This window comes from Streptococcus sp. 2018162, assembly GCF_019754175.1.
Taxonomy (GTDB): domain Bacteria; phylum Bacillota; class Bacilli; order Lactobacillales; family Streptococcaceae; genus Streptococcus; species Streptococcus hashimotonensis.
Genome location: NZ_JAIJZP010000003.1, coordinates 115,343 through 198,499 on the forward strand (window position 1 = coordinate 115,343; position 83,157 = coordinate 198,499).

85 protein-coding genes, 1 tRNA gene, 1 other RNA gene and 2 pseudogenes (1 of these 89 running past the window's edge) are annotated in these 83,157 nt (G+C 40.1%); 66 read left to right on the top strand and 23 right to left on the bottom strand.

The window, feature by feature from the left end:
• The 3 genes from nspC to aguB form a co-directional block, all read left to right on the top strand.
• Positions 1–480, top strand: the 3' portion of a protein-coding gene (nspC, locus tag K5Q22_RS04495; protein ID WP_205013659.1) for a carboxynorspermidine decarboxylase. It extends 648 nt beyond the left edge of the window; only the last 480 of its 1,128 coding nucleotides appear in the window; its start codon lies off the left edge, out of view; the stop codon is at positions 478–480.
• The gene (gene aguA, locus K5Q22_RS04500) at positions 477–1,580 is read left to right on the top strand and encodes an agmatine deiminase (protein WP_205013658.1); all 1,104 of its coding nucleotides are present in this window, start codon (positions 477–479) and stop codon (positions 1,578–1,580) included. Before nspC ends, aguA begins: the two co-directional genes overlap by 4 nt.
• Positions 1,581–1,686: 106 nt before the next feature.
• Positions 1,687–2,562: an N-carbamoylputrescine amidase gene (aguB, locus tag K5Q22_RS04505; RefSeq protein WP_205013657.1), complete on the top strand. Its 876-nt coding sequence runs from the start codon at positions 1,687–1,689 to the stop codon at positions 2,560–2,562.
• 37 nt (positions 2,563–2,599) lie between these two features.
• Here the strand turns inward: aguB and K5Q22_RS04510 are convergent, their stop codons facing one another.
• Positions 2,600–3,193 (bottom strand): TVP38/TMEM64 family protein, encoded by a 594-nt coding sequence (locus tag K5Q22_RS04510; protein WP_024385388.1) that lies wholly within the window; start codon positions 3,191–3,193, stop codon positions 2,600–2,602.
• 109 nt (positions 3,194–3,302) lie between these two features.
• On the opposite strand from K5Q22_RS04510, the gene ssrA reads away from it, so the two are divergent.
• The 3 genes from ssrA (at position 3,303) to add (ending at position 4,899) form a co-directional block, all read left to right on the top strand.
• Positions 3,303–3,650, top strand: a transfer-messenger RNA (tmRNA) gene (ssrA, locus tag K5Q22_RS04515).
• Between the two features lie 2 nt (positions 3,651–3,652).
• Positions 3,653–3,740, top strand: a tRNA-Ser gene (locus K5Q22_RS04520).
• 157 nt (positions 3,741–3,897) lie between these two features.
• Positions 3,898–4,899, top strand: coding sequence for an adenosine deaminase (add, locus tag K5Q22_RS04525; protein WP_205013721.1), 1,002 nt, complete (start codon positions 3,898–3,900; stop codon positions 4,897–4,899).
• Between the two features lie 44 nt (positions 4,900–4,943).
• Here add and K5Q22_RS04530 read toward each other — a convergent pair whose 3' ends face one another.
• From K5Q22_RS04530 to K5Q22_RS04540, 3 genes are read right to left on the bottom strand one after another with little or no spacing between them, the layout of a single operon-like run.
• Positions 4,944–5,726, bottom strand: a complete 783-nt coding sequence (locus tag K5Q22_RS04530; RefSeq protein WP_205013656.1) for an ABC transporter permease — start codon at positions 5,724–5,726, stop codon at positions 4,944–4,946.
• A 16-nt stretch (positions 5,727–5,742) separates the two neighbouring features.
• Positions 5,743–6,450 carry an ABC transporter ATP-binding protein gene (locus K5Q22_RS04535; protein ID WP_014638281.1) on the bottom strand — a complete coding sequence of 236 codons (708 nt, stop codon included), beginning with the start codon at positions 6,448–6,450 and terminating at the stop codon, positions 5,743–5,745.
• Complete coding sequence (locus K5Q22_RS04540; protein WP_014638280.1) at positions 6,443–6,817, bottom strand: GntR family transcriptional regulator; 375 nt, start codon at positions 6,815–6,817, stop codon at positions 6,443–6,445. Before K5Q22_RS04540 ends, K5Q22_RS04535 begins: the two co-directional genes overlap by 8 nt.
• 153 nt (positions 6,818–6,970) lie before the next feature.
• Here K5Q22_RS04540 and K5Q22_RS04545 point away from each other — a divergent pair, with 153 nt between their 5' ends.
• From K5Q22_RS04545 to K5Q22_RS04580, 8 genes and pseudogenes are all read left to right on the top strand, one after another.
• Positions 6,971–10,081, top strand: a complete 3,111-nt coding sequence (locus K5Q22_RS04545; RefSeq protein WP_205013655.1) for a DNA polymerase III subunit alpha — start codon at positions 6,971–6,973, stop codon at positions 10,079–10,081.
• An 84-nt stretch (positions 10,082–10,165) separates the two neighbouring features.
• The gene (gene pfkA, locus K5Q22_RS04550) at positions 10,166–11,176 is read left to right on the top strand and encodes a 6-phosphofructokinase (protein ID WP_105116314.1); all 1,011 of its coding nucleotides are present in this window, start codon (positions 10,166–10,168) and stop codon (positions 11,174–11,176) included.
• 65 nt (positions 11,177–11,241) lie between these two features.
• Positions 11,242–12,747: a pyruvate kinase gene (pyk, locus tag K5Q22_RS04555; protein WP_205013654.1), complete on the top strand. Its 1,506-nt coding sequence runs from the start codon at positions 11,242–11,244 to the stop codon at positions 12,745–12,747.
• 160 nt (positions 12,748–12,907) lie between these two features.
• Positions 12,908–14,906 (top strand): annotated as a pseudogene (locus K5Q22_RS09905) (IdeS/Mac family cysteine endopeptidase); the annotation flags it as partial.
• Between the two features lie 2,143 nt (positions 14,907–17,049).
• On the top strand, positions 17,050–17,502 hold the full coding sequence (locus K5Q22_RS04565; RefSeq protein ID WP_024406927.1) for a hypothetical protein: 453 nt from the start codon (positions 17,050–17,052) through the stop codon (positions 17,500–17,502).
• Positions 17,503–18,146: 644 nt separating this feature from the next.
• Positions 18,147–18,599 carry a hypothetical protein gene (locus K5Q22_RS04570; protein ID WP_024385326.1) on the top strand — a complete coding sequence of 151 codons (453 nt, stop codon included), beginning with the start codon at positions 18,147–18,149 and terminating at the stop codon, positions 18,597–18,599.
• A gap of 85 nt (positions 18,600–18,684) precedes the next feature.
• Positions 18,685–18,948, top strand: coding sequence for a hypothetical protein (locus tag K5Q22_RS04575; RefSeq protein WP_044683460.1), 264 nt, complete (start codon positions 18,685–18,687; stop codon positions 18,946–18,948).
• 4 nt (positions 18,949–18,952) lie between these two features.
• Positions 18,953–19,276, top strand: a complete 324-nt coding sequence (locus K5Q22_RS04580; protein ID WP_044683461.1) for a hypothetical protein — start codon at positions 18,953–18,955, stop codon at positions 19,274–19,276.
• Between the two features lie 195 nt (positions 19,277–19,471).
• On the opposite strand, the gene K5Q22_RS04585 is transcribed toward K5Q22_RS04580, so the two are convergent.
• Positions 19,472–20,581 (bottom strand): FAD-binding oxidoreductase, encoded by a 1,110-nt coding sequence (locus tag K5Q22_RS04585; RefSeq protein ID WP_029172156.1) that lies wholly within the window; start codon positions 20,579–20,581, stop codon positions 19,472–19,474.
• An 84-nt stretch (positions 20,582–20,665) separates the two neighbouring features.
• On the opposite strand from K5Q22_RS04585, the gene K5Q22_RS04590 reads away from it, so the two are divergent.
• The 6 genes from K5Q22_RS04590 (at position 20,666) to K5Q22_RS04615 (ending at position 26,320) form a co-directional block, all read left to right on the top strand.
• Positions 20,666–21,283, top strand: coding sequence for a GDSL-type esterase/lipase family protein (locus K5Q22_RS04590; RefSeq protein WP_205013652.1), 618 nt, complete (start codon positions 20,666–20,668; stop codon positions 21,281–21,283).
• 42 nt (positions 21,284–21,325) lie between these two features.
• Complete coding sequence (lepB, locus tag K5Q22_RS04595; protein WP_205013651.1) at positions 21,326–21,868, top strand: signal peptidase I; 543 nt, start codon at positions 21,326–21,328, stop codon at positions 21,866–21,868.
• 346 nt (positions 21,869–22,214) lie between these two features.
• Entirely contained in the window at positions 22,215–24,026 is a 1,812-nt protein-coding gene (gene glmS / locus K5Q22_RS04600; RefSeq protein WP_105105926.1) for a glutamine--fructose-6-phosphate transaminase (isomerizing), read from the top strand.
• A 153-nt stretch (positions 24,027–24,179) separates the two neighbouring features.
• Positions 24,180–24,821 carry an amino acid ABC transporter permease gene (locus K5Q22_RS04605; protein ID WP_002940990.1) on the top strand — a complete coding sequence of 214 codons (642 nt, stop codon included), beginning with the start codon at positions 24,180–24,182 and terminating at the stop codon, positions 24,819–24,821.
• Between the two features lie 9 nt (positions 24,822–24,830).
• Positions 24,831–25,463 (top strand): amino acid ABC transporter ATP-binding protein, encoded by a 633-nt coding sequence (locus K5Q22_RS04610; RefSeq protein WP_009909533.1) that lies wholly within the window; start codon positions 24,831–24,833, stop codon positions 25,461–25,463.
• A 26-nt stretch (positions 25,464–25,489) separates the two neighbouring features.
• Positions 25,490–26,320 (top strand): amino acid ABC transporter substrate-binding protein, encoded by an 831-nt coding sequence (locus K5Q22_RS04615; RefSeq protein WP_205013720.1) that lies wholly within the window; start codon positions 25,490–25,492, stop codon positions 26,318–26,320.
• A 180-nt stretch (positions 26,321–26,500) separates the two neighbouring features.
• On the opposite strand, the gene K5Q22_RS04620 is transcribed toward K5Q22_RS04615, so the two are convergent.
• The 3 genes from K5Q22_RS04620 to K5Q22_RS04630 are packed head-to-tail and all read right to left on the bottom strand — an operon-like array spanning position 26,501 to position 28,965.
• A complete protein-coding gene (locus tag K5Q22_RS04620; RefSeq protein ID WP_024406935.1) occupies positions 26,501–27,694 on the bottom strand; it encodes a cation diffusion facilitator family transporter in 1,194 nt (397 codons plus the stop codon).
• Positions 27,695–27,750: 56 nt separating this feature from the next.
• A complete protein-coding gene (locus tag K5Q22_RS04625) occupies positions 27,751–28,203 on the bottom strand; it encodes a threonine/serine exporter family protein (RefSeq protein ID WP_024400719.1) in 453 nt (150 codons plus the stop codon).
• 3 nt (positions 28,204–28,206) lie between these two features.
• Positions 28,207–28,965, bottom strand: a complete 759-nt coding sequence (locus tag K5Q22_RS04630; RefSeq protein WP_105179505.1) for a threonine/serine exporter family protein — start codon at positions 28,963–28,965, stop codon at positions 28,207–28,209.
• Positions 28,966–29,126: 161 nt separating this feature from the next.
• Here K5Q22_RS04630 and K5Q22_RS04635 point away from each other — a divergent pair, with 161 nt between their 5' ends.
• Complete coding sequence (locus tag K5Q22_RS04635) at positions 29,127–29,552, top strand: MarR family winged helix-turn-helix transcriptional regulator (protein WP_024406937.1); 426 nt, start codon at positions 29,127–29,129, stop codon at positions 29,550–29,552.
• A 19-nt stretch (positions 29,553–29,571) separates the two neighbouring features.
• Positions 29,572–29,931, top strand: coding sequence for a DUF1304 domain-containing protein (locus tag K5Q22_RS04640; RefSeq protein WP_044680741.1), 360 nt, complete (start codon positions 29,572–29,574; stop codon positions 29,929–29,931).
• Between the two features lie 72 nt (positions 29,932–30,003).
• Here the strand turns inward: K5Q22_RS04640 and K5Q22_RS04645 are convergent, their stop codons facing one another.
• From K5Q22_RS04645 to K5Q22_RS04665, 5 genes are all read right to left on the bottom strand, one after another.
• Positions 30,004–31,116 (bottom strand): DUF4097 family beta strand repeat-containing protein, encoded by a 1,113-nt coding sequence (locus K5Q22_RS04645; protein WP_205013650.1) that lies wholly within the window; start codon positions 31,114–31,116, stop codon positions 30,004–30,006.
• Positions 31,113–31,430 (bottom strand): PadR family transcriptional regulator, encoded by a 318-nt coding sequence (locus K5Q22_RS04650; protein WP_002940906.1) that lies wholly within the window; start codon positions 31,428–31,430, stop codon positions 31,113–31,115. The genes K5Q22_RS04645 and K5Q22_RS04650 overlap by 4 nt, the downstream gene beginning before the upstream one ends.
• 308 nt (positions 31,431–31,738) lie before the next feature.
• Complete coding sequence (locus tag K5Q22_RS04655) at positions 31,739–32,137, bottom strand: DUF5684 domain-containing protein (protein WP_012028234.1); 399 nt, start codon at positions 32,135–32,137, stop codon at positions 31,739–31,741.
• Between the two features lie 125 nt (positions 32,138–32,262).
• On the bottom strand, positions 32,263–33,483 hold the full coding sequence (pepT, locus tag K5Q22_RS04660; protein ID WP_105134505.1) for a peptidase T: 1,221 nt from the start codon (positions 33,481–33,483) through the stop codon (positions 32,263–32,265).
• Positions 33,484–33,492: 9 nt separating this feature from the next.
• Positions 33,493–34,308, bottom strand: a complete 816-nt coding sequence (locus K5Q22_RS04665; protein WP_205013649.1) for a Cof-type HAD-IIB family hydrolase — start codon at positions 34,306–34,308, stop codon at positions 33,493–33,495.
• Between the two features lie 404 nt (positions 34,309–34,712).
• Between K5Q22_RS04665 and K5Q22_RS04670 the strand changes: the two genes are divergently transcribed.
• The 24 genes and pseudogenes from K5Q22_RS04670 (at position 34,713) to K5Q22_RS04780 (ending at position 55,231) form a co-directional block, all read left to right on the top strand.
• Positions 34,713–35,183 (top strand): ATPase, encoded by a 471-nt coding sequence (locus tag K5Q22_RS04670; RefSeq protein ID WP_205013648.1) that lies wholly within the window; start codon positions 34,713–34,715, stop codon positions 35,181–35,183.
• 17 nt (positions 35,184–35,200) lie between these two features.
• Positions 35,201–35,458: a hypothetical protein gene (locus tag K5Q22_RS04675; protein ID WP_002940881.1), complete on the top strand. Its 258-nt coding sequence runs from the start codon at positions 35,201–35,203 to the stop codon at positions 35,456–35,458.
• Positions 35,459–35,464: 6 nt separating this feature from the next.
• Positions 35,465–36,724: a DUF2130 domain-containing protein gene (locus K5Q22_RS04680; RefSeq protein WP_205013647.1), complete on the top strand. Its 1,260-nt coding sequence runs from the start codon at positions 35,465–35,467 to the stop codon at positions 36,722–36,724.
• Positions 36,725–36,746: 22 nt separating this feature from the next.
• Positions 36,747–39,482: an AAA domain-containing protein gene (locus tag K5Q22_RS04685; RefSeq protein WP_239514845.1), complete on the top strand. Its 2,736-nt coding sequence runs from the start codon at positions 36,747–36,749 to the stop codon at positions 39,480–39,482.
• Positions 39,483–39,492: 10 nt separating this feature from the next.
• Positions 39,493–39,816, top strand: a pseudogene (locus K5Q22_RS04690) (PAS domain-containing protein); the annotation flags it as partial.
• A gap of 124 nt (positions 39,817–39,940) precedes the next feature.
• Positions 39,941–40,336 carry a hypothetical protein gene (locus K5Q22_RS04695; protein ID WP_205013645.1) on the top strand — a complete coding sequence of 132 codons (396 nt, stop codon included), beginning with the start codon at positions 39,941–39,943 and terminating at the stop codon, positions 40,334–40,336.
• Positions 40,337–40,565: 229 nt separating this feature from the next.
• On the top strand, positions 40,566–41,444 hold the full coding sequence (gene truB / locus K5Q22_RS04700; protein WP_205013644.1) for a tRNA pseudouridine(55) synthase TruB: 879 nt from the start codon (positions 40,566–40,568) through the stop codon (positions 41,442–41,444).
• A 34-nt stretch (positions 41,445–41,478) separates the two neighbouring features.
• Complete coding sequence (locus K5Q22_RS04705; protein WP_205013643.1) at positions 41,479–42,402, top strand: bifunctional riboflavin kinase/FAD synthetase; 924 nt, start codon at positions 41,479–41,481, stop codon at positions 42,400–42,402.
• Complete coding sequence (locus K5Q22_RS04710) at positions 42,395–43,132, top strand: potassium channel family protein (protein WP_105211956.1); 738 nt, start codon at positions 42,395–42,397, stop codon at positions 43,130–43,132. The genes K5Q22_RS04705 and K5Q22_RS04710 overlap by 8 nt, the downstream gene beginning before the upstream one ends.
• 73 nt (positions 43,133–43,205) lie before the next feature.
• Entirely contained in the window at positions 43,206–43,607 is a 402-nt protein-coding gene (locus tag K5Q22_RS04715; protein ID WP_024381367.1) for a Spx/MgsR family RNA polymerase-binding regulatory protein, read from the top strand.
• Positions 43,608–43,612: 5 nt separating this feature from the next.
• Positions 43,613–43,891: a UPF0223 family protein gene (locus K5Q22_RS04720; RefSeq protein WP_024379624.1), complete on the top strand. Its 279-nt coding sequence runs from the start codon at positions 43,613–43,615 to the stop codon at positions 43,889–43,891.
• The gene (locus K5Q22_RS04725) at positions 43,881–44,639 is read left to right on the top strand and encodes an inositol monophosphatase family protein (protein ID WP_205013642.1); all 759 of its coding nucleotides are present in this window, start codon (positions 43,881–43,883) and stop codon (positions 44,637–44,639) included. The genes K5Q22_RS04720 and K5Q22_RS04725 overlap by 11 nt, the downstream gene beginning before the upstream one ends.
• Complete coding sequence (locus K5Q22_RS04730; protein WP_205013641.1) at positions 44,639–45,940, top strand: RsmF rRNA methyltransferase first C-terminal domain-containing protein; 1,302 nt, start codon at positions 44,639–44,641, stop codon at positions 45,938–45,940. Before K5Q22_RS04725 ends, K5Q22_RS04730 begins: the two co-directional genes overlap by 1 nt.
• A 137-nt stretch (positions 45,941–46,077) precedes the next feature.
• On the top strand, positions 46,078–46,947 hold the full coding sequence (locus tag K5Q22_RS04735; protein ID WP_024406953.1) for a phosphate ABC transporter substrate-binding protein PstS family protein: 870 nt from the start codon (positions 46,078–46,080) through the stop codon (positions 46,945–46,947).
• Between the two features lie 2 nt (positions 46,948–46,949).
• On the top strand, positions 46,950–47,867 hold the full coding sequence (gene pstC / locus K5Q22_RS04740) for a phosphate ABC transporter permease subunit PstC (RefSeq protein WP_002937619.1): 918 nt from the start codon (positions 46,950–46,952) through the stop codon (positions 47,865–47,867).
• Positions 47,857–48,744 carry a phosphate ABC transporter permease PstA gene (pstA, locus tag K5Q22_RS04745; protein WP_014635996.1) on the top strand — a complete coding sequence of 296 codons (888 nt, stop codon included), beginning with the start codon at positions 47,857–47,859 and terminating at the stop codon, positions 48,742–48,744. The genes pstC and pstA overlap by 11 nt, the downstream gene beginning before the upstream one ends.
• A 24-nt stretch (positions 48,745–48,768) precedes the next feature.
• On the top strand, positions 48,769–49,572 hold the full coding sequence (gene pstB / locus K5Q22_RS04750) for a phosphate ABC transporter ATP-binding protein PstB (RefSeq protein WP_002940866.1): 804 nt from the start codon (positions 48,769–48,771) through the stop codon (positions 49,570–49,572).
• An 11-nt stretch (positions 49,573–49,583) separates the two neighbouring features.
• Entirely contained in the window at positions 49,584–50,342 is a 759-nt protein-coding gene (gene pstB, locus K5Q22_RS04755) for a phosphate ABC transporter ATP-binding protein PstB (protein ID WP_205013640.1), read from the top strand.
• Positions 50,343–50,368: 26 nt separating this feature from the next.
• Positions 50,369–51,025: a phosphate signaling complex protein PhoU gene (gene phoU, locus K5Q22_RS04760; RefSeq protein ID WP_024413748.1), complete on the top strand. Its 657-nt coding sequence runs from the start codon at positions 50,369–50,371 to the stop codon at positions 51,023–51,025.
• Between the two features lie 165 nt (positions 51,026–51,190).
• Positions 51,191–51,442 carry a hypothetical protein gene (locus K5Q22_RS09745; RefSeq protein ID WP_239514844.1) on the top strand — a complete coding sequence of 84 codons (252 nt, stop codon included), beginning with the start codon at positions 51,191–51,193 and terminating at the stop codon, positions 51,440–51,442.
• 18 nt (positions 51,443–51,460) lie between these two features.
• Complete coding sequence (locus K5Q22_RS09750; protein WP_239514843.1) at positions 51,461–51,664, top strand: hypothetical protein; 204 nt, start codon at positions 51,461–51,463, stop codon at positions 51,662–51,664.
• A gap of 193 nt (positions 51,665–51,857) precedes the next feature.
• Entirely contained in the window at positions 51,858–52,529 is a 672-nt protein-coding gene (locus tag K5Q22_RS04770; RefSeq protein ID WP_009909965.1) for a response regulator transcription factor, read from the top strand.
• Positions 52,522–53,901: a cell wall metabolism sensor histidine kinase WalK gene (locus tag K5Q22_RS04775; protein WP_044762919.1), complete on the top strand. Its 1,380-nt coding sequence runs from the start codon at positions 52,522–52,524 to the stop codon at positions 53,899–53,901. The genes K5Q22_RS04770 and K5Q22_RS04775 overlap by 8 nt, the downstream gene beginning before the upstream one ends.
• A gap of 100 nt (positions 53,902–54,001) precedes the next feature.
• Positions 54,002–55,231 carry a transglutaminase domain-containing protein gene (locus K5Q22_RS04780; RefSeq protein ID WP_205013639.1) on the top strand — a complete coding sequence of 410 codons (1,230 nt, stop codon included), beginning with the start codon at positions 54,002–54,004 and terminating at the stop codon, positions 55,229–55,231.
• Positions 55,232–55,494: 263 nt separating this feature from the next.
• Here the strand turns inward: K5Q22_RS04780 and rpsT are convergent, their stop codons facing one another.
• Entirely contained in the window at positions 55,495–55,743 is a 249-nt protein-coding gene (rpsT, locus tag K5Q22_RS04785; protein WP_012027069.1) for a 30S ribosomal protein S20, read from the bottom strand.
• A gap of 58 nt (positions 55,744–55,801) precedes the next feature.
• On the bottom strand, positions 55,802–56,722 hold the full coding sequence (gene coaA, locus K5Q22_RS04790; RefSeq protein WP_002935283.1) for a type I pantothenate kinase: 921 nt from the start codon (positions 56,720–56,722) through the stop codon (positions 55,802–55,804).
• A 108-nt stretch (positions 56,723–56,830) separates the two neighbouring features.
• Here coaA and K5Q22_RS04795 point away from each other — a divergent pair, with 108 nt between their 5' ends.
• The 9 genes from K5Q22_RS04795 (at position 56,831) to K5Q22_RS04835 (ending at position 65,423) form a co-directional block, all read left to right on the top strand.
• A complete protein-coding gene (locus tag K5Q22_RS04795; RefSeq protein ID WP_024418107.1) occupies positions 56,831–57,421 on the top strand; it encodes a class I SAM-dependent methyltransferase in 591 nt (196 codons plus the stop codon).
• The gene (locus K5Q22_RS04800) at positions 57,418–58,695 is read left to right on the top strand and encodes a pyrimidine-nucleoside phosphorylase (protein ID WP_024418108.1); all 1,278 of its coding nucleotides are present in this window, start codon (positions 57,418–57,420) and stop codon (positions 58,693–58,695) included. The genes K5Q22_RS04795 and K5Q22_RS04800 overlap by 4 nt, the downstream gene beginning before the upstream one ends.
• 15 nt (positions 58,696–58,710) lie before the next feature.
• Positions 58,711–59,373, top strand: coding sequence for a deoxyribose-phosphate aldolase (gene deoC, locus K5Q22_RS04805; protein ID WP_024418109.1), 663 nt, complete (start codon positions 58,711–58,713; stop codon positions 59,371–59,373).
• The gene (locus K5Q22_RS04810) at positions 59,360–59,749 is read left to right on the top strand and encodes a cytidine deaminase (protein ID WP_024418110.1); all 390 of its coding nucleotides are present in this window, start codon (positions 59,360–59,362) and stop codon (positions 59,747–59,749) included. Before deoC ends, K5Q22_RS04810 begins: the two co-directional genes overlap by 14 nt.
• 80 nt (positions 59,750–59,829) lie before the next feature.
• Positions 59,830–60,897, top strand: a complete 1,068-nt coding sequence (locus K5Q22_RS04815) for a BMP family protein (RefSeq protein ID WP_002940836.1) — start codon at positions 59,830–59,832, stop codon at positions 60,895–60,897.
• A gap of 193 nt (positions 60,898–61,090) precedes the next feature.
• Positions 61,091–62,626, top strand: a complete 1,536-nt coding sequence (locus K5Q22_RS04820; protein WP_024406963.1) for an ABC transporter ATP-binding protein — start codon at positions 61,091–61,093, stop codon at positions 62,624–62,626.
• Positions 62,619–63,680, top strand: coding sequence for an ABC transporter permease (locus K5Q22_RS04825; protein ID WP_205013638.1), 1,062 nt, complete (start codon positions 62,619–62,621; stop codon positions 63,678–63,680). Before K5Q22_RS04820 ends, K5Q22_RS04825 begins: the two co-directional genes overlap by 8 nt.
• 1 nt (position 63,681) lies before the next feature.
• The gene (locus tag K5Q22_RS04830) at positions 63,682–64,635 is read left to right on the top strand and encodes an ABC transporter permease (protein WP_002940834.1); all 954 of its coding nucleotides are present in this window, start codon (positions 63,682–63,684) and stop codon (positions 64,633–64,635) included.
• A 257-nt stretch (positions 64,636–64,892) separates the two neighbouring features.
• Entirely contained in the window at positions 64,893–65,423 is a 531-nt protein-coding gene (locus K5Q22_RS04835) for a dihydrofolate reductase family protein (RefSeq protein ID WP_105119042.1), read from the top strand.
• A 42-nt stretch (positions 65,424–65,465) separates the two neighbouring features.
• Here K5Q22_RS04835 and K5Q22_RS04840 read toward each other — a convergent pair whose 3' ends face one another.
• A complete protein-coding gene (locus K5Q22_RS04840; protein ID WP_002940816.1) occupies positions 65,466–66,449 on the bottom strand; it encodes an L-lactate dehydrogenase in 984 nt (327 codons plus the stop codon).
• 188 nt (positions 66,450–66,637) lie between these two features.
• Here K5Q22_RS04840 and gyrA point away from each other — a divergent pair, with 188 nt between their 5' ends.
• From gyrA to radC, 3 genes are all read left to right on the top strand, one after another.
• Entirely contained in the window at positions 66,638–69,082 is a 2,445-nt protein-coding gene (gene gyrA, locus K5Q22_RS04845; protein ID WP_024402193.1) for a DNA gyrase subunit A, read from the top strand.
• Positions 69,083–69,088: 6 nt separating this feature from the next.
• Positions 69,089–69,838 (top strand): class A sortase, encoded by a 750-nt coding sequence (locus K5Q22_RS04850; protein ID WP_024385286.1) that lies wholly within the window; start codon positions 69,089–69,091, stop codon positions 69,836–69,838.
• A gap of 114 nt (positions 69,839–69,952) precedes the next feature.
• On the top strand, positions 69,953–70,633 hold the full coding sequence (gene radC / locus K5Q22_RS04855; RefSeq protein WP_024385285.1) for a DNA repair protein RadC: 681 nt from the start codon (positions 69,953–69,955) through the stop codon (positions 70,631–70,633).
• On the opposite strand, the gene K5Q22_RS04860 is transcribed toward radC, so the two are convergent.
• The 7 genes from K5Q22_RS04860 to K5Q22_RS04890 form a co-directional block, all read right to left on the bottom strand.
• Entirely contained in the window at positions 70,630–71,322 is a 693-nt protein-coding gene (locus K5Q22_RS04860; protein ID WP_044762790.1) for a gamma-glutamyl-gamma-aminobutyrate hydrolase family protein, read from the bottom strand. The two genes, radC and K5Q22_RS04860, sit on opposite strands and share 4 nt — an antisense overlap.
• Before the next feature lie 3 nt (positions 71,323–71,325).
• A complete protein-coding gene (locus tag K5Q22_RS04865; RefSeq protein ID WP_024385283.1) occupies positions 71,326–71,964 on the bottom strand; it encodes a redox-sensing transcriptional repressor Rex in 639 nt (212 codons plus the stop codon).
• A gap of 134 nt (positions 71,965–72,098) precedes the next feature.
• The gene (locus tag K5Q22_RS04870; protein ID WP_024378702.1) at positions 72,099–72,302 is read right to left on the bottom strand and encodes a DUF4649 family protein; all 204 of its coding nucleotides are present in this window, start codon (positions 72,300–72,302) and stop codon (positions 72,099–72,101) included.
• A gap of 1 nt (position 72,303) precedes the next feature.
• Positions 72,304–72,648, bottom strand: a complete 345-nt coding sequence (locus tag K5Q22_RS04875) for a DUF1831 domain-containing protein (protein WP_024385282.1) — start codon at positions 72,646–72,648, stop codon at positions 72,304–72,306.
• 1 nt (position 72,649) lies between these two features.
• The gene (locus K5Q22_RS04880) at positions 72,650–73,765 is read right to left on the bottom strand and encodes a cysteine desulfurase family protein (protein ID WP_136628198.1); all 1,116 of its coding nucleotides are present in this window, start codon (positions 73,763–73,765) and stop codon (positions 72,650–72,652) included.
• 11 nt (positions 73,766–73,776) lie between these two features.
• Positions 73,777–74,754 (bottom strand): ribose-phosphate diphosphokinase, encoded by a 978-nt coding sequence (locus K5Q22_RS04885; protein WP_205013637.1) that lies wholly within the window; start codon positions 74,752–74,754, stop codon positions 73,777–73,779.
• Between the two features lie 123 nt (positions 74,755–74,877).
• The gene (locus K5Q22_RS04890; RefSeq protein ID WP_205013636.1) at positions 74,878–75,453 is read right to left on the bottom strand and encodes a CYTH domain-containing protein; all 576 of its coding nucleotides are present in this window, start codon (positions 75,451–75,453) and stop codon (positions 74,878–74,880) included.
• 86 nt (positions 75,454–75,539) lie between these two features.
• Between K5Q22_RS04890 and K5Q22_RS04895 the strand changes: the two genes are divergently transcribed.
• From K5Q22_RS04895 to K5Q22_RS04930, 8 genes are all read left to right on the top strand, one after another.
• Positions 75,540–76,211 carry a GTP pyrophosphokinase family protein gene (locus K5Q22_RS04895; protein WP_172098817.1) on the top strand — a complete coding sequence of 224 codons (672 nt, stop codon included), beginning with the start codon at positions 75,540–75,542 and terminating at the stop codon, positions 76,209–76,211.
• Positions 76,195–77,013 (top strand): NAD kinase, encoded by an 819-nt coding sequence (locus K5Q22_RS04900; protein WP_105107052.1) that lies wholly within the window; start codon positions 76,195–76,197, stop codon positions 77,011–77,013. The genes K5Q22_RS04895 and K5Q22_RS04900 overlap by 17 nt, the downstream gene beginning before the upstream one ends.
• A complete protein-coding gene (locus tag K5Q22_RS04905; RefSeq protein WP_205013634.1) occupies positions 77,013–77,906 on the top strand; it encodes an RluA family pseudouridine synthase in 894 nt (297 codons plus the stop codon). Before K5Q22_RS04900 ends, K5Q22_RS04905 begins: the two co-directional genes overlap by 1 nt.
• A 17-nt stretch (positions 77,907–77,923) precedes the next feature.
• Positions 77,924–78,898, top strand: coding sequence for a phosphate acetyltransferase (gene pta, locus K5Q22_RS04910; protein ID WP_012775151.1), 975 nt, complete (start codon positions 77,924–77,926; stop codon positions 78,896–78,898).
• A gap of 1 nt (position 78,899) precedes the next feature.
• The gene (locus tag K5Q22_RS04915) at positions 78,900–80,639 is read left to right on the top strand and encodes an ABC transporter ATP-binding protein (RefSeq protein WP_205013633.1); all 1,740 of its coding nucleotides are present in this window, start codon (positions 78,900–78,902) and stop codon (positions 80,637–80,639) included.
• Positions 80,626–82,368, top strand: coding sequence for an ABC transporter ATP-binding protein (locus tag K5Q22_RS04920; RefSeq protein ID WP_205013632.1), 1,743 nt, complete (start codon positions 80,626–80,628; stop codon positions 82,366–82,368). The genes K5Q22_RS04915 and K5Q22_RS04920 overlap by 14 nt, the downstream gene beginning before the upstream one ends.
• Positions 82,352–82,744: a PaaI family thioesterase gene (locus tag K5Q22_RS04925; RefSeq protein ID WP_205013631.1), complete on the top strand. Its 393-nt coding sequence runs from the start codon at positions 82,352–82,354 to the stop codon at positions 82,742–82,744. Before K5Q22_RS04920 ends, K5Q22_RS04925 begins: the two co-directional genes overlap by 17 nt.
• 259 nt (positions 82,745–83,003) lie before the next feature.
• The coding region (locus K5Q22_RS04930; protein WP_221868585.1) for a transposase at positions 83,004–83,157 on the top strand (154 nt) is incomplete at its 3' end.

An 83,157-nucleotide genomic window follows, 5' to 3' on the forward strand; every position in this document is an offset into this window, starting at 1 on the left:
TTGCTGATTTCCTCAATCCAGCACATGCAGGAAACCTATGGATTAGAAGTCTACATTGAGCCTGGTGAAGCCATTGCCCTCAATGCAGGCTATTTGGTGACAGAAGTTTTAGACATTGTCGAAAATGGTATTGAAACGCTAGTATTAGACGCATCAGCTACCTGTCACATGCCAGATGTTTTGGAAATGCCCTATCGCCCACCGCTTCGTCATGGCTTTGAGGCTGGTGAAAAGTCCCATACTTATAGACTGTCTTCCAATACCTGTCTGACGGGCGACATCATCGGCGATTATTCCTTTGAAAAACCTGTGCAGATTGGTGACAAACTTTACTTTGAAGACATGGCCATCTATTCCTTTGTCAAAAACAATACCTTCAATGGCATCGGTCTACCAAGTCTGGTCTTGATGGATCAGACAGGCGACTGCCGTATTATCAAGGAATTTGGCTATGAAGATTTTAAGGGGAGGTTGTCATGATAGAAAGTCCCAAAGCAGCGGGTTATCGCATGCCTGCTGAGTATGAGCCTCATCATGGAACCCTAATGGTGTGGCCGACTCGCCCAGGATCCTGGCCCTTTGATGGTCAGGGGGCAAAAAAAGCCTTTAGCCAGGTCATAAAAACTATTGCTGAAAGCGAGCAGGTCTATCTCTTGGTGGATGAGGCTCACCGTGAGGAGGCACAATCCATGCTGGGGGCTGGCATTGCCTACCTGGACATCCCCACAAACGACGCTTGGGCTCGTGACACAGGTCCGACGGTCTTGGTTCATGAAAATGGCAGCGCTTTGTCTGTCGATTGGGCCTTTAATGCTTGGGGCGGAAGTTATGACGGTCTCTATCAGGACTATGAGGCAGATGACCAGGTGGCTAGTCGATTTAGTCAGGCCATCGGTCTGCCAGTCCATGATTCCCATCCCTTTGTTCTAGAAGGAGGAGCCATCCATAGCGACGGTGAAGGAACCATCATGGTGACCGAATCCTGTTTGCTCAGCCCAGGCCGCAATCCTCATCTGACCAAGGTCCAGATTGAGCAAGTGCTTCTAGATACTCTCGGAGCTGAAAAGGTCCTCTGGCTGCCTTATGGTATCTTCAATGATGAAACCAATGAGCACGTGGACAATGTTGCAGCCTTTGTTGGTCCAGCCGAGATAGTTTTAGCCTGGACGGATGATGAGGCAAACCCCCAACATACCATGTCCAAGGCTGATTTGGACTACTTGGAAAAGCAAGTGGATGCCAAGGGTAGAAAGTTGACCGTTCATAAACTGCCTATTCCAAAACATCCAATTCTAATAACGGAAGAGGATTTGCCAGGCTATGTCTATGAAGTGGGGGAAGAAGAACGGACTGCTGGCGAACGCTTGGCAGCTTCCTATGTGAATTTTTACGTCAGCAACGGTGCGGTTCTGGTGCCCCAGTTTGATGATGAGCATGATGCGCAGGCATTGCATCTCCTAGCGCAGCTTTTTCCAACCAGAAAAGTTGTCGGCATACCAGCCCGCGACATCCTACTTGGAGGTGGGAATATTCACTGTATTACCCAGCAAATCCCTCTTTATGGGGCTAAATGTCCCTGATATAGCGTCAAGTCGGTTTGGCATACTCTAGTATAGCCTGTACCGCCTTTCCTTATCACAGGTACATTCTATCTTCCATAAAGAATTTATGAAAAGGATAAATAATATGAGAAATGTTACTGTAGCAGCTGTCCAGATGCAGTGTAGTCAGAATCTTTGGGAAAATCTGGCAACTGCAGAGCGTTTGGTCAGACAGGCTGCTGGTCAGGGAGCGCAGATTATTCTCCTGCCTGAACTCTTTGAGCGTCCTTATTTTTGTCAAGAACGCCAGTATGATTATTATAACTATGCCAAGTCTGTAGAGGAAAATGATGCTGTTCAGCACTTTATTCCTATCGCCAAAGAATTACAGGTGGTATTTCCTATTTCTTTCTATGAAAAAGATGGAAACAGCCTCTACAATTCCATTGCGGTCATTGATGCGGATGGTAGTGTTTTGGGAGTTTACCGCAAGACCCATATCCCTGACGATCATTACTATCAGGAGAAGTTTTACTTCACACCGGGAAATACTGGATTCAAGGTCTGGGAAACACGTTACGCTAAGATTGGCATCGGCATCTGCTGGGACCAATGGTTTCCAGAAACAGCTCGCTGTTTGGCACTGAATGGAGCAGAATTACTCTTTTATCCAACAGCTATCGGCTCAGAGCCGATTTTGGATACAGACAGTCAAGGCCATTGGCAGCGGACTATGCAGGGCCATGCAGCGGCCAACATCACGCCGGTCATTGCAGCCAACCGTATTGGCTTGGAAGAAGTGCAGCCTTCTGAAGAAAATGGTGGTCAATCGTCTAGCTTGCGTTTCTATGGCTCCTCTTTCTTGACAGATGAAACAGGAGACATTTTGACCAAGGCTGGACGTGAGGAAGAGACAATCTTACTTGCTACTTATGATTTGGACAAGGGAGCGCGTGAGCGTTTGGATTGGGGACTCTTTAGAGACCGTCGACCGTATATGTATCAGCAGATTGTAGAATAAACAAAACACCCTTGTCCGAAGATAAGGGTGTTCATCTTTATCCTAATAATTGCTGCAACCATTGGCTTCCATAGATCCAAAAGAAGCTATAGGCCACAACTGAGAAAGGGCGACAAAGTAAAGTGATAATAATAAATTTCCGATAACTCATGCTTGTTAATCCAGTAATCATCACCACTATGTCAGCTGGAGAAATGGGAGAAAGCATGCAGAGAATAAAGAAAATTTCATAACTACGTTTATTATCAATTTTGCTTTCATATTTGTAAAACGTATCTTCAGACATGAAGAGGAGACAAAATTTCTTTCCATAGCGACGAGCCAACCAGAAAAGGATGATACTACCGATTGAAATTCCAAGATAATTGAGAAAGAATCCCCACCAAAAATGAAATACGAGGAAACCCACAACAGTCGTAACACCGCCTGGAATAATCGGAAATACAACTTGAATAATCTGAATAGCTAAAAAGGAGAGGCTACCTAAAGCACCTTGGCTTTTGATTAAATCGCTTAAGACATTTTGGTCGTTCAAAATGCCAATCTTATAGAGCCAAAACAGAAAAATAGCAGTCCCGATAAGGGTCAAAATACTTAATACTTGAATGGTTTTTTGCCAAAATTTATACATACTTTCATTTTACCATATTTCAAAATTTTTTTAAATTGTAAGGAAAATGTAAAATAATTTTGCTATTTATAAAAAATTCTGCTATAATAATTCCTGTATCAAATCCTACGGGGTTGTTACGGATTCGACAGGCATTATGAGGCTTGTTCTGCAACTCATCGGCAGATGTAAAAATGCCAGTTAAATATAACTGCAAAAAATACAAACACTTACGCATTAGCAGCTTAATAACCTGCCTGCGTGACCAGTCGCGAATTGCTTGTGTTTGCTGATTGGTCTTAAAATAGCAAGCTACGTTGGGATTGAGTCAGGCAGTTCCAAAAGAGATTTACTGACTCGCTTGGTCTAGGTTTGAGTTATGTATCGAGTTCAAGTTAAAGCAAGACATAACCTATGGTTGTAGACGAATAAGTTAGCAGGTGTTTGGACGTGGGTTCGACTCCCACCAGCTCCATATATGGAAGATTACTCAAGAGGCTCAAGAGGCCGTGTTGGAAACGCGGTAGGCGTGTAACAGCGTGCGTGGGTTCGAATCCCATGTCTTCCGTATGTTATTGAAGAACGACTGATAGTCGTTCTTTTTTTGTCTGTGAATGATACAACTGAAAACAAGTGAAAGTTCAGGTTTTATGGTAAAATTCTTGTTTTTCTTCAAAAATATGATATGATAGTTAACAATATACCAGACGGAGGTTGTGTTAACAGTGTTGAATGTAAATGAATTGGTCAAAACAGAGTTGCATTGTCATTTGGATGGCTCATTGTCCCTCGGAGTCATTCGACAATTGGCACAGATGGCTAAAATCACTATTCCTGCAGAAGATGAAGCATTAAGAAAATTAGTTAGTGTTCATGGAAAAGTTGATAGTTTAATGGCTTATTTAAAGTTATTTGATTTTGTTCGCCCACTCTTACAAACTGCATCAGCTTTAGAATTGGCAGCCTATGATCTTGTACGACAAGCTGCAAGAGATAAGATCATTTACATTGAGGTTCGTTTTGCACCAGAACTGTCGACGGATCAAGATTTGACTATTTTAGAAGCGGTCTCAGCAGTTTTAGTTGGACTAAATAGGGGGCAGGAAGATTTTGGAGTGGTTGCTAAACTTTTGGTTTGTGGTTTAAAGCAAACGAATCCGAATCAAACGAAGGAACTCTTTTCGGCTATTGCTGATTTGGCACCAAAAGGACTTGTGGGATTTGATTTCGCAGGAAATGAAGCAGACTATCCTACGGAAGAACTTCGGGATATTATTCAATTTACTCAGTCACTAGGTTATCCCATGACTTTCCATGCCGGAGAATGTGGATGTGTGACCAATGTGATTCAAGCTCTTGAACTTGGGATTAGAAGGATTGGTCATGGCACAGCACTTACTCGCAATCCTGAAGCTATCCAAGCTTTTGTCAATAGCGGAGCAACACTTGAAATGTGCCTAACATCGAATCTTCAAACTGGTGCAGCTGATTCGATTGAGTATTTTCCATATCGTGAGCTAGTTGAGGCAGGAGCAACCATCACAATCAACACAGATAATCGTACCGTTTCTAATACTACACTTAATAGAGAATATCAGTTATTTGTAGAATATTTTGGGACTAGCAAGGCTGATTTTTATCGCTTCAATCAAAACGCTATTCAGGCAAGTTTTGCCAGCGAAGAAGAAAAGAAAGTTTTGTTGGAACTCCTAGACCAACAGTATTAAGAAAAAAAGCTCTATACCGGTCGATTAGACCAGTAAAGAGCTTTTTATTGTAGATTTAATTTCTTTGTCATAATGAAGTGGGTTCCAAAGTAGTAAGCAAAAGCTAGGATAATATTGACTAATGCTAAGACTGGACTTGGATAGAGAGAAAATGGTGTAGAATAAGTTGTTTCTAAGTTACTTAGGACAAAGAAAGTGCTAAATACTCCAGTAACGATGAGAATGCCGATATACGTCAAGATTGCAAAGAGGAAGCGATGATCCTTGAATAATTGACCGACAGATATAGAGAAGTAGATCAAAAGGATACCAGTAGTAATTTCAATTAAATAATAGACAATCTGACTGAATAGAACTGTCCAGTCGATATCTTGAACAAAAGTTTGTATTTCTGGCATAATAGCCTCTTCGCTTGCTACTAGAATGACTGCAAGGATGATTCCGATTGAAAGTAAACAAGTAATCCCTGCCAAGATATACCAAACAATAGATGCAAGCAGTTTGCTTAAGATGATTTGATGGCTAGATACGGGCAAGGTCATAGTGAGATAACCTTGTCGGCCATAAACATTTTTTCTAAAACGATTGATGACTAGGACAAATGTTGATAGGAAGAGTGCCGCAATCAAAACTCCGAAAGTCATAAAGGAGGTTCCCAATAAGACCATCTCTCCACCACCAGGTTCAGTATTACCAGCCTGTGCACGGAGGGTCAATGCTTGTAGCCAAAAACCAAGTACTGCTGATAGGGCTAGAGCTGCAATATAAATTCCCAAATACCATTTACCTACGGATTGAAATTCGTATTTCAATAATTTTTTAAACATAGCAATCTCCTTCTAACTAAGCCTTAAAATCTTGGCGGAAGAGTTCATCAATAGATTCTCCACTTTCAATTCGCAAGTCATCTACATTTCCATGGCGAATAACACTTCCGTAGTGTAGGAAAATAACCTCGTCCAAAATTTGCTCGACATCTGAAATTAAGTGAGTAGAGATAATAACAGAGGCAGTCGGAGAGTAGTTGTTGACGATGGTTTTTAAAATGTAGTCTCGAGCGGCAGGGTCAACACCACCAATTGGCTCATCTAAAACATACAGCTGTGCTTGACGGCTCATCACCAGAATGAGTTGGACTTTTTCCTTATTCCCCTTAGAGAGATGTTTCATACGACTGTTTAAATCAATGCCCAAATCTTGTAAAAGATGGAGAGCACGCTCCTTATCAAAATCAGCGTAAAAATCTTCAAAAAATGTAATTGCTTCGAGCACTTTCATATGCTCATCGAGATAAGTCGTATCTGGGAGATAAGACACAATTGCCTTGGTTTCTGGCGATGGGGTGCGACCATTGATCAATACTTGACCATATTCTGGTTGCAACAGACCGTTGATCAATTTAATCATGGTCGTTTTACCCGAACCATTTGGTCCCAAAAGTCCTATGATTTTTCCAGCAGTCAACTTCAAATTGACATTATTTAGGGCGACAGCTCCACCATAAGATTTTGAAACTTGTTGTAGCTCAACCAAAGTATATGCGTTATTCATAAGTGACTCCTTTCAAATAATCATCTAACTGGCCAGTGAGGTCGTCGTGTTTGAACCCCAAATCTAACATATTGTTCACAAAATTCTCGAGTTCCTTTTGTGCTAAATGTAGGCGAGTTTGTGTAATCAATTCTTGATTATCTGTTACAAAGCGACCTGTTGTACGAACCGAGTAAACAAAGCCTTCCGTTTCTAAATCAGACAAAGCGCGCTGAACGGTATTTGGATTGACGCCAGCAATTTCGGCTAAGTCACGAACAGTGGGAAGTTTATCTCCAGATTTTAATTGATTAGTCACAATCTGCAATTTAATAGTATTGCTGATTTGAATATAGATGGGGATGTTATTATCAAATTTCCAAGCCATAATCATTTCCTTTCTAGGATGACACCGTGTTTATGTCTTATCTTAATAATACAATAAACTATATAAATTAGCAAGAAAAATGTTTTGAATTTTTAAAAAATATTTTTGGATAAATATTTGATATAATAGAAGAAACATGAAAAGGAGAATACCATGCTGGCACAATTAGATACAAAGACAGTTTATACATTTATGGATAGCATGGTGACGATAGAAAATTATGTAGGCAGGGCTAAAGAGCTTGGTTATCACGCATTGGGGATAATGGATAAAAACAGTCTTTATGCAGCCTATAGTTTTATGGAATCCTGTAACAAAATGGGGCTTCAACCAATTATTGGTTGTGAACTGGACTGGAAATTACAGGGAGAGGAGCAGGACGTCACTACTCAATTGATTGCTCTGACAACCAGAGGTTATCGCAATCTATTGAAAATTTCGACTGCTAAGATGACAGGGCAAGATGATTTTGAAACCCTTCGTCAATATTTAGTCGACATAGCAGTGGTTGTTCCTTATTTTTCTGGCATTGAGCACCTTGAGTTAGGTACTAACTATTATATCGGAGTGACGGTTGACACACCAGTTCAAGACTTTAAGCAAGCAATACTCCCAATTCATACGGTTCGTTTTTTTGAAGAGGAACAATTGGAAAGTCTACAGGTTCTCCATGCTATTCGAGATAATATTCCACTTAATCAAGTTGCAGATATAGATAATCGACAAAAGCTTTTATCGGCTGATAGCTTAACCAATCTATTTTCGAATCGGTTTCCGCAAGCAGTTGATAATTTACGTGACTTGGTTGCAGGGATTTCTTATCAATTAAATACAGATTTAAAATTGCCGCGTTTTAATCGTGACAGACCTGCAGTGGAAGAATTATACGAGCGCTCCTATCAAGGATTAGAAGAGAAGGGCTTGACTAATTCACTGTATAAGGAACGCTTGGAAAAGGAATTATCCATTATTCATCAAATGGGATTTGATGATTATTTCTTGATTGTATGGGACCTACTTCGTTTTGGACGTAGCCAAGGGTACTACATGGGAATGGGGCGCGGTTCAGCTGTTGGAAGCCTAGTTGCCTACGCCTTAAATATCACAGGTATCGACCCAGTTAAGCATAATCTTCTCTTTGAACGCTTTCTCAATGCTGAACGTTATTCAATGCCCGATATTGATATTGATATTCCAGATATTCATCGAGCAGATTTTATTCGTTATGTACGAGATCGTTATGGTTCAACCCATGCTGCTCAAATTGTAACCTACTCGACATTTGGAGCTAAGCAGGCCATTCGTGATGTATTTAAGCGTTTCGGAACACCTGAATATGAGTTAAGTAATATAACCAAGAAAATTTCATTTAGAGATAGTCTTACTTCTGCCTATCAGCGAAATGCCGCTTTTCGTCAGATTATCAATAGTAAGATAGAGTACCAAAAAGCTTTTGCGATTGCTCAACAAATTGAAGGGCAACCCCGACAGACTTCTATCCATGCGGCAGGGATAGTGATGAGTGATGAGGATTTGACAGATACCATCCCTCTTAAAATAGGGGATGACATGCTGGTAACCCAATATGATGCACATGCTGTTGAGGCGAATGGTCTGTTGAAGATGGATTTCCTTGGCTTACGAAATCTGACCTTTGTGCAAAAAATGGCAGAAGGAGTACGTGAACGTTATCAGCAGGAAATTGATATTGCCAAGATAGATTTAGAAGACAAGAAAACATTGGAACTTTTTGCTGCTGGTCGGACTAAGGGAATTTTTCAATTTGAACAGCCTGGTGCGATTAGCCTGCTTCGAAGGGTCAAACCTGGTCGATTTGAAGATATAGTTGCAACAACGAGTTTGAATAGACCGGGGGCTAGTGATTATTCGGATAACTTTGTAAAACGCAAGCATGGACAAGAGACAGTTGATTTGTTGGACCCAACCATTGCACCTATTTTACAACCGACTTATGGTATCATGCTTTATCAGGAACAGGTCATGCAGATTGCACAGGTCTATGCAGGCTTTACGCTTGGAAAGGCTGATTTACTCCGCAGGGCTATGTCTAAAAAGAATGCCCAGGAAATGCAGGCAATGGAAGCGGAATTTTTACAGGGAGCACTGAAAAACGGACATGCTGAAGAGAATGCAAGGGAAATATTTGGTATGATGGCTAAGTTCGCTGGATATGGTTTTAACCGTAGCCACGCCTATGCTTATTCAGCCTTAGCCTTTCAAATGGCTTATTTCAAGAGTCACTATACGGATGTCTTTTTTGATGTCATGCTCAATCATTCTAGCAGTGCTTATATTGAAGATGCGATGCAGTTTGACTTTGAGGTGGCTCGACTCACGATTAACAATATTCCTTATCACGATAAGTTTGATAAAAGTAAGGTTTACCTAGGATTAAAAACACTAAAAGGTTTGCCTAAAGATTTAGCTTTGTGGATATTGGATCATCGTCCCTATAAGTCTGTAGAAGATTTTATTTTGCGCTTGCCAGATAATTTCAAGAAAAAAGATTTACTAATCCCTCTTATTCAGATTGGTTTATTTGATGATTTTGACGCCAATCGTAAAAAGATTATTGAAAATCTAGACAATCTCTTTGTCTTTGCAGAGGCGATTGGTACATTTTTTGCAGAGGAGAGTTATAGTTGGACAGATGTAGAAGATTACAGTGACAGCGAAAAATTTATGCTAGAGCAGGAATTGCTAGGTGTTGGTATTAGTCCCCATCCTTTAGTCACTATTTGTCGAGAGTCTAAGCGTAGTTTTACAGATTTGGCTGATTTAGCGGTTGGCAATCGAGCGACCGTTCTTGTGCAGATTCAAGCTATTCGATTGATTCGTACCAAAAAGACTGGGGAGCAGATGGCATTTCTTCGAGTGACAGATACCAAGAGGACGCTTGACGTAACTCTTTTCCCAGAATCTTATCGCCAATACGCTTCTATTTTGGAAGAAGGGGGAATGGGCTACATCACAGGTAGAGTGCAAGAGCGCGATGGACAGTTGCAATTAGTTCTAGAAAAATTAGAGCCTGTCAGTTTGGAGAAATTTTGGATTCTTTTGGAAAATCGAGAACACGATTATGCCGTTGCTCGTATTTTGGATAAATATAGAGGAAGCATTCCAGTAGTACTTCATTATCAAGATAGTAATCAGACAATTCAAGCTGAGCATCACATGGTTATGAAAACGCCTCAATTAGAAGAAGAGTTAAGTGAATTTGTTATGAAAACGATTTTTCGATAAAAAAATAGCAAAAAGTCAAGCAAGTTTAGGTTAAGTATGTTATAATAGGGCAGTTAAAATGAAAAGTTAAAGGAGCATTAACGAATGAAACGTATTGCTGTTTTGACCAGTGGTGGTGATGCCCCTGGTATGAACGCTGCTATTCGTGCAGTTGTTCGCCAAGCAATTTCAGAAGGAATGGAAGTTTATGGAATCAACGAAGGTTACGCAGGTATGGTTGCGGGTGATATCCATGAATTGTCTGCACGTTCTGTAGGTGATGTTATTTCACGTGGAGGAACATTCCTTGGTTCAGCTCGTTATCCAGAATTTGCCAAATTAGAAGGGCAACTTAAAGGGATTGAGCAATTGAAAAAACATGGTATCGAAGGTGTAGTTGTTATCGGTGGTGATGGTTCTTACCACGGAGCAATGCGCTTGACGGAGCATGGTTTCCCAGCTATTGGTGTACCTGGTACAATTGATAACGACATCGTGGGTACAGATTTTACAATCGGTTTTGATACAGCTGTAACAACTGCTATGGATGCGATTGATAAAATCCGCGACACTTCATCAAGTCACCGTCGTACTTTCGTTGTTGAAGTAATGGGACGTCATGCGGGAGACATCGCTCTTTGGGCTGGTATTGCTTCTGGTGCAGATGTTATCGTTGTTCCAGAAGAAGACTTCGATATCAAGGATGTTGTTGACCGTATTAAAGCGGGCTACGACAATGGTAAGAAACATAGCATCATTGTTTTGGCTGAAGGTGTTATGCCAGCTGCACAGTTTGCTGAAGAATTGAAAGCAGCAGGCGATACAAGTGATCTTCGTGTGACAGAACTTGGTCATATCCAACGTGGTGGTTCTCCAACAGCGCGTGATCGTGTACTCGCTTCTCGTATGGGTGCTCATGCCGTTAAATTGCTTAAAGAAGGCCGTGGAGGTCTTGCAGTAGGTATCCGTAACGAGCAAATGGTTGAAAATCCAATTCTTGGAACTGCAGAAGAAGGTGCATTGTTCAGCTTGACTGCTGACGGTAAGATTGTGGTTAATAATCCGCATAAAGCAGATTTGGAATTGGCTGATTTGAACCGTAATTTGTCAATCTAGGCATCGTTGTTTTAAAGTGTTAATTAGGGTCATAAGACCATTGAAATAAAAGGAGTTTTGTTAAGATGAACAAACGTGTTAAAATTGTTGCAACCCTTGGTCCAGCGGTAGAAATCCGCGGTGGTAAAAAATTCGGTGACGATGGTTACTGGGGTGAAAAATTGGATGTTGAGGCATCAGCACAGAAAATCGCTGCTTTGATTACAGAAGGCGCTAATGTTTTCCGTTTCAACTTCTCACACGGTGACCACCAAGAGCAAGGTGACCGTATGGCAACAGTTCGTCGTGCAGAAGAAATCGCTGGTAAAAAAGTAGGTTTCTTGTTGGATACAAAAGGTCCAGAAATCCGTACAGAATTGTTTGAAGATGATGCAAAAGAATATGCATATTCAACTGGTGACAAATTGCGTGTTGCTACAAAACAAGGTATCAAATCTACCAAAGAAGTGATTGCTTTGAACGTTGCAGGTGGTTTGGATGTCTTTGACGATGTTGAAGTTGGTAAACAAATCCTTGTTGACGACGGTAAACTTGGCTTGACTGTTGTTGAAAAAGATGCTGTAAACCGTGAATTTGTTGTTTTGGTTGAAAACGATGGCGTTATCGCAAAACAAAAAGGTGTTAACATTCCTTACACTAAAATTCCTTTCCCAGCACTTGCAGACCGTGACAACGCAGATATCCGCTTCGGTCTTGAGCAAGGTTTGAACTTCATTGCCATCTCATTTGTACGTACTGCAAAAGACGTAGAAGTTGTTCGTAACATCTGTAAAGAAACTGGTAACGATCACGTTCAATTGTTTGCGAAAATCGAAAACCAACAAGGTATCGATAACATCGATGAAATCATCGAAGCAGCAGATGGTATCATGATTGCTCGTGGTGACATGGGTATCGAAGTACCATTTGAAATGGTTCCAGTTTACCAAAAAATGATTATCACTAAAGTGAATGCAGCTGGTAAAGCAGTTATCACAGCAACAAACATGTTGGAAACAATGACTGAAAAACCACGTGCAACTCGTTCAGAAGTATCAGACGTATTCAACGCAGTTATCGACGGTACTGACGCAACAATGCTTTCAGGTGAGTCTGCAAACGGTAAATATCCAGTTGAATCAGTTCGTACAATGGCAACTATTGCTAAAAACGCACAAACTCTTCTTAACGAATACGGTCGTTTGAACTCTGATCACTTTAACCGTGCATCTAAAACAGAAGTTATTGCATCTGCAGTAAAAGACGCTTGTCACTCAATGAACATCAAGTTGGTTGTAACAGTTACTGAAACTGGTTACTCAGCTCGTTCAATCTCTAAATACCGTCCAGATGCTGATATCTTGGCAGTAACATTTACTGAGAAAGTACAAAAATCATTGATGCTTAACTGGGGTGTTATCCCAGTTGTAACAAACCGTCCAGATTCAACTGACGATATGTTTGATTTGGCTGAACGTATTGCCAAAGAGCAAGGTCTTGTTGAAGCAGGAGATGATATTGTTATCGTTGCTGGTGTGCCTGTAGGTGTTGCAGGTTCAACAAACACTATGCGTGTTCGTACAGTAAAATAATCAAAAAGGTCCTCTTGGACCTTTTTGTCGTGATTATGGAAATAGACTATGAATTTCTTTCAAACGCTTGTTTATAAATATTTTCTTGGGGGATGTGGAAATAAAAATAAGTCGTAAATAGAATAGTTTATTCAAATTTTTGATGATAAACGGAGGAAAGATGAACATTCAAGAACGATTTTCTTTGAGAAAATCAGCGGTTGGCTTGGTCTCAGTCTCTTTGCTATGTACTATTCATACATCCACTGTTGCTGCAGATACAGTTGTTACAGGAGTGAATGAAATAATTGAAGAATCACAAGTCAAGGATGAGGCATCTATTGAATCAGAAAAAAATGAATCCCTAGATGGTTCTAATCTTGAAATTGTAGAGGAAATAGCAGACAACATCCCATCACCTGTTATCGCTGAAGGAGAAATAGCGGTAGAGATGAAAGTTGACGGAGGGACCGAGAATGTAGTTTCTAGAAATGATACAGAAGTTACGACGAGTGAGCAAAATCAGATAGAGGTTGCTGAGACAAAAGAAATTTTGAATCAGACCAGTTATCAAACGGAGAGTGGCGAGCAACGACAAATTATATGGGCTCATGGAATTACCCCTCCTGCAATGGAACAAAGCGGTGGTTTTGTAAAGGAAAAGTATGGAGACTATTTAAACTATACAGCACCATTTGAGGCAGGAAAAGGCTATTATGATACCAATAAAAGTCTCAATGCTTCATTTATTGACCTTAACCTATGTTTTGCGGCCGTGTCTTCCAACATGGTACATTGGTGGTTGGAACAGAATAGTTCCTATGTTGAGCGATATCTCAAGGAAAAAAATAGTACAGTAAATGTTGGGGAAAACTATGCAATAACGGACCTACGTCGCTATATTGATTCGTTCCAGGATCAGCAAAATAGTCGAGTCTTTGATATGTTCAAAACTTACTACGGTTATCGTACAAATGGTTTTGTGTCAGATGCCTTAGTTGACTTGTTTATTAATGGATATAAACCTAAGGTACAGGGTGGTGTCAATCTGGAAGATAGCCAGTTAGTACCAGATAATAGGGGTGGCTTTTTCTACGACGTTTTCAAAGAGAAAAAACTGACAAATCGTATTTTCAGTGGTAGCTATGAGCGTTTTGGTGAGGACGTTCGAACTGTTTTGGAGAGCAAAGGATTACTCGGTCTAACTTATAGAACATTAGGCTATGCAACGCATATTGTGACGGTATGGGGTGCTGAGTACGATAATCAAGGTAAGATTAGGGCTGTCTATATCACTGATTCTGATGATCAACAAGAACAAATTGGTTTGAAGCGTATGGGAATCACTCGTGACGCTTCTGGAAATCCACGTTTGAATAATCATGTGAAAAACAATTCAGCTGGGGCGCTTTTGGATTATGTCCATACGATTCGTCTTGGTCAAGACTTATGGGAAGAATATTTCAATCCGCTTGCAAAAGCCAAAGAAATAGCTAGTCAGATACTAGCTGATACAAAGAAGGCGTTGGTTCTGTCTATTCAAGGACAATCTGAATTATCAGAATCGGCACGTGTAACATATCTTGAAAAGTTAGATAGGCTATATGATCAAGGTGTGTTAGCTATTCAAAAAGCAGAAAGCTCCGAGCTACTTAATGTTGCGTTAGAGGATAGTATAAAAAGTTTAGACTTCCCTATGTCAGCAGTTGGAGAAGCTCTGACAGCGGAGTTGCCAGCAGGCGAGCTTCCGCCCAATGCAGATGAAAATTCTCAGCTATCTCCAGAAATCTGCTCTGCAGATGGGAAAGAAGAAAAAGGGGATGTTGCCCTTGTTGTAGATAGTATCAATCAACCCGTCTTACCAGTAGACGACCAGGCGATATCGCCTGTAGCAGTCATTGGTGAACCAGTAAATGATGAACAGTTAGTTGCTAATGAAAACCAGAGCCAGTCAACTATAGATTTAGAGGAGGAAACTCAAGTAGAGGGGAGCGATCTACCAGTAGTAGTTGATCAAGATGCTGTGAAAAATGATGAGGTAGTCCCTGTGGAAGAACTTCTTGAATCAGAAACAGTTGAGAATCAGAGGTCAGAACTTCTATCAGGTCCCATAGGCATGGAGGGGGTAAATGTAAAAGAAGAAGATCAAGTTGCGACGACTGTTACTGAACAACCCGCCACCACAAAAGACACAACAGTCGAAGCATTTCTCGACGACCCAGCTAGTGCAGAAAGCGAAACCGTCTCCCAACCAGCCCCAATTTCGTCTCCAGACAGGTCAGATATTCCTGTTCAACCAGAAGTCACAGAAGTCTCTGTGGAGGTAGGAGAAACAGCTATTCCTCCTGTTGCGTTGCCAGAAACCATCTCTGCTCCAGTAGTTGAAGCCTCTCTCGACGAACCGGCTAGTTCAGAAAGCGAACCAGTCTCCCAACCAGCCCCGATTTCGTCTCCAGACAGGTCAGATATTCCTGTTCAACCAGAAGTCACAGAAGTCTCTGTGGAGGTAGGAGAAACAGCTATTCCTCCTGTTGCATTGCCCGAAACGGTCTCTGCCCCAGTAGTTGAAGCCTCTCTCGACGAATCAGCTAGTTCAGAAAGCGAACCAGTCTCCCAACCAGCTCCAATTTCGTCTCCAGACAGGTCAGCTATTTCCGTTCAACCAGAAGTCACAGAAGTCGCTGTGGAGGTAGGAGAAACTGATATTTCTCCTGTTGCATTGCCCGAAACGGTCTCTGCCCCAGTAGTCGAAGCCTCTCTCGACGAACCAGCTGGTTCAGAAAGCGAACCAGTCTCCCAACCAGTCCCAATTTCGTCTCCAGACAGGTCAGATGTTCCCGTTCAACCAGAAGTCCCAGAAGTCTCTGTGGAGGTAGGAGAACCAGCTATTCCTCCTGTTGCATTGCCCGACACGGTCTCTGCCCCAGTAGTCGAAGCCTCTCTCGACGAACCAGCTAGTGCAGAAAGTGAAACCGTCTCCCAACCAGCCCCGATTTCGTCTCAAGACAGGTCAGATGTTCCCGTTCAACCAGAAGTCCCAGAAGTCTCTGTGGAGGTAGGAGAACCAGCTTTTCCTCCTGTTGCATTGCCCGACACGGTCTCTGCCCCAGTAGTCGAAGCCTCTCTCGACGAACCAGCTAGTGCAGAAAGTGAAACCGTCTTCCAACCAGCCCCGATTTCGTCTCAAGACAGGTCAGATGTTCCCGTTCAACCAGAAGTCCCAGAAGTCTCTGTGGAGGTAGGAGAACCAGCTATTCCTCCTGTTGCATTGCCAGAAACCATCTCTGCCCCAGTAGTCGAAGCCTCTCTCGACGAATCAGCTAGTACAGAAAGTGAAACGGTCATCCAAACTGAAACAACTTTAGTTCCTGTTGCTGAGGATATTCCAGCTTTACCTGGGCATTCAGCAATTCGTGTGGTCGAATCAGTAGCTACATCATCTACTATTTCTGAAAAACACAGGTTTGTAGATGGCGGAGTTTCTTCCGCATTAAAAGTGGATTCTGAGGGGGGGACTAATGAGTCGAATGCTCCTCGAGTTGAATTTCTGACAGAAGGAACGACAGAAAGCGTCTTGGCTGAAGCAGATAGGTCTTCAATCTTAACAGAAACAAAGGTGATTCAACCGAATACATTGATGAATGATTTGGAGAGTAAAGAAAAAATCTTGGTCCCTAAATCCAAATCATTGGACAGTGTTAAAATGGATATGAGTTCTCAGGAGATTGTATTGCCAGAAGTTCCAGAGAAAGAGCCTCAGATGTTCAGAAGAGAAATGGATGAAGAACGCAAAGAAACCGAGCTATTTGAGCTGGTTGGATCTGTGGCAATTGTAGGAAGTACCTCTCAATCCTCAAATAATATGAGGGAATATGGTCAGAATCCGGCTCTTCACTCCAAAACGGATACAAAGCAAGTTTTAAGTGTGGAACAATCTTCAAAACCAGGTACAAATGCTTCTGGGCAGATTATTGGAGTTAGCCTATTAACTCTCTTACTTGGTAGTGTTTGGGGACTATTAAAAAAAGCAAGTAGGAAGCAATAATCAAGGGTTAGAGAGTGAATAATTAGCGATTATCTATTGTAAAATTTACTTCGGAAGTATATTAAGACTCATGAAAAATAGATAAAAAGCTGGGAAAATCCATTGCTATAAGTGGGAAGTTCAATTACAATTATCTTGTAACAATCAATCGAATGCATTCAAAAAAATTGTTACGGATGAAAGAAACTATTCCAGTTGGATTAGTTCATCATATTGCTAGTTTATAGTTTGAGTTTAAGTGATATGAATACAAGATAATAGAAATTGGAGACAACGTTATGAACTTTTCAAAAAAAGTAAAGAATTTCGCCATGCTTTCAGTAGCCTGCATGAGTACAGGTCTTACAGCGCTTGCCCCTGTTGTTAGCGCCAATACATCTGAATCAAATACTTACGTAAAATATAATACAAAAGAGACGGTTACTTACCGTCGCAGCTCAGCTGTGGATGTGACATTATCACAAAAAACAGGTATTCCAGGTGCACGAGTAGAGGTAAAACTAAAACAGAAATATGCAGAAGCACCAGATGTTTACTTCATTTTGGGTGAAAACTATGTTATCCCACTCGATCAAACACCATCTGGCGACTATGCAGCTAATTTGACAGATGCAGATTTGAAAGGTGCAAAAAGATTCCGCTTAGAAATTATTAGTAAAATTCCACACGGTTCAGCAAAGAACATTGTAGAGAATAAATCATTCAAATTAGAGCCAAGTTTCCGTCGCTAGGATAAGGTTTAAAATTTGTTAAAAATTAGCTCATTTTAATATGATTGTTAATGGAAACGAGGCTGGGCATAAAGTCCAGCCTCGTTTCTTAGAGTTTGCGTCAACATCTCAGCGCATTGGTTGATTGTCAGATTTGTTCGTGTTTTACACTTCAAATCTGATCTCTACGACTGATGCGAACTTTGTTCGCTATATCTCCAACCTCCAAAGGTTCCCCGAACCTTTTGAAGTAGGAGATATAGGCTGACGGTAGTCAGCTCACATCATTCACAGTCTGGGAATAGACCGTTTCAGCTCAACAACTAGAAATAAAGACTTGTTGACGAACTCTTTTGTCAAGTCAACTTCTTTCCCACTCCTGTTTCTCATAGTCTCAGAGCTGTGGATATGAAGAAATCTGATATAGTAAATTATCTAAGGACAGTCATAAAAACTCATGAAAAATAGATAAAAAGCTGGGAAAATCTGTTGCTATAAACAGAAATTTCAATTAGGATTATCTTGTAACAATCAACAGAATGCATTCAAAAAATTTGTTACGGACGAAAGAAACTATTCCAGTCGGATTAGTTCATCATATTACCATTTTATAGTTTGAGTTTGGGTAATATGGACATAAGATAATAGAAATTGGAGAAAATGTTATGAACTTTTCAAAGAAAATGAAAAATTTTGCCATGCTTTCAGTAGCCTGCATGAGTACAGGTCTTACAGCGCTTGCCCCTGTTGTTAGCGCCAATACAGCTGAATCAAATACTTACGTAAAATATAACACAAGAGAAACAGCTAATTACACTCGTAATTCATATGTGGATGTGAAATTGACACAACAAACTGGTGTTCCTGGTGCGCAAGTAGAAGTATTCTTGAAACAATACTATGACGAAGCGCCAGATGTTTACTTCGTTTTTGGGGAACATAACTGTATTCCACTTGAACGCACAGCGTCAGGATCCTATATTGCTAACTTGACAGATGAGGATTTGAAGGGCTCAAAAGATTTCCATGTTGAAATTATTAGCAAAATCCCTTACGGAACACATAAGCATATTGTAGAAAGTAAATCATTCAAACTAGAATCAAGTTTCCGTCGCTAGGATAAGATTTAAAATTTGTCGAAAATCCCCCCTTTTTAATTGATGCTTTCAGCAACTATTGTAGAAAGCAACGACGTCAGAAATAGTGGAAGACTGGACTCAGGTTCAGTCTTTTCATATTCAACCAATCTCGAGGATAGGAGAATTTGTAGTTTATAATGCTAAATCATATAATAGATTAAAATCAGAAAAAGTTGACGGTGAGTTTAGGGGTGTTGTTTATAATAATAGTGTAGTGGCTGGTATACTAGATAGAAGTATTCTGGTTATTACAAAAGAAAAAAATTGTGATGCGCACCACAAAGGTAATAATTCTATCAAATCTTATGTTATATTTGAAGAGAGGTAATAATATGAATAAACTCGGTAAAGCAGTTTTGGGTCTAGCCCTTGCTGGAGGCTTAGCTTTTCCTATGGCTTCTGCTTCGGCGCAAGCAATCTGTTCGTATGATGATGTTTTACTTCATCAGAATCTGACTGAAGTTCAGCGGAAAGTACTATTAGATGAAAAAGACGTCTGTCTTGCTTCGCAAAAAGCGGAGGCTGCAAGTCTCATCAATAAGAGTGATTTGTCTCCACGTCAGAAAGCCAAGTACTTATCACTGGTCGAATTTGGCAGTAGCACAGAAGTTTTAGCTCTCATAAATCACTTTTCTGAGCTCCCTAGTCAGTTCTGATATGATGTATCTAATATAGAGATAGTATTTGAATTGATATAGTCGCATGTTAAATTGTTTGAAACTAGGACAGTAGCGTTCTAGATAGAAATAAGCAACGAGGTTCCCCCGTTGCTTATTGTATTTATTGATTGGATAACAACTAGTCTTAGTATCTACATTTAAAGGGTTAGTAGAATCTAAACTTATTGTATCTTATTTTTTGAGAATATATCTATTTGGAGAATATGGTGTACGGTCAAAGTTTGTTTCTTGATTGAGAATTTCTTTAGCAATTTGCCAACCGATAATTGGGCCATTTGTCAGGCCGGTAGAGCCTAGACCACTAGCTACCCAGACATTAGGCATATCCTCAATATTTCCGTAGAATGGTGAATAAGTTGAAGTATAGGCGCGCGTTCCAATGCGAGTTCTGGCTACAGGATAGTTTGCCAAATCAGGCATGAATTCAGCTATTTTATCATGCATGGCTTGGATTTTTTCAGGGTCTAGTTCTAAATCGTACCCCATATCATCTTCATGAGTTGCACCAATAATGATTTTTCCATTTTCAAATGGTAGGATGTCAATCTCTCCGTAAGGCATACAAACTGGCCAATTATCAGTATCGAATTCTGTATCTAATTCTAACAATTGTCCTTTTTGTGGTCGAACATCCACTTGATAACCAAGAGGTTCAAGAATATGTGGCAACCAGGCCCCTGTGGCTAAGATAATATGGTCAGCAGTAAGCACTTGATTATCTACTTCGACAGTATGGTTGTCGAGCAGTTTTGCTTGTCCGTAGATACGTGTACCACCATTTTTCAAAAATTGTTCCTGAAGAATATCAATCAAACGCCCACCATCAATACGACCGCCACCTTCTAAATGGATACCAAAATAGTCTGGTTTAAGTAGTGGCAGGTACTGGTTAATTTCCGAGCCTACAAGCGGAGTAATTTCGCCAATAGTCGGAGTATCTACGCGACGTTCCTCGGCAATTTTTTGGATTTTATCAAGTAGTTCAGGCTTACTTTTTAGGCCGATGGTTCCAGTCTGTTTGAATGGAATTTCAGTAGCACCCGATTTTTCCAAATCGGCTACCAATTGACGGTAGAAAACAGCACCATCGGAAGTCAGCTTGTACCAGTCTTTATTTTTTTTCTGAGCCATCCATGGGCAGATGATACCTGCGGCAGCTCGTGTGGCTGTTCCAATACCTGAATCAATGAGAGTAAGATTGACTTGTTCTTCTTGGGAGAGATAAAAGGCTGCAGTAGAGCCAACAATTCCTCCGCCTATAATAATAACTTGTTTTTTCATAAGTTAATTATATCACAAATTCAGAAGTTTATTTATTTTTTTCAACATGATACAATAGAAAATAAGAAAAATTGAGGAGTTCGTGTGTCAGATATAATGTATCCTGAGGTCCTAACCGCTGGAAGTGGGGCCGTAAAAGTTGCAACAGTCGGAGATAGTTTGACTTATGGATATGGCTTGGAGAATCGTGAAAAAGATGCCTATCCTTGTATTCTAGCTGAGAAACTTGGGCATCACTATCAAGTTTCAAATTACGGATTGAGTGGGCGTTCACTTCAGTCAACTGCAGATTTTCCTTACTTTAAAGAGAAGAATGCCAAACTTTCACTTGAGAGTGAAGCAGATATTGTCATTATCATGATTGGTAGTAACGATAGCCGAGGACCATATTGGAATAGGGAGAGATTTATTCGAGAGTATAGGGAAATGGCAGAGCAGTATATGGTTTTAGCAAGCCAGCCGGATGTTTATTTAGTCATCCCGCCTTACGTACCAACCAGTCGTTTTGGATTGAATAATCAAATTATTGAAGATGAATTACAAAAGATTATCCCAGCTATCGGAAATGAACTTGGTTTACCAGTTATTAACCTTTACACTGTGACGGAGGGACATCTTGAATACTATAGCGACGGTCTTCATTTGACACCGCTAGGAAATCAAGTTATTGCTGAAGAGATTTACCAGCATCTCAGACACTAATAGCTCTAAATTGTGGTATAATACTAGTGAAATGGAGAGATTATGGTAAAAAGAGATTTAATAAAACAAATCAGTTTATTGGTCTTATTGATTTTTGGAATCATTGGCCTACGATTTTGGTTACTTGAGCCAGTCACGATTACCCCTGAGATGGCAAATAGTTATTTGAAGGAAAACGACTTTATCATGGCGGTGCGAAATGTCCGCCCGATTCATGGAGATTTTATTTTGTATAACCATGAGGGAAAAGAGTATGTGAGTCGTGTGATTGCATTGGAAAACGAGACGGTTACCTATATGGACGATGTTCTCTATCGTAATGATATTATTGTTACAGAGAACTATTTAAAAACGCCTCATTCACAAGAAAGTTATACAGATGACTTTACATTGGAAACCTTGACAAATGGAAAGTACAATGTCATTCCAGAGGGGCACTATTTGGTGTTGAATGATGTACGAACGAATCAACAGGATAGTCGTAGTTTTGGTTTGATTTCTAGTGAGGATATTGTTGGTAGACTGACTTTTCGGATTAGTCCACTTTCAGAATTTGGTTTTATTAAGACAGGGCTGGTTCAGTAGAATCAGCTTTTTTTTATTGTGTTGATACTCTTCGAAAATCAAAATTATCCGTTGTCAACTTGCCTTGATGAGTAAAAAGCTCCTGTGGAGCTTTTTAGCCTGTTGCCTTGAAATTAGAAAGCAACAGAGTTCTATCTTCGGCTTCGTTTCCTAGCCTACTTTTGATTTTCATTGAGTATGAGATGACTGGATCTGTATTTTGAAATTAGACTAGACCAATTAAAATGTTGACAAGGATGAAATCTTGTTATATACTGATTTCACTGGTCTTTTTAGATATAAATTAGACTAGACCAATTTTTAAAGAAATGAAAGCCGATGTTAACAAACATCGTAGGTGATATGTATGTGTGGAATCGTTGGTGTTGTAGGAAATACAAACGCAACTGATATTTTGATTCAAGGACTTGAAAAATTAGAATACCGTGGTTATGATTCAGCAGGTATTTTTGTGACGGGTGGTGAGCAAGCTCATCTTGTGAAAGCTGTTGGTCGCATTGCAGAATTGTCTGCAAAAGTTGGCGATAAGACCGAAGGGACAACAGGGATCGGTCATACTCGTTGGGCGACTCATGGTAAGCCAACTGAGAACAACGCTCACCCTCACACTTCTCAAACTGCTGGACATATCCTTGTTCACAACGGTGTGATTGAAAACTATGCAGAAATCAAGGAAGAGTATCTTGCAGGTCATGACTTGAAAGGTCAGACAGATACAGAAATTGCTGTGCATTTGATTGGTCAATTTGCAGAAGAAGGTTTGTCAACTCTAGAAGCCTTCAAAAAAGCATTGAAGATTATTCAAGGTTCATATGCCTTTGCCTTGATTGATGCTAGGGATGCAGATACTATCTACGTTGCCAAAAATAAATCTCCACTTTTGATTGGTTTGGGCGATGGCTATAACATGGTCTGCTCAGATGCCATGGCTATGATTCGTGAGACAAGTGAATACATGGAAATTCACGATAAGGAATTGGTTATCGTGAAAAAAGATAGTGTTGAAGTCATGGACTATGATGGCAATGCGATTGAACGTGGTAGCTATACAGCTGAGCTTGATCTATCAGATATTGGTAAGGGAACTTATCCATACTACATGCTCAAGGAAATTGATGAGCAACCAACTGTTATGCGTAAATTGATTAGCGCCTATACAAATGAAGCTGGTCAGGTAACAGTTGATGCGGATATTATTAAGGCAGTACAAGAAGCTGACCGTATCTATATCTTGGCTGCTGGAACTTCCTATCACGCAGGATTTGCCGCAAAAGACTTCTTGGAAAAATTGACAGATACACCAGTGGAGTTGGGAATTTCATCTGAGTGGGGCTACAATATGCCGCTTTTGAGCAAAAAGCCACTCTTTGTCATGATTAGCCAGTCAGGTGAAACTGCTGATAGCCGTCAGGTATTGGTTAAAGCTAATGAAATGGGCATTCCAAGTTTGACAGTAACCAACGTTCCAGGTTCTACCCTATCACGTGAGGCAACTTACACCATGTTGCTCCATGCAGGACCAGAAATTGCGGTAGCTTCTACAAAAGCCTACACTGCACAGATTGCGACTTTGGCAATCTTGGCTAAGGCTGTCGGTGATGCAAATGGCAATGCCTACGCGAAAGAATTTGACTTGGTGCATGAATTGTCCATCGTAGCTCAATCTATCGAGGCCAGCTTGTCAGAAAAAGATGTGATTGCTGAAAAAGTTGAAAAACTCTTATCAACCACTCGCAACGCATTCTATATCGGTCGTGGTAGTGACTACTACGTTTCGATGGAAGCCAGCTTGAAATTGAAAGAAATTTCATACATCCAATGTGAAGGCTTTGCGGCAGGTGAATTGAAACACGGTACCATTTCATTGATTGAAGACGGTGTTCCTGTCTTGGCTTTGATTTCAAATCATCCACACCTTGCAAGCCATACTCGAGGCAATATTCAGGAAGTAGTGGCGCGTGGTGCCAATGTCTTGACAATTGTAGATGAAGCAGTAGCTAAGGAAGAAGATGACATTACTGTTACAACAGTTCATCCATTCTTGTCAGCGATTGCTATGGTCGTTCCGACACAGTTGATTGCTTACTATGCGACGTTGCAACGCGGTTTGGATGTTGATAAACCACGTAACTTGGCTAAGTCTGTTACTGTTGAATAAGAAGAAGGAAGGCATGGATTTCCAGCCTTCTTTTTGCACTGTTGAAAAAATATACAAAATTTTGTTAAATTTATTAAAAATTCTGAAAAATTCTTTGAAATTAAGGATATTTTTTGATATACTAGAACCTAATAATTCTTTTAGGAGAGCTCTATGGATTATGTTTTGGAAGTTCTGCCCAGTCTACTAAATGGTGCAGCAGTCTCCTTGCAAGTATTTTTTCTAGTATTGATATTATCCTTGCCATTAGGAGCTGTTTTCGCTTTTTTAATGCAGATTAAATTTAAACCCTTACAATGGTTATTGCATTTCTATGTATTAATTATGCGAGGAACCCCCTTGCTTTTACAATTAATTTTTGTTTATTACGTTTTACCAAGTGTGGGTATTACATTTGACCGAATGCCTGCAGTGATTCTGGCCTTTACGCTCAACTATGCGGCCTATTTCTCTGAAATTTTCCGTGGTGGTATTGAAGCTATTCCAAAAGGTCAGTATGAAGCGGCTAAGGTATTGAAATTTACCCCTGTTCAGACCATTCGCTACATTGTCTTACCACAGGTCGTGAAAATTGTCCTGCCAAGTGTTTTCAATGAAGTCATGACTTTGGTAAAGGATACTTCTTTGGTCTATGCACTTGGGGTTAGCGATTTGTTGTTGGCTAGTCGTACTGCTGCCAATCGTGATGCCAGCTTGGCGCCTATGTTTATCGCAGGTGCAATCTACCTATTGATGATCGGTGCGGTAACACTGATTTCGAAACAAGTAGAAAAGAAATTTGATTATTATAGATAGGAGGAAGTCATGTTAGAGTTACGCAATTTGTCAAAACGCTTTGAAGATAAACAGATTTTCTCCAACTATGATTTGGTCATTCCAGAAGGGAAAATTGTTGCCATCGTTGGTCAATCTGGCGGTGGTAAGACAACTCTTTTACGGATGTTGGCTGGTTTAGAGACTATTGATTCAGGAACTTTGATGTATAATGGTCAAGAACTGCCATTAGAGGAGTTGGGAAAACGACATTTGCTGGGCTTTGTCTTCCAGGACTTCCAGCTTTTCCCGCACCTATCCGTATTGGAAAACTTGGTTCTCTCTCCTATGAAAACGCAAAATATGTCGCGTTCAGAGGCGGAAGACAAGGCCCTTAAACTCTTGGATACTCTTGGACTTGCTAACCACGCAACTGCCTACCCATTTTCATTATCGGGCGGACAGAAACAACGTGTGGCTTTGGCGCGTGCGATGATGATTGATCCTGAGATTATCGGCTATGATGAACCAACTTCGGCCCTAGACCCTGAATTAAGAAAAGAAGTTGAGAAACTGATTCTTGAAAATAGGGCTACTGGAATCACGCAAATTGTGGTCACCCATGATATGCAGTTTGCTGAGAATATCGCAGATGAAATCATCAAAATTGAACCGAAACACTAAGAAAAGGAACAAATATGATGATGAATATTAAAAAAATGATGCTTGGAGCTCTTGCTATTGTAACTTCTTTAACTCTTGCTGCTTGTGGCTCCAATGATTCGGCTACTAAGTCTGATAATTGGACAGCCTACGAGTCTGAAAAATCCGTTACGATTGGCTTTGATAAGACCTTTGTTCCAATGGGATTTGAACAGACAGATGGTTCTTACACAGGTTTCGATATTGACTTGGCTAATGCAGTCTTTGAAAAATATGGAATTACTGTAAAATGGCAACCAATTGACTGGGACTTGAAAGAAACCGAATTGAATAACGGGAATATTGATTTAATTTGGAATGGTTATTCTATTACAGATGAGCGTAAGGAAAAAGTTCTCTTCACAAATCCCTACATGGATAACCAACAAGTTCTTGTAACCCAAAAATCTTCCAATATTAGCCAAGTATCTGATATGAAGTATAAGATTTTGGGTGCGCAAGCAGGTTCATCTGGTTACTCAGTATTTGAATCACAACCAGCTATTTTGAAAGATATTGTTCAAAATAACGATGCAAGTCAGTATGCGACCTTCAATGAAGCCTTGATTGACTTGAAAAACGATCGCATTGATGGCCTCTTGATTGACCGTGTGTATGCAAATTATTACTTGCAACAAGAGGGAATTATTGCAGATTACAACATCATTGATGCAGGTTTTGAAAATGAAGCCTTCGCAGTCGGTGCTCGTAAATCAGATACTACACTCGTAGAAAACATTAATAAGGCATTTGCTGAATTATATAAAGAAGGTAAATTTCAAGAAATCTCCCAAAAATGGTTTGGTGAGGATGTTGCAACCGATGTAGTAAAAAACTAATAATATAAAGAAAAAGAGCCATGCGCTCTTTTTTTAATACTCTTCGAAAATCAAAATTATCCGTTGTCACCTTGCCTTGATGAACTCCAGTTCTATCTTCGGCTTCGTTTCCTAGGCTACTTTTGATTTTCATTGAGTATAAAACCAAAATTTAAGGTAAAGGAAAAGCCAGTCATTCGACTAGGCTTGTTTTTTTGAAATCTGGTGGAAAATAACAGTCCAATTTTCATGACGGCGCCAAAGTGACGTATGAACATAATCACCAATTTCAAACGTAACTAATTTTGATTTTTGGCTTATGGAGGTCATTTGGTAATTGGATAAATACGTCGTTTGGATGGGGTGGCCGGCAAGCATCTGAGTTTTATTTCGATAGCGGCCTTTGGCATCAATTAAGAGATACTGGTCGTCAATCAATTCTTCATACCCATTCGCATGAGCTTGTATCTCTGTTTCAAAACGGAAGAGTTTATCGTACACATGCTCATACATCTCATCGTGTGGAATTTCAGATGGTTCTACGTGAATATCCACATCAAAAACTCCATGTTTGAGTGTTAGGAGTTGCTCAACCTGCTCAGTCACTTCATGGCTTTCATAAACGGATAAGTCTGGGTTCATTTCTAAAACAACATCAAGATAGATATTGGCTCCATAAGTCCGACCACGTTGTGATTTGACAGAAACGATTTTTGGGAGTTTGAGAATATCTTCCTCGTACTTTTTCAATAAGTTTTCATCAAATCCATCAGATAGGGTAAAGAAGCTTTCCATAAAAATATCGTAGGCTGTTTTTAGGATAAAGAAGGTAATGATGATGGCTGCAATTTTATCGACAATAGGGAAGTTGAAAGCCGCAGCAAAGATTGCGATAGAAGTTCCTATGGAAGTGACTGCATCGGATAGATTGTCCTTGGCAGCTGCTTCTAAGGCCTTGGAACGTACTTTTTTTGCCAAGCGGTTATTATATAAATAAACAGCTAACATAACTAGTGCAGAAAAGATTCCGACAATGGCCCCCATAATGTCTACTTCGATAGAAGAATTGCTGATTAGTTTTTGGAGGGTATCATAGAGTACTTGGAAACCAACGACAAACATGATGAAGGATGTAATCAAGCTTGCTAAATCTTCCATTTTCCAGTGTCCAAATTTATGATCGGTATCAGCTGGTTTCTGTGCCATTTTTAGTCCAATAAGTACAGCGATATTACCGATAATATCAGAAATATTATTGAAGGCATCTGCTCGTAAGGCATCTGAATGAAAGAGCTGTCCTGCAACGAGTTTGATACCTGATAAGATAATATAGGCACCGATAGATAGCAAGGCACCACGTTCAGCAAGTTTTAAATTGGTTACGTTTTGGTTCATAGCATCTCCTTTGATAAGTTTTCATTTTAACAAAAAGGCCCCTTATTTTCAAGGGGTTAGGCTGTTTTTTTGCCTGTTCGAAGAACCTTATAAAGGCGTAATAATATTGTTCCGCTGGCCATACCGATGGGAATGACTAAGGCTAAAGTTAAGACGGTAGTGATATTGGTTAGGGCTTGAGCGTGGTCACCAGAAACGAAATAAGTCGTGGTCATGTAGGCTCGATAGCCTGGAACAAGCGGTGCTAGGATAGCAAGTGAGAAAATAACAGATGGTGTTTTAAGCAAAATACTCATGATTTGACTAATGCAAGATCCGATAATTGCTGCTAGGAAGGTTGCAATCAGTACATTAGTTGGTCCTAATAATGAAAGATAGATGAGCCAGACTAGCATGCCTAGGAGTCCACCAGGGACCAGCATTTTTCTTTGAACATTGAGAACAATTAAGAAGGCTGCGATAGCGATATAAGAGGCGAGTGCCTGTAATAAGAAGTTAACTGGTGTCATAGATTACCTCACAAGCATAAAGGCCACAGTTGTACCTGCACCGAGCGATAAGATAATAAGCGCTGTTTGGAAAAATTTAGTCATCCCTGTATTGATATGATTGGTCATAAGGTCTCTTACAGCATTTGTAAAAGCAATCCCTGGTACAAAAGGCATGACTGCCCCTGCGTTAATTAAGTTGGGATTAATAGGGAGAGTAGTGGTTGCGCTTAATAAGTAAGAGGTAAGTGAGAAGATAAAGGCGCCAACGAAGGTGGTAACAAAATCAATTCCAACGTAGCGTTCGACAATCAGTGAGATAGGGAAAGCCAAAGCCGTTGCGAGGACAGCACCTGCTGCATCTAAAAGAGAACCTCCGAACATAATGGTAAAAAATGGTGCGGCTACTACGGCAGCTAAGGTTATTTGGATATTGTTATAAGGTGGCTTTTGTTGTTTGATTGCATTTAATTGGCTCCAAGCGTCTTCTAGGCTGATTTCTTCATTGGCTAGGGAACGGGAGATTTGGTTGACGTCACAAACTTTCTGCATGTCGTAATTTGAATTTACGATGCGTTTCATACGCGAAATATTCGTATGGTCGATGGAGAAAAAGATAGCAGCAGGGATGGCAAGGACATTGGCCCGTTCAATTCCTTGTGAATGTGCAATCCGAATCATGGTATCTTCAACTCGGTGAATTTCTGCACCGCTTTGTGCCAAAATGGCACCAGCGAGCATGAGCACATCTATGACCAAGTTTAGTCTAGGAGTGTTTTCCATAAGTAAGTCCCATCCCTCTGCTAGTTATTTTCTTAATTATAACAAAATATAGGTGTAGGCAACATATTTTTTTAATAGATAGGCAAAATAGTTGAAAATTGTTCGGATTGTAGTATAATTGACTTATCAATGATTGATTAATCAATCAAAAGAGGTAGATAATGCAAGAAATGGAAGATTTGTTATACAGACTGAAAGTGGCAGATGAGACGATTTCCAATCTTTTTGAAAAGCAGTTGGGAATCAGTTTGACACGCTATTCAATATTGCAAGCATTATTAAAAGATGCACCCCTGCATCAGTTGGCTTTGCAGGAGAGGCTTCAGATAGACCGCGCAGCGGTTACACGTCATCTCAAATTGTTGGAAGAGAGCGGCTATATCATTCGCAAGCGAAATCCTGACAATCAGAGAGAAGTACTTGTCTGGCCAACTGAGCAGGCTAGGGAAGCGCTAGTCACGAGTCCTTCTGCTCACCACCTAGCTATTAAAGCTTCGATGAATCAGATTCTAACTGTTGAGGAGAGCGAGCAATTCCTAGCCACTCTTGATAAACTGTTGATTGGCTTGCAAAATCTACCTATATAATATTTTGAGAGGAGACATTATGTCTATTTTTACCACTATTCTAGCTAGTATCGTAGCTATTGAGCACCTATATATCATGTACTTGGAAACCTTTGCGACCCACTCAGACTCTACTAGTCGTGTCTTTAATATGACAAAGGATGAATTGCAACGGAAGTCTGTGACGACACTTTTCAAAAACCAAGGTATTTACAATGGTTTGTTGGCTGTCTTTCTCTTGTATGGAATTTTCACAGGAAACCTTGAAGTGACAACTATTTTTGTCTTGTTCGTTATTGGAGCAGCAGGTTATGGAGCTGTGACTTCAAGTCCAAAAATCATCTTGACCCAAGGTGGACCAGCCATCTTGGCACTGATTTCCATTTTGTTGTTTAAATAAGTTAAAAAGCCTTCCGTCAGGAGGGCTTTTTAGGTTTGTATTTATGTTTAAAATATCTGAGTTTCTTTTATTTTATCCCACATTTAGTTGGCAGTCTTGACAATGAATAACTAGCTGAGCAGGGCTAATTTCTTGCTTGTAGCTGAGATGAGTGATGTCACCCTCTTTCATCATTGTAAACGCCTTATCCTTTGGAAGTTTAAGGCTAGAATCTTCCTCCCAGATGTCCAAACTGATGTCTGTACTTGGTTGATAGGTTAGGACAGAATCTTCAGCCTGGCAGTTAAGGCTCTTTTCAAGGACAAAATCCTTCAACTTCCAGACACATTCTTCTAATGTTATCCTTGCATGTGAAAGGCTCATGCTTGAGAGAGTGATAACAGCATCGCTGGCTTCCAATTTTAACTCGCTCAGCTGTCCATCTGAGATAGTTAGTGTAGAGTCTTCTAACCGTAGAGCAGAGCTTGGACAGTTCGGTTTCGTCATGCTGATGCTGCTATCTTCAGCATTGATGACTAGCTGTTCGCTCGCATGCACAGCCGCCATCGTCAGACTGCTATCTGTCGTTCTCAGATTGAGACTAGTAAGGGGCAGGAGTCTTTTAGGGATTTTGAGAATAGCAGAGCTGGTTTGATTGTTTGAGAAGTAGAGGTGGTCTGGGAGTGGCTTGCTAGATAGGTACAAACTATCTTGGACTAGTTGATAGTCAAAAGCCTGGTAGCTGCCATCTTCTGAAACAGGATTGTGCAATAAGACAACTTCTCCGTCGTAACTTTGAACACTAAGAGCCTGGTCTTCGAGAATAATCTGTAGATTTGAAAAATCAGGTAATTCTTCAATCTTCGCCGTCAATTCAATTCTTTCCCTAGCTTGATAGGCTGAATGTTTGAAATTGTTGAAAAAATTCTCCCAGTCAAATTGAAAATCAAAATCAAAGTTGAAATCAAATGGTTTAGATGAATGTGGACTTGCTTGGTCTTTCTCGGTGATTAGGGCATCTTCAGGTAGATTGGCAATAATTTCTTTTGCTGCTTCATCAGGTGTTCCTAGCTCTATAATAGCTTCCTCGTCGTTATCCTTTTCGTCAAAATATTCATTGAAGTAGTCTAAAGCCTCCTGTCTGGCACTTGGATGAAGTTGAAATAATGCTTGTTCCAGTTGGTTCAAATAATCTGCGCGTGTCATTTTCGTAAGCTCCCTTCTATAATTCCGTCAATATGGTCTTTGTAGCTATTCCATTCACCCTGCAGGAAGGGGATGTGCTCACGTCCAGCAGGAGTGATGGTATAGTATTTCCGCTTTCTCCCTTGAAATTCTTGGGTATAGGTGGTGACATAGCCAGCCTTCTCCAATTTTTTCAAAATAGGGTAGAGTGTGGATTCCTTTATATCAGCAACTATCTTGATGGTCTGACTGATTTCATAGCCATAGGAATCTTGCTTTTCTACAATGGCTAAGACCAGAAATTCAATCAAGATAGAGGATACGGGGTAGTACATAAACTCACCTCTTTATCTTTATAGCCATCCAGTTTATCTTTTACTACTTTGTTAACTTGCTTTGCCGTACGCTAGTACAGCCTACAGAAATTGAAACGAACTTTGTTCGCTTTATTTCCAGCCTCCAACTATCTCCCAGATAGTTGGAGCGAGTATTAAAAGTAAACTGAAAGGCTATATATAATTATTTTATATATAAATTATATACCTATGTTTTGCTAAAATCAAGTGATTATATAAATTTTTTATATATTTTTTAAAAAAGTAAAAAGCCCCTTTTCTGAGCTGAATAGAGGCTTTGTTTTACATTAGTCAATAAAGAATTCTTGTGGACCTTGGTAACGACTTCCGTCATTAAAGGCGATGTAGAGGTTAAAGATAGGTGTAAGAAGAACATAGAAGATAGCTTGTACAGCTGATAAACCGAAGCTACGACCAAAATTGTAAACGAGATAGATGCCATATAATGGCCCTGCTAGTGGAATCAGTAAGAATAGAATGAACCATCTTTTTTCATAGCCAAAGGTGATGCATTGTTGGATATAGAGATTGTAGATTGGAATCAATGATTTCCAACCAGCGTAGCCTGCTTTTTTGAAGAGGATGTAGTTGGAAATAGCAACAAGAATATACCAAATAAATGAAAATAGTAGTGTTGTACCCCAAATGCCAATGAGAATTCCCTGTGCTAATGTTTCTTCTGTCATAATAAAACTCCATTTCTTTTTTATAGTTCTATTATATCAGTATTAGTTCAATAATACAAGATAAATGTGCATTTTTTTGAAAAATAATCTTTCAGTCGATTTTCCAAAGAAAACCGACTGAAAGATTATTTATAAGAGACGATTCCGAGAATGACATCGACAGCTTTTTCCATGGTTTCGAGACTGACGAACTCGAAGCGACCGTGCATGTTTTCACCACCTGCGAAGATATTTGGCGTTGGAATGCCCATGAAGGAAATCTTAGAGCCGTCTGTTCCGCCGCGAACAGGCTCAATCAGTGGCTTGATGCCTAGATTTTCCATGACATCTTTAGCGATATTGATTGGGGTCATGTCTTTTTCGATGATTTTCTTCATGTTGTAGTACTGATCATGTAGGTTGACAATGACACGTGGAGTGTCAAAATTGGCATTCATCTTTTCAGCGATGTCCAGCATGAGCTGTTTACGGGCAAGGAAATCCTCTTCCTCGAAGTCACGGATGATGTAGGTGGTAGAAGCAGTATCGACACTACCTTCCATGTTCATCAAGTGGAAGAAACCTTCATACCCTTCAGTTTTTTCTGGGCGGTCTGCTTCAGGAAGGGCATTGTGGAAGTCAATAGCCAACTGGAAGGCATTAATCATCTGGTCTTTTGCTGAACCTGGGTGGACATTGCGTCCAAGGAAATCAATCTTGGCACCTGCTGCTGAGAAGGTCTCGTACTGGAGTTCGCCCAGCGGTCCACCGTCCATAGTGTAGGCAAAGTCCACATCGAAGTCTTCTACATCAAACTTGTCTGCACCAACACCGATTTCTTCGTCAGGACCAAAGCCCACACGGATTTCGCAGTGCTTGATGTCAGGGTTTTGAACAAGGAATTCAATGGCAGTCATGATTTCTGCAATGCCTGACTTGTCATCAGAACCTAGCAAGGTGGTACCGTCTGTGGTAATCAGGGTTTGACCCTGGTAGTTGGCAAGTTGTGGGAAGTCTTTTGGATGCAATTCGTAGCCAGAAGTTCCCAAGGCAATTGGGTTGCCGTCGTAGTTTTCGATGATCTGAGGATTCACACCTTCTGCGTTGAAATCCGCCGTATCCATGTGGGCGATGAAGCCAATCTTACGCGTCAAACTTGGGTCGTTGGCAGGCAGTGTTCCCACAGCAAAACCATTTGGCAGGTAGTGGACATTCTGTAAGCCGATGCGTTTCATTTCAGGCAGAAGGATATTCTGTGCAAACTCGACTTGGTTTTGGGTAGAAGGAGTGGTTGTCGAATTTTCATCTGAGCGAGTATTTTCTTTGACATAGACCAAGAAACGGTCTAAGAGTGTTGGGTATTTCATATTGTCTCCTTATTTTTTCAAAATATGTTTTTCAATAGCCTTGGCAACGCCGTTGTTTTCATTGGTGTCTGTGATGTCCTGGGCAATCGCCTTGACCTGCTCGTTAGCGTTGCCCATGGCAATACCAAGTCCAGCAAATTCAATCATTTCCAGGTCGTTGTTGGCATCTCCCATAGCCATGATTTCTTCAGGAAGGATACCGAGGCGGTCTGCCAGTTTTTTCAAACCAGTTGCCTTGCTTGCACCGTTTGGTAAAATTTCCAAGAGATAGTCCTGTGAACGAACGGTGGAATAGCCTTGGCTGAGTACAGGATTGTGTTGATTTTCAAAGGCATCAATATGCTCTTTTTCACCGACGAACATGGCTTCAAAGAAGCGATGCTGACCTGACTTGGCTTCTTTTAAATCAATTGGTTGAGGAGTCATTCCTACCAAACCTGCGTCTAAATTAACGCGTGCATTGGCTTTTTCTGCAAGAACGAAGTAGTCTTCCTCGTCAAAGAGAGAAATTTGCACATCATCATTTTCAATAAAAGTGGAAAGATAATCAATATCAGAGATAGATAGTTCTTCCCAGTCAATCAGGCTCCAATCCTTTGTCGAATGGGTTGAACAGCCGTTATTGACAATGATAAATTCTTCCTCGGTGTCAAAGCCGAGCTGCTCTACGAATGGCTTAACACCAGCCAAGGGCCGACCAGTACAGAGAACAATCTTGACGCCTGCTTCAACAGCCTGATGGATGGCATCAATCTGTGGCTGCATCAGTTCCTTTTTCTCATTTAAGAGGGTTCCGTCCATATCAAGAGCGATTAGTTTAACCATATAAACCTCCTTGTTTTCAATACATCTAGTATAGCATAAAATGAGAAAGGAATGATTGAAATACTAAACTCTATTCTATATGATAAAATAAATTAGGTAGCGGATAGTTGAAATGAAAGTATAAAAAATAGAAGTGTTGCAAAAATGACAATGTTCATTATGTGGCAGGAAAGTCTAACATTGCTAGGGGATACAAAACATGGAGTATGAGCCAGATAAACAAAGGTAAGTACTGTCTATGAAAGATGTTATAAAAAATAATTCAGATTTCAAGATACCGTTTTTCGATCCTCTGGAATGAATAGCACTCATGCTTGATTATGATTAAAGAATAGAGACAATGGAAATATCGGTTATGGACCAGTATTTTTTGGTATAATAGGGGAATAGAAGAGGAGTTATGTATGAAGATTAGTGTTCAGAAAGAGTCCGAGATGTATCTGTTAACTATTTCCTACCCTGTTCCAGCTAGTTTGGCAGAAGCTTGGGACTTGTTGGCGACAGATAGTGGTTTTGCCCGCTGGTTTCCACAGTTAAACATTGTAGGAAATACGCTGGTTTTTGAAATGGAAGGATTCCGTGAAGTTATGGATTTACTGGAATACCGAAAAAATGAGAAAATTGCCTACAGGTGGGATTCAGCAATAGTTTCATTTACACTGTCTCAGCTAGAAAATCAGACCTTGATTACTTTTGAAGAACGAATTCCAGAAGATTTTGGTAATGAATTTGCCAATGCTCAAAAAGACATGACAGGCTGGTTGGTGCAAAATGAATGTATCAAAAAAGTCTTAGAAGGTCAGGAGCCGCCTGTACGTCAACCCTTGCAGGAAAAGTGGAGGACTTTTCTGGAGCTTGAATTAGAAGGTCTGTGATTTGAAAGGAGGCTACTATGAAAAAGTGGTGGGAACAACTGAAAGAAGAATATTATGAAACACGGTTTGATTCTAATGAAGATTGGATGGAATGGTTTATCAAACGGAAGATGACCTGGGGATGGAGATGGCCGACTGCCATAACGATTTTTGTCCTTTGGGCTCTATCGCTTCCAGATGCTAGAAATGCGGTTCGTTTCTTTTATTTTTTATTGGCGCTGGGAGTAGCTACGGTTTTACATAAATTAATATCTTATTTGAAAAGAAGAAAGTGAGAGCATATGCATCAAATTACTTGCCCCCATTGTGGGACGGCCTTTCAGGTCAATGAAACAGAATATAGTCAGCTTTTAGCCCAGGTGCGTGGTGCGGAGTTTGACAAGGAAATCCATGAACGATTGGAGCGGGAACGAGAATTATTAAGCCAGAAGGCTGAAAATGATTTGCAGGCTAGATTGAGTGATAAGGATAAGGAGATTCTGGAACTGACCGCAAAACTTGATAAATTTGCTAGTCAGACGGAACTGGAAATCAGCTCTGCTATTTCCCAAAAAGACCAAGAAATCCAAGAGCTTAAGGCTCAGTTGGGGCAAATCGGTCTTGCCAAGGACTTGGAGTTGCAGCAGGCGGTAGCTCAGGTGGAAAAAGAGCGGGATGCGGCACAAAATGCTTTGGTTTTGCAGGAACAAAAGCAAGAGTTAGCCCTGGCGACCACTCGTCAGGAGTACGAGGTGCGGCTCAAGGCGGCGGATGAGCAGGTGGAATTTTACAAAAATTTCAAGGCCCAGCAGTCTACTAAGGCGATCGGTGAGAGCTTGGAGCAGTTTGCTGAGGCGGAGTTTAACAAGGTTCGTTCCTATGCTTTTCCACGTGCCAAATTTGCGAAGGACAACGAAGTATCAGCGTCCGGTTCAAAAGGAGATTTCATCTTCCGTGATTTTGACGAGTCGGGCTTGGAATTTATTTCCATCATGTTCGAAATGAAAAACGAGGCAGATACGACCAAGACCAAGCATAAAAACGCTGATTTCTTTAAGGAGTTGGATAAGGACCGTCGGGAGAAAAAATGCGAATATGCTGTATTAGTCAGCATGCTAGAGGCGGACAATGACTATTACAATACAGGGATTGTGGATGTTAGTCATGAATATGAGAAGATGTATGTTATTCGACCACAGTTCTTTATCCAATTAATTGGAATTTTACGAAATGCTGCGCTTAATAGTCTGCAATACCAGCAGGAGTTAGCCTTGGTTAAGGAGCAGAATATCGATATTACTCATTTTGAAGAAGATTTGGAAATTTTCAAGAATGCTTTTGCAAAAAACTATCAATCGGCCAGCAACAATTTCCAAAAGGCTATTGATGAAATCGACAAGGCAATCAAGCGAATGGAAGCTGTCAAGGCAGCCCTGACCACTAGCGAAAACCAGCTTCGCCTAGCCAATAATAAACTAGACGATGTCTCCGTCAAAAAACTAACCCGCAATAATCCAACTATGAAAGCCAAGTTTGAGGCGTTGAGGGGGGAGGAAGATTAAGATTGAAAGTGAGAGTGGAGATATGGTGAAAGATAGAAAAATAATTTTGATTGATGGAGAGGACAAGTCAGAAAATATCGAATCGCTTCAATCGATTCGTTACAAAGGGAGGCTCTACTTTGAAATTTATTTTAAAAATAATGTCCAACCTTATCGCTACAATATGCAGAGAGTTGAGGTGCTGAAGTTTTCCAAACAGTTGAATCCTTCAGAGATAGGAGTTTATAGAAGGCAAGATGGGGTTTTATTAAATAATATTGAGTCAATTGTTGAATTCAATGGAACGCACTCACGAGCTTATATCATCCGCTACAAAAATGGCACTGGAAAATTATATATGGGGAGAGACCTAGAAATACGGCAAAATGAATTGACACATTCAAATAATCGTCATGTTTTTAGTTATTTGACAGAACTATCTAAGCTGAATCCTCTGAGAAACTCTGGGACTGATCAATTGCTCTTGTTAAAAAGGTATGAGGAATTGGATTACGTAGACAAAACAGTTGCTTTAGCGAGCTATCTAAGTCCCAGTAAGAAGAATAACTTGCCGCTTCATGGGGAACTGATTTTCCCTTTTGGTTGCAATAATAGTCAATATAAAGCAACAAAAAATGCCCTAATAAATCAATTTAGTGTCATTCAAGGACCTCCTGGAACTGGTAAGACACAAACGATTCTGAATATTATAGCTAATATAGTGATACGGAATAAGACGGTTCTAATTGTTTCTAATAATAATGCAGCCATTGATAATATTTACGAAAAACTGAAGAACTATGGTCTTGACTTTCCCGTGGCTTACCTTGGAAGTGAAAAAAATAAAAATAATTTTATTCTCAATCAGTATAGTATGTACCCTGATTTTTCTTCTTGGAGATTAAAAGATAATGGTATGGAAAGTCTTGATAAGGAATTAAATGAAAAGATTCGTAGGCTTCCTCGTATTTTTGAAATTCAGGAAGAAGTGGCTAATCTGAGACAAGAACTCTCAGAACTAGAAACGGAATATCATCATTTCAAGGATTTTTTTGAGCACATAGATATATCGCCTATAGAATTAAACCTATATTCTGCTAAGAAGTTATTTAAGCTTTGGAATGAATTTGAGGAATTCTATAAAAAGAATAAAAGGTTAGGTTTAATTTTTAAGATAAAAAACTTTTTATTATATGGTGTTAAAAACTGGGAACTTTATAAACAAGAATTATCTGATTTGACAATACAATTTCAGAACCTATTTTACCAGCATAAACAAACAGAAATAAGGAATAAATTAGAAACTCTTCAAGAAGAATTGGTTCACTTAAATGGTACGGAAGTTTTAAACAATTTGACCAGTGATTCATTAAAGATTTTCAAAAATTTTCTAGTTAGTAAGTATGGGAATGGAAGAAATAGAGTACAGTTTACAAAGGAAGATTTAAGGGAACAATCGAAACGAGTTCTTCTAGAATATCCTATTGTTCTTAGTACAACATTTTCATCAACAACAAGTTTAGGAAAGAATATTACCTATGATTATTTAATCATAGATGAAGCCTCACAAGTGGATATTACAACTGGGGCACTAGCATTATCCTGTGCTAAAAATGTTGTAGTTGTTGGAGATAGTAAACAGCTACCGCATATTGTCACAAAAGATGTCAAAGAAAGTAGTGCTCAGCTTTTCCATAAATACGGTGTTCATAGTGGTTATGAATACACAAACAGTTTTCTTCAATCGGTACTAAAAGTGATTCCGAATATTCCAGAAACGCTATTACGAGAGCATTATAGATGTCATCCCAAAATTATCAATTTCTGCAATCAAAAGTTTTATAATGGTGACTTAGTGATTATGACAGGTGATAAAGGGGAAAAAGATGTTCTTCAGGCTATTAGAACACCTAAGGGAAATCACGCTCGTGATCACTATAGTCAGAGAGAGATTGATATAATTCTGAAAGATGTTATTCCAAATTATGAAATCTATCGGGAGCGGACAGGAGTTGTCACGCCTTATCGAAAGCAGAAAGAGAAGTTGCAAGAGCAAATTGATGATTTGGAAAGCGATACAGTCCATAAGTTTCAGGGAAAAGAAAAAGATACGATAATCATCTCCACGGTTGATAACAGCATAACACGTTTTACGGATGATCCGTACTTACTAAATGTGGCGATATCAAGAGCTAAAAATAAATTATTTCTTGTCATGACTGGGAATGAGCAATCATTAGATAAAAATATTAGTGATTTATTGGGATATATACAATATAATAATTTTGAAGTAAGAGAGAGCCCTGTATATTCCATCTTCGATTACTTATACAAACAGTATGAGCAAGAAAAGGAGGAATATTTTAGAAAACGAAAACGGATATCGCGATATGATTCTGAGAATTTAATGTATCATCGGATTAAGGAAGTATTTATGAGCGATGAAAAATATAATAGTCTAGATGTTATACATGACTATAAACTGCATAATCTTGTGAAGGATTTTACTCGACTAACAGAAGTGGAAGCGAAGTATGCAAGGCATGGAAATACGCACCTTGATTTTTTGATAATCAATAGACTTACCAAAGCACCTGTACTAGCTGTAGAAGTAGATGGATATGCATTCCACAAAGGTAATTCTAAGCAGTTTGAACGTGATATTATGAAGGATAACATTTTGAAAAAATGCAACATCCCCCTAATCAGGTTTAAAACAAATGAGAGTCAGGAAAAAGAAAAATTGATTGAAATATTGGATGGATTACTAGGAAGATAGCAATGAACATGATGGCATTTTCCAATATTATAATGACAGCCACCCTGTTGAAGACATGATTTTCAAACGTACTCCGAGCCAGATTGGACGTCATGTGGAGCTCTGCCATCCACCCAAAATCTTAGACAAGGTCAAGAAGATTTTTGAATTGCTCTGCACAGGGCGAAAAGACCAGGTGACCATGTGGTTCAAGTCTGAGAGTATGGGCAAGTTTGTCTATGTGGTCTATAAGGCCGTGCGTGATGACCAGGGAGAGTTTCAGGGCGTCTTGGAATACGTCCAAAATATCCAACCATTTTTTGAAATTGACAGCGATTTTCATCGGGAAATTTAATCCAACCAGACCGCCCACAAGTGCGGTCCTTTGTGTTATAATGAAAACATGATTTCAGGAATTATTAACGTCAAAAAAGAAGCGGGCATGACATCGCACGATTGAGTACATGTTGGAGGGAATGATGCTCAAAACCAAAACAATGATTGTCTTTGGTAGATTAGGAAAGCAAAGCCTATTTTATGATTCTGAAACCCAAAAAGTATATTTAAGTCAGCAAGAATACGCTCCGAGGAGAATATCAATATGGTTGGGAATCACTTTGGCTATGTTACTTTGTATTTTACTGAACAATATCGAAAAAATAAGATTTTTCGAAACCAACAATCAGAATATCTTGCTGTATAGTGTCTTAGTATTTGTTCTTCATTTTGTGATTGCTTTGTGGATAAAGGATGAGTACCTAGGTATCCCACTGGAAGAGTTTCAAGATTGGGAAAATGAGGAGTGGAAAAAGGCACTACAGAGAGAAACTAAGGCCGTCGTCAGTATTCCATTGGTCATAATTGTATCCGTTTGACTAGGGGGGGGCATATTCAATCCGTTTTCTACTGGATTTTTCAGCCGAAAATCTTCTGTTTTCCCTATTCTTCATTGGTATTGCGGATATTACCGTCTTTCACTCGAATTTTTTGCGACGTTTCCGTGCAAATCGTTTGTTAAGAGTGAGGCAGATGTAATTTGCTATACTTCATCAAGTTTCCAACCGGACCGCCCACAAGAGCGGTCCTTTGTGTTATAATGAAAACATGATTTCAGGAATTATTAATTTAAAAAAAGAGGCGGGGATGACCTCGCATGATGCAGTTTTTAAACTCCGAAAGATTCTGCAGGAGAAGAAGATTGGACACGGTGGGACGCTAGATCCAGATGTGACAGGGGTTCTGCCAATTGCAGTCGGCAAGGCTACTCGTATGATTGAGTATATGCAGGACGAGGGGAAAATCTACGAGGGGGAGATTACCATTGGCTACTCGACCACGACAGAAGATGCATCTGGCGACCTTGTTGAGCGGACACCGGTTTTGGACATAGCAGAGCAGGTAGTTGATGAGGCTATGGCTAGTTTTGTCGGTACTATTACCCAGATTCCGCCTATGTATTCCGCCGTTAAAGTAAATGGCCGCAAGCTATACGAATACGCACGGGCGGGTGAAGAAGTCGAACGTCCCCAACGCCAAATTGACATATATAGTTTTGAACGTACCAGCCCTATTGAATTGGCAGATGACTGTGCTCGGTTTACCTTCCGAGTTCGTTGTGGAAAGGGCACCTATGTCCGTACTCTTTCTGTTGACTTAGGGGCTAAGTTAGGCTACGCCAGTCACATGTCTAAGTTGGAACGAACTGGGTCAGCAGGAATGGACCTAGCGGACGCCTTGACTTTGGAAGAAATTTCTTCGCTGGTAGCTGAAAATGATTTTTCATTTCTCCAACCTATTGAACGTGGTATCGGGGATTTACCTGTTGTAGAATTGAAAGAAGAGCAGGTGCAAGATGCTACATTTGGTCGATTTGTAGAATTGGATGCAGAAGCAGAGCGCTTAGCAGGCTTTCATGATGGTCAGTTGATTGCTATTTTTGAAAAACGCGACCAGCTGTATAAACCGAGCAAGGTTTTGGTCTAAGAAATTTCTCAATAACTGTGATAAAATAGAAAACATGAACATTAGAACAATTAAAGATTATAGTGAATTGAATCAAGAGGAGCCGACGGTTTTAGTACTAGGCTACTTTGATGGGATTCATCTTGGGCACAAGGCTTTACTTGATCGAGCAAGAAAAGTAGCAGATGAGCGAGGTTTGACAGTAACTGTATTGACCTTTCCAGAGTCACCTCGGTTGGCTTTTTCTCGCTTTAGCCCAGAACTTTTACTGCATTTGACTAGTCAAGAGCAACGCTACCTCTTATTGAAAAAATATGGTGTTGATAATCTTATTTTGACTGATTTTACTAGTGAATTTGCTAATAATACTCCTCAGCAGTTTTTGGATCGCTATATCAAAGGTCTCAATGCCCAGATTTTGGTCGCAGGTTTCGACTATCATTTTGGAAATTGCAGAGCAGATGTCAAAGATTTGACAGAGCTATTTGATGGTCAGGTAGAAATTGTAAGTGAAGTGAGCCTGGACGGAGAAAAAGTTTCTTCAACTCGCATTCGTCAGGCTATCCAGTCAGGGGATGTCTCTCTAGCAAATCAACTTTTAGGTTATCCATTTATGACGGAGGGAATTGTTGTTCATGGAGATGCCAGAGGGCGCACTATTGGTTATCCGACTGCAAATCTGGCTCCTTTTGACCGAGTCCATTTACCATCTGAGGGAGTCTACGTCGCTGATGTTGAAGTAGATGGAAAACGCTATCGAGCTATGACAAGCGTTGGAAAAAATGTGACCTTTGATGGAACTGAGATGCGGATAGAAGCTCATATTTTTGGGTTTGACCGCTTTATCTACGGAGAAAAAATAACTATTTTTTGGCTTGAAAAAATTCGAGATATGGTCAAATTTGATGGGATTGAAGGTTTGATGGAGCAGATGAAATCTGATGAGGAATTTGCCTTGCAATGGGGGAAATATGCTTAAACGATTGATTCGTCATCCTTTTTACGAGAAGGCTATGACCTACATAGCTGTAGTCTATGTATTTCTTATCGTACTTGAATTAATGGATGCTAGTATTGCCAATTCTAGTGGTTATCGGGTACTGGATTGGCTCCTGTGGTTTATTTTTGTCTGCGATTATTTTGCTCAGCTTTATTATGCGGATAACATACTTGAATATGTACAGGGGCATATCTTGGAATTAATTGCCATTATTCCATTTGATTCATTCTTCAGTTTTCTTCGCTTGGGAAGACTTGCACGACTCTTCAGATTGGTCAAAGTAACGAGAATATTTGCCCTGTCTAATCGATTCTGGGATACAATCAACAAGCTTTTGCATACCAACAGTTTATCCAAAGTGTTGATGTTAAATATCTCAGCGGTGCTAGTTGCAAGTGTCTTATTATCAGTGATTGAAGGGAAATCATTCTTCGATGCACTTTGGTGGTCCATTGTAACGATGACAACTGTAGGGTATGGAGATATTGTCCCCCAAGATACGATTTCTAAAATTATAGCTATCCTCCTGATGTTGGTTGGTATTTGTACTTTTGGTATGGTTACCTCCACGATAACTCGTTTTTTCTCTGAAACAGAGCGTGAAACGAAGTTGGATACCTTGATGGCGAAAATTGATGAACAAAACGAAATATTGCTACGCTTAGAGAAAAAAATAGAATCTTTGGAAAAATTACAGGGAAGAGATTAGATTTACTATTGAAAACTCTTTTAAGTTAGAGTATAATATAAGAAGAAAAATGTTTTTAGAGGGGATGGAAGACATGATTACTTTATTTTTGTCACCGAGTTGTACCAGTTGTCGTAAAGCTCGTGCTTGGCTGACAAGTCACGAAGTCCCTTTTATTGAGCACAATATTATGACTAGCCCTCTAACTGCTGAGGAATTGAAGAACATTTTAGCATTGACAGAAAATGGGACAGATGATTTGATTTCTACCCGTTCAAAAGTTTTTCAGAAGCTAGATATTGATGTTGATGAGCTTTCTGTGAAGCAACTTATTGGGTTAATTGAAACCTATCCAAGTCTCTTACGACGTCCGATTATTTTGGACGAGAAGCGGATGCAGATTGGTTTTAACGAAGATGAAATTCGTGCATTTCTTCCGCGCAAGTACCGCAAACAAGAATTGAGAAATGCCACATTACGAGCAGAAATAGGATAAAAGATATGAACAAAAATTATTCATATCCACTTGATTTTTCGTGGAGCACAGAGGAGATTTCCTCCGTGCTTTCTTTTTTGAATCAGGTGGAGGCAGCTTATGAAAAAGGAGCAGATGCGGTAGCTATATTAGCTAGTTATAAAAGCTTCAAAGATGTTGTTAAAAGTAAGGGACAGGAACGTCAAATTGATCGTGACTTTGAAGCAGTTTCTGGATATTCAACCTATCGAGTTGTTAAGGCTGCTCGAGATAAGGGGAAAGGAGTTATTCGTTTTGGAAACTAAGTATCACTTTGCCCAAACGATTGTCCTGGAGGCTGGAAATTTTCTCCGACAGCATCTACATGATGATCTTCAGATTGAAGAAAAGGGTGACTTTACAGACTTGGTAACGCACCTTGATAAACAAGTGCAAGAAATGCTGACTCAACAGATTCAATCTCGCTATCAAGGTGATGGGATTTTAGGTGAGGAAGGTGGAGATGTTTCTTCTATTCATGAGGGAAATGTTTGGGTTATTGATCCAATTGATGGCACCACAAATTTTATTGCTCAGAAAACTGATTTTGCCATTATGATTGCCTATTTTGAAAATGGAGTAGGAAAGTTCGGTATCATTTATGATGTCATGCGAGACAAACTTTTCCATGGAGGAGATTCATTCCCTGTTTATTGCAATCAAGAGCGCTTAAAGAAACCAGAGCTGCACCCTCTTCGCCAGAGTTTGATAGGAATCAATGCACAGTTGTATGCAGCCAATGCACATGGAGTGGCAGAATTAGCAAATCAAAGTTTAGGTACAAGATCTGTAGGAAGTGCTGGAATTGGTTTTGCCCACGTTCTGGAAGGAAGATTATTTGCCTATGCTTCTTATCTGTGCCCATGGGACTACGCAGCAGCCAGTATTATTGGTTCTTCTTTAGGTTTAGTCATGTTAAGTTTTGATGGTCCGAGTCTGGCCTATGATAAGCGAGAGTTTGTCATGCTAGTATCAGAATCCCATCTTGAGGAAGTGAAGGGGTATATATTCTAATGCAATTACCACAGGATTTTATAGATAAATATAATCATTTGCTTGGTAGTGAAGCCCAAGCATTTTTTGAGAGTTTCGAACAAGACCCAATCTCAGGCTTTCGCACAAATCCTCTCAAAGAAAGCCAATTGGACTTTGAGCAACCAATCCCTAATATGACTTGGTCATACTATGGTAAGGTCTCAGGAAAGTCTCCAGAACATGTAACTGGCTTAGTCTACTCACAAGAGCCAGCTGCACAGGTTGTCGGTCAGATTGCAGCTCCGGAAAAAGGGATGAAAGTATTGGACTTGGCAGCAGCGCCGGGAGGAAAGTCTACTCACTTGCTTTCATACTTAGAAAATACAGGGCTCTTGGTTAGTAATGAAATTTCCAACAAACGAGCAAAAATCTTGGCTGAAAATATTGAGCGTTTCGGAGCGAGGAATGTTGTTGTAACAAATGAATCAGCAGACTGCTTGGAAAAGGTCTTTCCAGGATATTTCGATATGATTGTCCTAGATGCTCCCTGTTCAGGTGAAGGGATGTTTCGAAAAGACCCCGATGCGATTCAATATTGGTCCAAACATTATCCAGCACAATGTGCAAGCTTGCAAAGAGAGATTTTAGAATCGGCCTTGAACATGTTGGCTCCAGGTGGTCAATTGATTTATTCTACTTGCACTTGGGCACCAGAGGAAAATGAAGAAGTAGTGACTTGGCTCTTAGAACAATATGATTTGGAACTGATAGACATTCCTAAAATCAATGGAATGGTAGAAGGAATCGGCTATACAGAAGTTGCTCGTATGTATCCCCACCATTTTGCAGGAGAAGGTCAGTTCGTTGCCAAATTTAGATTTCTAGGGGAAGCCAGTCAGAAAAAATTAAAACCAGGAAAATCCAATTTGAATAGAGAACAGCAAGCTCTCTGGAAAGAATTTGAACAGAAGCATTTAAAGGTTCAATTGGATGGTTTACTGCAGGTTTTTGGCGACAATCTCTATCTACTGCCACATGGCCTTCCTGATTTATCAAAAGTAAAGATTGCTCGAAATGGCCTTCACTTGGGGACGTTTAAGAAAAAAAGATTTGAACCAAGTTTTGCTTTAGGTCTAGCACTCCATAGTTCGGAGGTTAAAAATCGAGTGGAAATCAGCTTAGAAGAATTCTCGTCCTACACTGCTGGACAAACAATAGCTGTGTCCAAGGATTTAGCTAATGGCTGGTATCAGGTAGCAGTTCAGGGGAACGGTCTTGGTTTCGCAAAAATTGTATCTGGAACGCTTAAAAATGGCTTTCCAAAAGGGCTGAGATTTTAAAATAAATCAGCAGATTTTTTTTGCAACTTGTCTTTTTATATGATATAGTGGATGAGTGGAAATATCTTGTAAATTCTATGTAAAATACAGAGTTAATTTTAGGAGATTCCACTGAAAAATGTAAAGGAAAAAACGAAATGAAAAAAAAGCAGAAGCTTGGAATTGCAGCTTTGTTTCTTTTGAGTAGTATGGCTCTTTCTGGTTGTTCTTCTTGGATCGATCGAGGAGAGTCTATTACAGCCGTAGGTTCGACAGCGCTTCAACCACTTGTTGAGGCAGCAGCAGATGAATTTGGTAGTGTCAATATCGGTAAATCCATCAATGTTCAGGGTGGAGGATCAGGTACTGGCTTGTCACAAGTTCAGTCTGGAGCTGTTCAGATTGGTAACTCTGACGTATTTGCTGAGGAAAAAGATGGTATTGATGCAAGTAAACTTGTTGACCATCAAGTAGCAGTAGCTGGTTTGGCCGTTATTGTAAATGAGCAAGTATCGGTTAGAGATATTACTACAGAAGATCTGCGTAAAATTTTTACTGGTGAGATTACCAACTGGAAAGAACTGGGTGGTAAGGATTTGGAAATTTCAATCATTAACCGTGCAGCTAGTTCAGGTTCACGTGCGACCTTTGATAGTGTTATCATGGATGGACAAACCGCAGCTCAGAGTCAAGAACAAGATTCTAACGGTATGGTAAAATCTATTGTTGCTCAGACACCAGGTGCAATTTCCTACCTATCATTTGCTTATATAGATGATTCCGTTAAAACAATTAAGCTAAACGGTTTTGAACCAACTGCTGAAAATGTAGCAACAAATGATTGGCCAATTTGGTCCTATGAGCATATGTATACGATGGGAAAAGCGACTGATTTGACAGAAGAATTTTTAGATTACATGATGTCAGATGAAGTTCAAAATGGTATCGTTGAAAGTATGGGATACATTTCTATCAACGATATGAAAGTTGTGAAAAGTGCTGATGGCACGGTGACTGAGAAGGAGTAAGCATGAAAAACGAACAACTAGCAAAAGAGTTATCGTCTCCATCTAAAAATTCTCGATTAGAGAAGTTTGGTAAGGTAATTACATTCCTTTGTCTATCATTGATTGTCTTTATTGTTGCAATGATTTTGATTTTCGTTGCGCAGCGTGGATTATCGACTTTCTTTGTTGACGGTGTGAGCATCACTGATTTCTTATTTGGAAGCAAGTGGGAACCAAGCTCGAAAATATTTGGTGCCCTGCCAATGATTTCAGGTTCTTTCATTGTTACGATTCTGTCAGCTGTTGTTGCGACACCTATCGCAATCGGTGCAGCGGTCTTCATGACAGAAATATCACCAAAACGTGGTGCAAAAATCTTACAACCTGTTATCGAACTTTTGGTTGGTATTCCATCGGTTGTATATGGTTTCATTGGTTTGCAAGTAGTTGTACCATTTGTACGTTCAATCTTCGGTGGAACAGGTTTCGGTATCTTGTCGGGTGTATTTGTACTTTTCGTTATGATTTTGCCAACAGTAACCTTTATGACGGTTGACAGTTTGCGTGCAGTACCTCGTCACTATCGCGAAGCAAGTTTGGCTATGGGAGCCACTCGCTGGCAGACGATTTGGCGTGTTATTTTGAACGCAGCTAAGCCAGGTATTTTTACGGCCGTTATCTTTGGTATGGCGCGTGCCTTTGGTGAAGCCTTGGCGATTCAGATGGTTGTGGGGAACTCTGCGGTTATCCCGACTTCCTTGACAACGCCAGCAGCGACTTTGACTTCTGTTTTGACAATGGGTATCGGTAATACGGTTATGGGAACTGTTCAGAACAACGTCCTATGGTCCTTGGCCCTAGTCTTGCTCTTGATGAGCCTTATCTTTAACATGATTATGAAATTTATTACGAGAGAGGGTAAGAAAAACTATGCACGCTAAAAAATTTGATAAATTGGCGACTGGTATTCTTTACTCAATCGCTGGTGTGATTGTCGTTATCTTGACGTCACTGATTCTTTACATCTTGCTACGTGGTCTGCCACATGTAAGCTGGGATTTTTTGACAAGTAAATCTTCATCTTACAAAGCTGGTGGTGGTATTGGAATTCAGCTCTACAACTCATTCTTCCTATTGGTTGTAACGCTCTTAATTTCTGTTCCCTTGTCAACCGGGGCAGGTATTTATTTGGCTGAATATGCTAAAAAAGGTCCATTGACTAACTTTATCCGTACCTGTATTGAGATTTTGTCATCCCTGCCGTCCGTTGTCGTTGGTTTGTTTGGTTACTTGATTTTCGTTGTTCAGTTTGAGTACGGTTTTTCTATTTTATCAGGTGCCTTGGCTCTTACAGTCTTCAACTTACCACAGATGACGCGTAACGTAGAGGACAGCCTTCGTCACGTTCACCATACGCAACGTGAAGCAGGATTGGCTCTTGGTCTATCACGTTGGGAAACTGTTCTCCATGTTGTTATTCCAGAAGCACTTCCAGGGATTGTAACAGGTATCGTCTTGGCATCTGGTCGTATCTTCGGTGAGGCAGCAGCTCTTATCTACACGGCTGGTCAGTCAGCTCCAGCTCTTGACTGGTCAAACTGGAATCCATTGAGTGTTACTAGTCCGATTTCTATCTTCCGTCAATCAGAAACCCTTGCGGTTCATATCTGGAAGGTAAACAGCGAAGGTACAATCCCAGATGCAACCCAAGTTTCTGCTGGTTCAGCAGCAATCCTCTTGGTTTTCATCTTGATTTTCAACCTTTCTGCACGATATATCGGTAAGAAACTTCATGCGAAAATGACTTCAGCAGCCTAGAAGTCTGACTTATAAGGAGAAAAAATGGCAGATTACAACTGGAATGAACGCCATATCATTACTTTTCCAGAGGAGAATATCGCCCTTTCGACAAAAGATGTTCATGTTTACTATGGTAAAAATGAAGCGATCAAGGGCATTGATATGCAGTTCGAAAAAAATAAAATTACAGCCTTGATTGGACCATCAGGGTGTGGGAAATCAACCTATCTTCGCAGTCTTAATCGTATGAATGATACTATTGATATTGCTAAGGTAACCGGTCAAATTCTTTATGAAGGAATCGACATCAATAGACCAGATATGAACGTTTACGAAATTCGTAAGCATATCGGAATGGTATTCCAACGTCCCAACCCATTTGCAAAATCTATTTATCGTAACATCACATTTGCACATGAACGTGCAGGCGTGAAAGATAAGCAGGTTTTGGATGAGATTGTTGAAACTTCTCTGAAACAAGCAGCCCTTTGGGATCAGGTAAAAGATGACTTGCACAAGTCAGCCTTTACCTTATCAGGTGGACAGCAACAGCGTTTGTGTATTGCACGAGCTATCTCTGTAAAACCACAAATCTTGCTTATGGATGAGCCTGCATCAGCCTTGGACCCGATTGCGACTATGCAGTTAGAAGAAACTATGTTTGAATTGAAGAAGGACTACACCATTATCATTGTTACGCACAATATGCAACAAGCAGCTCGTGCAAGTGATTACACAGCTTTCTTCTATCTGGGTGACTTGATTGAATATGATAAGACAGCAAACGTCTTCCAGAATGCAAAACTCAAGTCAACTAGTGACTACGTTTCAGGACATTTTGGATAGAAAGGGAACAAATGACATCACCTATTTTACAAGTAAAAGATTTGTCTGTTTACTATAACAAGAAAAAAGCCTTGAATAATGTGTCAATCGATTTCTATCCAAATGAAATTACTGCTTTGATTGGACCATCTGGTTCTGGTAAGTCAACCCTCTTGCGTTCTATTAACCGTATGGGAGATTTAAATCCAGAGGTAACATTGACAGGTGCGATTGATTACAACGGAAAAAACATATACAGTCCTCGTACGGATACTGTTGATCTTCGTAAGGAAATCGGGATGGTCTTCCAACAACCAAACCCTTTCCCTATGTCTATCTATGAAAATGTTGTCTACGGTCTTCGTATTAATGGTATTAAGGACAAGCAACTTCTTGATGAGACTGTAGAGCGTGCCTTGATTGGTGCATCTATTTGGAACGAGGTTAAGGATCGTTTACACGATTCAGCAGTTGGTTTGTCAGGTGGTCAGCAGCAACGTGTCTGTGTAGCGCGTGTCTTGGCTACTAGTCCTAAAATTATCTTGTTGGATGAGCCAACATCAGCACTTGACCCTATCTCAGCTGGTAAGATTGAAGATACCTTGTATGGTTTGAAGGATAAGTACACCATGGTATTGGTAACACGTTCAATGCAGCAAGCGTCTCGTATTTCAGATAGAACTGGTTTCTTCTTAGATGGAGATTTAATCGAATACAATTCTACAAAAGAAATGTTCATGAACCCTGCAAACAAAGAGACAGAAGATTATATTACAGGTAAGTTTGGTTAATCCTGTTAAAAAGAAAAGAGGTTTATATGTTAAGAGCGCAGTTTGAAGAAGAATTAGGAAAACTCCACAACCAATTTTACGCGATGGGAAATGAAGTTTTGGCTCAAATTAATAATGCTGTTCGTGCCTTTACAACTCATGATCGTGAATTGGCTAAAGAAGTGATCGAAGCCGATAAAAAAATCAATGATTTTGAAATTAAACTCGAAAAGAAATCTTTAGAGATTATTGCTTTGCAACAACCAGTTTCTACAGATTTACGTCGAGTAATCACTGTCTTGAAAGCAACAAGTGACTTAGAACGTATGGGAGACCACGCAGTTTCGATCGCAAAAGCTGCTATTCGTATGAAAGGCGAAGTCCGTATTCCAGTAGTTGAAGATGAAGTGAAGAAGATGGGCCGCGAAGTTCGAAAACTTGTTGAAGAAACTTTGGAGCTTTATCTTGGTGATGCGGATATGGAAGTCGCATATGAAGTAGCTGCTCGTGACGAGGTTGTTAATGAGTTTTATTCAAGTATCCAAGAATTGACAACGGAAGAAATCAAGAAGAATCCAGAATCCTTGGTTGCTGGTCGCGACTATTACCAAGTTTTAACCTACTTGGAACGTGTCGGTGATTATGCTAAAAATATTTGTGAGTGGGTTGTTTATCTACGCACAGGTGATATTACAGAGTTGTAATTCAGAAGTCCGAGAGGGCTTCTTTTTTATGTAATAAACTTTTATAAAAATGCTGGATTTCTTTAGCTTGGTTTAAGTTTTTAGTACTATACTATTATCATCAGGTAAAGAGGAGTTATTTAGCGGGCCTCATTCTGATAATATTCTATTGAAAAGAGGAATTTCATGTCATTTATTAATCAATTTAAGTCACAGTCAAAAACAGTACTAGCTGCTGTTGCTATTTCAGCTGCTACCTTGGGCTTTGCAGGGGGAATGAGTATTTCGAAAAGCTCAACAGGAGTTTCAACACAAAGTCAGGCAAGTTTGGCGCAAAATAATTCTGCAGCAACGAATGGACAGGTAGCCGCATCTGCGAATACCCAAGGTATGCCACCAGGTCAAGGTGGAGCTCCCCAAGACATGCCACCAGGATAGGGTGGAGTACCCCAAGGCATGCCACCAGGTCAGGGTGGAGCTAGCCAAGGCATGCCACCAGGTCAAGGAGGTCCTAGCCAAGGTACAACCCCTCCTGATGCAACAAGTGGAGCAACTCAGTCAAACTCGAGTACTTCTTCTGATGAAGTGAATGCTTTAAAAGAGAAGAATCAAGAAATTAAAGCTCACATTTCAGGGGATAGTAGTTCTTCTAATCAATAAACATTGAGATTTTGGTTTCTACTTGTTCCATGATATAATGAACACGTATCAATAAATAGTTAGTTAAAGCCTACCCGATCATTCATTTTTAAGATGGTCACAGCGGGACTTTATCTAACCATTTCTATTAAAGACCATGCCCTGTGCCCAGGTCTTTGGTTTGTTTATTAAACCGAAACGTAAGGAGTATATGATGATTAAAATATTGTTAGTGGAAGATGATTTAAGCCTATCAAATTCTGTTTTCGATTTCTTAGATGATTTTGCGGATGTTATGCAGGTTTTTGATGGCGAAGAGGGCGTTTATGAGGCGGAAACAGGCGTTTATGATTTGATTCTTTTGGATTTGATGTTGCCTGAAAAAGATGGCTTCCAAGTTTTGAAAGAGTTACGTGAAAAAGGTGTTACGACCCCTGTTCTGATTACAACAGCCAAGGAAAGTCTAGAGGATAAAGGCCATGGTTTTGAATTGGGAGCTGATGACTACTTGACAAAACCGTTTTATTTAGAAGAATTGAAGATGCGAATTCAAGCTCTATTAAAACGAGCGGGTAAGTTTAATGAAAACACACTAACCTTTGGAGATGTGACAGTTGACCTATCTACAAATATGACGATGGTAAATGGCGAAGAAGTTGAACTGCTAGGAAAAGAATTTGACCTACTAGTTTATTTCTTGCAAAACCAAAATGTTATCTTACCAAAAACTCAAATTTTTGACCGTATTTGGGGATTTGACAGTGACACTACTATTTCAGTAGTAGAAGTATATGTTTCTAAAATTAGGAAAAAGTTGAAAGGAACGACCTTCGGGGAAAATCTTCAAACCCTGCGTAGTGTCGGGTACATTCTAAAAAATGCCTAAGCGAATCAGAAAATTAGTGTATACGGATAAATTTTCCTTCTTTATCCGTTATTTTGCAGTATTTACCCTGATTTTTGGCTTGATGACAGCTATTATTTTTCAATTAATGCGTTCAACTATGTATCAAAATTCCGATAATACCTTGAAACGGATTAAGGAAGAACCAGCGATGGCTGTTGGTTTTGCAATCGCAAGAACCTATGAGCCCAACTCTGTCTTTATACTTCAAGATAGCCCAACTAGTGAAGAAACGACGAGCTCTAGCTCAGATAGCATGCCTGTTCCTAAAGATCAAAAAAATACTAGAGATGGAGATCAGCTGAGATTAGGTGTCAATACTCATGTTTTACTCTATAGTAAAAGTGGAGAAATGGTTAATCCAGATACTTTTACTGGTTTGGCCGACCTACCGTTAGATAAGGAAAAATTGGGCGAAATTAAGGAAGCAACAGTTGAATCAAGCTTCGGTATGTCTGAAGATTATCGCTATGTGACGATTGAGCTGGCTACAGATGAACTAGGTTATTATTCGTCCTATGATATAAAATATGCGACAATTTTAGTGAATGTCAGCCAGATAAAATCCTCCATTGAGACCTATGAATCGACAGTTGCTATTGTTATGGTATCAGCTTGGCTCATTTCTATCTTGGCCAGTATTTACCTATCAAATCTTAGCATGCGTCCAATTCTAATCAGCTATCAAAAACAAAAGGACTTTGTCGAAAATGCTAGTCATGAGTTGCGTACGCCGCTGGCTGTTCTCCAAAATCGTTTGGAGAGCCTGTTTCGCCATCCCGAAGCGACGATTTTAGAGAGTAGTGAAAGCATCGGATCTAGTTTGGAAGAAGTTCGAAATATGCGATTATTGACAACAAACCTGCTCAATTTGGCTCGTCGTGATGATGGCTTAAAAGTCGATATGATCGATGTCCAACCGAATTATTTTGATGAAATCTTTGCTAATTACCTTATGATTGCCGAAGAAAATGGAAAAACACTAACAGTTAATAATTTGATTCATCAGCCGATTCGAACAGACAAGGTCCTGATTAAACAGTTGCTCACCATTTTATTTGACAATGCCATGAAGTATACCGACGATGATGGCAGAATTCAAATTACAGCTAATATCAAGGATAAATCTGTCTACTTCACAGTTGCCGACAATGGTTTGGGAATCAGCGATGCCGATAAGAAGAAAATCTTTGATCGCTTTTATCGAGTTGATAAGGCCAGAACACGTCAAAAAGGTGGTTTCGGTCTAGGATTATCGTTGGCTCAGCAAATTATTAAGACACTAGGTGGGAAAATCTCTGTTAGAGATAACCAACCGAAAGGAACTATTTTTGAGGTAGGATTACCTAAATAAAACAATATTATTAGGCTAGGAAAATTCTAGTCTAATTTTTTTGTGTAGTTCGTCAGAAGCCTCCTAATTATGTTATACTTAAACAAGAATGGAGGTAAATATGAGGAAAGTTTCTCGTGGCGTTTTAACCATATTATTGTCGGCGACAGTCCTTTCTGCTTGTTCAGGAGGAGGACAAGAGCTGAGTGAACGTTTGGAAGCAGCTAAAATTGAATTTTCTAAAGAAAAAAAGCAACTAGAAGCAGAATTAACAGCATTAAAAGAAGAGGTTCAAGGAAATTTCTACTACCAACAATTGGATACTGATAAGGAACGTCGTGTCTATCTCCAATTTGTTAATGGACTCAGCAAGCGGATGCAAGTGATCGATATTGATTCTGTTAACGATGAAATATATTCGCGCGTCTATTTTTCTGTCGCTCATGATTATCCAGAATTTTACTGGTTAACAGATGAAGCGGCAATGACTGGCGGAGTTGATATATTGGATTTAGAAGAGCCAGCGTATCCGACTGATTTATCTCCGACACGAAATAAAATAGAAGAGGAAGTGAATAAGATACTTGCTCAGGCACCAACAGGGTCGGACTATGAGAAGGTTAAATATTTTTACGAGGTGATTATAAAGCAAACGGATTACGACCTTGAAGCCCTACAGACCAACTCTGTCACGTGGAGAAGCCAAGGAATTACCAGTGTACTATTAGATAAGAAATCCGTTTGTGCTGGCTATAGTCGCACCTTCCAATATTTATGTAAAAAAGCAGGCATTGATTGTATCTATGTCACAGGGATTGCAAAAAATGGGCAAAACGGTGAGTTTGGGCATGCTTGGAATCTAGTCAAGATAAATGGACAATATTATGGTGTTGATACGACTTGGGGAGACCCAGTTTTTGATCAAGCTATAAGTGGAGAAGCGCATACAGATATTTCATACGATTATCTATGTGTGCCTGATGAAATCTTAGAGAGAAGTAGAATTGCTGATACCGACCTCCTCGACTACTGGGGAGAAGAACAATATTACGAACCTAGAGTATTGACCTATCCGAAGTGCACAGATAATTCATTGAATTACTATGTTCAAAAGGGAGTCTATTTCACAAACTTTGATGAAGCTGCAGTTTTACAGTCCATCACTGATCAGCGACTACAAGGTACGGATAAAGTAGTCTTGCAATTCGGAACAGCAGAAGCAATGCAACAAATGATTACATTGGCCTCTACTGAAAATAATGCTATTTTTCAGGCTTTGGGCGATGTAGGAGAGTATCAGTACTATTATAATGATCAAACCTATACATTTGAACTGGTAGATTGGTTCTAACGAATTAGTTTGAATCTCAAGGAGCGTATTCTTCCCTAATAATAAAAAAATAGGGAGTGGGAAAGACATCCATGATGGCTCCGCCTCACCCACAGAATAATGAAAACGAACATAAAGCCCTCACTAGGTGTAGAATCTTAGTGAGGGCTTTGTGGTTGACGAGTTAATGATGTTATTCATCGAGGGAAAAATTGATCCACTTTGTCCCGCATCCTTATGATGGAAAAAATAAAAAAAAGGAAACCCAAAGGTTTCTTTTTTAATTAAGCAAGTTTTGATGCAAGACGTGCTTTATCGCGGCTTGCTTTGTTTTTGTGAATCAAACCTTTAGTTTCTGCTTTATCGATTGCTGAACTAGCAGCACGGAAAAGCTCTTCAGATGGGTTAGCTTCAAATGCTTTGATTGCAGTACGCATAGCTGATTTTTGTGCTGAGTTTTTCTCGTTTTGTTTAACGTTCAATTCAGCGCGTTTGATAGCTGACTTAATGTTTGCCAATGGTTTCACCTCCACCCTTTCTTGTACTAACTATACCATTATATCTGAAAAGAGTATTTTTGACAAGTGAAATTTATTTTTTTAGATAAATTTTATCAATCTCATGGTTTTCGGCCTTATGAAGAATAATATCAGCACGGTTTCTGGTTGGTTCAATGAATTTTTCTAAGTTAGCTAGATTAATGTTTTTCCAAGTATTCTGGGCAATAGATAGAATCTCAGGGTACGTCATCTGGGTAAAACGATGGTAATAGTTGTTAGGGTCATTTTTTGCCAATGTCAATAATTTTTGGAATCGCTCCAAGTACCAGGTTTCAATATGCTCCACATCAGCGTCAACGTAAATAGACAGGTCAAAATAGTCACTGACATAGAGGCGCTGGTTTTGTGGATTTTGAAATACATTGATTCCTTCAACAATCAAGAAATCTGGAGACTTAATCTCCTGAGTTTTGTTGGGGACAATATCATAGATTTCATGTGAATAGACAGGAATTTGGCAGTCGTAGCCGTTTTTTATCTTATCAAGGAAATCAATCAATTTCTCCATGTCATAGGACTCAGGAAACCCCTTTTTATTTAACAGTTGCCGTTCTTCTAAAACCGCATTTGGATGGAGAAATCCATCCGTTGTCACTAATTCAACCTTGGCGTGTTTAAATGTCCGAGCGATAAGAATTTGCAGCAATCTACTAGTTGTTGATTTGCCGACAGCAACACTTCCAGAAACGCCAATGATAAACGGTTGAGGCTTGATAGTTTTCTGTAGAAATAAACTCTTCGTAAAATTTAGGTCTTTGCGTGCTTTCCGATAGATATGGATAAGATTAACCAAAGGAAGATAGATGTCAGAAACCTCATGTAATTGGATGCGGTCGTTAAAACTTTTAATAGAATTTAGTTCGCTTTGACTAAGTGGAATGGTAGTTTTACGATGTAGTTGTTGCCAAGTGGCTCGGTCAATTTGTTCAAAATTTAAAAATTCATTTTTCATACATAATTCTTCCTATAGGTAAGCGTTTCAATATCGATTTCATTTTATCATATTTTTCATGTAAGAAAAACTCTTGAAAACGTTTTTAGGAAATGTTATAATAAGTACATGTCCAATATGTATTACGAAAAAAATCCTACAGTAGCACATGATATTCATGAAATCCACGTAAACTTACTAGACACCCCAATGTCTTTCATGACAGATGCAGGTGTTTTTAGCAAGAAGATGGTTGATTATGGTAGTCAAGTGCTTTTAAAAACCCTTCATTTTGAAAAAGGGGCGTCGGTGTTGGATGTTGGTTGTGGTTATGGCCCAATTGGTTTGACACTTGCTAAGGTGTTCAGCACCAACACAACACTGATTGATATTAATAGCAGAGCTTTGGATTTAGCTACAAAAAATGCTGAGAGGAATGGTGTTACCGCTAAAATTTATCAATCCAATATCTACGAAAACGTGGACGAAACATTCAATCATATTGTTTCAAATCCACCTATTCGGGCCGGAAAATCGGTTGTACATGAAGTAATTGCTGGAGCCTTTCAACGCTTAGAGGCAAACGGAACCTTGACCATTGTCATTCAAAAGAAACAAGGTGCACCGAGTGCCAAGGCTAAGATGGAAGAGGTGTTCGGCAACTGCCAGATTATAAAGAAAGACAAGGGTTACTACATCCTTGAAAGTGTGAGAGAATGAGAGCAGTTGATTTAATTCAAAAAAAGCGTGATGGCTTAGAACTATCGTCTGAAGAAATCAAATGGTTGATTGATGGATATGTAGCCGGGACAGTACCGGATTATCAAATGTCAGCCTTGGCGATGGCGATTTATTTCAAAGGGATGTCAACACGTGAGATTTCTGATTTGACAATGTCCATGGTTGCAACGGGTGAACAGATTGATTTGTCTGCAATTCCAGGCATCAAGGTAGATAAGCATTCTACAGGTGGTGTCGGAGATAAGGTCACACTCATCTTAGCGCCATTGGTAGCAAGTTTTGATATTCCAGTTGCAAAGATGAGCGGTCGTGGACTTGGTCATACTGGCGGAACCTTGGATAAGTTAGAGTCAATCAAAGGATACCAGATTGAAGTTAGTCAAGAAGATTTCATCAAGCAAGTTCAAGATACTGGTGTTGCAGTTATTGGACAGTCAGACAATCTTGTCAAAGCTGATAAATTGCTCTATGCCCTTCGAGATGTGACAGCAACCGTTGACATTATTCCACTGATTGCCAGCTCGGTAATGTCTAAGAAAATTGCCGCAGGTGCGGATGCGATTCTTCTAGATGTAACAGTGGGAGAAGGCGCCTTCATGAAGACCGTTGAAGAAGCACGGGTTCTAGCTAAAACCATGGTGGATCTTGGGAAGGCGGTTGGGCGTAAGACAGTTGCAGTTTTGACTGACATGTCTCAACCAGTTGGCACTTCGATTGGAAATCGTTTGGAAATTTTAGAGGCTATTGAAATTTTACAGGGTAAAGGTCGAGAAGATGTTACCGAATTTATCTGTGAACTAGCTCAAATTATGTTGGAGCTTGCAAATGTTGAGAAAAGCATTGAAGAAGTACGCCAACATATTGACAATGGTGCAGCTTTGAAGAAATTTGAAGAGATGGTCCTTGCCCAAGGTGGTGACTTAGAAGATTTATATCGTCCAGTTCAGGTTACACAGCAAGTTCCAGTTCTTGCGGAGGAGGATGGATACCTTGTGGGGCTTCCTGCGTTGGAATTCGGTCTCTTTGCAATGAAACTTGGTGCAGGTCGCGCAGTCAAGACAGACGATTTAGATTATGAAACAGGTATTGTCTTCCATAAGAAAGTAGGGGAAGCTGTTTCTAAGGGTGAACAAATCGCAACGATTTATGCCAATGAAAATATTTCGGAAAACATGCTTACAAATTTCCGAAAAAATGTTAAAATAGATAAAGAAAGTGTAAAAACGAAAGAAATCATAGAGATTATTTCTTAATGTACGGAGAAAACCATGAAATTGAATAAATATATTGACCATACAATCTTGAAACCTGAGACAACACAAGAGCAGGTTGAAAAGATTTTGGCAGAAGCAAAAGAATACGATTTTGCAAGTGTCTGTGTTAACCCAACTTGGGTCGCTTTAGCAGCTGAAAGCTTGAAAGATAGTGATGTAAAAGTTTGTACGGTTATTGGTTTCCCTCTCGGAGCAAACACACCTGCTGTAAAAGCATTCGAAACAAAAGATGCAATTTCAAATGGAGCAGATGAGATTGACATGGTTATCAATATCGGTGCTCTGAAAACTGGAAATTACGATTTGGTTTTGGAGGATATTAAAGCTGTTGTAGAAGCAAGTGGTGATAAACTAGTCAAAGTTATCATCGAAGCATGTCTCCTTACTGACGATGAGAAAGTGAAGGCTTGTCAATTATCTCAAGAAGCTGGTGCGGACTATGTTAAAACATCTACAGGATTTTCTACAGGTGGTGCTACAGTAGCGGATGTTGCTTTGATGAGAAAAACAGTAGGTCCTGACATGGGAGTGAAGGCTTCTGGTGGTGCACGTTCGTATGAAGATGCTATTGCCTTTATCGAAGCAGGAGCGTCTCGTATTGGTGCGTCATCAGGCGTGGCAATCATGAATGGAGCACAGGCGGATGGAGACTATTAATTTAATTGAATTAGCTGTAAAAAACAGTCAAAAAGCATACGTACCGTACTCAAAGTTTCCAGTTAGTGCAGTTCTTGTAGCTAAGACAGGGGAAATATTTACGGGTGTAAACATTGAAAATGCGAGCTTTGGTTTGACCAATTGCGCTGAAAGGACAGCTATTTTCAAGGCCATTTCTGAAGGAGTGAAAGATTTTTCTGAAATCATTATTTATGGTGAAACAGAAAAGCCAATATCTCCTTGTGGAGCTTGTCGCCAAGTTATGGCAGAATTTTTTGATAAGGATTTAAAAGTGACCTTGGTCGCTAAAGATAAATCGACAGTCGAGATGACAGTCGGGGAATTACTTCCATATTCCTTTACAGACTTAACCTAGTCTGTATGACAGTCATTTGACTGTAGCAATATTACTCTGCAACAATGTAGTTGCAAAAAGATTTTTAGGAGGGTTCAGAAATGAACAAGAAACTTGTTGGACTTGGTCTAGCAGCTGTTGCGGCTGTATCTTTGGCTGCATGTGGTAACCGTGCTTCAAAAAGCAGTAGCTCAGAAGCATCTTCATCAGCGGACACATCTGTGAAAGCTGCTATCGTTACTGACATTGGTGGTGTTGATGACCGTTCATTTAACCAATCTGCATGGGAAGGTCTTCAAGAATGGGGTAATGCAGCTGGTCTTTCTAAAGGTAATGGCTACGATTACTTCCAATCAGCTAATGAATCAGAATACATCACAAACCTTGATTCAGCTGTTGCTGGTGGTTACAACCTTGTGTTCGGTATTGGTTTTGCCTTGGAGAGTGCGATTGCTGAGGTTGCACCAAATAATCCTGACACACACTATGTAATCGTGGATAGTGTTGTTCCAGATCAAGACAACGTAGTTAGCGTAGGTTTCGCAGACCATGAAGCATCATATCTTGCTGGTGTTGCTGCAGCTAAGTCAACTAAAACAAACCACGTAGGTTTCATCGGTGGTATGGAAGGTGTTATCATCGATCGCTTTGAAGCTGGTTTCGTTGCGGGTGCTAAGTCTGTAAACAAAGACATCAAGATTACAGTTGACTATGCAGGTTCATTTGGTGATGCTGCTAAAGGTCAAACTCTTGCAGCTGCTCAATATGCTGCAGGTGCAGATGTTATCTTCCACGCTTCTGGTGGTACTGGTAACGGTGTATTTGCTGCTGCTAAAGCAGAAAATGAAACTCGTAATGAAGCAGATAAAGTTTGGGTAATCGGTGTTGACCGTGACCAATCAGCAGAAGGTGAATACACTTCTAAAGATGGTAAGTCTTCTAACTTTGTATTGGCTTCAACATTGAAACAAGTTGGTACTTCAGTTAAAGATATTGCAACTAAAGCTGTCGCAGGTGAATTCCCTGGTGGTCAAGTACTTCAATTCTCATTGAAAGATAAAGGTGTTGAATTGGCAGAAACTAACCTTTCAGAAGATGCTTCTAAAGCAGTTGCAGATGCTAAGCAAGCTATCTTGGATGGCAAAGTAGAAGTTCCTGAAAAACCTTAATGAATTTCTTTTCGACAATTCCGATTCGGCGACCCGACGGGGTCGCCGTTTTCGGGCTGAGATTTTTCTCAGTAAAGCCTATCAGCTATGGTAGGTTTTACTGACAAAAATGGTATAGTTGATGAAGAATTTTAAGTACTAAAGTAGTACTGAAGAATTTTCAGAAGGCTATAGTCAGAAAGGATAATAGATTATGACTAAGGATTATGTCATTGAAATGCGCAATATCACTAAGATATTTGGTGAATTTGTAGCAAATGACCACATCAATTTGAATGTCAGACGTGGTGAAATCCATGCCCTTCTTGGTGAGAATGGTGCGGGTAAATCTACTCTGATGAACATGCTTGCTGGCTTGTTGGAACCTACAAGCGGTGAAATTGTTATCAACGGTCAATCCGTGAAGATTGACTCTCCATCCAAAGCAGCCCAATTGGGTATTGGTATGGTGCACCAACACTTTATGTTGGTTGATGCTTTCACAGTTGCTGAGAACATCATTCTTGGTTCTGAAACCACCAAAGGTGGCGTGATTGACCTTAAAAAAGCTATCGCAGAAATTAAAGAACTTTCTGCTAAATATGGTCTTGAAGTTGATCCAACTGCAAAGGTTGCAGATATTTCTGTGGGTGCACAGCAACGTGTAGAAATCCTTAAAACACTTTACCGTGGAGCAGACCTTTTAATTTTTGATGAGCCGACAGCTGTATTGACCCCTGCGGAAATTGCAGAGCTCTTGAAAATTATGAAAGCCTTGGTTGAAGAAGGTAAATCTATTATTTTGATTACGCACAAATTGGATGAAATTCGTGCAGTTGCCGATAGTGTAACAGTTATTCGTCGAGGTAAATCAATCGAAACAGTTGCCGTTGAAGGAGCAACAAACCAAGATTTGGCTGAGTGGATGGTTGGACGTTCCGTTTCCTTTAAAACAGAGAAAGTTGAAGCGAGTCCTAAAGAAGTCATTTTGTCAATTAAGGATTTGGTTGTCAATGAAAACCGTGGTATCCCAGCAGTTAAGGGCTTGTCGCTTGATGTTCGAGCAGGTGAGGTTGTTGGTATTGCCGGTATCGACGGAAACGGTCAAAGTGAGTTGATTCAGGCAATCACTGGTTTACGTAAGGTAAAATCTGGCTCAATCACTATCAAAGGTGAGGAAGTGGTTGGTAAAACCCCACGTAAAATTACAGAAATGCAAGTGAGTCACGTTCCCGAAGATCGTCATCGCGATGGACTCGTTCTTCCGATGACTGTTGCTGAGAACTTTGCGCTTCAAACTTACTATAAAGAACCGATTTCAAAAAATGGTATCTTGAACTATAATACCATTAATGAAAAAGCACGCGCATTAATGGAAGAATTTGACGTTCGTGGGGCGAGTGAACTCGTTCCAATCAAGGCTCTTTCAGGCGGTAACCAGCAAAAAGCTATCATCGCGCGTGAAATCGATCGCAACCCAGACCTTTTCATTGTTAGCCAACCAACACGCGGTTTGGACGTTGGTGCTATTGAGTATATTCGTAAGCGTCTCATTGCAGAACGTGATAAGGGTAAGGCTGTTCTTGTTGTCAGCTTCGAATTGGATGAAATTTTGGATGTATCAGATAGAATTGCTGTTATCCATGATGGTGTCATCCATGGTATTGTTGAACCTGCTAAGACCAATAAACAAGAGTTAGGTGTCTTGATGGCAGGTGGACATATTGAGAAGGGAGAAGAACATGCTTAATAAATATAAGAATTTGGCCCTTCCATTAATGGCTGTGGTCAGTGGTATCCTACTTGGAGCGGTTGTCATGCTTGTTTTTGGCTACGATCCAATTTGGGGCTATGAAGAGTTATTCTATTCAGCTTTTGGTAATATCAAATCAATTGGTGAAATTTTCCGTGCAATGGCACCACTTGTTTTTACTGCTCTCGGTTTCGCAGTAGCTAGTCGTGCAGGTTTCTTCAACGTTGGTTTGTCTGGTCAGGCCTATGTTGGTTGGGTTTTTGCTGGATGGTTTGCCTTGGCGAATCCTGACTTACCACGTCCAGTTTTGATTTTGGGAACAGTCTTGATTGCTATGTTTGCAGGCGGTATTGCTGGAGCTATTCCAGGTATTCTACGTGCCTATTTGGGAACAAGTGAAGTTATCGTTACGATTATGATGAACTACATCTTACTCTATTCATGTAACTATATCATTCGTGATGTATTTGCTGATAGTTTGATGAAGAATACGGACTCGACAGTTAACGTGTCAGCAAATGCCTCTTACCAAACAGAGTGGCTCCGTGCATTGACAGATAACTCACGTATGAATATTGGTATTTTCTTTGCAATTATTGCAGTTTTTGTGATTTGGTTCCTATTGACCAAAACGACTCTTGGTTTTGAGATTCGCTCAGTGGGGCTTAACCCAACAGCATCGGATTATGCGGGTATGTCTGCGAAGCGTACGATTATTTTATCTATGATTATTTCAGGTGCTCTTGCGGGTCTTGGGGGAGCTATCCAAGGTTTGGGTACTTTCCAAAACGTTTACATCCAAAGCGGTAACTTGGATATTGGTTTTAATGGTATGTCAGTAGCGCTTTTAGCTTCTAATTCACCGTTAGGTATTCCATTGGCTGCCTTTCTATTCGGTGTTCTTTCTGTCGGTGCCCCAGGTATGGTACGTGCACAAATTCCACCTGAATTGATCAACGTTGTTACGGCATCAATCATTTTCTTTATCGGTGTGAAATTTATTTTTGAACAATTATTAAAATCTAGAAATAAAGCGAAAGGAGCGAAATAAGATGAATGTTTCAATTCTTGCCTTACTCATTTCGCAAATGTTGATTTATTCAGCACCCTTAATCTTTACCAGTCTTGGAGGAGTTTTCTCTGAACGCGGTGGTATTGTAAACGTTGGTCTAGAAGGAATCATGGTTATCGGTGCCTTTGCTGGTGTTGTTTTCAATATCGAATTTGCAGGGACATTTGGTAATGCTACTCCATTATTAGCTGTTATTGTAGGAGGTCTTGCTGGTGTTATCTTTGCCGCTATTCATGCGATGGCGACGATTAATTTCCGTGCAGACCACGTTGTATCAGGTACGGTGTTGAACCTTTTGGCTCCAGCATTGGGAGTTTTCCTAGTCAAGGTTATCTATAATAAGGGTCAAACTGATAGTATTACTGAATCATTTGGTAAATTTTCATTCCCTATCTTGGCAGATATTCCAATCATTGGTGAAATTTTCTTCAAAAATACAAGCTTGATGGGTTATGTAGCTATTGCAACAGCATTTCTTGCTTGGTTCATCCTTTATAAAACCAAGTTCGGTTTGCGCCTTCGTTCAGTAGGTGAACATCCGCAGGCAGCGGATACTTTGGGAATCAATGTCTACGCTATGCGTTATGCAGGTGTGTTGATTGCTGGTTTCCTTGGTGGTGTTGGTGGAGCTGTAAGTGCTCAATCAGTGAATATCAACTTCTCTGCAACAACAATCGTAGGTTCAGGTTTCATCGCTCTAGCAGCTGTAATTTTCGGTAAGTGGAATCCAATTGGCGCTATGCTTGCCAGTCTATTCTTCGGTCTTTCGCAAAGTTTGGCAGTAGTGGGTGGACAATTACCAGGATTAAAAGATATTCCAACGGTTTATCTTCAAATTGCACCATATTTGATTACTGTTATTGCCCTGTCTGCTTTCTTTGGTAAAGCAGTCGCTCCTAAAGCAGACGGTATCAACTATATCAAATCTAAATAAATAAAAAGGTCCAGTGGACCTTTTTATCATGAGCTTGAAAATACGAAAGCGAATAAGGTCCAGTGGACCTTTTTATCATGAGCTCGAAAATACGAAAGCGAATAAGGTCCAGTGGGCCTTTTTATCATGTTCTTTGCTGTATAGGAAATGAATAATTGTCCTATTCAAAGGAAGAGGAGTTATAGGGACTTTTGGTTGAGAATAGGAAGAATGACTGGTATAATAGTTTGTCACTAAGGTATGAAATGAGGTTAATTGTGAGACGATTGGTGTTAAATATTGCAATGAGTTTAGATGGATTTATTGCACGTAAGGATGGAAGCTACGATTGGATTGAAGGACATGGTACCGATAAATACGATACGGTCTTACAGTTTGATAATCAAAAATTCTTTAACAACTGTGATACAGTTGTGATGGGGAGAAAATCATTAGAAGATTGTCCGTTGGAAATGATTGAAGGACATCAGGAAAAGCAATTTATCGTTGCGAGTCATACTGAGCAGACGGACTATGATAATGTGCGTTTCGTAAGGGACGTCATCGGGGAGATTATGGAACTTCGCTCTCAAGAAGGCGGAGATATTTGGTTGTTTGGTGGGGCGAGTCTGGTTCAGGACTGTTTAGAGGCAGGAGTGATTGATCACCTTATTATTGGGATTATTCCTACTATTTTGGGTGACGGTATTCCACTTTTTGCCTCACTTTTGGAAGAAAAGAAATTGCTCTTGGTAGAGTCAACTGTCACAGATGGAATTGCTATGTTACGTTATGATATTAGAAGGTAAAAAAGGCGAGCTATTGCTCACCTTTTTTACTATTTTATATAATTAGTTTTTTACACCAGCTGCAATTTCTGGGTTTGCGAAAGCATCGTCGATGATGTCTTTCAATTGTTTAGCAGATGCTTGCATTTTTTGCAATTCAGCTTCGCTCAATGGGATATTGACTGGACGAACGATACCGTGGGCACCGATGATAGCAGGTTGACCGATGAAGACATCTTCAACACCTTCGTATTGACCAGCTTGGTAAACTGACAATGGAAGTACTGCATTTTCATCATCAAAGATTGCTTTAGTGATACGTGCAAGTGCAACACCGATACCGTAGTAAGTTGCGCCTTTTTTGTTGATGATTGAGTAGGCTGCATCACGAACAGATACAAACAAGTCAACAAGACCTTGCTCATCAATATCGCGGTTATCTTGCAACCAGTCGTACAATTTCACACCAGCAACGTTGGCATGTGACCAAACTGCAAATTCTGAGTCACCGTGCTCACCCATGATGTAAGCGTGAACTGAACGTGCGTCGATACCGATTTTCTCAGCCAATGCTTGACGGAAACGAGCTGAGTCAAGAGAAGTACCAGAACCGATAACACGCTCTTTAGGGAAACCAGAGAATTTCCAAGTTGAGTAAGTCAATACGTCAACAGGGTTAGCAGCAACAAGGAAGATACCGTTGAAACCAGAGTTAACGATTTCTGTAACGATTTGTTGGTTGATACGAAGGTTTTTCTCTACCAATTCAAGGCGAGTTTCACCTGGTTTTTGTGGCAAACCAGCTGTCAATACAACCAAGTCTGCGTCATGAGCATCTGAATACTCAGCAGAGTAGATTTTTTTAGGGAATGTGAAGGCCAATGCGTGGCTCAAATCTTCTGCATCACCTTGAGTACGGTCTTTGTTGATATCGATGATACCCAATTCTTGACCAATCCCTTGGTTAACAAGAGCATAAGCATAAGCAGAACCTACGGCACCGTCACCGACAAGGATTACTTTTTTGTGTTGTTTAGTTGCAGTCATTGCTAAACATCTCCTTAGTTTTATTTGGGGATGACTTCATCCCGACCATAATACATTCTAGCATGTTTTAAGCTTTTTGTCACTTGTGAAAGCGCCTTTGAAAATGTTTACATGCTAGTTTCCAACAAAGAAATTTATTCGCCAATATGGTATAATAGAAGCACAATGACTGTTGAAAGAGGCATATAATGCAAGATAAAAATTTAGTAACGGTTAATCTGACCAATGAGATGAAATCATCCTTCATCGACTATGCGATGAGTGTTATCGTTTCACGTGCTCTGCCTGATGTACGTGATGGTCTGAAGCCGGTTCATCGCCGTATTTTGTATGGGATGAATGAATTAGGAATTACACCGGATAAACCACATAAAAAATCAGCCCGTATCACAGGGGATGTTATGGGTAAATATCACCCACATGGAGATAGTGCGATTTACGAAGCAATGGTTCGTATGGCACAATGGTGGAGCTACCGTCACATGTTAGTTGATGGTCACGGAAACTTTGGTTCCATGGATGGCGACGGAGCAGCCGCTCAGCGTTATACAGAAGCACGCATGAGCAAGATTGCGCTTGAAATGCTTCGTGATATTAACAAGAATACGGTAAATTTTGCGGACAACTATGACGCGAGTGAACGTGAGCCTGAGGTTTTACCTGCTCGTTTCCCTAACCTTCTAGTTAACGGAACGACTGGTATCGCCGTTGGTATGGCTACCAATATTCCTCCACACAACTTGGGTGAGACTATCGAGGCAGTTAAGCTGGTTATGGACAATCCCGAGGTAACAACACGTGAGATTATGGAAGTCTTGCCTGGACCAGATTTTCCGACAGGTGCCTTGGTTATGGGGAAATCTGGAATTCACCGTGCATATGAAACTGGTAAAGGTTCAATAGTTCTTCGTTCCCGCACAGAAATTGAAGAATATGGAAATGGTCGTGAACGGATTGTTGTTACAGAGTTTCCATACATGGTCAATAAGTCCAAGGTTCAAGAACATATTGTCAAATTAGTCCAAGAAAAACGTATTGAAGGAATCACTGCTGTTCGAGACGAATCCAACCGTGAGGGTGTACGATTTGTTATCGAAGTTCGTCGTGATGCCTCAGCCAACGTCATCTTGAATAATTTGTTTAAGCAAACGCAGCTTCAAACCAACTTTAGTTTCAACATGTTGGCCATCCAAAATGGTGTACCGAAAATCCTTTCTGTACGTCAGATTCTAGAGTCTTATATTGAACACCAAAAAGAAGTAGTCACTCGCCGTACACGATTTGATAAAGAAAAGGCTGAAGCGCGTGCTCATATCTTAGAAGGCTTGCTGATTGCACTTGACCATATTGATGAAGTCATTCGTATTATCCGTAATTCAGAAACTGATGCTATTGCTCAAGCTGAATTGATGGAGAAATTTGACCTTTCTGAACGTCAGAGTCAGGCTATTCTTGATATGCGTCTTCGTCGTTTGACAGGTTTGGAACGCGACAAGATTCAATCAGAATATGATGAGTTAGTGGCATTGATTGCAGATTTGGCTGATATTCTAGCTAAGCCTGAGCGTGTTGTTCAGATTATTAAAGACGAATTAGAAGAAGTCAAACGTAAATATGCTGACCCACGCCGTACAGAATTGATGGTTGGTGAAGTTCTTTCCCTTGAAGATGAGGACTTGATTGAAGAAACGGATGTTTTAATCACCTTGTCAAACCAAGGCTACATCAAGCGTTTAGCACAGGATGAGTTTCAAGCTCAGAAGCGTGGAGGACGTGGGGTTCAAGGAACTGGCGTCAAGGATGATGATTTTGTACGAGAATTAGTTTCTACAAGCACTCATGATCGCTTGCTCTTCTTCACTAACAAGGGACGTGTTTACCGTCTCAAAGGCTATGAAATCCCAGAATATGGTCGTACTGCAAAGGGACTTCCAGTAGTCAATTTGCTTAAATTGGAAGAAAACGAGGCAATTCAAACTATTATCAATGTAACTAAGGACCAGGAGGCAGATAGCTATCTCTTCTTTGCAACCCGCCAAGGTGTTGTAAAACGGACTAGTGTGTCAGAATTTGCCAATATTCGCCAGAGCGGTCTGAAAGCTTTGAATTTGAAAGAAGACGATGAACTCATCAATGTTTTCTTAACAAATGGTCAAGCAGACATTATTATGGGGACTAAGTTCGGTTATTCTGTACGTTTCACTGAAACAGATGTTCGTAATATGGGCCGTACAGCAACAGGTGTTCGTGGTATCAATTTACGCGAGGGAGACCAGTTAGTTGGCGCTACTATGATTTCTGATGACCAAGAAGTACTCGTATTGACGGAAAAAGGTTTTGGTAAACGTACACCAGCCAGTGAGTATCCAACCAAAGGTCGTGGTGGCAAGGGTATCAAGACTCTTAAAGTTGCTGAGAAGAATGGTTCTCTGGCAGGTTTGACAACGGTATCTGGTGATGAAGATATTATGGTTATTACCGATACTGGCGTGATTATTCGTACAAGTGTTGCCAATATCTCTCAAACTGGTCGTTCAACCATGGGTGTAAAAGTGATGCGTTTGAATGATGAAGCGAAAATCATGACCTTTGCCTTGGTAGATGCTGCCGAAATAAAAGAAGAAAAGGAATAAATAATCATGTCAAAACGTGAAAAAAAGAAGAAGCGTAAAGGCTCTTTTTGGCGCAATCTTTTAACAGTTGTATTGATACTGATTTCCCTAGCGTTGATATTCAACACCTCTATCCGTAATTTTATTATCGGCTGGAATACGAATAAATACCAGATTAGCAATGTTACGACAGAGGATATCGAAAAGAATAAACAGGCTGAAACAACATTTGATTTCGATCAGGTTCAGTCTATTTCTACAGAGGCTATTTTAGCAGCTCAGTGGGATGCACAACGCTTACCTGTAATTGGTGGAATTGCGGTTCCTGAGCTTGGTATCAACCTTCCTATTTTTAAAGGGGTCTTCAATACTTCGCTCATGTATGGAGCTGGTACCATGAAGGAAAACCAAGAGATGGGGAAAGGAAATTATGCGTTGGCCAGCCACCATATTTTTGGTGTAACTGGTGCGGCAGATGTTCTCTTTTCACCGCTTGATCGTGCTAAAAACGGCATGAAAATCTATATTACTGACAAGACCAATGTTTACACCTACGTTATTGATAGTGTGGAAATTGTTTCGCCTGAAAGTGTCTATGTCATTGATGATGTAGAAGGACGTACAGAAGTTACCTTGGTAACATGTACGGACTATAATGCAACACAACGTATCATTGTAAAAGGAGTTCTTGAATCAACAACTCCATATAATGAAACTGCAAAAGACATCTTAGATTCCTTCAATAAGAGTTATAATCAGTATGATTATGGACAATAAAACATCTATATATTAAGAATAAAGAAGTGGTATAAGACTGAGGAGATATTCTTTGGTTTTATATGGCTTCTTTTTTTTGCAAGATTTTACGAATAGATAGGTGAGGAGGAAATTATGTATCAAATTGAATTTAAAGAAGAGGCCACTCTACCTAGAGAACGTTTAGTAGAAGTTGGAGCTGAGCGTCTCAGTAATCAGGAATTACTAGCAATTTTTATTAGAACTGGAACAAAAAAAGAACCTGTTTCTATTCTCTCCAATAAATTATTGAATCGTTTAGAGAGTTTAGCGGCTCTAAGAGAATTATCAATTGAAGAATTGCAAAGTTTGACTGGAATTGGGCGCGTTAAGGCGATTGAAATTAAGGCTATGATTGAACTTGGAAAACGTATCAATCAATCAGAGCTACTCTTAAATGAGAGAATTTTGGGAAGTGAGAAGTTGGGACGTAAGATGATTCATGAAATTGGGCATAAGAAGCAGGAGCATCTGGTTGCACTTTATCTTAATACACAGAACCAGATTATCAGTCAAAAAACAATTTTTATCGGGAGTGTTAATCGTAGCATTGCAGAACCACGTGAAATTTTGCATTACGCAGTAAAATGTATGGCAACATCGATTATCATCGTTCATAACCACCCGTCGGGTTCAGTACAACCGAGTAGGAATGATTTGCTATTTACGGAGAATTTAAAAGAGTCCTGCGAAAAGCTAGGACTGGTATTATTAGATCATTTAATTGTTGGAAATAAGGATTACTATTCTTTTAGAGAAGAAAGTGAGTTATTTTAAAGTTTATTGACAATATAGTAGAAGAGGTCTTTTTCAATCTCACGTTTACCGTAGAGTAGTTCAGGATGCCATTGAACCCCTAAAAATTTAGTTGGGTAGGCTGAATGAACTGCTTCAATAATCTGTTGATTATCCGATAGTGCAATGATTTCTAAGTCAGGTGCTAAGTCTTTGATAGCCTGGCGGTGAAATGAGTTTACACTCGGATCGGACTTATATATGTCGTAAAGTGGACTATTTTGAGTCAGTTGAATCGTTTGACTGACTTCTTGTCCGTCTATGTCTTGCCAATGTTCAGAAATTGATTGATGAAGGCTACCACCTTGAGCTACATTGTAGAGCTGTAGACCTCGGCAGATACCGAAGATAGGTTTCTGATTTTCTTGGGCAGCCCTTATGAGGGCTAATTCAAACTCGTCACGCTTTGGTAGATAGTTATCGCTGTCAATAGTCCTTTCTTCGTGATAGTAACTTGGCTGGACATTTTGTCCTCCTGTTAGGATGAGTTTATCAATAAGATGGATATAATATTTTGCCAAATCAGGCTCTGTAACAGGAAGGATGAGTGGGAGTCCGCCAGCATCTTCAATAGCTTGTACGAGGCAAGTCTGGGTATAAGAAAGCAGGGGTTCTGTATGATCCCCTGTTTTATATTCATTTCCAGAAATACCAATAACTGGTTTTTTCATTGCTTATCCTTTTCGCATAAAGTAGAGTAGTGTCTGTAATTCACTAGTCAAATCAACATACTGAACAACGACATCTTTTGGGACAGACAAGTTAACTGGTGAAAAGCTCAGAATCCCTTTAACACCAGCTTCAACAAGAATATCGGTCACTTCTTGTGCCTTGACGCTGGGTACCGTTAGAATGGCTGTCTGAGAGTTTGCTTCGCCGATACGTTCCTTGATTTCTGAGATTGCATGGATTGGGATATTTTCATCTGTCGTTCCAACAGCTGGATTATCATCTGCTTCAAAAGCCATGACTATTTTCATTTTATTTCGTTCGTGGAAGCGATAGTGTAGCAAGGCCCGCCCCATATTCCCGACTCCAACAAGCATAACATTGGTGATGGAGGTATCATTTAGAATATCCGCAAAGAAATCCATCAACTCTTTGACATTGTAGCCAAAGCCACGACGACCAAGCTCTCCAAAATAGGAAAAATCTCGGCGGACGGTAGCTGAGTCGATTCCGATAGCTTCGGCAATTTCTTTTGAACTAGCTTTTTCAATATTTCCTGCATAGAAACGTTTAAAAATGCGATAGTAGAGGGATAGACGTTTGGCAGTTGCGCGTGGAATATCAGATTTTTTATCGTTCTTCACTTTAGACTCCTTTATTTCGATAGAATACGCTTTATCGATTATTTATATATTAAACAGTTCTTTATTCTATTCTAGTCCAAGTTTGTGAAAAAATCAACAGATTGATTTTAAAAAAAGATTAAACAGGAAACTGTCTAATCTAGTGTTTGTAAATAGCGATAGAGATCCCCGATTGTCCCTTTGTAATCCAGAGCTTGTCCGTCTTGTGTAATGCTGGTAACTGGATAATAGTCTGGGAGGGTTAAGCAACCGGAAAAAGCCAGAATGGCTGCATCCTTATTCTCAAATGTTTGGATACGTTCTTGCTTGTAAGCGTCAAGATAGTGAATTTCAATCATACTAACCCTCTTTTGTAAAGATGTTACGGTCAATCAAGCTATCCATGAGGAAATAGAATTTTTCTTGAATAACCTTGTTACTTTCTGGTTTAAAAATGTTTACCAGATGAAGACCAGACTTGTCGGTAATGTTAATTTTAAAACCTGTTAGGTCTTGATTGATAATAATTTTCAAGAGGAATCCTTGGTTTGAATTTGGAATTTCTTCCAGAAGACGTGTAAGCTGATAGTGACCTGCTTTGCTTTGTTCAAAGGTGTTATCACGGAGTGTATATTTTTTGATAGCAGGGCTAATGTGATAAGTAAAATTACAATCTTTTAAGGTAACTGATTGTTGGAATGCCATTTTAACCTCCAAGTATTTTCTTTAGTTCGATGATAAGAGTATCTATCTCTTCTTTTGTATTGATTTCAGATAGGCTGATACGAATGGATTCTTTCAGACGATGGGAGTCTTTTCCATACATAGCTTCTAAAACATGGCTATTTTGGACAACACCTGCCGTACATGCGGAACCGCTAGAAACAGCGATACCTGCCAAATCTAGTTGCATGAGTAGTTGTTCATTAAGTTTACCAGGAAAACCGATATTAAGGACATGAGGGAGATGAGGTCCAGCCTGATTGAGATAATAGTCTAAGCCAGACAATCCCTTGATAATATGTTGTCGCAGTTCACTGACATGCTTATGATGCGTATCTAAGGACTCATATTGTTCTGTTAGGGCAGTTGCCATAGCAGCAATAGCAGGGAGATTCTCAGTACCTGCTCGATGTTGCTGTTCTTGCTTTCCGCCGTGGATCAAGGAATCAAATTTATGAACTTTACTATACAGGAATCCCATCCCCTTTGGACCATGGAATTTATGGGCAGAGGCTGCGAGGAAGTCAATTCCGTAGTCAGAGGGAGCAATTGCAATTTTTCCAATTGCTTGGACAGCATCTACATGAAAGACGGCCTGATGATCGGCTAGGAGCTCTCCAATTTCCTTGATGGGAAGTAGCTGACCGGTCTCATTGTTAGCAAACATGACGCTGACTAAAATAGTATCTGGTCGAAGGGCATCCTGAATTTGTTGAGCGGTGATTACTTGATCGACTGGTTGGATATAGGTTACCTCGAACCCAAACCGCTCCTCTAGATATTGCATGGTATGGAGGACAGCATGGTGTTCGATAGCCGTAGTAATCAGGTGTTTTCCTTTGGATTGATGTGCAAGTGCATAGCCTTGAATAGCTAAAGTATCAGCTTCGGAGCCTCCAGATGTGAAAATAATTTGTTCAGGAGAGGCGGAGAGAATCTGAGCAATCTCTTGACGACTTTGTCTAAGAGATTGATTGGCTTTTCGACCGCTTTGATGGATACTGGAGGGGTTTCCATAATTTTCTTGAGCCACTTCCATCATCCGTTGGAGTGCAGTAGGAGATAGAGCAGTGGTTGCTGCATTATCTAAATAAATCAAAGAGTTTACTCCTAGTTTTCTTTTTCAGGACTAGTAAATTTGAAAAGTGGGCTGAGTGGCTGATGTTCTTGGATACGGTGGATGGCATCTGCAATCAAGTCACTAGCTGTTAGGAAGGCGATATTTTTAGGATGCTGTTCTTTGCTTGCAACTGAATCGGTTACAAGAATCTCCTTGATTGGAGATGCATCCAACAACTCAGCAGCCGTTCCAGCAAACAAGCCATGGCTGGCAACTGCGTAAATTTCAGTTGCGCCACCTTCTTGGACAATTTTTGAAGCTTGAGAAAAAGTACGTCCGGTATTCAAGATATCGTCCACCAAGATAGCTTTTTTGCCAGCAACATCCCCAATGATATAGCCTTCAGCTCTCTCGGAATCATCTTGTGCGTAATCAATAATAGCGATAGGTGCATTCAAAAATTCTGCGATGTTGCGTGCACGTTTGATACCAGAATTTTTTGGACTGACAATCACGACGTCATCACCACAGAGACCTTTTTCCATGTAGTAAGATGCAAAAAGCGGTTCAGTGAGAAGGTTATCAACTGGAATGTCGAAAAATCCTTGAATTTGTGACGCATGTAGGTCCAGAGTCAATACACGGTCAACACCAGCTTTTACGAGCATGTTAGCAACCAATTTTGCTGTGATTGGTTCGCGAGGAGATGCTGTACGGTCTTGACGTGCATAGCCAAAGTAGGGCATAACCGCAGTGATTGAGTTAGCACTAGCACGTTTGCAGGCGTCAATCATAATTAGTAATTCCCATAAATGATTATTAACTGGGAAGCTAGTAGATTGAATGATGTAAACATCCACACCGCGAACTGATTCTTCAATATTGATTTGGATTTCTCCGTCTGAAAACTGGCGTGAAGATAGTTTTCCGAGAGGAAGACCTGCTGAAGCAGCAATTTTTTCAGCAATATCTCGATTGCTATTTAGCGAGAAAATTTTAATGTTGTTTTCACCAAGTGGTTGACTCATTTTTAAGTAACTCCTTTAAAACAGCTAGCTTTTATGGAAACCATAAAAGAATAATTTACAATAGATAGCTTTATTTTATCAAAAAAATGGAAATTTTTCAGTAACCAAACAAAAAAATCAGCCTTAACTGACTGATTTTTTACTGGCTGCTGTGCGTGCAACTTTGCTACTAGCGTATTTGAAATGGATTGCATTTTTTCGTAGAAATTCATCAAATAGGATTTTTCCTTCTTCTGCATTTGTGACTTCTAGTTCTAATTCATAGTCAATTTTGTCAGCATATGTGTTTTCATCGAGGGCCATGAGTCCGATAGAGGTTTCTTTTTCATAGCGCTTTGTAGTCAGACTGCCCCAGACAGCAAGTCTGTCAATCGGAACATCTGTTGCTGCGATGATATCGGCAATTTGTCCAGCAGGTAGTTGAAAGTTTTCTAATAGCTGTTGAGCAGCGTGGATGTCCAAAACTTGATTGTATTCTTGATTGCCAACTTCCTGTGGAATTTTTAAAGTCAGCTCTGCTATGTCCTCAAAAGTACGGATTCGGAGCGAAAAGCGGTTATTTTTCATATCAAGATTTGGAGTATCGATGTAGTGATTGGTTTGGAGGACTGGATTTACATCTGAAAAGTCAGCAAGTAGGCGTTTGTATTCTGATTTCGTCAATAAGGTTTTATACTCAATTTCAAGGTGGTTTTTCATGCAGTAAACCCTTTCAATGTGTTATAATAGAATGGTCTTTGTGTTATTCTAATACAATTTTATAGTTTTGACAAGAAAGGGGCCATATGGATTTTAATTGGGAAGAGTTTTTGGATCCCTACATCCAAACTGTTGGGGAACTAAAAATCAAACTGCGTGGGATTCGCAAACAGTACCGCAAGGCTAATCGTCATTCTCCGATTGAGTTTGTGACAGGTCGGGTAAAACCGATTGAATCTATCAAAGAGAAGATGGCCCTGCGGCATATCAAGTTGGAAAATCTTGCTCAAGATATGCAGGATATTGCTGGACTTCGGATTATGGTTCAATTTGTGGATGATATTGAAGAAGTGCTAGCGATTTTACGTAAACGCAAGGATATGCAAATTGTCCATGAACGCGATTATATCAATCATATGAAAGCTTCGGGTTATCGTTCCTATCATGTGGTGATTGAGTATCCGGTGGACACAATTAATGGCAATGTAACGGTTTTAGCAGAAATTCAAATCCGTACCCTTTCCATGAATTTCTGGGCGACGATTGAACATTCGCTGAATTATAAGTATAAGGGGAATTTTCCAGAAGAAATCAAGAAACGTTTAGAAATAACTGCAAAAATTGCCTATGAATTAGACGAGGAGATGCGAAAAATCCGCAACGACATTCAAGAGGCGCAGGCCTTGTTTGACCCTGCCCACCGTAAGTTGAATGACGGTGTTGGAAATAGTGATGACACAGATGAAGAATACAGGTAGATTAAAAATCGCTCTGCTCGCTAGCCGAAGTCCTCAGAGTGAAGCAGTGTCCAAAGAATTATGGACGAAATTAAAACAAGCTAATTTTATTTTGACACCCAAAAATCCAGATATTGTCATTTCCATTGGGGGAGATGGTATGCTGTTGTCAGCCTTTCATAAGTATGAAAAGTTGATTGATCGTGTGCGTTTTGTTGGAATTCACACAGGACATTTGGGATTTTATACAGATTATCGTGACTTTGAGGTGGACAAATTGATTGAAAATCTCAAGCTTGACAATGGTGCAAGGGTTTCCTATCCAATTTTAAATGTCAAAGTCAAAATGGCAGATGGTCGTGTTGTAGAGGCGCGTGCCTTAAATGAAGCGACAATCAAGCGTTTATCTAAAACGATGGTGGCAGATATTATCATCAATAATGTTCCCTTCGAACGTTTTCGAGGTGACGGAATTTCTGTCTCGACCCCAACTGGTTCAACAGCTTACAACAAGTCTTTAGGCGGCGCGGTCTTGCATCCGACCATTGAAGCCTTGCAAATAGCAGAAGTGGCTAGTTTGAATAATCGCGTTTATCGCACACTAGGGTCTTCAATTGTTGTTCCCAAAAAAGACAAGATTGTTATTGAACCCAAGCACAGTGATCGCTATTCAATTGCTGTTGATAATAAGACCTATGTCTATGACAACATTGAAAAAATTGAGTACCAGATTGATCAGTATAAGATTCACTTTGTTGCCACCCCAAGCCATACTAGTTTTTGGAATCGTGTGAAGGATGCCTTTATTGGAGAGGTGGAATAATGCGGTTTGAATTTATTGCGGACCAGCATACTAAAATTAAAACTTTTTTGAAAAAACATGGTGTTTCAAAAGGTTTGTTGGCCAAAATTAAGTACACAGGTGGCAATATTTGGGTCAATGGTATCGAACGCAATGCAACTTACTTGCTAGATATTGGAGATAGGGTTACAATTGACATACCTGCTGAAGAGGATTTGACTGGTAGTTTGAAGCCGATTTTCTTTCCGTTGGATATTGTCTATGAAGATGATCATTTTCTGGCGATAAATAAGCCGGTTGGCTACGCCTCCATTCCTTCTGCCTTGCATTCATCCACAATCGCAAATTTTGTAAAAGGTTATCTTATTGAGCAGAATTATGAGAATAAGCAGGTTCATATTGTGACTCGTCTGGATAGGGATACATCAGGCGTCATGCTGTTTGCCAAGCACGGCTATGCCCATGCACGACTCGATAAGCAGTTACAAGCCAAGCTTATTCATAAACGTTATTATGCTTTGGTGAAGGGGAATGGGCAGCTAGAAGAGACAGGGGATATTATTGCCCCTATCGGTCGTCCAGCAGATAGCATCATTACCCGTTGTGTGACAAAGAATGGAAAATATGCTCATACTTCCTATCGTGTTGTACAATCGTGGGGAGATATTCATTTAGTAGATATTCAACTACATACTGGGCGGACTCATCAGATTCGTGTTCATTTTTCTCACATTGGATTTCCGTTGTTAGGAGATGATATGTATGGTGGAAGTTTGGAATGTGGGATAGAACGTCAAGCCTTACATTGTCATAATTTAGCCTTCGACAATCCTTTTTCAGCCGAAAGGATTGATTTGGAAGCACCGCTTCCTGAGGATTTTCAGGCTGTTATCAATCAGTTAATAAGTAAATAAATTTAAGGAGTTTGTTCATGAAAATTTTTGAGCAATTAGCTACAAAGCTAGAGGGTAAAAAAGTACGTATCGTATTGCCAGAAGGTGAAGAACCACGTATCTTGCAAGCGACAAAACGTTTGGTAAATGAGTCGGATGTAGTACCCGTCTTGCTTGGAAACCCAGATCGTATTAAGATTTACCTTGACATTGAAGGGATTACAGAAGGTTTTGAAATTATTGACCCAGCTCATTATGATAGATATGATGAGATGGTAGCTGCTTTGGTAGAGCGCCGTAAAGGTAAGGTATCAGAAGAGCAGGCACATGAGTTGTTGAAAGATGTTAACTACTTTGGTGTTATGTTGGTATATATGGGCGTAGTAGAAGGTATGGTATCTGGTGCGATTCATTCAACCGCTTCAACAGTTCGTCCAGCTCTTCAAATCATTAAAACAGAGCCAGGTGTATCGAAAACATCAGGTGCCTTCTTGATGGTAAAAGGTGAAGAGCGTTATATTTTTGGTGACTGTGCTATCAACATTGATCCAGATGCTCAAACCTTGGCGGAAATCGCTATCAACTCAGCACGTACTGCTAAAATGTTTGGTATCGATCCAAAAGTTGCAATGCTTAGCTATTCAACAAAAGGTTCTGGCTCAGGTCCTAAAGTTGATAAGGTGGTTGAAGCAACTAAAATTGCTCAAAAATTGCGTCCGGAGTTGGATTTGGACGGTGAATTGCAATTTGATGCTGCCTTTGTCCCTGCTACAGGTAAATTAAAAGCACCAGGTTCGAGTGTTGCTGGTCAAGCGACTGTATTTATCTTCCCAGGTATCTCAGCTGGTAATATTGGTTATAAAATTGCCGAACGTATGGGTGGATTTGCAGCGGTAGGTCCTGTTTTACAAGGTTTGAATCAGCCTGTAAACGACTTGTCTCGTGGTTGTAACCCTGATGATGTTTACAACTTGACCTTGATTACTGCGGTTCAGGCTTTGGAGCACCGTTAATATGAAATTTTTATCACGATATTTTAAGGACTATATTAAGGAATCCATATTAGGTCCAGTTTTCAAACTATTGGAAGCTTGTTTTGAGCTTTTGGTACCATTAATTATCGCCTATATCGTTGATACAATTATTCCAAATGGCAGCCAGGGAAACCTGGTTGCTATGCTTTTTTTACTGGTTGGTCTAGCATGTATTGGAATTATTGTTTCACTAATAGCGCAATATTATTCAGCTAAAGCAGCGGTTGGAGTGACTAAAGAGCTGACGAATGACTTGTATCAGAAGGTTCTTTCCCTTCCCAAGTCTAGCCGAGATATTCTTTCCTCATCCAGCTTGCTGACACGATTGACCAGCGACACTTTACAAATTCAAACGGGTATTAATACTTTTCTTCGTTTGTTTTTACGTGCTCCAATTGTCGTATTTGGTTCGCTCATCATGGCATTCTATATTAGCCCAAGTCTATCTGCCTATTTTCTAGGAATGATTATCCTATTGATTTTTATAGTGACAGTCATTTCTGTTATGACCAGCCGTATTTATCAATCGATGCGAAAAGAATTAGATGGTTTGGTGGGGCAGGTACGTGAGACAGTGACTGGTTGGCGAGTGATTCGTGCATTTGGACAAAGAGAGCGGGAAATTAAGGCTTTTCAAGGCATAAATCAGATTTATAAGAAGCAACAGTTGCAGGCAGGTTTTTGGTCTAGTCTTTTATCACCATTGACATTTTTAGTGGTCAACAGCACTTTACTCATTCTCATCTGGCAGGGAAATATAGCCATTTCACACAATTTGTTGGAACAGGGGATGTTGGTCGCTCTTATCAACTACCTTTTACAAATTTTAGTAGAATTGGTCAAGATGATTATGGTCGTGTCTACTCTCAACCAGACCTACATTTCAGCACAGCGTATTCAAGAGGTGTTTGAACAAGAATCTGAGGATGTAGAGTCTAGTTTGCCAAAAGTGGTTAGCGAGGATAAGGAGATCATTTTTTCTGTGCGTCATCTTTCCTTTTCTTATCCAAAATCTGCTGAGGAGTCCCTGTCTGACATTGCTTTTGACTTACGTAAGGGACAGTTTATGGGAATTATCGGGGGAACTGGGTCAGGTAAGTCTACCCTAGTAGATTTATTGCAGGCATTCTATTCAGTGCCAACAAATCAGCTCTCTCTCTTCATTGACGGAAAAAGTCCTAAGAATTTAAAAGAATGGCGGCAGCGAATTGCCATCGTTCCGCAACAGGCTCAGCTTTTTGCTGGAACTATTCGTTCTAATCTATCTTTAGGATTGGAAGAAATATCTGATAGTGACCTATGGTCTGCATTAGAAATTGCTCAAGCTAAATCTTTCATAGAAGACAAGGGTGGTTTGGATAGCCCTGTCGAAGCCTTTGGGAAGAATTTTTCTGGTGGACAGCGTCAACGTTTGACCATTGCACGCGCTATTTTACAGAAAGCACCGATATTGGTTTTAGATGATGCGACCTCTGCTTTGGATTATCTGACAGAGAGTCAGTTATTGGCTGCGATTCGCCAGGAATTACCAGGTCAAAACTTAATCATGGTGTCACAAAGAACCAATAGTTTACGGACAGCTGATCAGATTTTAGTCTTGGAACAAGGGCGTCAAGTTGGACTTGGTCGCCATGAGGAGTTGCTGAGAAGCTCTGCTATTTATCAAGAAATTCACCAATCGCAACAACAAGGAGAGGAGGATAGCTATGAGACAATCTAGTTTTAAGGAACTGGTCAGATTGGTTTTACGCCAACCTCTTCGAATGTCCTTGATGTTGGTGGGAACTTTGGTGCAAGTGCTTCTGACAGTTTATCTGCCGATTTTGATTGGTCAGGCAGTCGATGCAGTATTGATAGCAGATGGTCAGGTCTTACTCGGTATCTTAGGCAAAATGGTAATGGTTATCTTGCTTAATACGCTGGTGCAATGGTACTTACCTTTGGTAACCAATCGCTTGGTTTACGGAATGGTGGCCGATTTGCGTGAACAGGTCTATGTGAAGCTGCACCAGATGCCCCTATCTTATCTTGATCGTCAATCAGTCGGTGATTTGGTGGCTCGTTTTTCAAGTGATAGTGAGCAATTAACAAATGGTCTCTTGATGATTTTCAATCAATTTTTCATTGGTATCTTGACTATTTTCCTAACTATTTTCACTATGGCTAGGCTTGACTTGACGATGATGTTGCTGGTTGTGGCATTAACTCCAGTTTCTCTGCTTGTGGCACGCTATATCGCTAAGAAATCCTATGGTTATTATAGACAACAGACTCAGGCACGTGGGAAGCAATCTCAGCATTTGGAAGAGTCCATCAGTCAATTGACACTGGTTCAATCTTTCAATGCTCAAGAGCAATTTACGCAAGGTTTTCAAGTTGTGAATGACCAGTATGCGACCTATTCCCAACAGGCTATCTTTGCCTCTTCAACGGTCAATCCAAGTACGCGGTTTATCAATGCTATTATTTATGCCTTACTTGCAGGACTTGGCGCGCTGAGAATTATGGCAGGAAATTTTACAGTGGGGTCTCTGGCAACTTTTCTCAATTATGCTAGTCAGTACAGCAAGCCTTTTAATGATATTTCCTCGGTCCTATCGGAATTGCAGAGCGCCTTAGCTTGTGCAGACAGACTGTTTGCTATCTTGGCTCTAGATAGCATTGATGATCAGGCTGAGCGGAAAATTGACTCTGAGGAGCTGAAGGGAGCTATTTCCTTTGAAAATGTGTCTTTCTCCTATAGCCCTGACCGTTCTCTGATTGAACATCTGGACATTGCTGTCAAAGCTGGCCAAAAGGTAGCCATTGTTGGACCTACTGGTGCTGGTAAATCAACCATGATTAACCTGCTTATGCGCTTCTACGATGTAACGGCTGGTCAAATTACTTTAGATGGGGTTCCGATTAGCCAGTACAGTCGTGAGGATCTTCGCAGACAGATTGGGATGGTTTTACAGGAGACTTGGATCAAATCTGGTACTATTCATGATAATATTGCCTATGGCTATCCAAATGCCACGCGGGAATTGGTCATTGAGGCGGCTAAGGCAGCTAATGCAGATTTCTTTATTCGTCAGCTTCCACAGGGTTACGATACGGTTTTGGCAGATGGAGGAGAGGGCTTATCCCAGGGACAATGTCAGCTTTTGTCTATTGCGCGTGTCTTTGTTAAAATACCTAAAATCCTGATTTTAGATGAGGCGACGTCCTCTATTGATACACGGACAGAAATTTTAGTACAGGAAGCATTTGCCAAATTGATGGAAGGACGGACCAGTTTTATTATTGCTCATCGCCTATCAACCATTCAATCAGCTGACTTGATTTTGGTCATGGTGAATGGAAAAATTGTTGAACAAGGGAATCATGAAGTATTGATGGCTGAACAAGGCGTTTATTATCAAATGCAAACAAGTCAGCAGACAGAGGAGGATGAAAGTGTTAGATAAATTAAACTTACAACCGATTACGGTTTTAGATGACTATCAAGCTACAATGCTCAATGAGAAAGAGGTGCTACTGACTACTAAGGTGACGGAAAAATCTCTCAATCCATACGGCATAGCACATGGAGGCTTTCTTTTCACATTGGCAGATTCAGTTGCAGGTCTGACAACGGTAGCAAGGGGGGCTTATTCTGTTACCCTACAGTCCAATATCCATTATATGAAGGCAGCTAATCTTGGTGATACCTTATCAGTAATAGGCTCTTGCACACATGATGGAAGCAGGACAAAGGTCGTCGAAGTTAAGATAGAAAACCAAGATAAACAGCTACTTGCTTCAGCAAGCTTTACCATGTTTGTAACAGGTAAAGTAGAATAAAATTCTTCGAACATCAAAAACAGACAGTCTTGGCTAGATTTAGAGAAACAAATTCATTCGCTCAATCTCCAACCTCCAAAGTTTCCTCAAACCTTTGGAGGTTGTCTGATTATGTGACTTTTAGTCCGTCACGCTCCGTAAGGTGCGTGACAAATAAACCACCCGCTATGCGGGTGTGCGACGAAGGTTATACCAAAAAAACTCCAAACGCGATACAATAAAGGTGTTCAAGCCTATTGTAAAGCGAGAGGAGAAAAGTATGGCACAAAAGGCACATAGTTTATCACATACAAAGTGGCTGTGTACATACCACATTGTCTTCACCCCTAAGTATAGACGAAAAATCATCTATAATCAATATCGAAGTAGTTTGGGAGAAATATTCCGACGTTTGTGTAGTTATAAAGGCGTAG

What these genes read in the sequence shown, in the direction of transcription:
- aguA (WP_205013658.1), top strand. Translation starts at nt 477, where the DNA reads ATGATAGAAAGTCCCAAAGCAGCGGGTTATCGCATGCCTGCTGAGTAT.
- aguB (WP_205013657.1), top strand. Translation starts at nt 1,687, where the DNA reads ATGAGAAATGTTACTGTAGCAGCTGTCCAGATGCAGTGTAGTCAGAAT.
- K5Q22_RS04510 (WP_024385388.1), bottom strand. Translation starts at nt 3,193, where the DNA reads ATGTATAAATTTTGGCAAAAAACCATTCAAGTATTAAGTATTTTGACC.
- K5Q22_RS04530 (WP_205013656.1), bottom strand. Translation starts at nt 5,726, where the DNA reads ATGTTTAAAAAATTATTGAAATACGAATTTCAATCCGTAGGTAAATGG.
- K5Q22_RS04535 (WP_014638281.1), bottom strand. Translation starts at nt 6,450, where the DNA reads ATGAATAACGCATATACTTTGGTTGAGCTACAACAAGTTTCAAAATCT.
- K5Q22_RS04540 (WP_014638280.1), bottom strand. Translation starts at nt 6,817, where the DNA reads ATGGCTTGGAAATTTGATAATAACATCCCCATCTATATTCAAATCAGC.
- K5Q22_RS04545 (WP_205013655.1), top strand. Translation starts at nt 6,971, where the DNA reads ATGCTGGCACAATTAGATACAAAGACAGTTTATACATTTATGGATAGC.
- pfkA (WP_105116314.1), top strand. Translation starts at nt 10,166, where the DNA reads ATGAAACGTATTGCTGTTTTGACCAGTGGTGGTGATGCCCCTGGTATG.
- pyk (WP_205013654.1), top strand. Translation starts at nt 11,242, where the DNA reads ATGAACAAACGTGTTAAAATTGTTGCAACCCTTGGTCCAGCGGTAGAA.
- K5Q22_RS04565 (WP_024406927.1), top strand. Translation starts at nt 17,050, where the DNA reads ATGAACTTTTCAAAAAAAGTAAAGAATTTCGCCATGCTTTCAGTAGCC.
- K5Q22_RS04570 (WP_024385326.1), top strand. Translation starts at nt 18,147, where the DNA reads ATGAACTTTTCAAAGAAAATGAAAAATTTTGCCATGCTTTCAGTAGCC.
- K5Q22_RS04580 (WP_044683461.1), top strand. Translation starts at nt 18,953, where the DNA reads ATGAATAAACTCGGTAAAGCAGTTTTGGGTCTAGCCCTTGCTGGAGGC.
- K5Q22_RS04585 (WP_029172156.1), bottom strand. Translation starts at nt 20,581, where the DNA reads ATGAAAAAACAAGTTATTATTATAGGCGGAGGAATTGTTGGCTCTACT.
- lepB (WP_205013651.1), top strand. Translation starts at nt 21,326, where the DNA reads ATGGTAAAAAGAGATTTAATAAAACAAATCAGTTTATTGGTCTTATTG.
- glmS (WP_105105926.1), top strand. Translation starts at nt 22,215, where the DNA reads ATGTGTGGAATCGTTGGTGTTGTAGGAAATACAAACGCAACTGATATT.
- K5Q22_RS04605 (WP_002940990.1), top strand. Translation starts at nt 24,180, where the DNA reads ATGGATTATGTTTTGGAAGTTCTGCCCAGTCTACTAAATGGTGCAGCA.
- K5Q22_RS04610 (WP_009909533.1), top strand. Translation starts at nt 24,831, where the DNA reads ATGTTAGAGTTACGCAATTTGTCAAAACGCTTTGAAGATAAACAGATT.
- K5Q22_RS04620 (WP_024406935.1), bottom strand. Translation starts at nt 27,694, where the DNA reads ATGAACCAAAACGTAACCAATTTAAAACTTGCTGAACGTGGTGCCTTG.
- K5Q22_RS04625 (WP_024400719.1), bottom strand. Translation starts at nt 28,203, where the DNA reads ATGACACCAGTTAACTTCTTATTACAGGCACTCGCCTCTTATATCGCT.
- K5Q22_RS04630 (WP_105179505.1), bottom strand. Translation starts at nt 28,965, where the DNA reads ATGGAAAACACTCCTAGACTAAACTTGGTCATAGATGTGCTCATGCTC.
- K5Q22_RS04635 (WP_024406937.1), top strand. Translation starts at nt 29,127, where the DNA reads ATGCAAGAAATGGAAGATTTGTTATACAGACTGAAAGTGGCAGATGAG.
- K5Q22_RS04640 (WP_044680741.1), top strand. Translation starts at nt 29,572, where the DNA reads ATGTCTATTTTTACCACTATTCTAGCTAGTATCGTAGCTATTGAGCAC.
- K5Q22_RS04645 (WP_205013650.1), bottom strand. Translation starts at nt 31,116, where the DNA reads ATGACACGCGCAGATTATTTGAACCAACTGGAACAAGCATTATTTCAA.
- K5Q22_RS04650 (WP_002940906.1), bottom strand. Translation starts at nt 31,430, where the DNA reads ATGTACTACCCCGTATCCTCTATCTTGATTGAATTTCTGGTCTTAGCC.
- K5Q22_RS04655 (WP_012028234.1), bottom strand. Translation starts at nt 32,137, where the DNA reads ATGACAGAAGAAACATTAGCACAGGGAATTCTCATTGGCATTTGGGGT.
- pepT (WP_105134505.1), bottom strand. Translation starts at nt 33,483, where the DNA reads ATGAAATACCCAACACTCTTAGACCGTTTCTTGGTCTATGTCAAAGAA.
- K5Q22_RS04665 (WP_205013649.1), bottom strand. Translation starts at nt 34,308, where the DNA reads ATGGTTAAACTAATCGCTCTTGATATGGACGGAACCCTCTTAAATGAG.
- K5Q22_RS04670 (WP_205013648.1), top strand. Translation starts at nt 34,713, where the DNA reads ATGAAGATTAGTGTTCAGAAAGAGTCCGAGATGTATCTGTTAACTATT.
- K5Q22_RS04675 (WP_002940881.1), top strand. Translation starts at nt 35,201, where the DNA reads ATGAAAAAGTGGTGGGAACAACTGAAAGAAGAATATTATGAAACACGG.
- K5Q22_RS04680 (WP_205013647.1), top strand. Translation starts at nt 35,465, where the DNA reads ATGCATCAAATTACTTGCCCCCATTGTGGGACGGCCTTTCAGGTCAAT.
- K5Q22_RS04685 (WP_239514845.1), top strand. Translation starts at nt 36,747, where the DNA reads ATGGTGAAAGATAGAAAAATAATTTTGATTGATGGAGAGGACAAGTCA.
- K5Q22_RS04695 (WP_205013645.1), top strand. Translation starts at nt 39,941, where the DNA reads ATGCTCAAAACCAAAACAATGATTGTCTTTGGTAGATTAGGAAAGCAA.
- truB (WP_205013644.1), top strand. Translation starts at nt 40,566, where the DNA reads ATGATTTCAGGAATTATTAATTTAAAAAAAGAGGCGGGGATGACCTCG.
- K5Q22_RS04705 (WP_205013643.1), top strand. Translation starts at nt 41,479, where the DNA reads ATGAACATTAGAACAATTAAAGATTATAGTGAATTGAATCAAGAGGAG.
- K5Q22_RS04710 (WP_105211956.1), top strand. Translation starts at nt 42,395, where the DNA reads ATGCTTAAACGATTGATTCGTCATCCTTTTTACGAGAAGGCTATGACC.
- K5Q22_RS04715 (WP_024381367.1), top strand. Translation starts at nt 43,206, where the DNA reads ATGATTACTTTATTTTTGTCACCGAGTTGTACCAGTTGTCGTAAAGCT.
- K5Q22_RS04720 (WP_024379624.1), top strand. Translation starts at nt 43,613, where the DNA reads ATGAACAAAAATTATTCATATCCACTTGATTTTTCGTGGAGCACAGAG.
- K5Q22_RS04730 (WP_205013641.1), top strand. Translation starts at nt 44,639, where the DNA reads ATGCAATTACCACAGGATTTTATAGATAAATATAATCATTTGCTTGGT.
- K5Q22_RS04735 (WP_024406953.1), top strand. Translation starts at nt 46,078, where the DNA reads ATGAAAAAAAAGCAGAAGCTTGGAATTGCAGCTTTGTTTCTTTTGAGT.
- pstC (WP_002937619.1), top strand. Translation starts at nt 46,950, where the DNA reads ATGAAAAACGAACAACTAGCAAAAGAGTTATCGTCTCCATCTAAAAAT.
- pstA (WP_014635996.1), top strand. Translation starts at nt 47,857, where the DNA reads ATGCACGCTAAAAAATTTGATAAATTGGCGACTGGTATTCTTTACTCA.
- pstB (WP_002940866.1), top strand. Translation starts at nt 48,769, where the DNA reads ATGGCAGATTACAACTGGAATGAACGCCATATCATTACTTTTCCAGAG.
- pstB (WP_205013640.1), top strand. Translation starts at nt 49,584, where the DNA reads ATGACATCACCTATTTTACAAGTAAAAGATTTGTCTGTTTACTATAAC.
- phoU (WP_024413748.1), top strand. Translation starts at nt 50,369, where the DNA reads ATGTTAAGAGCGCAGTTTGAAGAAGAATTAGGAAAACTCCACAACCAA.
- K5Q22_RS09745 (WP_239514844.1), top strand. Translation starts at nt 51,191, where the DNA reads ATGTCATTTATTAATCAATTTAAGTCACAGTCAAAAACAGTACTAGCT.
- K5Q22_RS09750 (WP_239514843.1), top strand. Translation starts at nt 51,461, where the DNA reads ATGCCACCAGGTCAGGGTGGAGCTAGCCAAGGCATGCCACCAGGTCAA.
- K5Q22_RS04770 (WP_009909965.1), top strand. Translation starts at nt 51,858, where the DNA reads ATGATTAAAATATTGTTAGTGGAAGATGATTTAAGCCTATCAAATTCT.
- K5Q22_RS04775 (WP_044762919.1), top strand. Translation starts at nt 52,522, where the DNA reads ATGCCTAAGCGAATCAGAAAATTAGTGTATACGGATAAATTTTCCTTC.
- K5Q22_RS04780 (WP_205013639.1), top strand. Translation starts at nt 54,002, where the DNA reads ATGAGGAAAGTTTCTCGTGGCGTTTTAACCATATTATTGTCGGCGACA.
- coaA (WP_002935283.1), bottom strand. Translation starts at nt 56,722, where the DNA reads ATGAAAAATGAATTTTTAAATTTTGAACAAATTGACCGAGCCACTTGG.
- K5Q22_RS04795 (WP_024418107.1), top strand. Translation starts at nt 56,831, where the DNA reads ATGTCCAATATGTATTACGAAAAAAATCCTACAGTAGCACATGATATT.
- K5Q22_RS04800 (WP_024418108.1), top strand. Translation starts at nt 57,418, where the DNA reads ATGAGAGCAGTTGATTTAATTCAAAAAAAGCGTGATGGCTTAGAACTA.
- deoC (WP_024418109.1), top strand. Translation starts at nt 58,711, where the DNA reads ATGAAATTGAATAAATATATTGACCATACAATCTTGAAACCTGAGACA.
- K5Q22_RS04810 (WP_024418110.1), top strand. Translation starts at nt 59,360, where the DNA reads ATGGAGACTATTAATTTAATTGAATTAGCTGTAAAAAACAGTCAAAAA.
- K5Q22_RS04815 (WP_002940836.1), top strand. Translation starts at nt 59,830, where the DNA reads ATGAACAAGAAACTTGTTGGACTTGGTCTAGCAGCTGTTGCGGCTGTA.
- K5Q22_RS04820 (WP_024406963.1), top strand. Translation starts at nt 61,091, where the DNA reads ATGACTAAGGATTATGTCATTGAAATGCGCAATATCACTAAGATATTT.
- K5Q22_RS04825 (WP_205013638.1), top strand. Translation starts at nt 62,619, where the DNA reads ATGCTTAATAAATATAAGAATTTGGCCCTTCCATTAATGGCTGTGGTC.
- K5Q22_RS04830 (WP_002940834.1), top strand. Translation starts at nt 63,682, where the DNA reads ATGAATGTTTCAATTCTTGCCTTACTCATTTCGCAAATGTTGATTTAT.
- K5Q22_RS04840 (WP_002940816.1), bottom strand. Translation starts at nt 66,449, where the DNA reads ATGACTGCAACTAAACAACACAAAAAAGTAATCCTTGTCGGTGACGGT.
- gyrA (WP_024402193.1), top strand. Translation starts at nt 66,638, where the DNA reads ATGCAAGATAAAAATTTAGTAACGGTTAATCTGACCAATGAGATGAAA.
- K5Q22_RS04850 (WP_024385286.1), top strand. Translation starts at nt 69,089, where the DNA reads ATGTCAAAACGTGAAAAAAAGAAGAAGCGTAAAGGCTCTTTTTGGCGC.
- radC (WP_024385285.1), top strand. Translation starts at nt 69,953, where the DNA reads ATGTATCAAATTGAATTTAAAGAAGAGGCCACTCTACCTAGAGAACGT.
- K5Q22_RS04860 (WP_044762790.1), bottom strand. Translation starts at nt 71,322, where the DNA reads ATGAAAAAACCAGTTATTGGTATTTCTGGAAATGAATATAAAACAGGG.
- K5Q22_RS04870 (WP_024378702.1), bottom strand. Translation starts at nt 72,302, where the DNA reads ATGATTGAAATTCACTATCTTGACGCTTACAAGCAAGAACGTATCCAA.
- K5Q22_RS04875 (WP_024385282.1), bottom strand. Translation starts at nt 72,648, where the DNA reads ATGGCATTCCAACAATCAGTTACCTTAAAAGATTGTAATTTTACTTAT.
- K5Q22_RS04885 (WP_205013637.1), bottom strand. Translation starts at nt 74,754, where the DNA reads ATGAGTCAACCACTTGGTGAAAACAACATTAAAATTTTCTCGCTAAAT.
- K5Q22_RS04890 (WP_205013636.1), bottom strand. Translation starts at nt 75,453, where the DNA reads ATGAAAAACCACCTTGAAATTGAGTATAAAACCTTATTGACGAAATCA.
- K5Q22_RS04895 (WP_172098817.1), top strand. Translation starts at nt 75,540, where the DNA reads ATGGATTTTAATTGGGAAGAGTTTTTGGATCCCTACATCCAAACTGTT.
- K5Q22_RS04900 (WP_105107052.1), top strand. Translation starts at nt 76,195, where the DNA reads ATGAAGAATACAGGTAGATTAAAAATCGCTCTGCTCGCTAGCCGAAGT.
- K5Q22_RS04905 (WP_205013634.1), top strand. Translation starts at nt 77,013, where the DNA reads ATGCGGTTTGAATTTATTGCGGACCAGCATACTAAAATTAAAACTTTT.
- pta (WP_012775151.1), top strand. Translation starts at nt 77,924, where the DNA reads ATGAAAATTTTTGAGCAATTAGCTACAAAGCTAGAGGGTAAAAAAGTA.
- K5Q22_RS04915 (WP_205013633.1), top strand. Translation starts at nt 78,900, where the DNA reads ATGAAATTTTTATCACGATATTTTAAGGACTATATTAAGGAATCCATA.
- K5Q22_RS04920 (WP_205013632.1), top strand. Translation starts at nt 80,626, where the DNA reads ATGAGACAATCTAGTTTTAAGGAACTGGTCAGATTGGTTTTACGCCAA.
- K5Q22_RS04925 (WP_205013631.1), top strand. Translation starts at nt 82,352, where the DNA reads ATGAAAGTGTTAGATAAATTAAACTTACAACCGATTACGGTTTTAGAT.